90 protein-coding genes and 3 pseudogenes (2 of these 93 cut by a window edge) are annotated in these 115,343 nt (G+C 39.2%); 25 read left to right on the plus strand and 68 right to left on the minus strand.

Going from position 1 to position 115,343, the window contains the following annotated elements; translation table 11 throughout:
- The 20 genes from B9Y81_RS08700 to B9Y81_RS08795 all read right to left on the minus strand — a co-directional run.
- Positions 1-2,694: the 5' portion of an efflux RND transporter permease subunit gene (locus B9Y81_RS08700; RefSeq protein WP_085536634.1), read on the minus strand. Its footprint begins 420 nt before the window's first position; the window shows 2,694 of its 3,114 coding nt (coding positions 1-2,694); the start codon lies at positions 2,692-2,694; its stop codon lies beyond the left edge, outside the window.
- An 18-nt stretch (positions 2,695-2,712) separates the two neighbouring features.
- On the minus strand, positions 2,713-3,942 hold the full coding sequence (locus B9Y81_RS08705; protein ID WP_085536635.1) for an efflux RND transporter periplasmic adaptor subunit: 1,230 nt from the start codon (positions 3,940-3,942) through the stop codon (positions 2,713-2,715).
- A gap of 57 nt (positions 3,943-3,999) precedes the next feature.
- Positions 4,000-4,263 (minus strand): hypothetical protein, encoded by a 264-nt coding sequence (locus B9Y81_RS15160; RefSeq protein WP_095996268.1) that lies wholly within the window; start codon positions 4,261-4,263, stop codon positions 4,000-4,002.
- 12 nt (positions 4,264-4,275) lie between these two features.
- Positions 4,276-5,043 carry a phosphatase PAP2 family protein gene (locus B9Y81_RS08715; protein ID WP_085536636.1) on the minus strand — a complete coding sequence of 256 codons (768 nt, stop codon included), beginning with the start codon at positions 5,041-5,043 and terminating at the stop codon, positions 4,276-4,278.
- 117 nt (positions 5,044-5,160) lie between these two features.
- The gene (locus B9Y81_RS08720) at positions 5,161-5,598 is read right to left on the minus strand and encodes a DUF6769 family protein (RefSeq protein WP_085536637.1); all 438 of its coding nucleotides are present in this window, start codon (positions 5,596-5,598) and stop codon (positions 5,161-5,163) included.
- Positions 5,599-5,642: 44 nt separating this feature from the next.
- Positions 5,643-6,065, minus strand: coding sequence for a Fur family transcriptional regulator (locus tag B9Y81_RS08725; protein WP_085536638.1), 423 nt, complete (start codon positions 6,063-6,065; stop codon positions 5,643-5,645).
- A 94-nt stretch (positions 6,066-6,159) separates the two neighbouring features.
- Complete coding sequence (locus B9Y81_RS08730; RefSeq protein ID WP_139822907.1) at positions 6,160-6,579, minus strand: hypothetical protein; 420 nt, start codon at positions 6,577-6,579, stop codon at positions 6,160-6,162.
- A 231-nt stretch (positions 6,580-6,810) separates the two neighbouring features.
- On the minus strand, positions 6,811-7,170 hold the full coding sequence (locus tag B9Y81_RS08735; RefSeq protein ID WP_085536640.1) for a hypothetical protein: 360 nt from the start codon (positions 7,168-7,170) through the stop codon (positions 6,811-6,813).
- 96 nt (positions 7,171-7,266) lie between these two features.
- On the minus strand, positions 7,267-7,638 hold the full coding sequence (locus tag B9Y81_RS08740; protein WP_085536641.1) for a heavy-metal-associated domain-containing protein: 372 nt from the start codon (positions 7,636-7,638) through the stop codon (positions 7,267-7,269).
- 22 nt (positions 7,639-7,660) lie between these two features.
- Positions 7,661-10,156, minus strand: a complete 2,496-nt coding sequence (locus B9Y81_RS08745; protein WP_085536642.1) for a heavy metal translocating P-type ATPase — start codon at positions 10,154-10,156, stop codon at positions 7,661-7,663.
- 3 nt (positions 10,157-10,159) lie between these two features.
- Positions 10,160-11,743, minus strand: coding sequence for an efflux RND transporter periplasmic adaptor subunit (locus B9Y81_RS08750; protein ID WP_085536643.1), 1,584 nt, complete (start codon positions 11,741-11,743; stop codon positions 10,160-10,162).
- Between the two features lie 2 nt (positions 11,744-11,745).
- Complete coding sequence (locus B9Y81_RS08755) at positions 11,746-13,200, minus strand: TolC family protein (protein ID WP_085536644.1); 1,455 nt, start codon at positions 13,198-13,200, stop codon at positions 11,746-11,748.
- Positions 13,175-17,035, minus strand: coding sequence for an efflux RND transporter permease subunit (locus B9Y81_RS08760; protein ID WP_085536645.1), 3,861 nt, complete (start codon positions 17,033-17,035; stop codon positions 13,175-13,177). The genes B9Y81_RS08755 and B9Y81_RS08760 overlap by 26 nt, the downstream gene beginning before the upstream one ends.
- 5 nt (positions 17,036-17,040) lie before the next feature.
- A complete protein-coding gene (locus B9Y81_RS08765) occupies positions 17,041-17,622 on the minus strand; it encodes a DUF3347 domain-containing protein (RefSeq protein WP_085536646.1) in 582 nt (193 codons plus the stop codon).
- A 103-nt stretch (positions 17,623-17,725) separates the two neighbouring features.
- Entirely contained in the window at positions 17,726-18,118 is a 393-nt protein-coding gene (locus B9Y81_RS08770) for an HYC_CC_PP family protein (RefSeq protein WP_085536647.1), read from the minus strand.
- 141 nt (positions 18,119-18,259) lie between these two features.
- A complete protein-coding gene (locus tag B9Y81_RS08775; RefSeq protein ID WP_245832426.1) occupies positions 18,260-18,778 on the minus strand; it encodes a helix-turn-helix domain-containing protein in 519 nt (172 codons plus the stop codon).
- Positions 18,779-18,906: 128 nt separating this feature from the next.
- Entirely contained in the window at positions 18,907-21,336 is a 2,430-nt protein-coding gene (locus tag B9Y81_RS08780) for a TonB-dependent receptor (protein ID WP_085536649.1), read from the minus strand.
- Positions 21,333-22,109 (minus strand): FecR family protein, encoded by a 777-nt coding sequence (locus B9Y81_RS08785; RefSeq protein WP_085536650.1) that lies wholly within the window; start codon positions 22,107-22,109, stop codon positions 21,333-21,335. The genes B9Y81_RS08780 and B9Y81_RS08785 overlap by 4 nt, the downstream gene beginning before the upstream one ends.
- 2 nt (positions 22,110-22,111) lie before the next feature.
- On the minus strand, positions 22,112-22,606 hold the full coding sequence (locus B9Y81_RS08790) for an RNA polymerase sigma factor (RefSeq protein ID WP_085536651.1): 495 nt from the start codon (positions 22,604-22,606) through the stop codon (positions 22,112-22,114).
- A 45-nt stretch (positions 22,607-22,651) separates the two neighbouring features.
- Complete coding sequence (locus tag B9Y81_RS08795) at positions 22,652-23,194, minus strand: dihydrofolate reductase family protein (protein WP_085536652.1); 543 nt, start codon at positions 23,192-23,194, stop codon at positions 22,652-22,654.
- Between the two features lie 875 nt (positions 23,195-24,069).
- Between B9Y81_RS08795 and B9Y81_RS08800 the strand changes: the two genes are divergently transcribed.
- Positions 24,070-24,372 (plus strand): Arm DNA-binding domain-containing protein, encoded by a 303-nt coding sequence (locus tag B9Y81_RS08800; RefSeq protein WP_085536653.1) that lies wholly within the window; start codon positions 24,070-24,072, stop codon positions 24,370-24,372.
- A gap of 4 nt (positions 24,373-24,376) precedes the next feature.
- On the opposite strand, the gene B9Y81_RS15440 is transcribed toward B9Y81_RS08800, so the two are convergent.
- Complete coding sequence (locus B9Y81_RS15440) at positions 24,377-24,490, minus strand: hypothetical protein (protein WP_262494105.1); 114 nt, start codon at positions 24,488-24,490, stop codon at positions 24,377-24,379.
- 88 nt (positions 24,491-24,578) lie between these two features.
- On the opposite strand from B9Y81_RS15440, the gene istA (B9Y81_RS08810) reads away from it, so the two are divergent.
- The 4 genes and pseudogenes from istA (B9Y81_RS08810) to B9Y81_RS08825 all read left to right on the plus strand — a co-directional run.
- Positions 24,579-26,105, plus strand: coding sequence for an IS21 family transposase (gene istA / locus B9Y81_RS08810; protein ID WP_176221470.1), 1,527 nt, complete (start codon positions 24,579-24,581; stop codon positions 26,103-26,105).
- A 128-nt stretch (positions 26,106-26,233) separates the two neighbouring features.
- The gene (istB, locus tag B9Y81_RS08815) at positions 26,234-26,986 is read left to right on the plus strand and encodes an IS21-like element helper ATPase IstB (protein WP_085536655.1); all 753 of its coding nucleotides are present in this window, start codon (positions 26,234-26,236) and stop codon (positions 26,984-26,986) included.
- Between the two features lie 140 nt (positions 26,987-27,126).
- Positions 27,127-28,113 (plus strand): annotated as a pseudogene (locus B9Y81_RS08820) (site-specific integrase); the annotation flags it as partial.
- Between the two features lie 667 nt (positions 28,114-28,780).
- A pseudogene (locus B9Y81_RS08825) lies at positions 28,781-29,068 on the plus strand (nitronate monooxygenase); the annotation flags it as partial.
- A 113-nt stretch (positions 29,069-29,181) separates the two neighbouring features.
- Here B9Y81_RS08825 and istB (B9Y81_RS08830) read toward each other — a convergent pair.
- The 18 genes and pseudogenes from istB (B9Y81_RS08830) to B9Y81_RS08915 all read right to left on the minus strand — a co-directional run bounded on the left by istB (B9Y81_RS08830) (position 29,182) and on the right by B9Y81_RS08915 (position 47,546).
- The gene (istB, locus tag B9Y81_RS08830; protein WP_085536657.1) at positions 29,182-29,964 is read right to left on the minus strand and encodes an IS21-like element helper ATPase IstB; all 783 of its coding nucleotides are present in this window, start codon (positions 29,962-29,964) and stop codon (positions 29,182-29,184) included.
- A pseudogene (gene istA, locus B9Y81_RS08835) lies at positions 29,951-31,535 on the minus strand (IS21 family transposase). The gene istB (B9Y81_RS08830) and the pseudogene istA (B9Y81_RS08835) overlap by 14 nt, the downstream one beginning before the upstream one ends.
- Positions 31,536-32,449: 914 nt before the next feature.
- Positions 32,450-32,812 (minus strand): preprotein translocase subunit SecG, encoded by a 363-nt coding sequence (gene secG / locus B9Y81_RS08840; protein ID WP_085536658.1) that lies wholly within the window; start codon positions 32,810-32,812, stop codon positions 32,450-32,452.
- A 1-nt stretch (position 32,813) separates the two neighbouring features.
- The gene (locus tag B9Y81_RS08845; protein ID WP_085536659.1) at positions 32,814-33,566 is read right to left on the minus strand and encodes a hypothetical protein; all 753 of its coding nucleotides are present in this window, start codon (positions 33,564-33,566) and stop codon (positions 32,814-32,816) included.
- Complete coding sequence (locus B9Y81_RS08850; protein ID WP_245832427.1) at positions 33,567-34,031, minus strand: LptE family protein; 465 nt, start codon at positions 34,029-34,031, stop codon at positions 33,567-33,569.
- Positions 34,032-34,093: 62 nt separating this feature from the next.
- Complete coding sequence (locus B9Y81_RS08855; RefSeq protein ID WP_085536661.1) at positions 34,094-35,284, minus strand: sigma-54 interaction domain-containing protein; 1,191 nt, start codon at positions 35,282-35,284, stop codon at positions 34,094-34,096.
- Between the two features lie 96 nt (positions 35,285-35,380).
- Entirely contained in the window at positions 35,381-36,208 is an 828-nt protein-coding gene (locus tag B9Y81_RS08860; RefSeq protein ID WP_085536662.1) for a lysophospholipid acyltransferase family protein, read from the minus strand.
- A 7-nt stretch (positions 36,209-36,215) separates the two neighbouring features.
- Positions 36,216-37,103 carry a CDP-alcohol phosphatidyltransferase family protein gene (locus tag B9Y81_RS08865; protein ID WP_085536663.1) on the minus strand — a complete coding sequence of 296 codons (888 nt, stop codon included), beginning with the start codon at positions 37,101-37,103 and terminating at the stop codon, positions 36,216-36,218.
- A gap of 6 nt (positions 37,104-37,109) precedes the next feature.
- Positions 37,110-37,838, minus strand: a complete 729-nt coding sequence (locus tag B9Y81_RS08870; RefSeq protein ID WP_085536664.1) for an SDR family NAD(P)-dependent oxidoreductase — start codon at positions 37,836-37,838, stop codon at positions 37,110-37,112.
- 7 nt (positions 37,839-37,845) lie between these two features.
- Complete coding sequence (locus tag B9Y81_RS08875) at positions 37,846-38,310, minus strand: FAD synthase family protein (protein WP_085536665.1); 465 nt, start codon at positions 38,308-38,310, stop codon at positions 37,846-37,848.
- A 65-nt stretch (positions 38,311-38,375) separates the two neighbouring features.
- On the minus strand, positions 38,376-39,470 hold the full coding sequence (gene pdxA, locus B9Y81_RS08880) for a 4-hydroxythreonine-4-phosphate dehydrogenase PdxA (protein ID WP_085536666.1): 1,095 nt from the start codon (positions 39,468-39,470) through the stop codon (positions 38,376-38,378).
- Positions 39,471-39,474: 4 nt separating this feature from the next.
- Positions 39,475-40,521, minus strand: a complete 1,047-nt coding sequence (locus B9Y81_RS08885; protein WP_085536667.1) for a DUF4837 family protein — start codon at positions 40,519-40,521, stop codon at positions 39,475-39,477.
- Between the two features lie 52 nt (positions 40,522-40,573).
- Entirely contained in the window at positions 40,574-41,596 is a 1,023-nt protein-coding gene (rlmN, locus tag B9Y81_RS08890) for a dual-specificity RNA methyltransferase RlmN (protein ID WP_085536668.1), read from the minus strand.
- A 101-nt stretch (positions 41,597-41,697) separates the two neighbouring features.
- Positions 41,698-43,833: a peptidylprolyl isomerase gene (locus B9Y81_RS08895; protein WP_085536669.1), complete on the minus strand. Its 2,136-nt coding sequence runs from the start codon at positions 43,831-43,833 to the stop codon at positions 41,698-41,700.
- Positions 43,834-43,926: 93 nt separating this feature from the next.
- Positions 43,927-44,574 carry an LPS export ABC transporter periplasmic protein LptC gene (gene lptC, locus B9Y81_RS08900; protein WP_085536670.1) on the minus strand — a complete coding sequence of 216 codons (648 nt, stop codon included), beginning with the start codon at positions 44,572-44,574 and terminating at the stop codon, positions 43,927-43,929.
- A gap of 18 nt (positions 44,575-44,592) precedes the next feature.
- Complete coding sequence (locus B9Y81_RS08905) at positions 44,593-45,957, minus strand: tetratricopeptide repeat protein (protein ID WP_085536671.1); 1,365 nt, start codon at positions 45,955-45,957, stop codon at positions 44,593-44,595.
- A 28-nt stretch (positions 45,958-45,985) separates the two neighbouring features.
- Positions 45,986-47,260, minus strand: coding sequence for a BamG family beta-barrel-assembly machinery protein (locus tag B9Y81_RS08910; RefSeq protein ID WP_085536672.1), 1,275 nt, complete (start codon positions 47,258-47,260; stop codon positions 45,986-45,988).
- A complete protein-coding gene (locus B9Y81_RS08915) occupies positions 47,247-47,546 on the minus strand; it encodes an acetate and sugar kinases/Hsc70/actin family protein (protein WP_176221471.1) in 300 nt (99 codons plus the stop codon). The genes B9Y81_RS08910 and B9Y81_RS08915 overlap by 14 nt, the downstream gene beginning before the upstream one ends.
- A 344-nt stretch (positions 47,547-47,890) precedes the next feature.
- Here B9Y81_RS08915 and B9Y81_RS08920 point away from each other — a divergent pair, with 344 nt between their 5' ends.
- From B9Y81_RS08920 to B9Y81_RS08955, 8 genes are all read left to right on the plus strand, one after another.
- Entirely contained in the window at positions 47,891-49,495 is a 1,605-nt protein-coding gene (locus B9Y81_RS08920) for a CTP synthase (RefSeq protein ID WP_085536674.1), read from the plus strand.
- Between the two features lie 11 nt (positions 49,496-49,506).
- Positions 49,507-51,405 carry a membrane protein insertase YidC gene (gene yidC, locus B9Y81_RS08925; protein WP_085536675.1) on the plus strand — a complete coding sequence of 633 codons (1,899 nt, stop codon included), beginning with the start codon at positions 49,507-49,509 and terminating at the stop codon, positions 51,403-51,405.
- Between the two features lie 548 nt (positions 51,406-51,953).
- Positions 51,954-55,160: a SusC/RagA family TonB-linked outer membrane protein gene (locus B9Y81_RS08930; protein ID WP_095996270.1), complete on the plus strand. Its 3,207-nt coding sequence runs from the start codon at positions 51,954-51,956 to the stop codon at positions 55,158-55,160.
- A gap of 12 nt (positions 55,161-55,172) precedes the next feature.
- Positions 55,173-56,936 (plus strand): RagB/SusD family nutrient uptake outer membrane protein, encoded by a 1,764-nt coding sequence (locus B9Y81_RS08935; RefSeq protein WP_085536677.1) that lies wholly within the window; start codon positions 55,173-55,175, stop codon positions 56,934-56,936.
- Positions 56,937-56,968: 32 nt separating this feature from the next.
- Positions 56,969-57,805, plus strand: coding sequence for a hypothetical protein (locus tag B9Y81_RS08940; RefSeq protein WP_085536678.1), 837 nt, complete (start codon positions 56,969-56,971; stop codon positions 57,803-57,805).
- A 94-nt stretch (positions 57,806-57,899) separates the two neighbouring features.
- Positions 57,900-58,493: a DUF4369 domain-containing protein gene (locus tag B9Y81_RS08945; RefSeq protein ID WP_085536679.1), complete on the plus strand. Its 594-nt coding sequence runs from the start codon at positions 57,900-57,902 to the stop codon at positions 58,491-58,493.
- A 14-nt stretch (positions 58,494-58,507) separates the two neighbouring features.
- On the plus strand, positions 58,508-60,262 hold the full coding sequence (locus tag B9Y81_RS08950) for a DUF6057 family protein (RefSeq protein ID WP_139822909.1): 1,755 nt from the start codon (positions 58,508-58,510) through the stop codon (positions 60,260-60,262).
- Entirely contained in the window at positions 60,259-61,713 is a 1,455-nt protein-coding gene (locus B9Y81_RS08955) for a TolB family protein (RefSeq protein WP_085536681.1), read from the plus strand. The genes B9Y81_RS08950 and B9Y81_RS08955 overlap by 4 nt, the downstream gene beginning before the upstream one ends.
- A gap of 36 nt (positions 61,714-61,749) precedes the next feature.
- Here B9Y81_RS08955 and B9Y81_RS08960 read toward each other — a convergent pair whose 3' ends face one another.
- Positions 61,750-63,018, minus strand: coding sequence for a glucuronyl esterase domain-containing protein (locus B9Y81_RS08960; RefSeq protein ID WP_085536682.1), 1,269 nt, complete (start codon positions 63,016-63,018; stop codon positions 61,750-61,752).
- Positions 63,019-63,039: 21 nt separating this feature from the next.
- Positions 63,040-63,795 (minus strand): 3-deoxy-manno-octulosonate cytidylyltransferase, encoded by a 756-nt coding sequence (gene kdsB / locus B9Y81_RS08965; protein ID WP_085537733.1) that lies wholly within the window; start codon positions 63,793-63,795, stop codon positions 63,040-63,042.
- A gap of 155 nt (positions 63,796-63,950) precedes the next feature.
- Here kdsB and B9Y81_RS08970 point away from each other — a divergent pair, with 155 nt between their 5' ends.
- Entirely contained in the window at positions 63,951-64,583 is a 633-nt protein-coding gene (locus tag B9Y81_RS08970) for an AlbA family DNA-binding domain-containing protein (protein ID WP_085536683.1), read from the plus strand.
- Here B9Y81_RS08970 and B9Y81_RS08975 read toward each other — a convergent pair.
- Positions 64,565-65,950 carry an NfeD family protein gene (locus B9Y81_RS08975; protein WP_394335445.1) on the minus strand — a complete coding sequence of 462 codons (1,386 nt, stop codon included), beginning with the start codon at positions 65,948-65,950 and terminating at the stop codon, positions 64,565-64,567. The two genes, B9Y81_RS08970 and B9Y81_RS08975, sit on opposite strands and share 19 nt — an antisense overlap.
- Positions 65,951-66,212: 262 nt before the next feature.
- Here B9Y81_RS08975 and B9Y81_RS08980 point away from each other — a divergent pair, with 262 nt between their 5' ends.
- The 10 genes from B9Y81_RS08980 to galE all read left to right on the plus strand — a co-directional run bounded on the left by B9Y81_RS08980 (position 66,213) and on the right by galE (position 75,778).
- Positions 66,213-66,722, plus strand: a complete 510-nt coding sequence (locus B9Y81_RS08980; protein ID WP_085536685.1) for an RNA polymerase sigma factor — start codon at positions 66,213-66,215, stop codon at positions 66,720-66,722.
- Between the two features lie 877 nt (positions 66,723-67,599).
- Positions 67,600-69,159: a DUF3078 domain-containing protein gene (locus B9Y81_RS08985; RefSeq protein WP_085537734.1), complete on the plus strand. Its 1,560-nt coding sequence runs from the start codon at positions 67,600-67,602 to the stop codon at positions 69,157-69,159.
- A 99-nt stretch (positions 69,160-69,258) separates the two neighbouring features.
- On the plus strand, positions 69,259-69,675 hold the full coding sequence (locus tag B9Y81_RS08990; protein WP_085536686.1) for a SoxR reducing system RseC family protein: 417 nt from the start codon (positions 69,259-69,261) through the stop codon (positions 69,673-69,675).
- Positions 69,676-69,682: 7 nt separating this feature from the next.
- Complete coding sequence (locus B9Y81_RS08995) at positions 69,683-70,582, plus strand: Fe-S cluster domain-containing protein (protein WP_085536687.1); 900 nt, start codon at positions 69,683-69,685, stop codon at positions 70,580-70,582.
- A gap of 31 nt (positions 70,583-70,613) precedes the next feature.
- Positions 70,614-71,945, plus strand: coding sequence for an electron transport complex subunit RsxC (gene rsxC, locus B9Y81_RS09000; protein ID WP_085536688.1), 1,332 nt, complete (start codon positions 70,614-70,616; stop codon positions 71,943-71,945).
- Positions 71,946-71,958: 13 nt separating this feature from the next.
- Positions 71,959-72,918 (plus strand): RnfABCDGE type electron transport complex subunit D, encoded by a 960-nt coding sequence (locus B9Y81_RS09005; RefSeq protein ID WP_085536689.1) that lies wholly within the window; start codon positions 71,959-71,961, stop codon positions 72,916-72,918.
- A 1-nt stretch (position 72,919) separates the two neighbouring features.
- Positions 72,920-73,555: an RnfABCDGE type electron transport complex subunit G gene (locus B9Y81_RS09010; protein ID WP_394335439.1), complete on the plus strand. Its 636-nt coding sequence runs from the start codon at positions 72,920-72,922 to the stop codon at positions 73,553-73,555.
- On the plus strand, positions 73,548-74,132 hold the full coding sequence (locus tag B9Y81_RS09015; protein WP_085536691.1) for an RnfABCDGE type electron transport complex subunit E: 585 nt from the start codon (positions 73,548-73,550) through the stop codon (positions 74,130-74,132). Before B9Y81_RS09010 ends, B9Y81_RS09015 begins: the two co-directional genes overlap by 8 nt.
- 12 nt (positions 74,133-74,144) lie before the next feature.
- On the plus strand, positions 74,145-74,717 hold the full coding sequence (rsxA, locus tag B9Y81_RS09020) for an electron transport complex subunit RsxA (protein WP_085536692.1): 573 nt from the start codon (positions 74,145-74,147) through the stop codon (positions 74,715-74,717).
- 26 nt (positions 74,718-74,743) lie between these two features.
- A complete protein-coding gene (gene galE / locus B9Y81_RS09025; RefSeq protein WP_085536693.1) occupies positions 74,744-75,778 on the plus strand; it encodes a UDP-glucose 4-epimerase GalE in 1,035 nt (344 codons plus the stop codon).
- Positions 75,779-76,152: 374 nt separating this feature from the next.
- Here galE and B9Y81_RS09030 read toward each other — a convergent pair whose 3' ends face one another.
- From B9Y81_RS09030 to B9Y81_RS09160, 26 genes are all read right to left on the minus strand, one after another.
- Complete coding sequence (locus B9Y81_RS09030) at positions 76,153-77,961, minus strand: glycoside hydrolase family 127 protein (RefSeq protein ID WP_317043275.1); 1,809 nt, start codon at positions 77,959-77,961, stop codon at positions 76,153-76,155.
- A 165-nt stretch (positions 77,962-78,126) separates the two neighbouring features.
- On the minus strand, positions 78,127-80,550 hold the full coding sequence (locus B9Y81_RS09035) for a TonB-dependent receptor (RefSeq protein WP_085536694.1): 2,424 nt from the start codon (positions 80,548-80,550) through the stop codon (positions 78,127-78,129).
- A gap of 136 nt (positions 80,551-80,686) precedes the next feature.
- Positions 80,687-81,517 (minus strand): 4,5-DOPA-extradiol-dioxygenase, encoded by an 831-nt coding sequence (gene ygiD / locus B9Y81_RS09040; RefSeq protein ID WP_085536695.1) that lies wholly within the window; start codon positions 81,515-81,517, stop codon positions 80,687-80,689.
- A 19-nt stretch (positions 81,518-81,536) separates the two neighbouring features.
- The gene (locus B9Y81_RS09045) at positions 81,537-82,193 is read right to left on the minus strand and encodes a YceI family protein (RefSeq protein ID WP_085536696.1); all 657 of its coding nucleotides are present in this window, start codon (positions 82,191-82,193) and stop codon (positions 81,537-81,539) included.
- Between the two features lie 106 nt (positions 82,194-82,299).
- Complete coding sequence (locus B9Y81_RS09050; RefSeq protein ID WP_085537736.1) at positions 82,300-83,127, minus strand: helix-turn-helix domain-containing protein; 828 nt, start codon at positions 83,125-83,127, stop codon at positions 82,300-82,302.
- Positions 83,128-83,224: 97 nt separating this feature from the next.
- Positions 83,225-84,184, minus strand: coding sequence for a hypothetical protein (locus tag B9Y81_RS09055; protein ID WP_085536697.1), 960 nt, complete (start codon positions 84,182-84,184; stop codon positions 83,225-83,227).
- Between the two features lie 154 nt (positions 84,185-84,338).
- Positions 84,339-85,739, minus strand: a complete 1,401-nt coding sequence (locus B9Y81_RS09060; protein WP_085536698.1) for a Gfo/Idh/MocA family protein — start codon at positions 85,737-85,739, stop codon at positions 84,339-84,341.
- A 244-nt stretch (positions 85,740-85,983) separates the two neighbouring features.
- The gene (gene mscL / locus B9Y81_RS09065) at positions 85,984-86,394 is read right to left on the minus strand and encodes a large-conductance mechanosensitive channel protein MscL (RefSeq protein WP_085536699.1); all 411 of its coding nucleotides are present in this window, start codon (positions 86,392-86,394) and stop codon (positions 85,984-85,986) included.
- Between the two features lie 73 nt (positions 86,395-86,467).
- Positions 86,468-87,337, minus strand: a complete 870-nt coding sequence (locus B9Y81_RS09070) for a nucleoside phosphorylase (RefSeq protein WP_085536700.1) — start codon at positions 87,335-87,337, stop codon at positions 86,468-86,470.
- Between the two features lie 6 nt (positions 87,338-87,343).
- A complete protein-coding gene (gene floA, locus B9Y81_RS09075; RefSeq protein WP_085536701.1) occupies positions 87,344-88,339 on the minus strand; it encodes a flotillin-like protein FloA in 996 nt (331 codons plus the stop codon).
- A 10-nt stretch (positions 88,340-88,349) separates the two neighbouring features.
- The gene (locus B9Y81_RS09080; RefSeq protein WP_085536702.1) at positions 88,350-88,835 is read right to left on the minus strand and encodes an NfeD family protein; all 486 of its coding nucleotides are present in this window, start codon (positions 88,833-88,835) and stop codon (positions 88,350-88,352) included.
- A 37-nt stretch (positions 88,836-88,872) separates the two neighbouring features.
- Positions 88,873-90,306, minus strand: a complete 1,434-nt coding sequence (locus B9Y81_RS09085) for a tetratricopeptide repeat protein (protein WP_085536703.1) — start codon at positions 90,304-90,306, stop codon at positions 88,873-88,875.
- Positions 90,307-90,373: 67 nt separating this feature from the next.
- The gene (miaA, locus tag B9Y81_RS09090) at positions 90,374-91,273 is read right to left on the minus strand and encodes a tRNA (adenosine(37)-N6)-dimethylallyltransferase MiaA (protein ID WP_085536704.1); all 900 of its coding nucleotides are present in this window, start codon (positions 91,271-91,273) and stop codon (positions 90,374-90,376) included.
- Positions 91,273-91,833 carry an IS1096 element passenger TnpR family protein gene (locus tag B9Y81_RS09095; RefSeq protein ID WP_085536705.1) on the minus strand — a complete coding sequence of 187 codons (561 nt, stop codon included), beginning with the start codon at positions 91,831-91,833 and terminating at the stop codon, positions 91,273-91,275. Before B9Y81_RS09095 ends, miaA begins: the two co-directional genes overlap by 1 nt.
- A 126-nt stretch (positions 91,834-91,959) precedes the next feature.
- Positions 91,960-92,745: an acyl-ACP--UDP-N-acetylglucosamine O-acyltransferase gene (gene lpxA / locus B9Y81_RS09100; protein ID WP_085536706.1), complete on the minus strand. Its 786-nt coding sequence runs from the start codon at positions 92,743-92,745 to the stop codon at positions 91,960-91,962.
- Positions 92,746-92,758: 13 nt separating this feature from the next.
- Positions 92,759-94,144, minus strand: a complete 1,386-nt coding sequence (locus tag B9Y81_RS09105; RefSeq protein WP_085536707.1) for a bifunctional UDP-3-O-[3-hydroxymyristoyl] N-acetylglucosamine deacetylase/3-hydroxyacyl-ACP dehydratase — start codon at positions 94,142-94,144, stop codon at positions 92,759-92,761.
- Between the two features lie 16 nt (positions 94,145-94,160).
- Complete coding sequence (gene lpxD / locus B9Y81_RS09110; protein ID WP_085536708.1) at positions 94,161-95,201, minus strand: UDP-3-O-(3-hydroxymyristoyl)glucosamine N-acyltransferase; 1,041 nt, start codon at positions 95,199-95,201, stop codon at positions 94,161-94,163.
- 97 nt (positions 95,202-95,298) lie between these two features.
- Positions 95,299-96,135: an orotidine-5'-phosphate decarboxylase gene (gene pyrF / locus B9Y81_RS09115; RefSeq protein WP_085536709.1), complete on the minus strand. Its 837-nt coding sequence runs from the start codon at positions 96,133-96,135 to the stop codon at positions 95,299-95,301.
- 53 nt (positions 96,136-96,188) lie between these two features.
- A complete protein-coding gene (gene prfA, locus B9Y81_RS09120) occupies positions 96,189-97,274 on the minus strand; it encodes a peptide chain release factor 1 (protein WP_085536710.1) in 1,086 nt (361 codons plus the stop codon).
- A gap of 9 nt (positions 97,275-97,283) precedes the next feature.
- Complete coding sequence (locus B9Y81_RS09125; protein WP_085536711.1) at positions 97,284-98,450, minus strand: AIR synthase related protein; 1,167 nt, start codon at positions 98,448-98,450, stop codon at positions 97,284-97,286.
- A gap of 516 nt (positions 98,451-98,966) precedes the next feature.
- Positions 98,967-101,879 (minus strand): fimbrial protein, encoded by a 2,913-nt coding sequence (locus B9Y81_RS09130; protein ID WP_085536712.1) that lies wholly within the window; start codon positions 101,877-101,879, stop codon positions 98,967-98,969.
- Positions 101,880-101,918: 39 nt separating this feature from the next.
- Positions 101,919-104,825 carry a hypothetical protein gene (locus tag B9Y81_RS09135; RefSeq protein ID WP_085536713.1) on the minus strand — a complete coding sequence of 969 codons (2,907 nt, stop codon included), beginning with the start codon at positions 104,823-104,825 and terminating at the stop codon, positions 101,919-101,921.
- Between the two features lie 17 nt (positions 104,826-104,842).
- A complete protein-coding gene (locus B9Y81_RS09140; RefSeq protein WP_085536714.1) occupies positions 104,843-105,871 on the minus strand; it encodes a FimB/Mfa2 family fimbrial subunit in 1,029 nt (342 codons plus the stop codon).
- 119 nt (positions 105,872-105,990) lie between these two features.
- A complete protein-coding gene (locus B9Y81_RS09145; RefSeq protein WP_085536715.1) occupies positions 105,991-107,358 on the minus strand; it encodes an Mfa1 family fimbria major subunit in 1,368 nt (455 codons plus the stop codon).
- Positions 107,359-107,564: 206 nt separating this feature from the next.
- Positions 107,565-109,169: a DUF3575 domain-containing protein gene (locus tag B9Y81_RS09150; protein WP_085536716.1), complete on the minus strand. Its 1,605-nt coding sequence runs from the start codon at positions 109,167-109,169 to the stop codon at positions 107,565-107,567.
- A 1,122-nt stretch (positions 109,170-110,291) separates the two neighbouring features.
- Entirely contained in the window at positions 110,292-114,296 is a 4,005-nt protein-coding gene (locus B9Y81_RS09160; protein WP_085536718.1) for a hybrid sensor histidine kinase/response regulator transcription factor, read from the minus strand.
- A gap of 256 nt (positions 114,297-114,552) precedes the next feature.
- On the opposite strand from B9Y81_RS09160, the gene B9Y81_RS09165 reads away from it, so the two are divergent.
- Positions 114,553-115,343: the start of a SusC/RagA family TonB-linked outer membrane protein gene (locus B9Y81_RS09165; RefSeq protein WP_085536719.1), read on the plus strand. The gene runs 2,629 nt beyond the window's last position; the window shows 791 of its 3,420 coding nt (coding positions 1-791); the start codon lies at positions 114,553-114,555; its stop codon lies off the right edge, out of view.

A 115,343-nucleotide genomic window follows, 5' to 3' on the forward strand; every position in this document is an offset into this window, starting at 1 on the left:
AAGATTCAATAGAATAACGCTTGCCTGATTTATACTTCGGAACTGAGCAAATAGCAATAAGAATATTACCATTATCGAGAATATGGAAGTGATCAGTAACGTTTGTGATGCAGCTTGTTCACTTTCAAATTGTCCACCGTATTCAATATGATAACCTTCGGGGAGAATAATGTCTTCTTTTACGGTTTTCTGAATATCGTTTACAACTCCTCTTAAATCTCGTCCGGCTACGTTTGCCGATATTACTATTTTGCGTACAACATTTTCCCTGTTGATAGTATTGGGGCCAGTTGACGAAGAAATTTCTGCAATATTGCCTAATGGAATTTTTCGTCCGTTGGCATCTACTATCAGATTCTTTATCCTGTCGGCAGTTGCCCTGCTGTCTTCGTTTACTTTGAGTGTAAGGTCAAAAGCCTTATTTCCTTCGTAAACTTGTGATACAACTTCTCCTGCCAACATTACATTTATAATCTCCGCAAATTCAGGTAATGAAATACCATACTTGGCTAACAACTCTCGTTTAGGTTCTATTTTAAGCTGTGGACGCTCTACTTGTTGTTCTACGTTCAAATCGGCAACACCTTCCACATTCTGAATGGATTCTTTAATCTCATTTCCTAACGCAAACATTTTATTAAGGTCTGTTCCAAACAGTTTAATTGCAATGTTTGCTCTCGTGCCAGACAACATTGCATCTATACGGTGAGAAATGGGTTGTCCGATTTCGATATTGACACCGGGTAACACTTTCATCTTTTCCCGAATCTCAGCCAATACTTCGTCTTTGGAACGTTTATCAAGTATAAATGGTGCTTCAATTTCAGATACGTTTACACCTAAGGCGTGTTCGTCCAGTTCGGCACGTCCTGTTTTACGACCAACGGTTTGAACTTCGGGTATAGAGAGAAGAATGTTTTCGGCAATCATACCCATTTTGTCTGATTCCTCGATGGAAATACCCGGAAGCGTACTTATATTAATCGTAAATGAACCTTCATTGAATGGAGGTAGAAAACTACGCCCAAGAGTAAAGAAAATAATTATGGTTACAACCATAATACCACCTGTTCCTCCAAGTACCCATTTTTTATGATTTAATGTCCATTTCAACGCCTTTCCATATACTCCCTTTAGCTTGCGTACAACGTAAGGTTCCCTTTCAGGTTTATCATTCTTTTTGGGTTTTCCCAACAAGTAGCTACAAAGCACAGGAGTAAGTGTCAATGCTACAAGAGTAGAGGCAAGTAAGGCTACAATAAATGCTATACCAAGGGGAGCAAGCATACGACCTTCCATTCCCGAAAGGAAAAATAAAGGCACGAAACTCGCCACAATGATTAACGTTGAGTATAAAATAGGCATACGCACTTCTTTAGAAGCATCAAAAACAACTGTCATTACTGTTTTTTGCTCTTCTTTGGGTTTTTGCCTGTTCTCCCGCAATCGCTTAAACACGTTTTCGACATCCACAATTGCATCATCCACAAGCGAACCGATAGCGATAGCCATACCTCCCAAACTCATTGTATTAATGGTTAAGCCCATAAATTTAAGTGCCAGTATAGCGCAAACCAACGACAGAGGAATAGTAACAAGCGAAATAACCGTTGTACGGGCGTTCATCAAGAATATGATAAGGACGATGATTACAAAAATACCTCCTTCGTATAATGATTTCTGTACGTTATTTATGGAGTTATCGATGAACCGCGCCTGACGAAATATATCTGTCGATATTTTCACATCCTTTGGAAGCGATTGTTGCAGTTCTGCAAGCGATGCATCTAATTTGTCGGTAAGTTCAATCGTACTTGTTGCAGGCTGTTTAGTTATCGTGATTAATACCGCAGGCTTGCCATGATTTGAAGCAATTCCCAATTTCGGAGCTTTGTTGCCTATTTTTACATCTGCAATGTTTTCAAGCAATACCGGAATATCATTCGTTGTTTTAATTACGGATTTACCTAACTCGGATAGCTTATTAGTAGAAAGAATCCCACGAATAATATATTCGTTACCATACTCATAAAGTACACCTCCGGCTGCATTTTGATTCATATCCTGTACTACCTTTATCACTTCGTCCAAACCGATGTCGAAGTGTTTCATTTTTTCAGGATTTAATAGAATTTGATACTCTTTGATATCTCCTCCTTGAACGGTAACTTGGGCTACGCCACCTGTTGAAAGCAAGCGCGGGCGTACAGTCCAATCTGCTAACGTTCGTAAATCTTGAAGGGAAGTAGTATCTGCTGTAAGCCCTACAATCATTAACTCTCCTAAAATAGAAGATTGTGGCCCCAATGTCGGATTACCGACGTTGGATGGTAAGGCATCTTTAACAACAGCCAGTTTCTCTGATACAATTTGTCGGGCAATATAAATATCGGTTCCCCAATTAAATTCGACCCACACGATAGAAAAACCCGTAGTAGAAGAAGAACGAACCCGACGTACATCAGTTGCTCCATTCAATGCTGTTTCCACAGGAAAAGTAACCAAACGCTCCACTTCTTCGGGAGCCATGCCTTTGGCTTCGGTCATCACGACAACCGTTGGCGCATTCAGATCGGGGAATACATCCACCTCCATATTTGAGGCGGTATATGTCCCTGCCAGCATTAACAGGAGTGATGCAACCAAAACAACCATGCGGTTGTTGAGGGAAAATTTTATTATTTTATTCAACATAACACTTCGAGTTAAAGATTAATGATTGTGACCTTCAGGCATTACTGAGGAAATGGCTGCCAGCTTAACCTGATATACACCTTTGGTGACAACTTTGTCTCCGACCTTTAATCCCGAAAGGATTTGTAATCTGTCTCCGTTGTTTTGACCTAATGTAACTTCTTGTTTTTTATAACCCTCTTCATCCAGCTGTATATAAACAAAGAATACCCCCTGCTCTTCGGTAATGGATGATACGGGTACTGAAATCACATTGCTCTGTGGAGTTGAAAGTAGGAATACTTCGGTAAAAGAACCGGGTATAATATCGCCTACATTATCAAATTCAAACGTAACAGGTATGAAAGAGGATACACCTGATGCTTTTCCGAAAGACAGTAAACGACCGTTCAGATCCGATAGCTTATAAACCGTATTGTCATACGATGGTTTGAAGTTCGCACTACTAATACTTTTCAAACTTTTGTAATAGTTTTCTGTTACTTCGGCTCTTAGTTGTAAACGTCTGTTTTGAGAAACAGTAACGATAGGTTGACCAACCGAAACATATTCACCCTGACTAACCAATCTGGCTTTAATAAATCCGCCTATTGGCGAAGTTACGCGTACTCCGCTTGCCGATAAATTTGATGCTTGTGCTTCATAAGTTGTTTTAGCTGTCTCATAACGCAAACGCACTTGCTCAAATTCCTTAGCAGAAATTATCTGGTCTTTTACAAGTCCTTCGGCTCGCTGATATTCTTTTTGAGCTGTTTCGTACACAATTTTTGCTTTTACAGCCGGATCACCATCCTGTATGTTCTTTGCAGAAACATTTACAATCGCTTCACCTGCTCGTACTGCCGCCCCTTCTGTTATTGAAGGATTTGCAAATGATACGATACCGTTTGATGTTGCCACGATTGTAGCTTCATCTCCCTGAGACGCTTGTATCTGTCCACTTGTTTTTATTACTTGATTAAAGGCTCCTGCTGCAACTGTTTCGATGGTCAGTCCGACAGCTTTCGCTTGTTCTTTGGTAAAAACGATTTCATCCGCATGCTCGCCTTCTTCTTTTAACTTTTCACCCTCATGATCATGTCCGTCATTTTCAGAATGGTCATGTTCATCTTCATTTGAATGGTCGTGTCCATCTCCTTCAACATGTTCATGGGGGTCTTTTGATGAATTATCTTGCTTTTTTTCCGAATTACATCCGGTAAGCAGCATTGCTGCTATTATAAATAAACTAATGATGTACGTTTTCATTTACTTGATATTTTTAATTTAATTGAATAAAGAAATTCTCTTCCTATTATCAATTGTTTAATGTTTGTGTTTGTCGTCTTTACTATGGTCGTGACCCTCATGATTATCGTGTTTTTGGTCATCATCTTTGCTATGATCATGCCCTTCATGATTGTCATGTTTATTGTCTTTATCTTTGCTGTGATCGTGACCTTCATGGTCATCGTTTTTAATTTGCTCTTTGTTTTCTTTTGATGATTGATTGCCCTTTTTAGTTGTTGAATCACATCCTGTAAGCAGCATTGCTGCTATAATAAATAAACCAATTATATATTTTTTCATTTTTTTGATATATTAAATTTGAATTGAAAAGGAAAGACCGCCCTGTTGTCCATTATAAAATGGAAGAAGAGACATGTTTTTCTTATCGCGATTATTCTTTGAAATTTTTTGTTCAATGTATGGGTATATCCAATAAGCAACTTTTGTGCTTAGTATTCCAAGACCTGCACCAAAAGCTACATCACCTACCCAATGTTTGTTATTATATATTCTGAATATCCCTGTTCCGGCAGCAATGGTATATCCTGCGATGCCATACCATATAGAAACGTCTTTATATTCTTGCCATAAAAATTCAGCACCCATGAAAGCGACAGCCGTATGCCCCGAAGGGAATGAATTGTTTGCCGATTTGTCGGGTCTTTCTACTTTTGCTGTGTATTTTATGCTATTTACTGATGCAGCTGTGAACAATGCCGACAATCCTAAAATAATTGTTCGGTCTTTAAAGTTGTTTTTACCTTTTATACCAGCTAAATTCAAAGCATATACACTTGCAGCAGGAACATATTGAGTAATATCGTCAATCTGAAACTTTTCAGGTTGGTGAGTTATTACCTCATGACCTATGGCATAGTTTAATAACTTTTTATTCGGTGCAAGTGTTGTCTCAACAGCTCCATAAGCCATTAAAGTTGCCGGAATAATCAGTTGTTTATATGGAAACTTGGATGATTTATCAGAAATACTATCAGCTTCTATTTTTATTATATCATCATTGTCGGCATTAGCCGCATACGATGAAAATATGGAAGAACATAGTATTAGTAAACTTACCATTTTCTTTCTTAATGACATATATTATACAAAAAATAAGGTTGTAATATGTACCATTCCCTATACATCCGATTCAATCGGATATACAAATAACCTATTTAATGTGAATAGGTTTATAAATTAAGAAAGTAAGTAAGGCGGGGCACGCAAACCATTAAATAGGTTCGCTTCTGCTGATTTGTAGAAAGAAATAAATTCCCCGTAATCCGATTTAGACGATAAGTATTCCGGATTTAGGATAAAATCCGAAACAAGAAAATATACGGGAAATAAAAACGAATATGAATTATCATCGTGGCTTTCTGATTTTGCCACTTTGTATTTTATTCCATTGTTCAATGAAGAAGCAATATAATCAACTTCGGCAACACAAGATTGGTCATCGCCTTTTGGAATATTGCCATGATGGGTATGTTCATCGTTTATGGCATCATCTTGTTCACAGTATTCTGTAACAATACAAGCAGTCCCTTCATGATGATGATGAGGCACAATTGCAACCAACATCAAAACTAATGTTGATAATGCAATAAATGATATGGAAACTGCTTTTTTCACTAATATTTTATTAATAACGCAAATGTACGTAAAAATGTTTGCAACTAAGTTGCAAACTTGTCACAATCTCCGCAATAGCCTTTAATTACAAGGTTTATGCCTTCCATTTCCATGCCTTGAGGCAATTCAAATTTAGGCATAAGAATATTTTCTAAACAGAATGCTTTCTTGCAATAGTTACAGTAAAAATGCACATGAGAATCACTCACTTCGCAATTACAATCATCTTTACAAATCGAGTATTTGATAGCCCCCGATCCATCGTCAAAACTGTGAATCAGTCCATTATTATTAAAAAGATGAATGGCTCGTGAAATTGTTGATTTATCAACACTAGTGAGCTTGCTCTCTAAATCTCCAAGGCTGAACGCACTATCAAATTCTTTCATCGATTTAAAAATCAGAATACGACCAGAGGTCGGTTTAATATCCCGATTTTCAAGTAATTTTTCTATTGATTCTTTCATGTATAATTTAATTACTAAACATTTACAACGAATATGCCAAAAGTATAGTTTCTATACTTTTGACATATTCTTCTTGAAAACGTACTTCAAGTTTTTATTTATGATGCCCTCCATCATTATGGTTGTTGCTATTGTTAGTTGTTCCATGATTATGGCTCTTATCTGTGCAGGTTGCCGCATCATGAGTATTTCCGTTGTTGGCTTCACCATGATTATGTGTAGCATCATTACAGGTTGCTACATCATGTGTCCCTCCATTAGTTGTTCCATGATCATGATTCTTATCTATGCAGGTTGTAGCATCATGAGTTCCTCCATTGCTGTTTCCGCCGTGATTATGTGTAGCATCATTACAGGTTGCTGCATCATGAGTTTCTCCGTTATAGTGAGAATGACCTCCTTTAGCAGATCCGTTAATATGCTTCCCGTCATGTGTAACACCATCATGGTCAGGGAAAGGACATGCTTGATGCGTACCATCTGCAAGGATTTCACAATTCTCATGATTACCCAAAGTACATTGGGATAAAACGCTTGATGTGTATGATTTAACATCCGAATATCCAAGATTTGAAGCACGGGTTGCTACACCATTATCTGAACTTTCAAGACCTTGAATATCGTTGTCTTTACTACATGATGTGAATAATAAAGCTGATGCGAAAAATAAATAAAAGATTACTTTCATGATTTAATTTATTACTGTTGTTTTTCTATTCTTGCTTTTGAGCAAGTAATAGAATTATTAATTATGCCCTCCGTTATGATTCTGACCATGAGAACCATGAGAGTGCCCGTTCGCATCGTGCGTTCCGTGGTCGGTTCCGTTGTGATGAGTTCCATCATGCTTAGTTCCCGAATGCTCTGCATAACCACATGCTTGGTGTGTGCCATCATTCAGAATATCGCAATTTTCATGGTTCCCGGCAGCATGTTGCTCTGCTACACTTGCTTTGTAAGCGTTAGCATCCGAAAAGCCAAGAGATGAAGCACGTAGTTCCAAATTTTGTTCTGTATTTCCTAAGTTATGATCATCATCCTTACTGCATGAGGCAAATGCAACTACAAACGCTAAAATGGCTAATGAATAAAATACTTTTTTCATGTTTCTCTTATTTTTAATTATTTAAATTGAAATTCTATCTATATACCAATTAGTAATAATTTTACCCTATGGTAAATCAGAAAATAATTTCAAAATCTATTTACGGTACTTGCAGCATCCGGGAAGAGCATCATAAGTTGCTTGATCCGCTTTGTGTTTTTCTGTATCATGCCCCACTTTCGCTAAAGCCTTACTTATAGCATCAACAGATGTTTTGCTTCCATCAAAATTAACGTGTATTTGTTGCGTTTCTGCATCCCACTGAGCCGATGAAACTCCATCAATTGATTTAGCCGTCTTTTCAATTCTATCCTTACACATATCGCATGACCCATTAACTACAAAATGTTGATGGACTTGCTCTGTTGTTGTTGCTGCTTTTTGTTGGTTAGCATTCTTTTTAGAACCACCTGATCCACAAGCTGTCAATAATGCTACAGCGGCAATGATAATTAATAAATTTTTCATAATAAACTTCTTTAATTTGTTGTTATAAATTGATATTTTTTAATCTTAATGCGTTTAATATAACGCAAACTGAACTTAAACTCATCGCAATGGCCGCAATCATAGGAGATAGTAGTATTCCAAAAAGCGGATACAAAATACCGGCAGCAATCGGAATACCCAATACGTTGTAAATAAATGCAAAAAACAAATTCTGCTTTATGTTTTTCATGGTTGCATGACTTAACTTTTTAGCTTTTACAATCCCTTGTAAATCTCCTTTCAGCAACGTTATTGAAGCACTTTCTATCGCTACATCTGTTCCGGTACCCATCGCTATGCCAATGTCAGACTGAGCCAGAGCCGGTGCATCGTTTATACCGTCTCCGGCCATAGCGACCACCTTGCCCTCTTTTTGTAACCGGTGTATTTCATCCAATTTATCTCCGGGCAAACATTGAGCTTTATAATCAGTTAAACCTAATTCGTCCGCAACCGCTTTTGCCGTGAGTTCATTATCTCCGGTTAACATGATAACTTGAACATTTTGTTTTAAAAGCATTTGTATTGCATTCGAGCTTGTTTTCTTAATGGCATCGGTTATACAGATATAGCCTGCTATTTCAGTATTAACCGCAAGATATGATACGGTTTTACCCATACCCTGTTCATGCTTGACCTCTCTTTCTACAGACTCAGGAATTTGAACATTGATTTGTTCCATCAACTGCTTATTCCCTAATGCCAATTTGTTATTTGCAATATATCCGATAACGCCTTTGCCCGAAACAGCCTCAAAATTAGAGATACTATCTGTTTTTGACTTAACTGATTTTCCATATTCAACAACAGCTTTTGCCAACGGATGTTCACTATATTGATTAATTGAAGCACTATAGTATGCCACATCCTCCTCAGTGTAGCTTCCAAATGGTTTTACTTTACCTACAGTAGGCTTACCTTCTGTTATTGTACCTGTTTTATCTACGATGAGAACGTTTACTTTATCAAATCTCTCCAATGCTGCGGCATCTTTAATCAGAACTCCGTTTTGAGCACCTTTGCCTATACCGACCATTACAGACATGGGTGTTGCAAGTCCTAAAGCACAAGGACAAGCAATTATCAGTACAGCAAGTGCATTACTAAATGCAAATACATATGCCGGAACCGGCCCCCAAATTATCCACACGGCAAAAGTGAGTAAAGCAACAGCGATAACAACAGGAACGAATACTCGAGAGATTCTATCCGCTAACTTTTGGATAGGTGCTTTTGAACGACTTGCATTCTCAACCATTGTTATAATCTGAGATAGAATAGTTTCGCTTCCTACCTTTTCTGCTATCATTGTAAATGAACTTGTGCCGTTTATTGTGCCGGAAGTAACTGTATCCCCTTTTATTTTATCCACAGGTATTGGTTCGCCGGAAATCATTGACTCATCAATACTGCCTGTGCCTTCCAATACATATCCGTCAACAGGGATTTTATCCCCGGGTTTTACACGTAAAACATCACCTTTTTTTATTTCACTGATTGGTATTGATCTATCCTCTCCATTAATTACCAATGTCGATTCGGTTGGAGCCAATTTTAAAAGTTCTCTCAATGCAGTGTTTGTTCTGCTATGCGCTTTAGCTTCTAAAAGTTGCCCCAATAAAACTAAGGTAAGTATAACCGTTACCGCTTCGAAATATAGAAATACCTGCCCGTTATGCCCTCTAAATTGTTCGGGAAATATGGACGGAAATAATAACGCTACTATGCTATATATAAATGCTGCTCCCGTACCTATACCTATCAGAGTAAACATGTTTAGATTCATTGTTCTGATTGAAGTCCATGCCCTCTGAAAAAACATCCAAGTTGCGTAGAATACAACAGGAATTGAAAGTGCAAACTGTAATTTACTTGAAATAGCAGGTGAAATTATTTTTGAAACAGGATTTCCGGGTATCATTTCAAGCATTGCCAATACAAATACAGGGATGGTAAAAAGTAAGGCTACTTTAAACTTTTTCAATAAATCTTGGTATCCAGAGTCATTGTCTTGTGCCTGTACGGGAACTAAATCCATACCACAAATAGGACAGCTTCCCGGTTCAGGTTTAATAATTTCCGGGTGCATCGGGCATGTGTACTCACTTACTGTAATTACAGGCTGCTTTATCAAATCCATACCGCAAACAGGACAACTTCCAAACTTATCGTAAGTTTTATCCCCTTCGCAATACATAGGACAGTAATATATTCCTTTATCTCTATCGACCTTCGACGATTTAATACTTGCCGAGCCACAGCAACCCGAATGATTTTTATGTTCATTTCCTTTGATTTCCTCAATTGTGTAACTGCCAATTTCGGATAATGCTTTTTGAAATGTTTGAGTAGGGATATGCTTGTCCATCGTAATGATAGCCTCAGGAGGGGTTAAGGTTACAACGGCCTTAACACCCTCTAAGCTATTCAATGCTTTTTCTACTTTACTTAGGCAACCGTTACATGTCATGTTGCCGATTTTATATTTATGTGTCATAACCTATCGGTATTTGCAGCAATCAGGTAAGGCGTTGTAAGTTGCTTGGTCTGCTTTGTATTTATCGGTGTCGTGACCAACTTTAGCCATAGCCTTACTGATAGCGTCTATTGATGTTTTCGATGATTCAAAATTAACATGTAACTGTTTAGCATTTTGATCCCAAGTTGCAGTGGTAACTCCGGCAATTGCCTTTGCTGCTGTTTCAATTCGTTCCTTACACATTTCACAACTGCCGTTTACATTTATCGCAGCGTGTTCTGTCTTAGCACTACTCTTGCTTGAAGTTCCACCTGACATGTCATGTCCTTCATGCCCAGTCATTGGTTGTGATACTTCATTGTTCATCATACTTTTTTTGCCTTCAAGTTGTGCGCTTGCATCAATAGAGAATACTCCGTTTGTAACTATTCTTTCACCTTCTGTTAAACCGTCTAATACGACATACGAATCGCCCAGTGACGGCCCGAGTTCAATTTCACGCAGTTTGAAAATAGGGGAATTGCTATTCGCCTGTTTAACGTAAACAATTGAGCGTTTCCCTGTCCAAAGTATAGCTGTTTTTGGAATCACAATTTCATTCTTCAATTGTTTTAGCGGAGCATTTACTATCGCGCTTGCATACATTTCGGGCTTCAATTCCATCCCGGGATTTGATGTTTCTACTCTGACTTTTGCCGTACGTGTAGTTTTATCTATAATAGGGTCAATAAAGGATATGTTGCCAGAAAACTTTTTGCCCGGAATAGCCTGTAGGGTAAATTCGAGCTTGTCGCCAACCTTAAGAAATGGCAGGTCTACTTCATAAGCATCGAACATTGCCCACACTCTTGATAAATTTGCGATGTCAAATAATACACTTCCGGCTGTAATATAATCTCCCTGACTAACTTTCTTCGAAATAACAATACCGCTTGTATTTGCCTTAATATCAATATTCGGCGATACATTACCCGATGTTTCGATTTTAGAAATCTGCTCATCTGTTAATTTCCACAACCTTAACTTTTCTTTTGCAGCTTCAACTAATCTCGGCTGAGTTTCTTTCAGTTTAACTGCCTCCAACAATTCTTGTTGAGCATTTAGCAGGTCGGGAGAGTAAATGGTTGCAATGGTTGCACCCTGTCTTACACTTTCTCCTGTAAAGTCAACATACAATTTTTCAATACGCCCTCCGACATGTGCCGTTTGTGATTGAAGACTTCGTTCATCAGGCTGGATTGTTCCGTACAAAGACACTTCTTTAATCGGCCTTTCTCGGCTCACTACAGAAGTTTGAACATTAGCAAGTGCCGCAGCTTCCTCTGATAGTTCTATTGCTCCATCATCAGCTATATCACTTGAACCGCCTGTTCTTAACGGAATTAAATCCATTGCACAAATAGGACATTTACCGGGTTTGTCTTGTTTTATCTGTGGGTGCATCGAGCATGTCCAAACTTGGTTCTCTACAACTTCTTTATGTTCGCTTTCATCATGTCCACTTGATGAGCCTCCAAAAATGAGCCACCCAACGAACAGTCCTATCAAAAGCACTAAAGCATATCTTAAATATTTGCTTTTGAATATATTTTTGATCTTTTCCATAATTATTCTTTTTCTGTATTTGATATTAATCTTTGTAATGATGCAATCATAGTATTATACTCAGCAATTGCTTCCGATTGTTTCAATTGATAATCAAGAAGCTGTCGTTGAACTTGCATAACATTTGTCAAATCGCTTTTACCTGAAATAAATTCCTGTATAATGATGTTATAAGTTGTTTGAGCAAGTTCCGTTTGCTTAATATAAAGCTCAATTTTTCTATCTGCATCGTTGATTTGATGTTTAACAGTGTAATACTGAGCTTCCAACTCCTTCTGTGTGTTAGCGTACTTTTCCTGACTTGATTGCCAATACAGCATACTTTCCTTTTGTTGTGCGTTGTATTTTTTTCTGAATATTGGTAGGGTTACCGATACCATAGGCATTATCATGTCTTTCCCATTCATATGTGTGATGGGAAGTCCCATACCATCATCCATTCTTTTATTAATCATGGTATAGTTAATACCAACACCAAACATCGGATAGCTCATCTTCTTATCCATTTCGCCTTTTGCTTTGTATGCTAACGATTCTTCTGTAATCATTTTCAGCATCGGATTATTATCCATAATGTTTTCTAATGTACTTTCTTCATTATCATAAACAAATGGTAGTTTTTCAAATCTATCTGGTATAACAACACTTTCATTAGCAGGTCGACTTAGAAGAGAATTAAACTTAGCTTTAGCTGCTATCATTTCAGAATTGATGCTTTTGATATTATTATCTAACTCAGCGATTTCCAACTGTATTCTTAATACATCGGACATGCCAGAGGAGGCTCCCCCCATGCCGCCACCACCAGCAGACATACTCGCAGTGGTAGTCTGAGCAGCTTGTCCGCCTCCCATGCCCATTCCACCCATTCCTCCTGATGAGTTTGCGGCAACAGGTGTGGTTGAAGCAGAAGGAGTAGAAGCAGCTTTTGATGATGCTCCTGTATTTGAACTTGAGAATCTGCGTAAAGCCAACTCTTCGAGATGTGTCAAGATATCTTTATTAGCTTGCGTATTTACCAAACGTTGTTTAAGATTACATAAAACAAACCATTGATTATAAATTTCGAAATATAGATTATCTCGAGTTTCTCTAAACTTCTCGTATGCCATTTTTGACATATGTTGAGCCTCCGTTCTTGCAGCTTTTCGTGTACCAAACCAAGGAAACATTTGCATCAACTTAAAATCGGCTACTTGTTTACCATCAATAATATCCATCGGTTGTAGAAAAAAACCTATTTCCAATTGTGGATCTGCAAATGCACCGGCTTGAGGTATTTTTTGAAGCGAAGCCTCATATACGGCAAATTCTGATTTCAACAAATGATTGTTATACGCTGCAATCCTCAAATAGTGCTGCAATGAATCAGCTTCCTGAGCATGGATGGTATTTGCACTAACTATTAATGCAAGCACTAAAATATATTTATTAAATATTATCCGAAGCATAATCATTATTATTTTCTGTGATTTCTTTTTTCTTTTCTCTCTTAATTGCCGATTCCCTCCACCAGCACTGAAATACCGGAACCACAAACATGGTCATGGATTGAATAAGCATACCTCCGAAGGTAGGAATTGCCATCGGAACCATTATCTCTGCTCCCTTGCCTTGAGCCGTTAGAACAGGTAATAAGGCTATCAATGATGCAGCTGTTGTCATAGCTGCGGGACGTACCCTTTTGAGTCCTGCGAATACCACAGCTTCTCTGATAGCCTCCTTGGTTTTTGGGTCTCTTTCAATAAATGTATCATGTATATATGTTCCCATCAACACTCCGTCATCCGTTGCAACGCCAAACAGAGCAATAAATCCGACCCATACGGCAACACTTAGATTTATGGGGTGCATTTGGAATAAATCCCGCATATTGGTTCCTGCCACTGCAAAGTTCATAAACCAATCCTGACCGTATAGCCATAAAAAAATAAATCCTCCCGAAAATGCAACAAAAACTCCTGAAAAGTGGATAAGTGATGCGGTAACTGTTCTGAACTGAAAGTAAAGAACTAAGAGTACCATCATTAGCACCAAAGGAACAATTATCATTAAACGATTTGTTGCACGTTCTTGCTGCTCATAGTTACCTGCAAACTTATAGTTTACTGCTTCCGGTAGTTTTAATTCGCCTGAAGCTATTTTCTCCGAAAGAATTTTATCAGCTTCCTTTACCACATCAACTTCTGCCTTGCCCTGTAATTTGTCAAATATCACATAGCCCACTAAAAACGTATTCTCGCTTTGAATCATTTGTGCGCCCTTGGTGTAAATTATGTCGGCAAGGTCATTAAGCGGTACCTGAGCACCCGTAGCAGTTGGAACAAGCAACTTGCCTAATTCTTCCGGACTGTCTCTCAATTCCCTTGCATAACGTAAACGTACAGGGAAACGCTCTCTGCCTTCAACTGTTGTTGTTAGACTCATTCCTCCTACAGCCGCAGATAATATCTCTTGTAAATCACCGACATTAACGCCGTATCTTGCCATATTTCTTCTATTGAGCTTAATTTCAAGATAAGGGGCACCTACTGCTCTGTCGTAAAAAACGGAAGAGCTGACTACGGATGGTACTCCTTTAAGCACTTGCTCTATGGCTTTTCCTCCTTCCTCAATCGACTCCAAATCCGGGCCGTAAACTTTTACTCCCATTGGTGCTCTCATTCCTGTTGAAAGCATTACAAGGCGAGCTTCAATTGGTTGCAACTTAGGTGCCGAGGTTAGTCCCGGCATGTGAGTTACATTCACAATTTCCTGCCATATATCATCCGTATTCCTTATATTAGGCCTCCATTGCCTGTAATAATCACCTCTTTTATCTTTAACCAAACTATCGACAGGTATTAATCTAAATCCGTCTTTTGGATTATAGGTATTTCCGCTTATCAGCAAGTATTCTCCTTTTGAGTTTGTCTTAAACCTTTGCCTCTGCCCGTCCTCATTAAGAGCGTATTCAGGTCTATAGTTAATCGTATTTTCAAACATTTGTATGGGAGCAGGGTCTAAGGCAGAGTTAACTCGCCCCCACTTACCGACTGCTGTTTCCACTTCTGGAATTTTAGCTAAACGTTTATCTAATAGCTCAATGAACTCTAAATTTTGCTCAATCCCTGTATGTGGCATACTTGTAGGCATCAATAAAAACGAGCCTTCATTTAGACTGGGCATAAACTCCTGACCAATGCCCGGAAATTTTTCGCTTGCTGCTTCCCAAAATGCTGTTTTTCTAAATTCTTTCCAACCTACAGATTCAAAGCCTGTAGCTACAAAGCCAAAAACTCGGTTAAATCCAATCCAAATAACTAATCCAAAAACTACCACAGTTATTGGCAACATCATAAATTTGAATCTGTTTGCCAAACACCATCGTAGAATTTTTTCGTAAAAAACTACAATCGTCCACATTAACCCCATTACCACAGCTATGGCCAATGATACAAATACGATATTGACAAACATTCCTTTTTCGGGGCCTAAAGGTAGCCACGATTGAGCCAAAATATATGTAACGATAACCAGTGCAATGCCAATATTGATATAGTTGCTTAGATTTTTATTTTTCCACTTATGTGCAAATAAATTGTTTGCTCCAAGAGCGATTAAGCCTATCGCAAGTATATTACCATAAACAATTAAAAAGACTAAACCGGCAGCAATCAGAATATAATTCAGTACTTTTCTGATTTTGGCAGAATTAATTTTGAACGAAAAAACGAAATAAGCAAGCGTTGGAAGTATTATCAATCCCAATACAAATGAAAAACCGAGAGTAAAGGTTTTTGTATAAGCTAAAGGAGCAAACAATTTACCTTCCTGTGCTTCCATTGCAAAAACGGGTAAGAAGCTCACAATAGTAGTCATCATAGCAACAGTTAATGCTCCTGACACTTCCCCAATAGCCTTTTTGATTAGTTGAAGTAATGGCTTCCCTTTCTTGGCATCTTTATTTTCAGGCATTTCCATATGCCGGATAATGTTTTCGACAAAGACTGTCCCCACATCAACCATTACCCCGATTGCAATTGCAATACCTGATAGTGCAACAATATTTGCACTTATGCCTGTATATTTCATCAGGATAAATGTGGCTAATACAGCTATCGGCAGTAAACTGGCAATGATGACTGAGGCTCGAAGGTTGAGAACCAATACTATGATTACAATAATACAAATAAGTATTTCTTCCATTAAGGAGCTTTCAAGCGTTCCTATTGTCTCTTTAATGATACCTGTACGGTCATAAAACGGAACAACGGTTACTTTAGAAACTGTACCATCCTCAAGAGTCTTTTGAGGTAATCCGGCTTCCATCTCTTTTATCTTTTCCTTAACGTTATTGATTACTTCTAATGGATTTGAACCATAACGTGCTACAACAACGCCTCCGACTGCTTCCACACCTTCTTTATCCAAACCGCCTCTGCGCGGTGCCGGCCCGAGTGTTACAAAAGCGACATCTTTTATCTTTACAGGAACTCCATTCCGAACAGTGACTACCGCTTCTTCAAGATCAGACACATTTTTAATATACCCAAGACCACGTATAAGATATTCTACTTTGTTTATTTCTACAGTTTCGGCTCCAATGTCAAGGTTGCTCTTTTGTACGGCATTCATTATATCCATTGTAGACACATTGAATGAGCGCATAGCATTAGGATCTATTTCTACTTGGTACTCTTTGACAAAACCTCCAACCGAGGCCACTTCCGAAACGCCCTTAGCTCCCGCAAGAGAGTACTTTACATAGAAATCTTGTATAGTTCGAAGCTCATCGGGATCCCATCCTCCGGCAGGTTTACCTGTTTCGGGATTTCGACCTTCAAGAGTATACCAGTAAATTTGACCTAAAGCTGTAGCGTCCGGCCCTAAACTTGGTTGTACTCCTTCCGGTAAAGTTCCAGATGGCAGAGAATTTAATTTTTCCAGTATCCTTGACCGACTCCAGTAAAATTCAATGTCATCGTCAAAAATGATATAAATAAATGACATGCCGAACATGGAACTGCTTCGGATTGTTTTTACCCCTGGGATGCCTAATAATGAGGTAGTCAATGGATAAGTTATTTGATCTTGTATATCCTTTGGTGAACGCCCCATCCATTCGGTGGCAACAATTTGTTGATTATCCCCAATATCGGGAATAGCGTCAACTGCAACCGGATTACTTGGTATAATCCCGCCATGCCAACTGAATGGGGCAGTTGAAATGCCCCAAACAATTATTATGACCAGCAATAATATTGCAACTAATCGGTTGTCTAAAAAATAATCTACTATTTTCTTTAACATGATTCTTATTCGTTAGTTTTTCCTACAACGTTTCCGCATGTAAGCATTTTATTTCCAAAATAAGGGTTCTTAATTTCTTTTTCAAGACTTAACCAATTGGCTCCTTTGTTGTTTAGAGCCATTGAACAGTGTGCAATATATATACCAGCTTTAGATTCTTTTGCTAAAAGAATATACTCCTCGCTTATCTCAGATAAAACAACTCGAGCAGTATCAATGTTCTTTGCAGAGTAAATCTCTTTCGACAATTGTTTGATTTTATCATTATTTGCAGTTTTTTCAATTGCTTTTGCTTCTGATTTTACAGACTCAAAGTCGGAACGGACAAAAGCATCTTTGAGTTTGAAATATTCAACAAAAAGGGCTGATTTAGTATGATCCGCATGATTGTGTTCTGTTAGATTACCTTGCTTATGGGCTGAATGATCTCCATCTTTAGGACATGATGCTTCCTTATGTTTTTGGTTATTAGAACAGCATGACGATGAATTTTCTTTGTGCTCGGAATGAGAAGATTGAGCAAATGATTTTGCGCTGAATAGAGTAGAGAACAGGACTATACCTGTTATAATTATAATATTTTTCATTTTATCGAATTTTAATATGTTACAAATTATACAATAGAAATAGAACTCACATGAATCAACTTAATGTTAATTCAAAGAGTTAAATCGAGGTATAATTAATAAATCAAATTCGATATACGCAAATAAAGGCAAGCCTGTCCAAGACTTTTCTGAACAGAGTTCCAACAGGGATGAATCCCTCATCCTTTAAATCCGCACTGTGATCGGAAGTAATAAGCAAGTGTTGTTGTACAATAACAAACGCACTTATTATACTGAAATTGGAATGAACTTGTTGTGCTTGATAATTATCTGTAGATAGAACAACAGTATTATCATTGCAACATCCTGCTTTGTGTATGCCTTCGGCAGGCAATTCACCACAGCACTTTGTATCCTGAGGAGTTTGAATAGCGATTGAACTTAATTCGCCTTGGCAATAATGAAAATAGAGCACTGGTTGCACAGCTATAAGCAGTGTCAACAAAATCAGTGATATGAATGCTATTCTTTTCATTTTAAGTCAAAATGTCCAGTAAATATATTTCAGACAATTATCCTGCAAATGTCGGAAATATTTCCGGATATGCTTTATACTATTTCTCGTTTATTTTATATATTTTACAACTTCGTCGTTTTTAGATTAAAATCATGCTTTTTAGATTTCATCTAAAGCCTTACGGCTATTGGGTTGTATCTCTTTGAACTGACTCGGAGAAATGTTTGTAATTTTTTTAAACTGACTACTTAAATGTGCAACACTTGAATAATTTAGTTGGTCTGCAATCTCACTCAAGGTCAATTCTCCATATTCCAATAATTCTTTTACTTTTTCTATTTTTTGAGCAATGAAGTACTTCTCAATTGTTGTAGTTTCAACTTCTGAAAAAATATTGCTCAAATAATTGTATTCAAAATGAAGTTTTTCTTGCAGATAATCCGACAAATTTGTTTTGAGAATACAATTCTTGTTATAAATTAAATCAATAATTATAGCCTTTATTTGCTGAGTTGTTTGACTTTTTTTATCAATAACCAAAGCAAAGCCTAATTTTTGAAGTGCCAAATCAATTTTTTCTAAACTAATGAAGTCCAATTCATCAGCAAACTCCACAACTCCTAATTTTACAGAAGTTGGAGAAAATCCTAACTTTTCTAACTCTTTATTTACAACCATTATGCAACGATTGCAAACCATATTTTTCACAAACAATTTATACATTGAAATTTTTTATAGCAAAGTTATTACTAATTTACATCAGATAATAGTTTTAAATCTGTTAGAAAATAATTTTCACGCCAAAATCAGAAAATAATTTCAAAAAATAATACTGGAGTAAGGGGTGTTGCTTTTGTATAAACATTATAGGCACTATTTTGATTAGACAAACGGTAGCTGTATTTAACGTTATTTGTATTGAAAACATTAAGAACAGAAGCACCTGTCTGAATCCTTATTTTTTTTAACTGCAACTTGTATGTAAGAGATAAATCCAAACGGTTATACGGAGGTTCATTAGAAGTATCCGAATGTTGATGCCCATTTCCATGCTGCTGCTCTTCATCACCTTGCCCATGCCCATGCCCGCTTGTGGACAAGTAAGGGAATCCGGAACCATAGACATAAGTTGCGGAAAAGTGGAACGATTTTAATGTATATATCGCTCCTAACTTTACTTCATGCGCTGTATATTCTTGCGGATTGGCTGAATTGATAAAAGAGTATGAGCCAAAAGCAGTAAGTCTGTTCCATTCTTTTTTAGCATATACATCGACACCCCAAACTGTATTGTCAAATGAAGAAACAACATTGTCGATAAAATATAATTGATTTCGATTTTTCTTTACATAACCTTCGGTACTAAAAAGCCAGCCGTTTTTACTGTATGCAAGCCCGGCTAAATAGTGTGTCGATGAGAGATATGTACTATCCGACAAGTTCCAAATCATCTGATAGCTTCCTTGACGATATTGATAGGGAATGCGTGTTAGAAATTGATTGTACAATCCGAAGGAAGCCGTAGCTGTCAGTTCGTCGGTAAGTGAATAGCTTGCTGATAATCGCGGCTGAATGTGTATTTTTTTGTCAGGTACTAAATCGGCTCTCAATCCTGCCTTTAGTGATAATTTCCCCAGCAATATATTATCTGTAATGTATAATGAAGGGTTATTTATTTGTGTTTGCCTATCGTTAAATTCACTTGTATAGTTTTGCCATTGTCCACCTATTTGTATTTTTTGCCTTTCGCCTAAATTGAAATTATGTTCCAGTTTTGCTGAGATTTCTTGTATTGAGTTTTTGATATTAAACACATCCAGAGGCGTTGCTTGGTTATTGGTAATACCAGTAACATTATCTACGGTAGCATCGAGTTTTGAATATGAAATTAGGAGCTTACTGTTACTACCACTATTCCATATCCTATTATATCCTGTTGATGCACCATATTGCCTGTTTTTTTCGGTAGCATTTACCTCATACTCCTGCTGTTTTACATAAAACTTGAAATGGTCGTCCGCTCCATACAAGCTAAGGTGGTAGCGGTCATTACCGAATGCTTTTCCTGCATATTTGAGGTTCAAATCACGAAAATCGTAATTGGGCTTAATATATGTTCCCGATTGAGTTTGTGTACCATGATTTCCATTTGAACCGTTTACATCTTCATTATTATAGAGGTTGTAAAATGTTTGACGATAGGCTACCGACAGGGCAGAGGTTTTCTTTATTGGAATCGAAGTGTAAATATTCGCTGTATAGTTACTGACATTTAACTTTACTGATGGTTTAGAAAAATCGCCTTCATTTCCTGTTATTTCGGCTATTGCTCCGATACGATTACCCGATGAAGCATCATATCCTCCTTTTTGCAAACGAATATCTTTTGCCAAATAAGGGTTAACGGAACCTATCTGGTCGTTGAAACTTTTCATCCCGAAAATGGTAAAACCATCATAGGTTAAACGGCTTTCTCCCCAATTACTTCCCCAAACAAAAAGATCTTCCGATGGTTCTCCCGAAGCACGCACTCCGGGCAGCATACGCAAGAGGGTGAAAACTGAATTATCAGCACTTCCGGGCATATATCGTGCTATTTGATGATTTATTCTCATCTCGCCCGAAGTCTTTCCCGATTGCATCAACATGGCTGTTGATGAAGGTTGGACAACAACTTCTTGCATTGTAAATACCTTAGCTGATAAACTAAGTTTATGGTTACCTACTATCAATGTAGTATCAAGCGGTTCAAATCCCATATATTGTGTTTGAATCCGTGTGGGTTGATTTGTTTCTTGGATAATTGAGAAATACCCTGATTCGTTGGTGATTACCGTCCCCTTAATTGTTTGAATATACGCATAAGGTAAAGGCTCTCCTGACACCATATCATATAAGACTCCAGAGATAGTATATTTTTTAGGTATGACTGGTGTGTGTGTATTCTCGATTTCTGCTTTGGGCGAATAAGTAATAACATAGACATTACCTCTTTTTCGCATCGTCAGAGGTTTGTCCTTTATTAAATAACTTATAGCTTCTTCAGGTGTATTAAAAGTTTTTGAAACAGAAATAATATATTTTGATAATGCCTCATCATCGAACGAGATTTCTACATTCAATGAGTTCAGAACTGTATTTAGTGGCTTTTCAGATACAACTAACCGCAACCCTTGTGAAAAAGTTGCGGTAACGGATGTAAATAGTATAGCTATTAAAAGAAGCCCCTTTTTCACTTTTTTATATTGAATGTTATACCAAATGGCTCTCCGATTATATCCAAAATTTCTTGTGCATCTTTTTCTTTTGAGAAATTTCCTGAGTAAAGATAGTTTAATTTTGAAGTTGTTGTTACATGAATATCATACTGTCTTTCAATTTCTTCAATTACATCAGGCAAAGGTACTCCTATGAAACAGAATTTATTCTCTCTCCAACCTATTACCTGTTCCGACTTGGATATTTGAGATACATTCAATTTACCTTTATTAAGAACCGCCTCCATATTAGGCGTAAGGATCGTTTTCTCTTGATTTGAAATTACTTCAACTTTTCCGGCAAGACAAGTTACGTTATATTTATCGGTACGAGAGAATATATTGAAACTTGTTCCTAATACATGAACACTATTATTATTGGAATAAACACTGAACCGACTTCCTTTTTCAACTTCAAAATAAGCTTCTCCTGACAATTCAATATCTCGTGAGATGTACCACCACAATGGTTTATATGCAAGTTTACTTTCTGCATTCATTTCTACCTTTGATCCGTCTGGTAAAATGACTGTTTTATGCACTCCTCTATCTGAAATTTCATTCGTAGAATAAAAATAAGCGAATGAAGTAAGAACTGCAAAAAGTATTACTGATGCAGCAGAATAATACGAGAACAATTTTAATTTACGCCCTTTCTTTTTTCCTTTTTTTAATGTGGAAAACTTTTCAAGCCAAATATCCTCACTTGATTTATCCCACTGTGGGTCTATTTGTATATCATCTATTTTCATATTTAATCAACTAATAGTTTATCTCTCAATTGCTTTAATGCTACAGACATCCATTTTTCAACGGTCTTAACACTTATACATAAAGTTTTGGCAATTTCACTATACTTCAAACCCTCGTTTCTGCTCATCAGAAATATGGTACGTTGCAATTCAGGCATATCATTCAACGCATCAGAGTAATTTGTTGTCAATTCCTGATATTGAATCTGTTCTTCGGGAGACTCTTCAAAGCTTACTTTCAATCTCATGGTCTGTTCAAATTCGATATGTTTGGATTCTCTATGGTAGCAGTTAATAAACATGTCGTGAGCCATTTTATAAAGCAAACTTTTAATGTTAGTCAACTCTAAATCATCGCTTTTTTCCCAAACCTTAGTGAAAACATCTTGAGCTATATCTGAAGCCATACTCATATCTCCACAGCGATAATAAATATATCTGCGGATTGAATCAAAATACTTATCAAATATGATTTTAAAATCATTTGTATCTAACACGCCAAAACTTATTTTACTATTATACCAATTGAGTGATAAAATACCCTATGATAATTTATCTTTATTATAATCAACTTTCATCATTCCCGAATCGTAAATTTGGGTTTTAACTATTTCCCATTTTGATTCCTTTGGTTTATTAGGAAACAAGGGAACGCCTTCTCCAAGAATTGCAGGAACATAGCAAATCTGCATTTCGTCAATAAGGTCATGATTCAGTAATAATGTTATAAGTTGCCCACCGCCAACTAACCAAATATCACTTTTACTTTCTCTTTTGAGCTTTTCTATATTCTCTGTAATATTCTCTGTAATGAAATTCACATTATCGTTCTCGTTCAAATTTGTATTACGATGAGAGATTACATAAGTAGTTTTCGTTTTATAAGGCCAATCAAAATTTGATTCAATTATTTCATGGTAAGTTTTGCTGCCCATGATAATTGTATCAATCGCATCCATCAATTCATCATAACCATGTCTGTTTTTTGAAGGCTTTAAGAAATCGGACAACCAATCTAAGGCTCCATCTGAGTGGGCAATGTATCCATCAAGTGAAGATGCTATGTACAACTTAATCTTTTTCATGTTTTCTCATTTAAACGTTACTTATTCCGAAACGTTCACTATCCCACAAAAAAGAAGCGTGGAACTCACACTGCTCCACTTCGAGGTACTGGTATACCCGACAAACGAAACAGGCAAGCCCACGCCATACTTTCGTATAGCATGAACATTGCACTTTTCGTCTCGTTTGTCCTAAAATTACCAGTTTTCGAAGTGAGACTTCAGCGAACGTTATGTTATAATATCTAACAGATATTATCTGTTATTTTTATTTTTATTTAACGTGGCAAAGATACGAATTGTTTCTTGTTTTATTATTTGGATGTGCTACATTTATCCTGACAAGTTAAAAGCGTTTATTTAATTTTGTGCAAGGTGCAAGTATCTATATATAGATAAGCTTGCACCTTGCACAAACATTAAGATATTAATAATCAATGTACTTTGATATTCAAAAAGAATGTGTAACTTTGAACCTGAAATGGATGCAGTTTGGTTAGCGCCAACTACGTCAAATGAAGTGAAATACTTTTGGGACTAATTCGTCCCAGTACTTTTTGAGTAAGTGCTAAACAAATGATATTTAGGTCATTGGAGCGTTAGGTTCATAATCCCCTCTCTCCGCGGAAAGGCTAAGACAAAAGAAGCCAAAACAAAGACAAACCCTACAAGTTCAATGACTTGTAGGGTTTTTTCTTGCAATTCAGTCTGGTCTGAAAGACAAAAAAAAGACAAAAAGGGACGCACTTTGCGCTCTAAATCGTACCCCTTTTTAGTTTTCCGAAAAAGGGGTACGAATTGTCCAAAATAGGCAGTGTGTTGTCTGGATTTGGCTGCGTCACATAATACTCAAATTTAATTAGTTAAACTATGTTTGTAACATTAAAATTTGAGTTATGCGAAGTACATTTAGAATCCTCTTTTTCCTAAAAAGAGACAAGAAAAAAGCGAATGGAAATATGCCAATATTTTGTCGTATAACGATCGACAAAGAAGAGGCTAGATTCGGAATTAAAAAAGATGTCAATCCCTCGATTTGGGATGTTCAGGCAGGGCGAGCTGTTGGCCGCACAAGTGAAGTCGTTGAAATCAATTCCATTATTGATAAAACTAAGTCTGCCTTATTTAATGCTCTAACTCTATTACTTTCCGATTTAAAAGGATTAGCAATGCTTTATTTTTCGGCTCTCTTTTTTTAGAATCTCAAAGCTCTTTTTTTACATCCAAGCCAACGGGAATCTTCGTTTCTTTATTTCCAACCCGAATACGAAGGTAGATAGGATATTTACCTTCGTATTCGGGTTTATCTGTATATATTAATTAGGAATTAGTCCATCTTTCAATCGAAAAGTATACCACTTACAAACTATGAACGTATAGGATTCGTTCATATAAAATGTTAAGTATGTATACAAAACAAGAAATAGTCATTCAGAGTCATCGTGAGGGAAAAAGTCAACGTCGTATTTCCGGTGATCTGCATATCAGTCGTAAGACTGTAAAGAAATATATCGAAGAGTACGAGGGTTTATTGGAAAGTGGTCTATCTCCAGAAGCTGCTCAAAGTGTTTACTTCACAACACGGCCAGCTTATACCACGAGTACTCGTTCTAAGCTAAAGTTAACGCTTGAGGTTCAGCAATCCATAGATCATCTTTTGTTCTTAAATAAGGAAAAGAGAGCACTTGGTTTACGCAAGCAATTGCTGAAAAAGAAAGATATCCTTGAAGAACTTCATCGTCAGGGTTTTGAGATTGGTTACACCACGGTCTGCAATTATATCAGTAGAAAAGAAGCTCTCCCTTCAGTCCGTGAGGCCTTTATTCGTCAATTATATAACCCGGGCGATGTTTGCGAGTTCGATTGGGGTGAGATCAAGTTGTATTTGGCAGACAAGCTTGTTCGTCTTCAATTAGCTGTTTTTACAAGTGCGTACAGCAATTACCGTTATGCCTTTCTTTATAACCGTCAGGACACGCTTTCATTTATGGACTCCCATGTTCGTTTTTTCCGGGTATCAGGTGGTGTATACCGGCAGATGGTTTACGACAATATGCGTGTTGCGGTAGCAAAATTTGTTGGTCCGCACGAAAAGGAGCCTACCGCTTCTTTGCTTCAGCTTCGGGGCCATTATGGGTTTTCCCATCGTTTTTGCAATGTATACCGTGGCAACGAAAAAGGGCATGTAGAGCGGAGTGTGGAATATGTTCGTCGTAAGGCATTTGCCCTGAAGGATCGCTTTACGGATATTGAAGAAGCAGAAGAGTGGCTTTTTAAGGCACTCGACAAGCTTAACGGTCAGAAGCAAAGCTTAACGGGAAAAAGTGGGCTGGAGCTGTTTTCAGAAGAGCAAGAAACCCTTGGACGTCTGCCTTTGTCAGAGCCTGTATGTGCAGAGCAAATCCAATTGCGCGTAGACAAGTATTCCACTATCAGCTACTCAGCTAACCGTTATTCGGTTCCGGATCATCTGGTAGGGCAGTTTGTTGATGTGTCGATGCTCAGCAACGAATTACATATATATTATCAAAACGACAAAGTCTCGGTACATAAACGGAGTTTTGATAAACATGGATGGAGCGTGGATATAGAACATTATCTTTCGACCTTTAAGCGAAAACCCGGTGCTCTTGCCGGCAGCCTCGCTCTTGCCGGTAATGCCTACCTGAAACATCTCTACCAGACGCACTTCAGTGAAGATCCCCGCAGCTTTATAGACCTGCTTACTTATTGTCGGGACAATAGGATTACAGAGGAAAAGATGGAGGAGTCGGTCAAGCGTTTGCTCACTACGGGAAACGGTCAACTGACCACTGAAAAACTTCGGGCTTTACTAGGCAACAAAGAGGCTTCCTTCCAACAGTTGGCAGAAGACACGATCTGTATAACAGCCAGAAAACAATTATCTGTATTATCAACATTAATGCATTGAATAGATCAAGGATGCCATCGGGAACCGGCAAGGTTTATTTGGCGACCCAGAAGACGTTAACTGGCGCTGACAAAAGATCCCCGGCAACATCCTCATCATCAATCGAAACAGACTAAATAAGTAAAGACATGGATTCAATCAAAGAAGATATAATTAAATACAGCAAGGAGTTAAAACTACCTGTTTTCCGCCGTGATTTTGAAGAATTAGCCAGAGAAGCTGCAGCTCAAAGAATAGATTACGAAGCGTATCTGCTCGGGTTATTGGAACGCGAGTTTGAACTCAGGCTTGAAAACCGGAAGAAAGCACAAATCAGGCAAGCCGGATTCCCTCTAAGGATGTACCTTACAAACCTTGAAAGGAATCAACTCCCTCCCGGAGCACAAGAAAAACTACCCTTGCTCGAGAGACTTGATTTTATAAAATCAGCACAAAACATTATCCTGGCTGGTAACCCGGGAACCGGAAAAACACATATCGCCATAGGACTGGGCTTAAAAGCCTGTATGTCCGGCTATAAAGTATTGTTTACTACCGTGCACGGATTACTCACACAGCTTCGGGAATCACACTCAAAGCGAACATTAAGACAGCTGGAAAGTAAATTTGAAAAATATGATCTTGTCATTTGTGACGAGTTCGGTTACGTTTCTTTTGATAAAAACGGAGCTGAATTACTCTTTAATCACCTGTCGCTAAGAACGGGAAGAAAATCAACTATCATCACAACCAATCTAACGTTTGACCGCTGGGATGAAATCTTTGGCGACCCGGTGCTGACAGCTGCATTAGTAGACCGATTAACCCACAAGGCTTATTTAATAAATATGGAAGGGGAATCATATCGTATAAAGGAGACTAAAAAAATGATGAGGAAATGAAAAATAGAAGAAAGAGAATCAGGGCACCGGCCTTCGTAGTTGTTTCCGGGGTACCCCGGAAACAACTACGACAATACCTTTTGAATTTATAAAAAATGGTATACTTTTGGATTGAAATAGTGGTATACTTTTAGAGTGAAATAAACAAGGTAATGATTATGGCAAGAGTTACCGTTGATGGTAAAGTTTGTCAATTTAGTACAAAACAAAGTATCCTCCCTGAAAACTGGAGCGTAAAAGCAGGCAAAGCTACGGGTAAATCAGGTGGACAAATAAACAAGTTGCTGGAGGATATTAAAGCATCCCTAAATCAAATATACCACGAACAGCAACGGCGTGACAACTATGTAACTGCGGAAAAGGTTAAAAACCAATTCTTAGGGCATAGTGAAACTCACGAAACTTTACTGAATCTATTTGAAAAGCATAACAACGATGTTAAGCAGCTTATTGGCATTTCTAAATCTGCATCTACTTATCAAAAGTATGAAGTAACCCGCAAACACCTCGAAAGTTTCATAGAAAGGAAATACAAGTTGTCAGATATTGCATTGAAAGAAATAAACTTAATGTTTATTACCGACTTTGAGGTTTATTTGAAAACAGTTGCTAAATGCAATGCCAATACAACAGCTAAGTTTATGCAGTTCTTCAAACGCATTATTCTTATTGCGCGAAATAATGGCATACTTATCGGTGATCCTTTTGCAAACTATAAAATCAGACTGAATAAGGTTGATAGAGGGTATTTGACAGAAGATGAAATCAAAAAAATTCTTGAACTCAATCTTGTGTCCGAACGACTGGAGAATGTACGCGACTTATTTATATTTTCCTGTTTTTGCGGTTTAGCATATATAGATGTAGCTGGATTGAGAAATGAGCATATCCGTAAATCTTTTGATGGCAACCTGTGGATAATGACAAAACGTGTAAAGACCGGGACGGATGTTAATGTACCTCTACTTGAAATTCCTAAAATAATATTGGATAAGTATAAAGAAAAACTCCCTGATGGTAAAATTCTTCCTGTTATTAGCAATCAGAAGCTAAATTCTTACCTGAAAGAGATTGCCGACCTTGCCGGAATCAAGAAAAACCTTACATTTCATCTTGCAAGACAAAGTTGCTTTTGCAATAAACTGTATTTCAACTCATTGCAAAATGTTTTCGTCTCGTAGGTAACGATTTAGAAACCAGCTTGCTTCTTAGATATGCTTAATTTCCTCACTATAATAAAGAGCGACTTATCTTTTGTAAAGATATAAAATACTTTATTCTAATGTTTCTTTTTCTGTCCTTTTTTCTAATTTTCACTTGAAGAAGTTAGTCGCAAACTATAGATAAGAATTCTGTTGTATATGAACAAGCCTTTCTATACAATTTCCATTACTTCAAAAGGTATTCTGCATGTCTTTTGAAGCTTTCTAAGAATATATAGTTTCATATGCTCCCTTATTATTTCAGAATTTTATTGTTTTCGGTGAGATTTAGGTTGAGAGTATTGCCAAAATGCTCGAAGATATCAATGTTTATGATAAAGTTATAAATTAAAAAAACGGAAACATTTTAATAAGATATCACAAAACAACAAATAAATCGATTTGTTTCCGTATCTTACATGTCTAACAATATAGTTTTTATTGTATCTTTTCTTCACAATGATTTGCTCCGCCTCTGTTTGCGGATCTCCCCATCGTCAAAATCGACAACAAAATCAACTCGCTTGTTTATAGTATTAATCAGTTATGAGAACGTATAATACGGTTGCTCATGACACATTTTGTAAATAAGATGAAATCATTTTTTATAGGGAATCTGGAAGTCAAACTTCCGGTTATCCAAGGTGGAATGGGTGTCGGCGTATCTTTGTCCGGATTAGCATCGGCAGTTGCTAATGAAGGAGGTATAGGTGTAATTTCATGTGCAGGTTTAGGGCTCATTCATAAAGGTCACGGAAATTTCATAAAGAATAGTATTTGGGGGCTGAAAGAGGAATTGCGTTTAGCCAGGGAAAAGACAAAAGGTGTAATTGGCATCAATATAATGGTCGCCCTATCCAATTTTGCAGATATGGCACGTATGGAAAATCCAGTTCAGATTGCCCCCTTGTTCCAATTCTAAATTGACCCTTGAAAAAACTTTATAATTACCCCTAGATTATCCTGGTCGACGGGGTCATTTTTATTTTAGATTTACTTGTTTGTACCTGCCTTCATTTTTCTCACACTCTCACCGGTCAGTTCTATCTGATATGCCGAGTGTACGATGCGGTCAAGAATGGCATCAGCCACAGTTGGTTCTCCTATTGCATCATACCAGTTAGCAACTGGTAATTGAGAGGTCACAATGATAGATTTGCGCTCATGACGATCCTCGATGATGTCAAGCAGTATTGGACGTTCTTTAGCGTCAAGAGGAACAAGAAAGAGGTCATCAAGGATAAGTAACTGACATCGTTCGATTTTCTTGAGTTCGGTCTCGAAGATACCCTTTGTCTTTGCAACTTTTAGCGCTCCCATAAGTTTGGATGCATTGGCATAGTTTGTTCGTATTCCGTTCTTACAGGCGTGATAACCAATAGCTGTTGCAATATAGCTTTTACCGGTTCCGGATGAACCGGTAATGAACAGATTCTTTCCTTGACGGATAAAGTCAAGCGACGAGAGGCGTTCTATATGGTTGCGGTCAAGACTTCGGTTGATGGTATAGTCTATACTCTCAAGATAAGCCTTGTATCGAAAGCCGGCTTGACGAATCAGGCGTTGTATGGAGGCATCCGAACGATAGTCCCATTCACGAGCCAATAGTAATGCAAGGAAGCCGTCAGCAGTCATAGACTCGGCAACGGTAGACTGTAGGCTTTCCTTAAAGGCGGCAGCCATACCATGCAGCTTCATACGGTTCATCAAATCCAGAGAAATGGCATTTTGGTCTTTCTCCTGAGTAACAGGTGCAGTTTTATTATTTGTTTCCATTGTTTTTGTTGGTTTTTGTTGTTGATTTTAAGAAGTATTCACGTCCACGGATGTTTTTGTGGTGCGGAAGTGATAAGTTGGTACCCAAGTCTTGATCAGCCTGTGGTAGAAAGTCTGCGTCATCGCCTCGGTTCAAAATACCGATAACATCTTGATATCCGTAAACGCGCATCAATGATGCACAGGTGCATGCCGCCACAAGCCTGTCCAGTCCGAAGGTCTTTTCCAAGGCAAGGATACCTCTGCATGAGCGGAAGGCCTGAGGCATATATTTCTTCTGCGATGCCACATCCTTGAGATAAAGCAAGACGATATTGTCTATCTGAGCGGCTCGTTCAAAAACCTCGTCCAGATCCTTTTCGTAGCTACCATGCCTACCGGGAAGATTGTGTGCCTCCTTCTGAGTGTAGCCATAGGGTGTGTTCATCACGGTGGTGGGTTGTTACGAGCCGCAGGCCATAGAAGATATCGAGAGTATCAGCATCGTAAACAATATCGACACGCTTGCCTACATATTCTTTTGGTACGCTGTAATGATGTTTCCTGAGAGTTACATAGCTATTACGCATCACGGTCACAGATTTGCGTTCCTTCATCTGATACCGCACAGAAGGTAGAGTCCGTAGATAGTCTTTTTCCACCTCTTCAAACAACTGCCTGCGAGACTGATTGCGTCCGGTAAGTTTTCTCTCGTTGAAACGACTTAGAGATTGGATAATGCTGGCATTGAGTGATTCCAGATCATGGAACATCAGACCTTCGAGATCGGTATAAACAGATTTGTACATCAGTTTTACAGCGTTCTCTACAAGTGCTTTGTCTTTTGGATGCCTGACTCGCGCCGGATATATACTACAACCATAATGCTCGGCAAAAGCGGCAAAGTCTTCGTTAATAACCGGCTCGTTGTGGTTGCTCCGGGTTACAGCCGACTTCAAATTGTCAGGGACGATTGCCATGGGTACACCTCCATAGAAGTGCAATGCATTCTCACATGCTTTTATCAGGTCTTCTTTCTTCTGCGACCAGACTGCCTCACAGTAGGTATAGTGACTACAAGGAAGGATTGCTACGAAAACTTCTACAGATCTGACCTCGCCTGTTTGTTCATCAATGATCTGTAAACGGTCACCAGCAAAGTCGATATACAGCTGGTCTGCGGCATAATGCTCAACGTGACCAACCGGACGAGATACAAGCCGATAGCGTTGTAGGTATGCTCCGAAACTTGCATGACGGAATCCATTGGGATGCTCTCCTCGATACTCTTCATACAAAGATTTTATGGTCACTCCTTTGCGAGTAAGTCTTGCAGCATAATCAGGCAAGAGTGCCTCTAGCTCCAACTGCCGCACCGAAGGGCTACGTTCCCTCTCTCCACTACTACCGAACATCTCCTCAAGGCGCTTGCCAGGGATTGACAGAAGCTGCTCTATCGGTATGTTACTCTCTTGAAACAAACGCACATACTTGCGCACTGTGTTACGGGATAGCTCGAAGGTCGTACTGATACCTTTTATCCCCATCCCCATCGCATAGCAATGAAGAATGTTTGCTAACTTTGTTGTCATTGTAATTTTAGTTTTAACCCATCGACCAGGACGGGAATCTAAATTACATAAAAATCCCCTGTTGGTTTAAACTCCGACAGGGGACATTTTTATTTTGGCGAAAAGGGTCAAACATGTTTTGGTGCAAAGGGTCAATTTAGAATTGGAACAAGGGGGCAATCTGAACTGGATTTTCCAACTGCATCTGACTATTGAGCAACTCTATTCTATTGGCATGCAAAAATACGGATTATATATCAGAACCTTAATGACTAATTACCTTTAAGGTAGAAAAAACTTTTTCTTGTATCTTATTGGCAAAGGTGAGCAGTCGAATGTGGTATTTCATGAATGGAACAAGAGTTTGTAGCAAAGGCATTTAGATATTAAGAACCGAGATATATGCAGACAAGCCTTTTTTATTGACACCATAGATAATCCAAAACATGGTTCTATAGGAATTGCCGGGAAGTGTATATTTAATTCCAGCATTTTAACAGTTCAAATTCTGCCTTATGCAGAGGCTTTTTTTCACAATACTATATGTTTGAAAAGATATCCTTTATATTTTGAAAAATAAAGGTTATTTTTTCAAAAATAACCTTTATGTTTTTCAGTACATCTATTCCATTGATTATCAACGAGGTATAGACTGTGCAAAAAACCGAAGAAAAGGTGCTGTTTTTAACTTAAAAAGCTAAGGAAAAATTTGTCGCCAACCGGGTATTTCATTTGCCCCCTTTATTTTGAACAATGTATCTTTTGTGCTTTCATAAGTATTCATGCATTGATTTGCATTGATTTGAAAATCAGCAAAAACATAAAAAAAGGCCGATGCAATCGCATCGACCTTAATATAAACTTCTTATTTTAGAAATATCATGTTTAAGACAACGTAGGGATACCTCCAATTTTTGATGTGACGCCTCTCCTTTTTATTCTTCTTCAGGAGTAGCGGCTGGAGCTTCTTCAGGGGCTTGTTGTGCTGTTCCGAAGTTAGGAGCGATTGTTCCCGGATCAATTGCTACAGCATCATTTACCTGTTGTTTAATCTCAGACTGTTTTACTGTTTGAGAAGTAGGTATAAACGTTGTGATAATAATACTTAAAACAATAACGGTTCCAGCCAGAGTCCATGTTGCTTTTTCCAAAAAATCGGTAGTTTTTCTAACACCCATGATTTGATTGGATGAAGAGAAACCGGAAGCAAGACCGCCTCCTTTTGAATTCTGGATCAACACAATCAAGATCAGCAGTACTGAAGCTATCAGAATCAGGATAGAGATAAATACGTACATCTTATTTTATATTTTTATTGTTAATAATCAATTTCTCCAAAAATCGTATTTGGTCTGCAAAGTAAACATTTTTTTCCGGATATTTCAAGCGTAATTTTCCAATTATTTGTAATGCACGCTCATAACGTTTTTGTTTTATATAAATTTGGGCTAATGTTTCTGTAAAAAAGGAATCATCCTGCGATTGTAGAATGTCGTCTGTAGATGTTTCCTGTAGCTGAAAGGTGTTGTTGCCCGGAATTGCAGGTTCTGAGAATTGTCTTGGACGCTCTCCTGCGCTTTCGATAAAAGAATCGATCAGTTGGTGGTGTTTTAATTGAACGGTGTTTTCTTCGTTTACATCCGTTTCTTGCTTAGACATGGACCAATACATATAATCTGAAGACACAGATGCATTATTCAAGGTTTCATGCCAATCACGGGATGATTCATTAGGCTGTAAGGAAAGAAAGGAGTCGATGAGGTCGAAAGCATTTTCGCGTTCTTCATCTACAACCATTGTTACAGAAGATTGGTAGTCTAACTTATCCTCTATCAATAGAAAAAGCTTACGTCTATCCGGAATTCCAACCGACAGTTTTTTCAGTTCAACACTAAAATCCGGATGATTCAACACCGCCAGATTTTTCAAATACAATATCTTGGCTAATGAAAAACTCGGATTACGATCGATGGTTTTCTTTAAATCAACCAATGTTTCATTGTTAAACAATGACGCATCTTCTATCAAATCATATAGAAAGTGAGTTTTCATTTACCAGTTGGCGACTGTTGCATTATAAATTTGGTCTGCTATTTCAGCGATAATCTCTTCGCATAGTCCGTCCTGAACGTCCTGCAGCATTAGATTATTATCGAATGGGCGGTTTGCCGAAAATGTTTGTTCGAAATCTTCCTCAGGATTGGCTTGATTTCTATAACGAACTCTGACTGTTATTGTCAACTGGGTTTGTGAAGCATAGGCGTCTTCTTTTACGGCCAACTGCACCAGGTCGTAACCGGTAATTTCTCCCTCAAGATACAGATCGCCGTTATCAGTAACGATCTGTAAACGAGTTTGCCGGATATACTTGTCTTTAAGTCCTTCTGTGAAATTTTGTGCCAAAGGAGGATAAACCAATGGTGCCTGATTAGGAAAATCACGAATCGTAATCGATTTGGTTTTCGTATAGTCAATAGATGCTCCGTTCAGGGTATAAGAGATGGAACAGCCTTCCATGAAGAAAAAGACAATTGTCAAAAAAAATATTGCAAAACAATGATTGCGCATCTGTTATTATATTATTCGAGATTAAATTCTTTTATTTTGCGATAAAGTGTCCGCTCCGAAATTTTCAGTTCAGCAGCAGCACTTTTCCTTCTGCCGTTGTATTTCTCCAACGTCTTACGAATCATTTCTTTTTCTGCATCTTCTAATGACAACACAGCCTCTTCAACTGCTTCCGCTTCCTGAATGATGTGATCAACATGGCGTATTGAATGTGGGTGTGAATGAGAATAAGTAACGTCATTTTCTTTAGTCGGCACTGCTACATTTCCAGACATTAATCCGTGTACCAATTCCTTCAATTCATTTACATCTTTTTTCATGTCAAAAAGAACCTGATATAAGATTTCGCGTTCACTGTTGAACAGTTTGTAATCTGATTCCTGTTGTTTAACCAACACGGGCAGTTTTTCCACCTGCGAGTTTGGCAGGTATTGTTTTAATGTTGTTGCAGTAATCGTTCTTTCTTCTTCAATAACGGAGATGCGTTCAGTTAGATTTTTCAGTTCACGTACATTTCCCGGCCATCTGTAAGAGACTAATATTTGTTTGGCATCATCACTTAATTTAACCGTGGGCATTCTATACTTCTCCGCACAATCACCAGCGAACTTTCTAAAAAGCAGGTAAATATCTTCAGGGCGTTCGCGTAAACTCGGAACAAGAATAGGAACGGTGTTTAAACGGTAAAACAGGTCTTCTCTGAACTTACCCTCGCCTACTGCCTGGGTTAAATTCACATTCGTTGCAGCAACTATTCTCACATTTGTTTTCTGAACTTTCGAAGAACCAACCTTAATAAATTCTCCGGATTCCAACACACGCAATAATCTTGCCTGTGTGGGTGTAGGCAATTCGCCCACTTCGTCCAGAAAGATAGTTCCTCCGTCAGCAACTTCGAAATAGCCCTTTCTGTCGGCTAATGCACCGGTAAAAGAGCCTTTCTCATGACCGAACAATTCTGAATCAATAGTTCCTTCAGGTATGGCTCCACAGTTTACCGCGATATATTGACCATGCTTTCTGGCACTATTTTGATGTATTATTTGCGGGAAATTTTCTTTACCTACACCACTTTCACCTGTTATCAACACAGATAAATCCGTAGGGGCTACTTGTAATGCCACATCAATTGCTCTATTCAATAACGGACTATTACCAATGATCCCGAATCGTTGCTTTATTTGTTGTATGTCAATTTTCATTCCGATAACACGTTCTGTGATCCATTTTGTTTATCTCACAAAATTACAAACTTAATTCAGAAATACACGTTTTCGATGTGAATCTATAATAATAGGTTATTTTTTCGCATTGTATGTTGCATTATAAAGATAAGAAGCTAACTCTTTACCGTCTTTTATCTTAGCAATTTCTTCAGTTGAGATCAATTTTCCAATGTAAACATCAGCCGTTTTTCCTTTCTTATTAAATGCTTCTGCAGGAATGCGTAAGGTTCGAATACGCCAATCAATGCGACCTAACCAATAGAAAAAACCTGTATTATAAAAATCAAACAGAACCGGACACACCGGTACTTTACCTTTTTGAATCAGCTTTACAACGCTATGGGTCCAGGGTAGATCACAAATTTCCTTTTTCTCCTTATTATAAAACGAAATCGCTCCTGCAGGAAAGAATCCCACCGGCGATCCATTCCTTAATCTTCCAAGAGATTCTCTCACACCATTCACATTCTGCAAATTTGCTCCTTGATTTTTAGAATCCGGCTTAACAGAAATAAAATTATCTTCCATTGCGCCAATATTCTCAAGCACGCCATTAACCATAACTTTAAAATCCGATCGGATTGATGCAAAAATATCTATTAGGATAATACCATCCAGAGAGCCTATCGGATGATTTGAGACAGTAATAAATGCACCTTCAGGAAGTTGAGCCAGTCGCTCTTTATGATGCACTCTGTATTTTAAATCAATTAATGAGTCATTTAGAATCGCAGTTGTAAATTCGGCACCTCTTAAATGACAATTCTTACGATGTACTTCATTCACTTTTTCAACACAAAACCACCTTAAAAACAATTTTCCAAGAAAACGTCCGACTGTAGTACCAAAGAAAGAGTTAAGCTTTTGAAGATCGTTTATATCAACAACAGTCTTTTTCATAAATAAATTATTTCATAAAATTCGCACACATTTTTTCGTGCTTATTCATCACAGTTATTAGAATAAGGTTAAGAACGATAATTTCATATAAAAAATAGGCCCATACATGCCCAGTCAATACAATAGCAAACATAATCATTGTGCGACCATTGAAAGTAAGCAAATCTATAAATGGCATCAATTTTAAACTTTGTGAACGAAAGCTTTTCCGAATGGGATCCGGTATATCATCTCCGTATTTTTCAGAAAGATTTAACAACATTTTTTGCAGATTAGGCGTTGCTTTAACCTGTAAATAGGTATAACCAATGTAAAGCAGATAAAATGTTTTACTCAGTCCTATTTTTGTTTCTTTGTGTGTTTCTTTAACTTGTTTCAGCGTCTGAAACTCCTTACCCTTCTCTTTGCTTATAAAGAAAAGATGTAATGTTTTATAATAATCAGTAATGTTGGCTTGTATTAAATGCGAAAGACCGGATAAAACAGCTAATCCAAAGAACCAGGATGTTCCATAAATATCCATCAGGCGGTAAGCAAAACCTATATAAATAGAGGCAAACCATACATCTCCGGCCATACCGTCTAATATTCGTCCAATAGAGGACTTAACGCCTGTCATTCTGGCTAATTGTCCGTCAACGCAGTCCAATATATTGGCGAAGATCAACAAACAAATACCAATAATAGAATAAACTATATTATTAACATAAAAAAAATAACCGACAACCCCTCCCACAAATATTGAGAAAACAGTAACCATATTGGGCGTTATATTGGTATTCGTCAACAAGCGCGCAATACGAAATCCTATGGGACGATAAAAAACACGATCAATAATGTTCTCCGTTTCGATCGACTTCAACGATGCTTCGTATTCTTTTTTTAAATCACCCATCTATTTTTATTTATATAAATATCCACCATCAACAACTACGATCTCACCGTTAAAGTATTTGTTATCCATTAACATAAGAAAGACCTCCGCTATCTCTTCCGGTTCTGAAAAGCGACCTACTGAAATTTTCGATTCAATACTCTTTCGTACTTCAGTCGGTTTCGTTTTTTGCCATTCGGTATCTACGAACCCCGGAGCTACAGCATTAACGCGGATATCATAAGGAACAAGAAATTTCACAAGATTTTTAACTAACGAATGAACTGCGCTTTTAGACACGCCATATACTAATGAAACAGAGTGAGGTTCAATACCCATTAGAGAACCTGTAAAAACAACAGATCCACCTTTACTTACTCTGCCGACAATTGATTGTAAAAGGAAAACTGGGAAATGAACATTCGCAAAGAAAACACGTTCCCAATCAGACAGGGTTATTTGTTCAAATGCATCACGACACGTTATACCGGCATTAAAAATAACGGTATCAAGCATTATTTCCTTTTCAGCTAAATATTCTGCAATACCGGTAATCGCATCAACCGAAGTAGAATCTGCCTGCAAAAGAAACACATTCACTGCCGACAAACCTTTAAGCTCATCAGCTGTAGTTTTTGCTATTTTTGAATCCGAAGAATAAGTGAGTATTAAATCGTAGCCTCTTTTAGCAAGAGAAGTTGCAACAGACTTTCCAATTCCTTTTGTTCCTCCTGTAATTAACGCGGTCTTCTTCATAGAACATTTATTTCAATCCATCTTTGACCGTTGTTGGTTTTGCCTTTTGCTGCAATTGTAAATTTGCCTCGTATGAATCGTGGATCGCTTTTTTAAGTGTTGAAGACGAAACTCCTGTTCCGTAGGGAAAATAAAAAACTTGTACACCTAAATCTTTCAGGTAGTCATATTTACCATACCAGTCATCTCCAACAACAAAAGCATCGATATTTAGCTTTTTCACAATCTCTGAATGATCTAATGAATGTTGCGGAACAACTATATCCGGTGTTTTTAGAGCCTCAATAATCTGAAGTCTTTCATTAAAGGGGATAATAGGTTTAGCCTTGTAAGAAGAGACTAACTCGTCCGTACTCACCCCTACAATCAATATATCTGCTAAGCTCCGGGCATAATTTATCATTCGCAAATGATTATAATGGAACATATCAAACGTACCCGAAGTATATACAATCGTCTTATCCTTAAACATACAAATAGTATCGTTTTAATTTATCTCACAAACTTACACAAACTTTTCCTACAAAAAAACTAAACTTACTCGTCTTTCGTCAGATCCAGCTTTTCATTATCTCCTCCTCTGTCGAAATATTGTTTACGTAAAGGATTAGCAGTAGCCTCTTTGTATGCTTTACGGCTTCGATGCACATCGAGGGCTACATACAATGCCTGACGGAAAGAATCTTCAGATGCCAGATTTTTTCCGGCTATATTATAAGCAGTTCCATGAGCAGGTGAAGTCCGTACAATTGATAATCCGGCTGTAAAATTCACACCATCTTTCATCGCCAACACTTTGAAAGGAGCCAATCCCTGATCGTGATACATCGCCAATACGCCATCAAACTCCTCGTACAAAGATGCGCCGAAAAATCCATCGGAAGGATAAGGACCAAAAGACATTACACCCTGCTTCTCTGCTTCTTGCATTGCCGGCAATAGTACATCCTCTTCTTCTTTTCCAATCACTCCACCATCTCCGGCATGTGGATTTAAAGACAATACCGCTATTCGGGGTTTAATAATTCCGAAATCCTGAATAAGGGATTTATTGAATAGTATAAGTTTTTCTGTTACTGCTTCTTTTGTGACTTTAACAACCACCTCAGACAAAGGAATATGCCCGGTAACAAGAGCAACACGAAGTTCATCTTTCATAAGAATCATCAAAGCCTTATTCTCATGATGCCCAAAACATTCTTCTAAATATTCGGTGTGTCCCGGAAAAGTAAAATTACTATTCTGAATATTGTTTTTGTTAATAGGTGCAGTTACCAACACATCAATTAAGCCTTGTTTTAAATCATTTACCGCAGCCTCCAAAGCCTTATAAGCAGCTTCCCCGGCAATATCAGTAGATTGAGCTAATTCAACTTTCGTTTCATCATCAACACAATTAATAATATTTACCCGGTTTTCTCCTGCTTCGTCTGCTTTTGAAATGACACTCATATTAACCGAAGCCAACTCCAATGTCTTTCTATGATAAGCCGCTATCTTTGACGAACCATATATAATAGGAGTACATAATTCTGTAATGCGATTATCTGAAAATGTTTTTAAAATCACTTCATACCCAATACCGTTAATATCACCGTGAGTAATCCCGACTCTGATTAATTTATTCTCCATCTACTTAATTGTTTAATTGGTCTTTGCCTTTGCTTGTAAACGATTCAGACACCGGAATATCAAATTCTCCCGGCAATCGCAACGTGTATAAACAAGCCTCTCCCCTTCTCATCAGGTTTCTTTTTTCCATTTCCGGAGCAAAGACAAAACTTTCTACGACAATAATTTTATTATTTACTTCATCTACTTTTGTCAGACTAACAAATGGACCTCCCATCATGTCTCCAACCGTTTTCCATAAACCTCTCATCACACCGCCATATTTACCAAGATGCGTCATTGGTTTGTAATCTACTCCCCAACGCAATTCGGTGGCCAGATAAGAATTAGGAAAACTTCCGGGAAGATTTTCTCTCAACACAGAGTCACGTTTATTTACAAGGTAATTAACCGTAAAAGTTTGCGGATCAACATAAGGGAATGAATAAACAATAAAATCTACACGTCCTGTATTCGCATTATTAGAAACCCAGAAAAAGTCGGTTGTATCTTTATAAAAAGTCATTTCCGCAGGCACATTTAATCTCACATCAAATTTAGCCTGAACTTTTTCCATTACAAGACTACTATATGTTTTTTCAAGGGTAGTAAAGACCCTGTCCATTTCTGCTTTTGTGAAAAATTCGACAACTACACCTTGTCTGTCTTTAAGGTATTGTACTACCGACGCTTGATCCGGAGCAGTAATTGTAAGCATAACCTGATTTTGCGCCCATTGATTTATTTCATGCCTTAATGAAACTTTGGTGTAAGAATTCGGATCCACCTTAACCTGAACAATATTTTTTGCATAACGCAGCATACCGTCAAACACTTCCGGAGTAACCTTGGTTAATTTAAGTGCTTCTTCCGGTTGCGGCAAACCGGGTATATCCGCTTCCATTTCAGCAATTAATGCCTCTCCGGCTTCTCCATCCCATACTTTTTGGTCGGCAACCACAACAACTTCATAAACCCATCCTGTAGCCTGAGGCATAACGAAACTTGACGTACATCCCCCCAAAACAATAAGTAATGACAAAAGACTGAATATAAAAAGACGTGTTTTCATATCTATTCGGTTTTATATTTCTACAAATATAAGTTTTTATATTTACTCTTTTTTAGTTTTCCTTTGATTTTGCGCTCGACAACATACCACAGGCGGCAAAAATATCTTCTCCTCTTGAAGCCCGGATTGTACAAACAAGTCCTTTAGCATTTAACATATCCCTGAATTGCTCCATTCTTTTCATGTCCGGACTTTTTAAGTCTACGTTAGGTATTGCATGAAAGCGTATTAAGTTGATCCGACAAGGAATATTTTTCAATAAGGTCGCTAAAGCATTCGCATGGCGTGGTGTGTCATTTAGGTCTTTAAACACAATATACTCAAACGAAACTCTACGCTGATGAGCGAAATCAATTTTACGTATCATTTCCAACACTTCATGAGAAGGAAAAGCCTTCTCCACAGGCATCAAAGAAAGTCTTTCATCCGGAAAAGGAGAATGAAGACTTACCGCAAGATGACAGTCACTTTCGTTCAAAAAACGTTCCAAACCCTTCGTTATGCCAATAGTAGAAACCGTTATACGTTTTGGACTCCAGGCATAACCGTAAGAAGCTGTTAATATCTCCAATACCTTGAACAATTCTGTCACATTGTCTAATGGTTCGCCCATTCCCATAAATACGAGGTTTGTCAAGGTGTCTGATTCAGGAATAGAACGAATCTGATTCATTATCTCATGGGATGTAAGATTTGCAGTAAAACCTTGCTTACCTGTCATGCAAAACAAACAATTCATTTTACATCCTACCTGAGACGACACACAAAGCGTAGCTCTATCTTCAGTAGGAATATACACCGTCTCGACAGAACGTCCTTTATCAACACCAAATAAGTATTTAACCGTACCGTCTATTGACTTTTGTTCATGAATAGGAATGCTCCCTCCTACTTCGTATAACTCCTCCAATTTAGACCTGTTCGCATTCGAGATGTTTGTCATATCTGAAATTGACGACACCTTCTTTTTATATAACCAATCCGCAAGTTGAGCGGCTGTATATGATGGCAGACTCAGTTCGGAAACCACTTTTTTAAGCTCATCAAGAGTCATGCCCAATAATTTCTTTTTCATTTCTATATCTCCTATTTTGACGAAGTAATGACGTACAAAGATAAAAAAACTGCCATACATTTCTGTACAGCAGTTTAATATACCAATGGTAAACAATAATCTTAATAGAAACGAATACGATTATCTTTAATTTCCGCATCGTTTATCAGCTCCTGAATGCTCAGATAACCTACCCGATAAGCACTTGCAGATTCTATTCCCTGAATAGATGCCTTCTCATCATATGGTGTTTCTGATTTTTCTCTGTTATAAACTTTAAATACATACACCCCATTCTGTCCGGCTACAGGAGCACTAAGTTCTCCTTCCTTAGCAGCAGCAACATAAGCGTTAAGTTTTGGTTCAAGTCCAATGCTGGCAATACGTTGTGTTCCAAAATTCACGAATTTCACAGAATCAACAGCACCACCCATTACACCTGCATAAGCATCCAACGAAGTAAGATTTTTAGAAGCTAAGTTTTGAACAATTTGTTCACCCTTCTTTTGTCTGATCAGTTCCGATCTTAACGAAGAAGAAACAGCCTGCAATGAACTATAGCCTTCTTTAATTTTACCCTGAACAACAGCTACAATAAATTTATTATCACATTCAAAAATCTCAGAAATCTTTCCTTTATCATTTTCAAAAGCCCAACGAATCACTGGACGAGTGTTTTGAATAAAACCGATCGTCTGATCCTGTGCTGTAACAGTAATATTGGATACAAGATTATATCCGGCATCTTTAGCCGCATTATCTAACTTATCAGCATTGTTGTTTTTTGCAACAAACTGATTCAGATCATTGTAAATATTACTATATGTTTTAGAGCTTGGAGACACATTCAAAGCAACATTAGCCAGTTTGTATTTTTCCACATTAGCAGTCTTTTCTGTTACTTTTACTAAGTGTGTACCATATAAGCTTTTCACAACGACTACATCATTCAATGGAGCAGAGAAAATAGCATTTTTAAACTCTTCGTTCAATCCATTAAGTGCGGCAATTTCAGTAAACCAACCTAATTCACCACCTTGTTCCGCTGTCTGATCAACTGAAAACTCTTTCGCTATTTCAGCAAAATCAGCACCACCTTTCAATACATTTTTCAAGCTATCCGCACGTGCAGAAATTACGGCATCAGTAGCACCCGCCAACATAATATGGCTCACTTTAACCGAGTCAGGAGCAACTGTTTTTGCGACTAATTTCATTAATCGATGCGTATCATTCTGGAATGTAGGAACCGAAACAGCTCCGATTTCAGAAGTTGTTACGAAAAGTTTAGCTTCAGCATCTAATGACGCATTACTAACGAAAGCATCTACGTAAGGAGTCTCAGAAGATTCATTTACAAGATCAGCTACATTGTCCGTAGCAATTAATTCTTCTCGGATTTTTTCTATTTCAGCTTTAGCTTTGTTGTAATCTTCCTGACTTGGCAGAATGTCTACTGATATATATTTTATCATACGTCCTTCAGCCTGTTTAAACTGATCTTTACGTTGTTCGTACAATTTCTTCAGGTCACTATCAGCTACAGTTATCGTTGAGTCCGGGATTGTTGAATAAGACTGCATTACATAAACAATATCAGAATTTTCAACCGATGAGTTATACGCATCCTGAGCATCCAACACATTTGCAGAAACAGCCTTACTTAACAATGTGCTGTATTTAGCTGTCAACGCCTGTTGTTTGATATTCTTTTCCCAGAACAACCAGAAATTTCTGGCTTGTAATAGTTGAGCTTGCTGATCCGCAGGATAAGAAGCTATATTATCATCGTTTATTGTTTTCAAAAAGTTTAACAAGGCAGCTTTATCAAACACGCCTGTTTCCGGATTGCGGAACATAGGCATTTGTTGAATCATAGGAGATACATTTTCACCTTGTATCAGATCAAATAATTCTTCCGGAGTTACTGTTAATCCTAACGCGGAAGTTGCATCATCAATAACGACTTCCTGTACCATTGCATCAAATACAGACTGACGAATCTGTGTCATAAGTTCTTCCGCAACGTTACTAGTACCCGTTTGCATCTTATACACCTCAGACATTTCGTCCACGCGCGCCTGATAATCGTGAATACTGATTACTTCTCCGTTAATTTCGGCAATTTTTTCCTGTGATTGTCTAAAAAAGGTTGATCCGGAATTTAAGAAGTCTCCAATAATGAAGGCGAACAAAGCCACTCCAACAACAGCAACCAAAAGTCCAGCTTTGTTTCTAATTTTTTCAAGCGTAGCCATTTAAATTATTTGTTTTTTAAAATTTATATTCTCCATTTTAAGGGCACGAAGATACAAAAAAAAGGATTTATTATATCTTTTATCGCATTTTTTTTAGTTTGGGGTCATCTCCAAAGGTGAAATAGGTATCGAATCGGCAGCGGTTGTGGTCGTATCCGGTTGAGTATCCTTCACCGGAAAAGAACCCTGCGAATTAAATACATTATATTTAGTCATACTCATATTCGACTCAAAGCCGATTCCGGTAATAATCTTATCTTCCTGTTCAACGCGGATATACTTATCCGAATAGGCCTTATCTGCTTTTTCATCCATAAAAAGTTGCTCCGTATTAAATTTCTCACCTTGCAAACTGAGGTATTCCACATTTCCAACCAGTTTCCAGAGCCCCTTCTTTGTGTAATAAAAAACCGTATCAGCCTTTATACTTGCGTCTTTATTCAACAGCGAATCAAAACGCTCTAAATAGCCTCCTTTAGGCAATAACCAATAAGGTTCTTCCGCTTTATCATAGCTATACCATTCTTCGGCTATAATCTTATAACGAATGATGCCGGAATCCGAAATAAGTTCAGTTATATCGGTAGTTTTCATTGTATACGTATTTTCCGGATCAAAAGCCACCTCTACAACATCCGTTTTCTCTTTTCCACAAGAAGCTACCAATAAAACAAGCATAACAACTACACAAAAAGTAGTTGTTATGCTCGACTTATGATTCGTTTTACTAAGAAAACGCATTATCTTTTTTTTAGAATATTATCTAACAATGGTACGTTCTCCGATCCAACCACCAATTGTTATTGCTTTTCCTTTTTCCAGGTCAGGATGCATAAACACATCTTCTGTTGATGGGAAGTGCGCACGATAAGCAGAAATCTGAGAAGAAGCTTCTTCCGCACAAGAAGGATCAACCTGTCTTGCTTTTTCAAACTTATCTACAGCAGCGAAATAAACAGTTTTCCGCAATACCGGATCATTCGGATATACAGAACTTGCTGTTGCAGCATACATTTTTCCAATCAGAATATAAGCATTACCATAATTAGCGTTAGACTCTAAAGCTTTCAAGCAATATTGTCTTGCTTTAGAATAGCTGTTCTGTTCAAAGCTCAACAAAGCGATCATATAATAATCGTCAGCTTTAGACATAGGATCCGTTTCTAATCTTGCCGCTTCTTCAAAGAAATCAACAGCAGTTGCATAATCTTTTTTCTTAACAGCTTGCTTACCTAAACCTACAGCAGATTCGGCAGTCGGTTCTTTAGCATGTGCGTAACCCGAAGCAGCAAAATAAGCTTCAATTTCCTGGCAACGTACTCTGCGAAGCAAAGAGATCGTTTCTTTCAAAAATTCAAGGTCATCTTTATTTTGTTCTACCTTATCACTATACAAGGTTTGTAACAATTCACAATCAGCTGCGCCACTTCCAGCGAAACTTTGATCGATACTACTCTTAAAGGTAGTTAGCGCGCCTACTTCTTTTTCATTATTTGCTGCTTTAGCCGCATTTAACTGAGCATCCAAGATAGAAGAAGCTTTTAAATAGTTCTCAACGAATTCGCCCTTCTTATCGTTATCAGCGATCAAACGTTGATGTGAAGCAAACATAAAAAGATTGACTGCCAATGGCTCTGTTTTTTCACCAAACTGATCAACAACTTCCTTCAACCAGCCATACAACATGTTATAGTCCGCCTTTTCACCTGCGTGTTTAACATAGTCCTGAGCTTTACGAGAAATGATCCAGTCTTTTCCATAACGATTATCATTACCGAAATATTTCACACGTTGATCATAAACGGCCATTAACTTATTCAGCAATTCTGTTTTTTTCGCAGGATCCTTTTCATTCAGAAGTTGCCATTCTACGATACGTACACCGTACAAATAAATATCTTTAGTTGCAGCGGGACATTCCTCATAAACAATTTTCCAAAATTCATACGCATCCTTGAAATTTCCAGCTTTAGCATACGGAGTAAACAAACTGATATTTGTTATACAACGAATACTATCCTCTCCTGAGCCAAATTGAGTCCCATTGTCGACTCCCTTTTGAGCAAAAGCACCAGATACCGATAAAAGTAATCCGGCTGCCAATAATACTACTTTCGTTTTCATATCTATATTTTGAGTTTTAATTTTCTTTTTATTTTAGTTTAAACTTAAAGAACCATTGTTCGTTAAATGTGTAATTAATCGTTACTCTGAAATACTGTTCTTCAACCATGGAACTTAACTCAGGTTTAATCTTCGCATATTCAAATGAAAGATTCAAGATCGAACGGTTATCAATCAACGGCAATCCAAATCCAATACTTGCGCCATACTCTTTATAGCCGGCTTTATCTACCCCGACTTCATTTGTATTCACCTGTTGATAAGAGTTTCCATAGTGAATACCGGCGCGATATCTTACACGTTTAAAAAAAGAACGCTCCATAAATCCCGGAATATACTCTACCCCTCCGGCTACACGATAACGATTATCAAAAACTCCTTTCTTGTCTTGAAAATAAGCCTTTTCCCATTCTTCATAAAGAACATCAAGACCTACTGTCAATTTATTCTGTTTTACATACGACAACCCAAATCCATAAGAATTGGGTAAATCAAAAGCCGAACTGGTCAACGTGTCTGCTGTTATCAACCCGGTAGTTCCCTGTCCTTCTCTGAATGTATTATAAACCTTTGTATTCAGCTTGTTTGACGGAGAAAATGCCAACCCTACTACTACATGCTCTGTTTTACTGAAAGGATGCGTATACTGAACACCAAAGTCAAGCTTTAAATCATTCACTCTGATCTCCTGCTTCTTTTCAATAGGCAAAGCTGACGTCGAAGACGGGAAAGTCAACAGACTGCTATGCGTAACTGTACCAAAAAGATAACCGGCATTAATACCGACTGAAAGACGCTTCTTCCATATATCCATAGACAAGCCAGCATAGATATCGTTTAATCCACCCTTGCCTGTAAATGTGTTAAGAGATGTTTCTCCTGCAATTTGTTCTATATGGTTAAAGTCATATCCAACATAAGAATAAGGCAAAACACCGGCACTAACCGCCAGTCTTTTAGTAATTGGAAATTGCATAGCAATATACTCCACATTACCGTTTTTATTCTTCTGCTTATTGACCCCGTCGTTATACCAGGACATCTGCCCTGAAACCCCAAAGTCAAAAAGAAATGTCATTGAATCAATGGCACTGTATGACGCCGGGTTCATCGGGTTAATTTGCTTTGAAGATCTTAGCCCAAAGCCAAGTCCTCCCATAGCTCGTCCTGCGCCAAACGATCTGTCTGCCAGCTCTCCATAACCATATCGAGTATAAGGAGAATTTGTACTATTCTGTGCAATTAAAGCTAATTGAGCAAACAAAAAGCAGGCTATTATAAATACCTTATTAATTTTCAACATTATACTCAAAGATTCTATTTAATCCTGTCAACACTAAATTAATGTCTGCAAAGATGGAATTTTTTAGTCGTCTTTCAAAATAATTTGAATGACCACTTGTTAAAAAAACCAAAAGAGAAAGGGATTTCTTTCCACATACCTTAATACAGCCATCCATTTCATACACAATACTATTCAGCACACTGGTCCTAATCGCACGCTCCGCATTAGTTCCAATAGCTGGAATTGCTTTTTTCTCTTCCGGCAACAATAGTTGACAGGTAAAGTTGTTAAGCTCATTATTCAATATTCGTATACACGGCAACTTTCGAAGAGGAAATTCCCTGTTCAATTATAAGATTCACTTATTCTCTCATTATTTAGGCTGCAAAGAAACAAAAAGAAAATGAATTACTTACTTCCAAATTACTTAAAAGTTCAATAGTCTGTTTAAAACAGGAACGAAAAACAGGAGTAGCCTACATTATATTAAAATACAAAGCGGTTAGGAAGGGCAAACCTAATCTGCAAATCAAAGATACTATTATTGCACCCAACAAATACATGATATAGTAATGTGGTATGAGCGAAATTCATTAACTTTGCCATTTCTTATTAAAAAATCGACACATCTATTTAAATAATACTAACGTGGCAGATACAAAGTACATCTTCGTTACAGGCGGTGTGGTTTCTTCTTTAGGGAAAGGAATTATTTCCGCATCCTTGGGTAAACTTCTTCAGTCCAGGGGGTATAAAGTTACGATTCAAAAATTCGATCCGTATATCAACATTGATCCGGGCACATTGAATCCTTATGAACATGGCGAATGCTATGTAACCGTTGACGGTCATGAAGCGGATTTGGACTTAGGCCATTACGAACGTTTTCTGAATGTTCAAACTACGCGAGCCAACAATATTACTACCGGACGCATATACCAAAGCGTAATTAACAAAGAACGTAAAGGTGATTACTTGGGAAAGACAGTACAGGTGATCCCTCACATCACCGACGAGATTAAAAGAAACGTAAAGCTTTTAGGTTCAAAATACAAATTTGATTTTGTTATTACAGAGATCGGAGGTACTGTAGGAGATATCGAGTCTTTACCTTTTATAGAAAGTGTGCGCCAGCTGAAATGGGAACTTGGTAAGAACTGTCTTTGCATACACCTTACTTATGTACCTTATATAGCTGCTGCAAAAGAATACAAAACAAAACCTACCCAGCATTCGGTTAAGCAATTACAGGAATTAGGGATACAACCGGATATTTTGGTTTTACGTACTGAGCGCGGATTGAAAAAAGACATTCTGCATAAAGTGGCTCTGTTTTGTAATGTTGCCGAAGACGCGGTAGTACAATCGATCGATGTTCCTACCATTTATGAAGTACCTTTAGTGCTTCAAAAGCAAAATATGGACATAACAGTCCTGAAAAAGATGGGGCTTGAAGTAGGTCCTACTCCGGAACTTACACAATGGAAGGCGTTTTTAGATAAAAAACATTCCGCGAAAGAAACTGTCAAGATCGGGTTGGTGGGAAAATATGTAGAGTTACAAGACGCCTACAAATCGATTGACGAATCATTATTGCAAGCGGCTATATATAATGACAGGATATTGGATCTTCATTTTATTCATTCTGAAAAACTATCAGATGAAAATGCAGCCGAACAACTTGCCGGCATGGACGGCGTATTAATCGCTCCGGGTTTTGGCACACGTGGTATTGATGGAAAATTTGCCGCTATTAAATATGCACGCGAGAACAACAAACCATGTCTGGGAATATGCTTAGGCATGCAATGTATGGTTATTGAATTTGCCCGCAATGTTTTAGGACTGAAAGATGCCAATTCTACCGAAATGGAACCCAACACACCATATAAGGTAATCGACATGATGGAAGAACAAAAAAACATAACGAACATGGGTGGTTCTATGCGTCTGGGAGCTTATGAATGTGTACTTAAAAAAGGCTCAAAAACTTTTCAGGCATACAAAAAAACACATATTGAGGAAAGACACAGACATCGTTTTGAGTTCAACAGCAGCTACAAAGCTCAGTTTGAAGAGAATGGCATGATGTGTACCGGAGAAAATCCTGAAACCAATTTGGTTGAAGTTGTAGAAATTCCTCAGTTAAACTGGTTTATCGGCGTGCAATTCCACCCGGAATACAGCAGCACCGTTGAAAACCCTAACCCATTGTTCGTAAGCTTTGTAAAAGCGGCAATCGAGAACAAATAAAAATCAGATAAATGGATAAAAACACAATTACCGGATTTGTATTAATAGGTATTCTGTTATTTGCGTTCAGTTGGTTTAATCAACCTTCTACTGAACAAATTGAAGCACAACGTAGATATAATGATTCTATAGCTAAGCTTGAGCAACAACTACAGGTTGAAGAGCAACAAAAAACGTTGGCATCAACCTTGCCGGCCGAAACCCTGGCGCTACCGGATTCCGCAAGAAACGCCAGACTGCAACAAACCTTCGGCGGTTTTGCAGAAGCAATGACCGGAGCGAATGAACAATTTTCATTAGAAAATGAATTGGTAGAGGTGAAGTTCAGTAGCAAGGGAGGAAATTTGTCTTATGCTCGTTTGAAGGAATACAAAACCTACGATTCATTGCCTTTAGCTCTTTTTGACGAAACACAAACAGCACTAAATATTGCGCTTATCACAGCGACTAATAAGGTTGTTAATTCATCAGATTTATACTTCACTCCCGTGCGCGGCAGCAATCCGAATAGCCTGACAATGCGACTGAATGCAGGGGATGGCGCTTACCTTGACTTTATTTACACGCTTCCGGCCAATGAGTACAGAATGGATTTTACGATTCAAGGTACCGACTTAAACGGAATTCTGGCACCAAACACAACGTCTTTTGACCTGACTTGGGAACAGAAAGCCCGCCAGTTGGAAAAAGGACGGAATTACGAAGACCGCTATACGGCGTTATATTATAAACTGATGTCGGGTGATGTGGACAATCTTAGCGAATCGGGAAATGATAATGAAAGTGTTTCCGAGCACCTGAAATGGATTGCTTACAAAAACAAATTCTTCTCAACCGTACTTATCGCGAAAGAAGGCTTCGGACCCTCTACACTCGATTCGAAAGCGGTTACGGATCCGGGCATTTTGATGAACTTTAAAACGGCAACATCTATCCCATTCGATTTACAAGGAAAAACGCCTACGGCTTTACAATATTATATAGGTCCTAACCTCTATGGGCTATTAAATTCGTACGACAAAGGTATCGCTTCGGATCAACAGTTAGATCTGGAACGACTTGTTCCGCTTGGCGCCAGTGTGTTCCGCGCGATCAACAAATACTTTATCATCCCTGTTTTTGATTTTCTGGGAAAATACATCAGTAGTTACGGACTTATTATTTTACTGTTAACGCTATTGGTTAAAACAATACTGTTCCCGTTGACGTATAAATCATATATGTCGTCAGCAAAAATGCGAGTATTGCGCCCACAGGTTGAAGAAATAAACGCAAAATATCCGGGACAAGAAAAAGCAATGGAGCGTCAGAAAGCAACGATGGAATTATATAGCCGCGCCGGAGCAAGTCCGATGAGTGGCTGTGTACCCATGCTACTTCAGATGCCTATACTTATTGCCCTGTTCATGTTCTTCCCATCGGCTATTGAGCTGCGCCATCAAAGTTTCTTATGGGCAAGCGACCTTTCCACTTACGATGCAATCATCAGTTGGGATGCGCAAATTCCGTTGGTATCCACTTACTTTGGCAATCACATCAGTTTATTCTGTATATTGATGGTAGCAGTCAATTTGATATACACCAAGTTCAACATGGAACTAAGCAATACCGGACAGCAACAAATGCCCGGCATGAAAGCGATGATGTATATGATGCCTTTAATGCTGTTGGTATTCTTTAACCAATTTGCGTCAGGGTTGAACTACTATTACTTTATTTCTACGTTAATTACTGTTGCACAAACCGTACTTTTCCGCTATACAATTAATGAAGAAAAATTGTTGGCAAAACTGGAAGAGAACAAAAAGAAGCCGATGAAGAAATCAGGTTTCATGAAGCGTTTAGAAGAAGCTCAAAAAGCACAGGAAGATCAATTACGCAAACAAAAAGATCAGCGCAAAAACCGGTAATTATTTTATCGGAATATAGCAATAGATTTAAAACGGGGGAGATCGTGTATTTCCCCCGTTTTTTTATTTTTTAAGTTAAAATTCAGGCTGATTTGCTCGTTTTTGAAGCCGCTCTTATATTCTTGATAATCAGAATATTAAATATAGCGAAAAACATAAAGGTTATTTTTCCGAAAATAAAGGATATATTAAAAAAAATAAAGGATATATTTTTATTTATATAGTAATGCAAAAAAAACACTTCTTTTTAGGCTGGAGATTGAATTGTTAATTTATTTCAGACCAACCGACAAATTACCGGAAAACCGAATTGATCTAATGTTTCATACTTTCAGTTAACAAAAAATACCCCTGAGCGCATAAAAAGAACCCCGCTGTGTGTTTTGAAACAAATCCTCCCCTTTTGTTTTACATTATCTATCCTACCATCAAAACACTTAATCCTAAATTTGCATAGGTATTGTTAACAGTTAATATTGTTTTTTATATGTATTAGCCTCTGATGATACATTACAAGTGTATATTTATTCAACTTAAATCAATTCTTTATGGAAGAAAAATGTCGTACATTTTCTTTGTGTAGGCTATCTCGTAGTTTTACACAAATGCTAATTGTTGCATCTTTTCTGCTTGCGCATAGCCTCACAGCCTTCGCGCAAACGGGTGTAAAAGTAAAAGGAGTGGTAACTTCGGAAGCAGACGGTTTTCCGTTAATCGGGGTAAACGTAGTGCAAAAAGGAACCGCGAATGGCACTGTAACAGATTTAGACGGGAATTTCGAATTAACCGTTCCCGCAAATGCCGAAGTAGATTTTTCATATATCGGCTACTTAAACCAAACGATTAGAACCACAGCCGGTCAAACAACCTACAATGTTGTTCTAAAAGAAGATTCTCAGGCATTAGACGAAGTTGTAGTGGTAGGTTATGGGGTTCAGAAGAAGAAACTCGTTACCGGAGCTACAGTACAGGTAAGTGGTGACAACCTTCAAAAACTGAGTACAACAAGTGCTTTATCGGCATTACAAAGTCAGACGCCGGGGGTAAACATCACACAAAGCTCCGGTCAACCGGGTGAAGGCTTTAAAGTTAACATTCGTGGTCTGGGTACCGTTGGAAATTCAGGACCGCTATATGTTGTTGATGGTGTAGCCGGAGGCGATATCAACAATTTAAACCCGTCTGATATTGAATCTATTGATGTGTTAAAAGATGCGGCTTCTGCTGCTATCTATGGTGCTCGCGCGGCTAACGGTGTTATTCTGGTAACCACCAAACAAGGTAAAGCCGGTAAAACAGTTCTTTCGTATGACGGATACTACGGTGTTCAGTACATGGCAAAGGCTGCAGACCTGTTGAATGCGAAAGAGTACATGGCCATGATGGATGAGACGCGTTTTAACGAGGGGAATGCCACTTACGATTGGGCCAACTTACTGCCAACCAACTTGTACAATTCGATTATGGACGGTAGCTGGCAAGGAACAAACTGGATTGAAGAGGCTTATAACAAAGCTGCTCCTACTCAAAATCACGCCATAAATCTTACCGGTGGAAATGATCAGTCTAAATTCTCTCTTGGTTTCTCTTATGCTTCTCAGGAGGGTATTTTAGGAAAGCCTGTTCAATCGGACTATGAGAGATATACGGCTCGTATAAATTCCGACCATGTATTATTGAAGGGGGATGGCTTTGATATTATTAAGATGGGCGAAACATTAAACTTCAATCACAACACAAAGTCGGGTATCGCGATCGGTAATATCTATTGGAACTCTGTTCACAACCTACTCATTGGCAACCCGCTACTGCCTGCATACAATGCTGATGGCGGTTTTTACGACTACAATAACAAGACTGCCGACGGATGGTTGTTTGACGGCAATACAGGGAACCCGCTTGCCGATATGGCACTATCCAACAAAGGGCTGAATGAGTCAAAAAACTATGGATTACAAACAAGTGCCTATATTGAAATACAACCCATCAAGCAGTTGATTCTTAAATCTCAATTCGGCTTTAAGATGAATGCTTCCAGGTATCGTTCCTATGACGGTATACGCCATTTGGCTAACAACCAGAATGTAACGCAAGACAACACGGTGCAAGGTGCGAGTTCTGGTCATAGCTGGACGTTAGATAACACACTTGCGTATAGCTTTACAATCAACGATCTGCATAATTTTGATGCGGTTATCGGACAATCTGTCGAAAAATGGGGTTTTGGAGCAGAGGTGGAAGCCAGTGGTAGAAACTCGATGTTTCCGGGATCGTTTGATTATTCCTGGATCGACAACACAAAACCGGCTGAACTTTCTCAGTTGGGAATTAAAGGAAAACCTTGGGACAATGGCGCTTTAGCATCTTTCTTTGGACGTGTAAATTATAACTATAAAGAAACCTACATGGCATCTGCCACAGTAAGAGCCGATGGTTCATCAAACTTTGCAAAAGGAAATCGTTGGGGATATTTCCCATCATTCTCCGCCGGTTGGGTTGTTACGAATGAAGCATTCATGGAAGACACACGGAATTGGTTAGATTTCTTTAAGGTGCGTGCCAGCTGGGGACAAAACGGTAACGCGGATATAAACAACTTCCAATACCTTTCTACTTTTGCATTTGATGTTAAAAACGGCTATTATTTCTCTACCGACAAAACAACACAAACGGTTGGTGGATATGCTGATATTTTAGCGAATCCGGATGTTACCTGGGAAACTTCTGAACAGTTGAATATTGGTTTTGACTCTCGTTTCCTGAATTCTCGCTTAGGCATTGTGTTTGACTGGTATAAGAAAACAACAAAAGACTGGCTCGTTGCGGCACCTATCCCTGCTGTTTGGGGATTAAACGCACCCTATGTAAACGGTGGAGATATTGAAAACACAGGGGTTGAACTTGCGCTGAACTGGAACGACAACATTGCCGACTTTACATACGGCGCAACGGTAAACTTCGCCTATAATAAGAACGAAGTAACACGTATTGCGAATACCGAAAAAATCATTCATGGCGCAGCCAATGTACTTAGTCAGACTACTTCTGAAATGTATCGTGCTGAAGAAGGATACCCTATTGGTTACTTCTATGGTTACAAAACGGCAGGAGTGTTCCAAAACTGGGAACAAGTGAATAACACAACCGCAAAATACGCCGGTGCTCGTCCGGGTGATTTGATTTTCGTCGATACCAACAATGATGGTGTAATAACGGAAACAGACCGTACACAAATTGGAGATCCTAATCCGGATTTCACATTAGGGTTAAACCTGAATTTCGGATACAAAGGGTTTGATCTGAATATTACAGGAACAGGTGCTTTCGGACATCAGATTGCAAAATCGTATCGCTCTTTCGCCGACTCTCCTCTTCACAACTACACCACTTCAATTTTTGATCGTTGGACGGGTGAAGGTAGTTCAAACAAATTGCCCCGACTTACTTCCGGTAGTCATACAAACTGGCAAAACATTTCGGATATCTATATTGAAGATGGCGATTACCTGAGAATACAAAACCTTACCATAGGCTATGACTTCAAGAAATTATTCCCAAAGATGCCTCTTGGACAAGCACGTTTGTATGTTACGGCACAAAACCTATTCACATTCACGGGTTATTCCGGTATGGATCCTGAAATCGGATACGGTGGCGATGTTAATGATGGTGACGGTAAATGGGCAAAAGGTATTGACGTAGGGTTTTATCCTGCTCCAAGAACCTATTTAGTTGGTGTTAATCTTAAATTTTAAAAGAGAGTAAACATGAAAAAGATATTATATTTTACGGTAGCCGCTTTTTTATTGGTAGGTTGTGAAGATTTTCTTGATACGGAAAGCTACACAAAAAAGAATACGGAGAACTACCCGAAAACAGAGAAAGACGCCATTGAAATGGTTACCGGTGTATACGCAACGATGAATAATGTGACAAAAAACGTCCAAAATTCATATTTCTATGTAGCCGAATTAGCTTCAGACGATCGCTTTGGTGGTGGTGGTGAGAACGACAAAAACATGCAAGTGCTCGACCATTTACTGTACACGGATATTGATCGTTTTCAAACGTTCTGGTCTGATCGCTACTCCGGAATCAACCGCGCGAACATGGCTTTGGCTAATTTAGATAAAGTAGAAAATGAAGAGTTAAGAAATCAACTCATGGGAGAAGTATTGATTCTTCGCGCATTCTTCTACAACGAACTGATTGAAATGTTTGGCAATATACCTTTGATCACGGGAGTTCCTTCTTCTGTTGACGAAGCAATCATTTATCCGGCTCAGTCTCCTACCGATGACATTTATGGTTTTATGGCGGCAGATTTAAAAAGAGCGATTGAAATAATGCCTTCAAAACCTTGGAAGCAAACGGTTTCCGGCTCAGAGCATCTAACAAAATGGGCTGCTGAAGCCTTGTTGGCTCGGATATATTTATTCTATACCGGTTTTTATGGAAAAGACGCGCTTCCTTTAATGAATGAAGAAGGTAGTCTTAGCGGCAGTATTGCAAAAGCAGAAGTAGTTGCTGGTTTGGAAGATTGTATTGCAAACAGCGGATTCGAACTGTTAAGTGATTTCCGCAGTTTGTGGCCATACTCCAACTCGTTGACTAAAAAGGATTATCCATTCGCGCAAGATGCTCCTTCTTGGGTAAAGGACGGTGAAAATCCTGAACAGGTTTTCTCAATTAAATTCTCTCACATGGCAGACTGGAACATCAGACACAATGGATACTCTAACCAGTATATGTTGCATTTCGCGATCCGTGACGGAGGTGCTGATGCTGATCGTTATAAAAAAATATTCCCATTGGGATATGGTTGGGGAGCCGGTCCTGTTAGTCCGAAACTCTGGGCTGAATGGAAAGCAGCAGAACCTACAGATATGCGTCGTGAGGCTTCTATCTTAGATGTAACAACAACAGATGGTTATGTATATGGAGAAGACAAACAAATGGAAGAATCCGGTTTGTGGCAAAAGAAAATTGTAGCGACAAGAGCTGCTAAGAATTACAATTCCGACGGATCAATGAATCAGTTATTCTGGAGTTTCTCTTCTTCTTCCGAATTTTTCGGTGATGGCGAGGGAGATGATCAACAGCTTAGCCATGAAGTAGACTTGAATATAATTCGCTTTGCCGATGTGTTGTTAATGCATTCGGAATTAACGCAAACAGCAGACGGAATGAATCGCGTACGTGAAAGAGCCGGATTACCCGCAGTCACTTATTCCGAAAAGGCGCTTCGCAACGAACGTCGCTGGGAGTTGGCTTTCGAAGGAACAAGATGGAGCGACATCAGAAGATGGGGAATCGCTAAAGAAGCTTTGGCAAAACAGTTAGGCTCTACAATTTGGAATCGTGGCATTCAAACAACCATGAAAGAACAAGGCGCCGGTTATGCAACACGTTATGAAGCAACAAAAGGGTTTATGCCTATTCCACAAATAGAAATAGACCTGTCTGACGGTGTGTTGAAACAAAATCCGGGATGGGATGCTTCTGCATTGTTTGTAAGCTGGAATGAATAGTATTCAGTTAAATTTAAAATTCAAAGAATAGTATGAATAAAAAAATATTATATTCCGTATTAGGATTGGCTACACTAACGATCGCATGCGATCCGGTGGAAGACAGAAAAACATTGACCGGTGCATTAACAGCGGATCAGATCCAGATTTCTGCTGTTCCACAGGTTGTTGATGGGAAAAGCTCAAACTATATTGATTTAAACAGTGATGGAGTGGGTGTACTTTCTTCATGGGACTATGGTAGTGGCGTTACAGTAAGTACAAAAACAACTGTTCAGGTTGTGCTAAAAGGTGAAAATGAGATAAAGTTCACAGGGCGTAATCATGATGGAACAACAATTGAAAAAATATTAAAAGTTCAGGTTGACACATTAATTAATGTGCCTGCGGAATGGGGATATCTTTGTGGTTCCGGCGAAAAAACCTGGGTATGGGACAATACTCAGGCCGACGAAAAAGTTTGGGGTAATGGAGGTTATAAAGGAAATGTTTCTCCGGGTTGGTGGACTGTATCTATCGACGACTTAGATGAACAAGCTGCAGGAGAAGGACGAGGTTCCAGCATGACTTTTGCTATTTCCGGGTCTAAATTAACAATGAACAAATCTGATGGGTCTAACCAATCCGGCACTTTTGCTTTCGACATGACACAACAAACACTTGACGACGGTGGTGCAGTTTGGGGAAAAGGTAAGTTAAGCACAAAATCAATCAGTGTTTTATGTGGTATAGCGCCAAACGAAGGCAATGCCCGTGTAATGGAATACGACATTCTAACATTAGATGATGATAAAATGGTTTTAGCACGCCCTGAACCGGGTGCCGGTTCTTGGGGAACTGCTTGGTTCTGGATGTTTAAGGCTGAATAAGTAGCATAATTCTGCATATAAGAAAGAAAGGCGAATCACTTTGACTCGCCTTTCTTTTTCCAATATATTTGCACTCTTTAATTAATTGACTAAAATGAACAAATGGCTATATGGGCTTCTCTGCTGCTGCCTCTTTTCTTGTCAGACAAAGCAAGCATCCTATACAATCGCAGGAACAGTCTCCGGCAATGACTATGAGAACGAAGTTGTGTATCTGGTACCATTAGAGGGAGCCACGGTTGAAAATGTAGACTCAACCTATATAAGGGATGGCGAATTCCGTTTTTCGGGAAAGATCGATACCCCTTCTATCTATATCATTCGTACAAGACCTATCGTGAGGCTTAAGTTAGAAGAAGTTTTAGTTGTTGTAGAGCCCGGTGAAATACAGGTAAAGTTGGAATCAACAAGTAGCACCGCAGGAACAATACTAAATAATGCATTACAGGAATGGAAAGAGCGAAAAAGTTCCTATGAACTGAAAAGAAATCACCTCTCCTCTTTGCTCAACCAAACAGACAAGCCCGAGATTATCAAAAATGAAATTTCGACTATAGATTCTGACTTTTCTAAATATAATTATAGCTTTGTAAAAGAAAATAAAAAAAACATTGTTGGTAGTTTTGTGTTCAAAATGACACGCGCTCTCCTAAGCTCTGAACAAATAGTTGACTTGGAAGAACTTTAAAACGACATAAAATAGTGATAAGACAAGGAAATGAAATACAAATCGGCAGTTTGACAAGAATGACATTCGTACTTTCTTTGGGGGTACTTTGCTTCTTGTTTTTTTACTTTATGCAACCTTATCATTTACTCTATGAAGAACAAATGCAATTATTTTTGTTCTCATCCGACTATTTCTTGTCTTACCTCAGCAAACCGGGTGGGTTAGCTTGTTACGCAGGAGACTTTCTTACTCAGTTTTATTGTATTAAAGGTGCAGGAGCTGTTATTATTACCCTAACCTTAGGAGTAGAACTCCTTTTGCTTTTATGTATATTTACTCGAATCGGAAAACGGGAAAACGGATTGTATGCAGTTATACCGGTTCTTATTGAATGGCATTTACATTTAAGTCTAAATTACCGATTGTCTTCTTCCGTGGCATTCATCTTTGCACTTGGTCTTTTTCTACTTTATACCTTGATCAATAAACAGAACGTCGCCGGAGTGTTCAGTCTGGTAATAACGCCTGTATTGTACATCTTGATAGGTGGTCATTTTTTGACTTTCGCCATTTTAGTTATCATATTTGATATTACCCGCCGCCGATTATCTTCATTTCCCTATTGGTTATTATTAATAGGTGGATGCATACTATGCCCTCTATTGCTGCGTGAACACTATTTACTAACAATCGAACAAGCATTCTTCTATCCCACAGACAGGATCAGTTACTTTCTTCCTACTCTCTCACTAATCTTTCTGCTTATAGGGTATATTATTTCATTACAAAAACGATCATTCCGTTATCAATACAATGAAGTAACCATATTGTTTATTATTGCTTTAGGACTTACTATTTATGTATTTATTCATACTGATCAAAACAAAGAAAAACTGCTGACGTTGGATTCCGAAACTTATTTCAACAACTGGGAAAAAGTTTCAACTAAGGCAGAATCGTTTCAAATGCAAAATCCGGCAACTACTTATTTTACCAATCTGGCATGGATGAAGCAAGGTTTACTTGCTGACAAACTGCTATCTACCTATCAGCCATTTACGAATGGGATGTTTATTCCAGTTGGTCCACGCAGTACGCCTCTTGAAATATTATTCAGCGGAGAAGTGTATTTCCAGCTGGGAGATATGAATATGGCACAGCACGCAACTATGCTGGCTATGATTTTCTCACCTCAACACAGAAGTTCCCGTCTGATTAAAAGATTAACTGAGATCAATCTGATTATCGGTGATACGGCCGCGGTAGACAAATATCTACGGATATTAGACAAAACATTATTTTATTCGGATTACGCGACAGGCATACGGAAGATAATGCAAGAAGGAGATGAAAATCCATGGTTGGCAGAAAGACGTGCGTCTATAGCAACTTATGATACACTGCGAATGGCTTCGAATGTGGAGGCATCGCTCACTATGCTTATTAAAAGCAACCCCCAAAACAAAGCCGCATTGGATTATTTGTTATGCTATCATTTACTGGATAAAAATATATCCGGTTTTATTTCTGTTTATGACAAATGGTACAAAAACAGCGAATACGATCTTCCAAAGCTTTACGCTGAAGGACTCCTCATCGCTTTAGCTCAACAAAAGGCATCCCCAAAAGTATTGGAAAGCTACAAAATACCGAACGAACTGACAACGGATTTTCTGGCTTATACTAAACGCTATCAGGAAGCAGGAGGAGACGGAACTGAATTACAGGATCAATATGCAAAGTCTTATTGGTTCTATTATCATTATGCTCAAATGAAAGAACAATGAATAAGTTGATAACATATCTCATCTTGGTGGTTTCATTTTGTTCTGCCTGCAACCGCCCTACAAACGTCAGAAAAACGGACAGCCTGCCTCCTATTTATCCGGACTATACCAATATTACGATTCCGGTTAATATTGCACCACTTAACTTTCTGTTGAGAGAAGGCATTACAAGCTCAGAGATATCTGTTCAGGGAACTCACCTGTCATTCACCCTATACCAGAATGAAAAAGTACAGTTCTCCATGAAACGATGGAAACACTTCCTCGAATCCGAAGTGGGCAATAAAGTAACGGTTCAGATAACGGCTAAGTCAAATGGAGAGTGGATCAGTTACGCACCGTTCTATTGGACTATTGTTCCCGAAAAAATAGACCCTTATCTGAGTTATCGTCTGATTGAGCCGGGGTATGAAGTCTGGAACACAATACAACTCTGTGAACGAAATGTCGAAACATTTAGAGAACGGGTATTGGCCGATAATAATCTGACTGATGGAACATGTATGAACTGCCACATTTACGGCAATCAGGATGCTTCATTGTCGATGTTCCATCTACGGGGTAGCAACGGAGGCACTATACTAAATCGAAATGGCGAACTACGAAAGATAAACACGAAAGCTGACGGACAAATATCTCCGGCTATTTACGGCAACTTCCATCCTTCGGGCAAATACGCGGTATTCTCAACCAACACAATCATACCTGAGTTTCATGCTTACCGGAATGAGCGTTTGGAAGTATACGACACCGAGTCCGATCTAATTGTTCTTGATCTCGAATCAAACAAAGTATTCTCGTCTCCCTTATTATCGGGCAAAGAGAATCTGGAAACGTTTCCTGTTTTTTCTGCTGATGGGAAAACGCTTTATTTTTGTTCGGCTCCGGCAGTTGCATTACCGGATAGCATTCAGACATTAAAGTATAATTTATGCAGTATTGCATTTCATGAAACTAATGGTAGTTTTGGAACACAAATTGATACGTTATTTCATGCCTTGGAACATAATAAATCCGCTTGCCATCCAAAAACCTCTCCCGACGGACGGTATCTGCTATTTACAATCGCGGATTATGGAACTTTCCCGATCTGGCATCAGGAAACGGATTTACAAATGATTGATCTTCATACAGGTCGTTTAGATTCATTAGCGATTGTAAACTCTGATCGATCGGACACTTATCACTCTTGGTCGTCAAACAGCCGTTGGTTTGTATTTGCAAGCAAACGAGATGATGGGTTGTATGGCAAACCTTATTTTTCGTATGTCGACAAACAAGGAACAGTGCATAAACCCTTCGTGCTTCCACAGCGCGACCCTACGAAATATGATGATATGCTGAAGTCGTTCAACATCCCGGAGTTGTCAAAAGGACAGGTTCCTTTTGGCGCGGGAGATATTGAGAAAATTCACAAAAACGTTCCTGCCGAATCGGTTTCTAATCGCTAAATAAATTGTTCCGTAACACAGCCAGTCGGTTGTCGTTTACTTTCCTTTCAATCCGAAATGTAGTTGGGCAAAGCGGATGTAATTCTGCCAGTCGATATCCGTCACATCGTGTTTACCCGGACGGATATGATAGCCTATGCGATTCATGATCGGCCGGTTGAGATCGGGCATTTCTGTTGTTTGCAATCCTTTATAGCCATAAAGCTCATAAACAGGACCGGCAAGTACGCCGGCAAGGAATTCGCCTTTAGGATCAGCCCATCGATCTTCTTTGGCACTGGCAATATAAACCGGACGTGGAGCTACCAAGGCAATCAGTTCGTGCTGATCGAAGGGCAGTTTGTCTTCCTGGTCTGCATATTGCTCTGCAGCTTTACACAGCCAATGCGGAAAAGAAGTCGTCATGATACGAAACGTTTCGCCGTATCTTCTTTTAGAAATAGCCGCTCCTCCACATCCTGAGTTATTAGATATAACTATTGCAAAACGCTCATCCTGCACTCCGGCCCAAAGACTTGCTTTCCCTTGCCTTGAATGCCCCATCAACGCAACCTGTTCAGCATTTATTTTTTCTTCTTGCTCCAGATAGTCCATAATCCGACTTAATCCCCAGGCCCATCCGCCTATGGCTTGCCATGCTTCGGAGTTGTCTTTTGTTTGCCGATAATCGCTAAATAAACGCAGGATACTTTCGTCTTTCAGCTCTGCTTTGTCGGGGAAAATATCGTGATAGCACATTGTCGCTACACCGAATCCGGCATCAATAATCATCTCTACCGGCCATCTATCTTTTTGAAAGCCACGAGCCATAGACGGGTCGTCGGTACTCTTAACAAACTTCAAGCCGGGTGATACTAAGATATTTTCATCCGTATCCAGACTTTGATTGCCCATAAAGTTATAAGATAAAAACACGGGCACTTTACCCTTTATCGCATTAGGCAGATACAAAAGAAGGATTGCTTCTGTTTCTTTTCCGTTTTTACTAAAGCGCAGACCGATTTGTTTGCAGGTAGCCTTACCGGCAAGCGCATCCGTTTTTTCATCGAGCAAACGATAATCTACCGGAATAGATTCATTTGGAGTAACACCGTACATCTGTGTTGAAAACAAACGTAGTATTTCCGGACGGCGCACGGTTTCCCATTGCCCGGTTGTTGTTACAGCCTCCCCATTCTCGCAGATAAGCGGATCGGGCAATGTATAAACAGGAACTTTTGTTTCGTCGTAATTCTCACCTCTGGATTGTGCCTGAGCAACATATCCGAGTAGCAATAGTGTGGTTATAAGAAGTAGTTTTTTCATAATAATAATCCATCTTTTGTTTTATCTGTGGGTATTCATAAACTCCAGCGCTTTCTCCATATCTTCCGGCGTATCTATTCCGATTGTTTCCTGATGAGTAATACCGGCTTTGATACGATAGCCATTTTCCAGCCAGCGAAGTTGCTCCAGGCTTTCGGCAAGTTCAAGAGGTGATTGCGGCAAACGCGTGATCTCACGTAAAACATCCGCCCGGTAAGCGTACAGACCGATATGTTTATAATAGGTATAATTACGAAGCCATTCCGCATGTTCTTTTCCACGTGTGTATGGAATTACAGAACGACTGAAGTACATCGCTTCGTTATGCTTGTTCAACACAACCTTCGGAGAATTAGGATTAAATAAGGTGGATTCAAAATCGCCATCCGGAGCAAAAGGTTTTACTAAAGTAGCGATTTCAACCTGCCCGTCTGTAAAGCAGGATTTCAACGTTTCTATCTGGGAAGGATGAATAAAGGGCTCATCACCTTGGATGTTGACTATTACCTCGTATCCCGTTCCGGTTTTAGTATAGGCCTCATAACAACGGTCGGTTCCGCTTTTATGATCGGCAGAGGTCATTACAACCTGTCCGCCAAATGCTTTAACCGCAGACTCGATACGCGCATCGTCGGTCGCTACATAAACAGCATCCAACAGTCCCTGCACTTGTTCATAAACACGCTGTATCATTGTTTTGCCGTTCATATCCGCTAAGGGCTTACCCGGAAAACGCGTTGATGCGTAGCGGGCGGGAATAATTCCGATAAACCTTATTCTATCCATCTCTGTTATTGTATTTGGAAAATAAATTCTAACATCTTATGAGGCTGTATCAAAAAGCATGGCGCACCATCCTTTTTTTAACCAACCCCATGCTATTGGCAAAGTTAGCTATTTATTTTATTTTTGTCTGACTAATAATCGTCAATATGAAGAAGCATCCGATTGAAATATTGATTGAACAAGGTGAGCATCAACAGCTTGATTTCAAATTTGAAGTGAGCGACAGCAAAAAGATAGCCCGAACGCTAAGTGCTTTTGCCAACACAGATGGAGGGCGTTTGTTGATTGGCGTAAAAGACAATGGAGCGATTGCCGGAGTTCGTAGCGAAGAAGAATACTACATGATTGAAGCGGCTTCGCAATTATATACGAAACCCGAAGTAGCATTTACCGCGCAAAGATGGGAGGTCGGTGGAAAAACCGTTCTTGAAGTACATATCCCCCCGGCAAAAAACGGTCCCTATATGGCGCCGGACAAACAAGATGAATTTAAGGCTTATATTCGGGTAGACGACGAGAATATCCTGGCAAACGACGTACTTGTTCTTGCCTGGGAAAAACAGAAACGAACTAAAGGAACTTTACTGAAACTAACAAAGCCCGTAGAACGGTTATTCCATTATTTAGATAACCATCCTTATATTAATGCAAATCAGTTTTGCCGTATCGGACGAATTAATTATTACACGGCAAAACATATCCTGAGCGACCTGCTCGCAATTAACAGTCTGCAATACGTGGTTGTTGACAAAAGGATCGCCTACAAACGAATTGCCTGAACGTAAACCTGCGCGTTTTCAAAGCGAACTACTTTTACAGGTGTTCCTTTTTCAATGTAATTCTGTATGGACACCCCATCATAGAGCTCTCCCTCAATCAATACCTTACCGGATGGTCGCAATACGGTAGCGGCTGTTCCTTCTTTTCCGACCAAAGAGGTTAGCACAGGACCGGACACAGCTTCTTCCAGATCTGTTACCAATGCCACCTTGCGGAATATTCCTTTATGCCCGATCCGGTTGGACAGCCAGATCATCAACGCAAAACCAAAACCAAGCCCCATAAGCACTGTCAACGACGCCCTACCCGCTTCCATGCTGCTTACATTGTCAAAATTAAAATTCGTATTATTAAGCAAAGCCATTGTTAACCCACCGATTATAAGAACTATCCCGGAAATACCGGCAACCCCAAAACCCGGAATAACAAACACCTCGACCAGCATGAGGAGGATGCCGACTATGAAAATAAGGATTTCCCAATTTGCGGCCAATCCCTCGATATACAAGGGCGCAAAATAAAAAACAGCAGCAATAACAGATGCCGCCGAAGGAAAACCAATACCGGGTGTCTGCATCTCAAAATAAATACCACCTATAATAATGATGATGAGTAGCGATTGAGCTAAAGGATTCATCAAAAGACCTTTCAAATTATCCACCCACGATGGCTCATAACTTCTGATCTCATAAGTGTCATATCCCATATATTTCGTTATCACCTCATCCACTGATTCGGCAATACCCTCACAATATCCCCACTGCACAGCCTCGTCTGCCGTAAAAGTCAATATCTTACCGCTGTCTACCACATGAGGGATTTTGGTTCGTTCGTCTACCATAGCCTCTGCTATCTTAGGATCCCGTTTCCACTTATAAATGGTATCGCCTCCCTGAACAATCGTGTCCTTGCCGTGCGCCTCAGCCGTTGAGCGTATCATCGAGCGCATATAAGACTGGTATTTATCAGGCATCGCCTCGCCGGTTTGATTCACCACGGTAGCCGCCCCGATATTTGCCCCTTTCCGCATATAAATATTTTTGGCTGCGATAGAGATCAGTGCTCCGGCAGAAGCCGCGTTGTTATCGATAAAAACCGATACCGGTATGGGAGAATATAAAATCGCCGTGCGCATAGAGTCGGCGGCATCCACCAATCCACCATACGTATTCATGTGAATTAATATGGCATCAGCCCCCAACAATTGGGCTTCCGAAAGCCCTTTTGACAGGTAAATTCGCGTTCTGTTATCAATTTCATTTTTAATATCGATCTTATAAACTATCGCTTTATCCAGAGCCAAGGACTGATGGGCGTTTAAGAGGAAAAGTACCCCAAAAACAACGAAAAACAACAAACGAGATATTTTATTCATACACAACATTTTACATATTCATTGACAAATACAATCACGATATAGATAGTTTTTATGAGCTACAAATCGTAATCGAGCTAACCAACTGATAATAAACACAAAACAACAAACAATTGCAACAAAAACTTCACCAGCATAAACCTGTCCGAAAATTTGTTATTTTCAATAAGAATTAGTATGTTTGTGATACTAACAGTTCCGGCTAAAACTTTATTTTAGAATTAGAAGTTTATACATTTAACAAATTACGAACATGAATACGCTGCAATTTCAGAAAAAATTATTGGGCATGCAAGAAAACATGATGAATTTTGCTTTGATGCTCACAGCTAATAAAGATGATGCGAAAGACCTTCTTCAAGATACTACTCTCAAAGTTTTAGATAATCAAGAAAAGTTCGTTGATAATGTAAACTTTAAGGGTTGGGTACTAACTGTAATGCGTAATATATTTATCAACAACTATCATAAATTAGTACGTACTCAAACCATCGTAGACCAAAGCGTTGATTTATACAACTTAGATGTTATCAACGATTCCGGTTTTAATTCACCCGACGGAAGCTATCAGATTCAGGAAATAACAAAATCCATTAACGACCTGAATGACGATTTAAGAATTCCATTTTCCATGTTTCTGAGTGGATATAAATACAACGAAATTGCAGAAAAGCTGAATGTGCCTTTAGGTACAGTAAAGAGCAGGATTTTCTTTGCCCGACAGGAACTACAGAAATCATTAAAAAGTTTCCGCCCCGAATAAAGCAAACTAATAATTTAATAATTAGAATATACTGAAAAGGTTCCGAGTTTATAAATTCGGGACCTTTTCAGTATAATCACCCTGTCGAAAGATCTCATACCAACTGACCATTGTCATCTTGAGCTTGTCGAAAGATCTCATACCAACTGACTATTGTCATCCTGAGCCTGTCGAAGGATCTCATACCAACTGACTATTGTCATCCTGAGCCTGTCGAAGGATCTCATACCAACTAACCATTGTCATCTTGAGCTTGTCGAAAGATCTCATACCAACTGACCATTATTAACGAAGCTCCATGCAGAGATCTCTCCACTTCGGTCGAGATGACAAGGGGAGGGAGGTCGAGAAGACAGGAAGGGAAGTCGGAATGACAAGGGAAGGAGATCGGAATGACAGGGAAGGATAGTCGGTGTTCGTAGGGGCGAAAAATCTTTCGCCCTATACCAACCGCAGCAACAATAAAAGCCCTTATTTTTCATCAAACACAACTACCTGATTATCAGACATCCAAACACACCCAAAAACATAAAGGTTATTTTTCGAAAAATAAAGGATATATTTTGAAAAATAAAGGATATCTTTTTTTTCATATAGTATTACGAAAAACAAGGGCCAAATTGAACGCTGAATTCAACCTGAAAATTTTGTTCAAACCGGGTTTAACCAACCCCTTTTTTTGTACGCTTTATAACTTTTCGCAACCATGCTTTTCTCTTTTGATGAAGCGCTGATTTTTTGAATAAAGCATTCCACCCCAAAAACAACTTGTTTGAACGAATAAAAAAACATGAACACAGACAAAGAATGTGGTTAATACCTCTTTTTTGTCTATTTTTGCAATAAACACAGTAAGGATTAAAGATAACGGATGATCATGATTATAAAAAAGCTTAGTTTAGGATTCGTTTTTATATTAGTGCTCACTACCTCATTAAAGGCAAACGAACAAAGCATCAACAAGTTAAACGGTGCTCTGTTTATAAATAGAGTTGAACTACCTCAAGAAGTAGATACAGCTGAATATTTAAAAATAGACAGCCTTGATTTGATACAAATCAAAGACCTCAGGACTGTTTTTGAAAAACAGAACGAAAAATATAGCACACCAAAAGCTCCGGGAGAGAAGTTGCTTCGTTTTCTAAAAAAAGACGAACTTCAGATATCTACAGAAGCCATGTATTGGGCGCGACTGGTGAGAGACGCTTCTTATTATGTAGACGAATACTCTACCTTTAAAGATACGATCATCGTTGATCCGATCTATTTGCCTATCATTTTCAGAGGGCATCCTTTCACGAACAAGGAGCTGACTTTTTATTCCATGGACTTTCTCAACTCAAAATTCAAAAAGCCTGATCTGTATACGTCTCAACCTATTTTTAACAACTACTTACAACGAAAGGAAAGTGGAAAAATGGCTGTTCGTTATGTTGAAGAAAAGCATCCCTCCTACATCCAATATTCACGAAGGGATTTGCCGCAAGATATTATACAGACTACTGCGATCAAAAAAGACATATATGAAAACTTACAATTGCGGGTAGAAAGTGAAGCCGATTTTAGCGATGTTGCTCCCGTAAAGTTCATTCCGGAAAGGCGATATTGGAAATCCGGCTTTGAAAGTGCCATACAGTTTTCGCAGAATTATGTTTCTGAAAACTGGCATAAAGGGGGAAGCAGCAACCTGAACTTATTCACAAAAAACTTACTGACGTATAATTACGCGAAAGACCGCTTGGCTGTGAACAACCTGATTGAATATAAAACAAGCATTTACAATGCCCCAAAAGACACCTTGCGTTCATACAGAATAGGCGACGAGGTGCTCCGGTTGTATAACGATGTTGGGTTTCGCGCGTTTAACAAATGGAGTTATACTTTCTCTACAGAAATTAAGTCGCAGATACTTAAGAATTACAAAGAGAACACGGACATAAAACAAGCAGCATTTCTGGCTCCGGTAACCACAACATTTGGTGTCGGTATGAAATATGCTTTGGACAAACAATTTAAGAGCAACAAACACAAAAAATTGAATGTGGCGATCAATTTGGCTCCTCTTACCCTCAAATACATGTACAGTATACTGAAAGATCCGAACGAAATAGACTTAGGCAGACATGGTTTCAAAATGGATACTGTAACCAATATGTACAAAAATTCTTTTGCCGAATTCGGTTCCAGCATAGATGCTCAGGTAAAATTCACTTTCAACCGCAATGTTACCTGGGAGTCTCGTTTAAACTACTTTACCTCTTACGAAAATGTTAAATTAGAATACGAAAACACATTGGTAATGGCAATCAGCCGTTTTTTCTCTACCCGTATTTATCTTAACATACGATTTGACGATTCTGCATCAACAAAAGATAAAGACTGGAAATATTTCCAAATTAATGAATTGTTAAGTTTCGGGTTTAACTACAGATGGTAATTACACATTAAATTTGATGTAATAAACTTTGTTAATCGATCATATTATCCCAAATATTGCTTACTTTTGCCTTGGTTTTGCAATGTGGAGTTTACAAATATGGACAATACGATACATCACACAGGAATAATAGAACGCATAGACCCCGACAAGGTATATGTGAAAATCTGCCAACAATCCGCTTGCGCCGGATGTCATGCAAAATCTATGTGTAATGCGTCGGAAAGCAAAGACCGGATTATTGAAATCGAAGGCGTTTACGATTCTTTTCAGTTGAACGAAGAGGTTGAATTAAAAGGAAGAGAATCAATGGGATACTTAGCCATTTTCTATGCTTTTTTACTCCCCTTGCTTTTATTACTAACGGTTATTATTTTTAGTTTGGAAATGAACCGGAGTGAAACAGTCAGTGCCTTAGCAGGTCTTGCTGTTTTGCCCGCTTATTATAGTGTATTATACTTTTTTAGAGACAAATTAAAAAAGAAGTTTGTCTTTGCCATGAAAAAACTAAATTGATTATAGTATGATTTTAATCGCCATTATTTCGTTGGGAGGAATCGGTGCCGCCGGTGCTGCTCTTCTCTACGCTACATCTAAAAAATTTGAGGTTTACGAAGACCCTCGCATTTCGGAGGTGCAAGATGCTCTTCCGGCTGCCAATTGTGGGGGATGTGGATTTCCCGGATGTGCCGGATTTGCTGCTGCTTGTGTTAAGGCCGATAGTTTAGATAGTCTGAATTGTCCGGTAGGTGGAGCCTCAGTGATGGAAAAAGTAGCCACGATATTAGGAAAAGAAACATCTAAAGCGGATCCGACAGTTGCAGTTGTACGTTGTAATGGCAATTGTGACGCGCGCCCTCAGATAAACCTATACGACGGAGCTACTAATTGTGCTATTGCTTCCGCGCTTTACGGGGGAGAAACCGGATGTTCGTTTGGTTGTTTAGGAATGGGAGACTGTGAGGTTTCCTGTGACTTTGACGCGATACATATCAACCCGGTAACCAAACTTCCGGAAGTTATCGAAGATAAATGTACTTCGTGTGGTGCTTGCGTAAAGGCATGCCCAAAAAACATAATCGAACTAAGAAAAAGAGGTCCTAAATCACGTCGTATATTTGTAAGTTGTGTAAATCAGGACAAAGGCGGCGTGGCGCGTAAAGCCTGCTCCAATGCCTGCATCGGTTGCAGCAAATGTGAAAAAGAATGTGCGTTTGACGCTATCAAAATAGAAAATAACCTGGCGTATATTGATCCGGTGAAGTGCCGGCTATGTCGCAAATGTGTTGTAGTATGCCCAACATTGGCTATTCACGAGCTGAATTTCCCTCCTCGCAAAGAGAAGGAAGCAGAGCCTGTTGCTAAAGCAAAACTGCAACCCGAAGTAGCTGCATCAATAACAGCGGCCACACCCGAAAACTAACAAGAAACAATACAAAATAAAATCTAATAGTATGCTTAGGACATTTAGAATCGGAGGAATTCACCCACCCGAGAACAAATTGTCTGCCGGAAAAAAGATCGTCCGACTTGCTGTTCCAAAACAGGTCATTGTACCTTTAAGCCAACATATCGGAGCACCGGCACAGGCAATTGTCAAAAAGGGAGACGTGGTGAAAGCAGGAACGCTGATTGCCAAGCCCTCGGGCTTCGTTTCAGCGAACATACACTCTCCTGTCTCCGGTAAAATAAACAAAATCGACGCTGCGATAGATGCCAGTGGCTATAAACGCACTGCCATATATATTGACGTAGAAGGAGATGAATGGGAAGAATCCATTGACAAAAGCGACAAACTAATCAGAGAATGCCATTTTTCGGCCAAAGAAATTGTTGACAAAATAGCAGCAGCAGGGATTGTTGGTCTGGGTGGTGCTACTTTCCCCACACAAATAAAGCTAACCCCTCCACCGGGAAGTAAAGCGGAAATTCTTATAATCAATGCAGTAGAATGCGAACCCTATCTTACTTCCGACCATATCCTTATGTTGGAAAAGGGAGAAGAAATATTAGTAGGCGTTACTTTATTAATGAAATCCATTGACGTAAAGAAAGCTGTTATTGGTATTGAAAACAATAAGCCTGACGCGATCAAGCATTTAAAGAAATTGGCTTCTTCATTCTCCGGTATAGAAATCATGCCGCTAAAGGTACAATATCCACAGGGAGGTGAAAAACAATTGATCGATGCCGTTATGCGCAAACAGGTAAAAAGCGGCGCGCTGCCTATTTCAGCCGGTGCGGTTGTTCAAAATGTTGGCACGGCTTTTGCAGTCTACGAAGCGGTGCAGAAAAACAAGCCACTGTTTGAACGTGTGGTAACCGTAACCGGGAAAAAGCTAAGCAACCCGTCGAACTTTCTCACTCGAATAGGTACGCCTATCCATACATTAATAGAAGAAGCGGGTGGACTCCCCGAAAATACGGGAAAGGTAATTGGCGGAGGCCCTATGATGGGGAAAGCGTTAATCAGTCCGGACGTTCCTGTTACAAAAGGAAGCTCGGGCGTTCTTATTTTAACAAAAGAGGAATCCGTACGCAAACCAATGCAGAACTGCATTCGTTGCGCCAAGTGCGTGAATGTATGCCCGATGGGATTAAATCCCACCTTATTGATGAACGCAACGGAGTTCAAAAGCTGGGAGATGGCCGAAGCTAATTATATTGTGGATTGCATAGAATGCGGTTCATGCAGTTTCACTTGTCCATCTAATCGTCCGTTGCTGGATCACATTCGTATGGGAAAAGGAAAAGTAATGGGTATCATTCGTGCCAGAAAGGCGTAATTAAGGATTTGTTATGGAAAATAAATTAATTATATCTCCTTCGCCGCACATACATAGCGGCGATAGTGTCAGTAAAAACATGTATGGCGTACTGATAGCCCTGTTACCGGCGTTATTAGTTTCGCTCTATTACTTCGGACTGGGAGCGCTGATCGTTACATTGGTATCTGTATTGAGCTGTGTGCTGTTTGAGTTTCTTATTCAGAAGTTTTTAATTAAGCAACCACAGACCATATATGACGGATCAGCCGTGCTTACAGGACTACTGTTGGCATTCAATTTACCCTCTAATCTTCCTATATGGATCATTCTGATAGGGGCATTAGCTGCCATAGGAATAGGCAAAATGTCTTTCGGTGGGTTAGGAAACAATATCTTTAATCCGGCTTTAGTAGGGCGTGTTTTCCTTTTAATCTCTTTTCCGGCACAGATGACAACCTGGCCGGTACCCGGAACCATACCGATGGATTATGTCGATGGTCAAACGGGAGCTACTATCCTATCCTTACTTAATGAAGGAGCAACCGAACTTCCGAGTTATACCGATATGTTATTGGGAAATATGGGAGGAAGCCTTGGCGAAGTAAGTGCCATAGCTTTGCTTCTGGGATTTGCGTTTTTGCTTGTACGAAAGATTATCTCCTGGCATATCCCGGTTTCCATTATACTGACAACGTTTGTTTTCACAGGAATAATGCACTTGGTGAATCCGGCTGAGTATGTTAATCCGATCATCCACATTCTTTCCGGAGGTTTATTGCTTGGAGCCATCTTTATGGCGACCGATTATGTTACCTCTCCTATGAGTAAAAGCGGAATGCTTGTGTTTGGTATCGGAATCGGGTTATTAACGTCTGTTATCCGTCTGTTTGGAGCATATCCGGAAGGAATGTCGTTCGCAATTCTAATTATGAATGCGCTGACACCTTTAATCAACATGTATTTCAAACCTAAACATTTCGGAGGAAAGTAAGATGGGACAGAAACTAAAATCAACACTACTGAATATGGTTTTATCGCTAACGTTAGTTTGTGCAATTACTAGCGGACTTTTAGCAGCTACATACATGTTCACCTCCGGTCCCATCGCAGAAGCGGAAGCTCTTGCGCTGAAAGAAGCGGTTAAAGAAGTATCTCCTGCATTTGACAATGACCCGATCGCCGATTCTTTTAAATTTCAGACAGAAGACGGCTACGAATTATTAATTTATCCGGCACAAAAAGAAGGTAAAAACATCGGCGCCGCTGTTGAAAGCAGTTCTAAAAATGGATTCAGCGGTCTTATCCGTGTTATTGTAGGTTTCGACTCGGAAGGGAAAATACTAAACTATTCTGTATTGCAGCACAACGAAACCCCAGGATTAGGATCTAAAATGGAAGAATGGTTCCGCACAGATAAAAATAATCAGAATATTATCGGACGTTCATTAGCTAACGGCAATCTGAATGTAACGAAAGACGGAGGAGATGTTGATGCAATAACCGCATCAACCATCACCAGCCGTGCTTTTCTTGAATCAATAAACCGTGCGTATAGTGCTTACATAGGCATAGACGCGACAACAAGTGCTTCAGAGCAAAACGGAGAGAAAGGAGACACAAATGAATAAACTAAAGGTTTTAACGAATGGTATCATTAAAGAGAACCCAATCTTCGTACTGCTTTTAGGAATGTGCCCTACGTTAGGTACCACTACATCGGCTGAGAACGGATTAGGTATGGGACTTGCCACCGCATTCGTATTAGTTTGCTCTAACGCTGTAATATCATTGGTAAAGGGCTATATCCCCGATCAGGTGAGAATACCTGCTTTGATTATTATTATAGCATCCTTGGCTACTGTTGTGCAATTATTCATGAACGCTTTCCTTCCAGGATTGTATGCAAGCCTTGGTTTGTTTATTCCCTTGATTGCGGTAAACTGTATTGTAATGGCACGTGGGGAATCTTTCGCGGCAAAAAACAAGCTGTTGCCCTCTATCCTTGATGGATTAGGTACCGGACTTGGGTTTACATTGGCTCTTACCTCTTTAGGTATCGTGCGCGAATTTCTCGGAACAGGAAGAACATTCAATTTTCCACTTTACGCCGAAGATCTCGGTTCGTTGATATTTGTTCTTGCACCGGGTGCGTTTATTGCGTTAGGTTATATGATCGCGATTGTTAACAGATTTCAAAAAGCTTAAAAGACGAAGATTATGGAATATATATTAATGTTTATCGCAGCTGTATTTGTGAACAACGTTGTTTTAGCGCAGTTCCTTGGGATCTGTCCGTTTCTCGGCGTTTCTAAAAAGATGGATACAGCAGTAGGTATGGGGCTTGCAGTAGTTTTCGTACTCACCGTAGCAACAGTATTTACTTATTTAATGCAGAAATTCCTGCTTGATCCGTTAGGATTGGGCTTTATGCAAACGGTAAGTTATATTTTAGTGATCGCGGCATTAGTTCAGTTGGTAGAGATTATTTTAAAGAAAGCCTCTCCTGCCCTACATCAGGCGCTGGGAGTATTTCTTCCGCTGATCTCAACAAACTGTTGTATTCTTGGGGTAGCTATTCTTGTGATACAAAAAGAGTTTAATTTATTGCAATCCATCGTATATGCTGTTTCAACAGCGATTGGTTTTGCGCTTGCTTTAGTTATCTTTGCAGGTATCAGGGAACAATTAGAGATGACAAGAATCCCGAATGGAATGAAAGGTATTCCTATTGCTCTTATCACTGCAGGTTTATTGGCCATGGCATTTATGGGATTCTCTGGTATCGTATAATACTTAACGATTAAATCTATAACAAGATGAAGCAGAAAATATTAGTTACAGGAGGAACCGGATACATCGGCTCGCATACTGTAGTAGAATTACAAGCCGCAGGATATGAGGTTGTGATTATTGACAACTTATCCAACTCCAATGTTGAAGTACTTGACGGAATTGAGAAAATATCCGGCATCCGTCCTTACTTTAAAGAACTGGACTGTAACGACAAGGCAGGCCTAAGCTTACTTCTGAAGGAACACCCCGGCATTAAAGGAATTATCCACTTTGCCGCGAGTAAAGCCGTAGGAGAATCCGTACAAATGCCTTTGCCTTATTACAGAAACAACATTGTAACACTGCTTAACTTGCTTGAGCTAATGCCCGAAGCAGGTATTAAAGGCATCGTTTTCTCATCATCTTGTACAGTATATGGTCAGCCGGACGTACTTCCCGTAACTGAAGACGCTCCTGTAAAGCCGGCGTTGTCTCCTTATGGAAACACAAAGCAGATCAACGAGGAGATTATTCGTGACACCATCTACGCAGGCGTGCCATTCAAGAGCATTATTTTACGTTACTTCAATCCGATTGGCGCGCATCCAAGTGCCGAAATAGGCGAATTACCTAATGGAGTTCCGCAGAATCTAATTCCTTTCCTTACACAAACGGCTATCGGCATCCGTAAAGAGCTCAGCGTATTCGGCGACGACTATGATACGGTGGACGGCTCTTGCGTTCGCGATTACATCAACGTGGTAGACCTGGCTAAGGCGCACGTAATTGCGATGGATAGAATGCTTAGCGACAAATCAGATGATAAATTAGAGGTATTCAACCTCGGAACCGGACGTGGCGTTACGGTATTGGAGCTGATCAACGCTTTTGAAAAAAGCACAGGTGTAAAAGTTCCACACAAGATCGTTGGGCGTCGCGAGGGAGATATCGAAAAGGTTTGGGCAAACCCAGAACACGCGAACAAAGTGTTAGGTTGGACAGCCAAAGAAACAGTAGAAGACACGTTAGTTACAGCCTGGAACTGGCAAAAACGCCTCCGCGAAAAAGGAATCCAATAAATAAAATAAAAGTTATTTGTGAAGAGCAGGAATAAGATTGTCTTATTCCTGTTTTTTTTCATATTCCACGTGCCGCATATTCACGGCATATCCGGTTGCATACCCGTTGATCTGAAATAAATTAACAATTCAAGTTCGGGCTTAAAAAAGAGGCTTTTTTTACAATACTATATGTTTGAAAATATAACCTTTATGTTTCTGAAAATAACCTTTATCTTTTCAAAAATAACCTTTATGTTTTCACGCAGAAACAAAGCGCTGATTTACAGCAACATAGAAAATCGCCAAAAACAGAAAGAAAAACCCTGATTTTAACTTAAAAAAGCACCGTGTAGTTTTTTCGTACACGATGCTTGAAACGAGTTTGTTCTTATTTAGTCCGAGTAAGGTTTGTAAGGCGCGTGTATTACATTCAGTGTTTTGGGAACCCAAACACGGTAGCGTACTGTTTTATCCCATGTATTGCCTGCCGAAGCAAAGTCACAGAAATGAATATTTAGCGGTGCGCGGTGGCTTTCAAGGTCTGTACCCAACACCAATGGAGCAGTAAAAGACATCCATGAAAAATCAGCGTCTTTCGTTGGCGTCAACGCCACATAACCGTCTTCCACTACTATAACCGAAGCTTCATCTACCGCACCGTCGTTAAAACGACTGTCTCGGGCAAGCACAACCGGTCCTCTTACAATGGCTTGCGCCTGATTGAGTTCTACTACTTTAGCACGCATATCAAATTCCAATTCGATGTGATCTCCTTTGTTCCAATCGCGCTCAATTTGGCAATACGAACCGGGTAAAACAGCTGCTATTTCATTGCCGTTTACTTTTACCGTAGTTTGCTTGCTCCAGGATGGGATGCGCAAAGAAAGCGTAAAATGTGATTTTTTAGCCGGATCTACCTGAATGGTAATTCCACCCGTAACCGGATAATCGGTTTGCTGTGTGAGTTTCACCTCTTTCTTTCCCGGCAGCAGAACCGTACTTTCAGACTGCGAGTAGAGGTTGAGGTATATTGTTTCGCCCTTTGTGTGGTAAGCATAAGCCGGAATCAGCGCGAAACCTCTGGGACCATTCGCGTTGCAGCAGTTAATATGCATGCCGCATTGCTCTTCCCCTTCGTGCCGCCAACCTTCCAGCGGACTGTATTTAGCGATCTGCGAGGCATCCGACTTTAGCGAAGCAAGCAACGCGTTGTAAATACTGTTCTCGATATAATCGGCATAAAGGGAATTACCCGTCACATCCAAGAGGCGGTTGCATAGCTGCATCCAGGTAAATGTAACACAGGTTTCCATCGTATGATAAGTCGGCAAGGTTTGTCGTTCGCGCCCGCCATACCAACACTCAAATGCACTGCCCGATCCGGCTATGTTTATCTCCTCGCTGATGATATTATTGACCGTTTTCTCTACTACCGAAAGGTAAAGCGCGTTTCCGGTGATTTTATAAAGTTCGAGCAAACCCTCGTAACACGACATCATTTCGTATGCCTTTTGACCATTCTCGCGCGAGAACCATTGTTTCGGATGTGGAAAACGACCGGAAACAGACACGCCATTAATTGCTTTACTGATTAACTTCGGACCGGAAGGCGTTTCCCATTCACGAACAATATATTCGGCAAAGTCGAGATACGCCTTTTTACCTGTACGGTTATAAAGAAAGATCACAGGCTCGAGCACCGAGGTACTGGCCATACCGAGGTAATTTCCGGTTTCCACGATGTTCTTTTTGCCGGGCCCTACCTGCGTCATCAAATGATCGAGCACCTTACAGGCCGAAGCGAGTGCCTTTTTATCGCCCGATAAATCATACCAGGCAATCAGTCCGAGCATGGCGTATTTTCGCCCCCAAACATCCCACTGTTCCAACTGAGCATCCGGAGCATAGTTGCCTATATAGCCATCCGGAGTTTGCGTAGCCATCAGTCCGTCGGCCGCATTTTTAATAATTTGATATAGTTCAGGGTCTTTGTTATACTTATACGATCCGATAGCCCCCTGAATCCACTTACCCCAGAACTCACTCTGCCAGCGGCGCGTTTCGGTGCGGTCTCTAAAAGGTTCTATCAGATGTTCTACATCCTGTGCCTTAACACGATGTTCAATACAATCATCGATCCGGCTTCCCAGATAACCGGATATTTTTAAATCCTTCACTTGTGCAAAAGCGGACGAAATCATTAGAAACAGGAAAAGAGTAAACAGAGCGGTACTTCTAAAAAAAGGGTCACTTTTCATTTTCATATAGCTATAGATTAACATGTACAACAAAAATAAAATAGTGCCAGTCTTATTTGCTTATAAAACTGACACTATTAGTATAAAATATGATAGATCGGGATACTTTTAGTGATTCGTTCCTTCAAACAAATCATGATCCGGCTTAGCTTCTGTTGCTTTGCGGCTGAAATTATTGAATGTATAACTCAGGGTTAGCGAGATAAGCGGATAATTCGGCCGAATACGTGTAACGGATTGCAGATTGGATGTAGTGATATTGCTCACGTAGCGCGCCGAGTTGAAAACATCGCGAAAAGCAAGCGTAGCGGTTAATCTACGGCTCATTAACTGTTGGCGCACAGCCAGATTCACATACCAGAAAGCATCTGTACGGCCTTGTGTAGTAACCGACGGCCCTACGAAGTTACCATCTAATTGTATACGGGTATATTTACCGGCATCAAAAGCATTATTGAGCGCGATTTCGTAGTTCGTACTCTTTTCGTTTGTACCACCGGTAGATTTGATTTCATTTTCTACCTTATAATGATAAAGACTTCCGTTAATCGTCATATTCCAACGGCGGGTAAGGTGTAGTTGCGAGCTAAGCTCCATACCTGTAGAATAATCATGTCCGACATTCGCCATTGAATCCAGGGTAACCCCTGCTTCGTATGGAATACGCAAACGCTCTATCTTGTCCTTTCGGCTACGATGAAACACGGTTGCCGATACACTGTGTTGCCCAATATCTTTCTTATAATTCAACTCATAGGAGTCAATATATTCCGGACGAATATCCGGGTTACCGATTTCGGCAGAATAAAAGTCACGATAAGTAATATAGGGTTCCATATAGAACAACTGCGGACGAGTAGTGCGATGTGAATAGGACGCCAGAACATGGTGATCGTTCGGGAATGTATAGCCTAAATGTACGGAGGGGAACAAATTGTAATGGTTTTTTATGCGATCCGCCCCTGCTATTGAGCTACGCAATACGGTACGCGCATATTCACCACGCAATCCCACCTGAAAGTCAAACGATTTGTAACTATCTGCCACTAAGGCGTAGAGCGAATGAATACCTCTTTGGAAATAAAATGTATTATAAATATCCTCACGCCAATAAAACTCCTGACTCTCCGGATTCCAGAATTGCATGCTATAGTCTCCATCTTCCAAATAAGAGAAATATTGGTAGCCGGATTCAATTTTACCCGTCTCACGATAAGGCAAAACATAATCCAGGTTACCTCTCACCGTCCAGCGGTGTTCATCTTCCCAGGCACGATGTCCTTGTTGACGCTTATTGTTCTTATCGAACAAGTCGCTTTGAAAGTACTCCATTGCATCACCACCATATTTAAGATAAAAGCTTCCGGTAAGTGCTTGCCCCTGGTCGTTAATCTTTTGAGCGAAGCCTACTGTTCCCTGGTAATAGGTTTCATGCAGATCGTATTCATCACGACTAAAATAATCGCCTTTTTCAAAGAGCACATTGTTGGCACTTCGTTCCTCATGATAATCAAGGTCACCATTTCTGGTTCGCCCACCGTATCCACCTTCAAGATCAATATTAAATGTAGTTTTAGGGAGCGAATACATCCATCCGGTTTTCAGTGAGTAGTTAAAGTTATTACTTTCGCGTGGTCCGTCCGAGTGAGACATAGTCGATGTATCACCGACAAGCGTCGTTTTCTGCTGATTAAAATCACTCTTGCGCAGGTTATCAGTCCACGCTCCTCCAACATACCAGCGCGACGCATTCTGTTGATTACTGATCAGAAAGTCTACCCCTCTTGAAAGCACCGTGCTTCCGGTGAGATTCACCATTCCGCTTAAGCCACTTTGCGTATGTTTTTTGGTAATAATATTAATAATACCGACATCTCCTTCCGTATCATGACGGGCAGAAGGTGTGGTGATAATCTCAATATTCTCGATATGACCGGACGGAATCTGTTCCAACGCCTGTGTTCCACTAAACACACTGGGTTTGCCATCCACATAAACAGCAAAACCACTACTACCTCGAAACGTTACCTCTCCTTCGGCATCAACACGTATAGAAGGTGTGTTTTCCAATATATCAACAGCCGTTCCTCCGCTTGACAATAAATTCGAGGAGGCTTCAATCACTTTCTTATCCAACTTATATATTACCTGTTTTTTCTGTGCTACGATTTCCACTTCAGCCAATCCTATTTCAAGAGGTTTCATTTGTATTACTCCCAAATCCAATACAGCCGAAGATGCAGGCAAAACAAGCCCCGTACGATTATAAACATCGTATCCGATCAACTTAATTAAAAGCGTGTATTCTCCGTCTTTCAGGTTATGAATAATAAACTGTCCGTTCACATCGGGAAGCACATGAAATGAAGGATTGGATTCCTCGCCGGAATAAAGCAATACATCAGCGAAATCAAGGGGTGCCTTTGTTACGGCATCAACAATTTTACCTTTTAAACGAGGTGCCCCCGGCTCTGACAAGGCGTAAGGAACTACGCACAGCATAGCGAGCAGGCACAATGCAAGTCTTTTCATCGATATTTAGAGTTTGTTAAACAGGTATGCGAATATAACACAAAAACAAGAATAGGAACTATAATCTGATGATAAATAATCCTACTCTTGTTTTTTCTGCTATATAATGAAGGAGTAAAACTGTCAAGAAAATAGTCTACCGGATAATAACCGAAGTCATGGTCAATGATCCGGCTAAAGCCTGATCATTAAAAAACTCGATTTCGTCTTTCTTTTCCTGCAAAGATAACGCGTAGAGTAAAGGTATATAATGATCGGGAGTCGGTACTGCAAGTTTTGCCGCCTTACTTAATGAAGGGTAGTTGATCAATGCCTTATGGTCGGCTGATTGGATTTTTTGTTTAAAAATATCATTCATTTCCAAAGCCCAATCATAGCCATACGGTTCGTTAAATCCTTCGATTGATTTTACATGTACTAACCTCAGATTATGCACCATATTACCACTACCAACAATAAGTACCCCCCTTTTACGAAGGAAAGCCAGTTCTTTCGCCAGATCGTAGTGGTATTGCATTCCTTTGGTATAGTCGATACTTAATTCCACTACCGGTATATCCGCTTCGGGGTAAACATGCCTCAACACGCTCCAACTGCCGTGATCTAATCCCCAATCCGTGTTCAGGTCTACGGGATTATGTTTAATCTCCTGCTTTATCGATTCGGCCAAAGCCGGACTTCCGGGAGCCGGATATTGAACGTTAAACAGTTCGCAAGGGAAACCACCGAAATCATGAATTGTTTCCGGTTTAGACATGGTCGTAACAAATGTTCCATTCGTTTCCCAATGAGCCGAGATACAGAGAATTGCGGATGGTCGCGGCAGCGCTTTGCCAATCTCTCCCCATTTCCTGGAAAAGGGATTATCTTCAATCGCGTTCATCGGACTACCATGACCAACAAAAAGCACCGGCATTACCGGTGTTCTTTTCGTTGTATCCACAATATCTCTTAATTTATTGATCATTATGCTTGCTTTTGCCTGATTACACGCTTTTTGCAACCAGTGTTATTGATATTTCCATGTCATCATTGATGAACGAATCCTTCAAGTCTTTAAAGATATTCTTCGAACCATAGTTTACACCCCATTGCGTACGGTCTATTGTAAACGTAGCTGTTTTGGCGGTATAGGCATCTCCTTCTTTAGTTATTGCAGCGTTAAATGAAATATTTCTCACCGCTTCTTTTAATTCCAGGTTGCCACTGATCTTATGGGTAAATTCACTATCGGATAGTTCTTCAACGTCTGTAATTGTAAACTTTCCTTCCGGATATTTCTCTACATCAAAAAAGTCTGCACTTTTAAGGTGACCTTCCAGTTTATCTTTCCCGTTTTCAGCATTTATATCCTGCACATTGATCGCATTCATATCTAACACGAATGTTCCTGATTTCAGTTTGTCTCCATCAATAAATAGTTCTCCGGACTTAATGCCTAAAACACCATGGTGACTTCCGCCCGGTTTGAATCCTTTCCAGTTTATTGCCGAAGCCGTCAGATCAACCGCTAAACGCTGACCTTGGGCAGTCGCAACTTCCTTCTCCGCTGATGTTTCTATTGCTTCACTTGATTTTTTTCCACCACATGCAGACACGATTAAAATAAGAGCTAATGCGATAATATAATTATACGTTTTCATATTCTTGTTGTTTTAATTATTAATTACAGCACAAAGATCGGGGCATTTTAACGACGAAGGGTAATACTTTTTGGAAGAAGAGTGGTAAATATTGGAAAAATGAAAATTAAAGCATCTTTTTCATCTCATTGCGAAACTCAGACGGAGTTACTCCTGCCTTCTTTTTAAAAACTTTGGTAAAGTAGGCCTTTTCGTTGTAGCCAAGTTCAAAACCTATTTCGGATATGGTTTTATCCGAATGCATAATAAGATTCTTGGCTTCGGTCAGTTTTCGGGTTTCGATAATTTCAGACACACTTCGCTGTAGGATGTTGCGGCAGATAAGGTTGAGATTTCGCGCGGACATATTTAATTTTTCGGCGTAAAAGTCCACACTTACATCCCGCTTAAAATTATCTTCCAGTATACGCAGGAACGATTTAAAGGTAATATTCTGATTATTATCCGCAATAGGCAATGCCTTTTTCTTTCGCTCGGATTCGATCAGTATAAAAAGAGTACTTAAAAGGCTCCTTATTATGGAATAATCGGGAGTTTCTTGCTTCGTTTCATCTTCAATCATTTGCGTAATTACGCATATTCTGTCAAATTGTACTCCATCCGGCAATTCCACATTGGCAAAATCATGGTAATCGGAATAAAGCTGAAAACGAGATTCTGAAATAAAACTACTCTTAAATCGAAAAGTCCATCCTTCAGGATATCTGTTTTGCGAATCTGCCAGCATCTGAACAGCATGTGCTTTTCCTTTACTAATAAAACTAACCAACGGTGCGGTCAGCAACGAACGCTGAAAATCAATATGATGCTCGATTACTCCTGATTTACAAATAACAAGTTCCTCAAAGTCATGGCTATGCGGTTCAAACACAAAAGCCGACATACGTTTAGACTGTTCTTCAGAAAACTTGCTGATTGTAAATAATTGCTCCATACGTTTTCCCGAGTTTATAATTAACAAAAATAACATTTCCCGGGAAAACGGAGTAACATTTTTCGCTATTTCTTAATTTCTCAACGCGCTAAGTATTTTACAGCAAATTGATTATTTCTTTTTGTTTTGCAATAAATTTCACCCTTTCCATTTCTCCACAACCGGATATCAGCACGGAATAACGCTTAAGGGATTCTATCCATTTTTTTTGTGTATCAAAGAAGTTTTTATCTTGTGTAGTAAGCGTATTAACTGCATAAACGCGCATACTTGAAACCGACATATCCTCTGTTTCAAAATAGCTATACGAAGAATCAAAGTCTATACTGGATATATAGACCGATACTTTATTTTGCGGACTAATTCCTCCCTCTTTCACGACCCGTTCGAACATACTCAGTAAATCGAGCAGTTCATTTTTTAATAGGAGACGATCTTCCGTAGAAATAAAACCTAATTGGATAAAATGGTTAATGTCATTTACAAAAGTCGAAAAAATATTCCGGTCCAACACATAAGAAAAGTCTTCCAAATAATCGGCCTCCTTCAGCATATCCTGATGCAAAGTCCAGACCTCATCGGGCATTTTCATTTCTGAAAAGGAAGTTGATGAGAAAGAAATATCCATCTGATGCATCCAGCGATACAGTTTGAATTTTGAAAGATTTTCGTATTTTCCATACATGGTAAATGGAATAACATTGGAAGCAGTGCAGCCTTTTGAGTTGGAAGAACGATTCATCTCCTTGAACAAGGTATAAAAAGACTCCACTGTTTGCTTGTAGTCTTTATACATTTGATTCGTGTTAAAAAAGCGAGTATTAACTACAGCAAGCTCCGGAAATGAAACAGCAATAATAGAGTCTAACGAGAAACGAAAAACAGACGCTAATTTAGCAATTTCACTAAAAGTGAAAGGAACTTCGCCTCTGATCCGTCTATATGCAGCTTCCTTTCCTACAGACAACGTATTCATAACAACATCAACTAAATTATCATCCGGCTTAGTATTGCTTTTTACGATATTAACAATTTGATTATTGAAAAAGTATTTCATAGAAGCTATATAATGTGAGTAAATAATAGATAAATAAAACAATTAGTCGTACAAAGATAGGAAAAACAAGGAAAATATACAGGTTTTGGTTTCAAAAAAAGCAAAAAACAAAATGCAAAAATCTGTTTTTTGCTTTTTTATTATAAAGATTATATTAAATCGCAAATTTTGGCTTTCTATGAATCCACTGACCACGAGTAAAGTCAGGAAAATCAACCAAAGCTCCGCCACGTGCAATAGACATTTCAGACAAACCGGAGATTGCACTCCAGGCTGCCGCGTCATAACAATCCATCGGTGCCGGTTTCTTGTTGCGAATCGCATCGATCAGGTCGTACATCATGATAAAGTCCATGCCTCCGTGGCCTGCTTCTTTTGCCTGAGCTTCCAAACCACTCCACAATTTATGATCGTATTTCTTGAACCAATCTTCCGAAGCATCCCACTGATGCGGCTTGGATTTACCTTCGATGTGAACTCCGTTGCCGTCGTTCATCCACAGACCGTCGGTTCCCTGAATACGAAAAGCCAACGAATACGGACGAGGAGAGTTCGTGTCGTGCGTTACAATAACAGTCTGACCGTTAGCACATTTTATCATTGAAGTAACGATATCTCCCAGATTAAAACGAACGTTGGCCAATTTATGGTCACGACCGCCTTTGTCTACGATAAACTTATTCAAACCACGTGCCTGACTGGCCATAGCGCTTAGGGAAAGGAAGCGATTGCCGTGGTTAATATCCATGCAGTTTGCCACAGGACCAATGCCGTGTGTTGGATAGATATCACCGTTACGGGTAACCGAGTGTTGCGTGCGCCATTGTGCTTCAGCAAAAGCTGTCGGACCCATGCGCAGTTCGCCACCTTCTTTATATGAATAGCTCTTGCCATCGTTGAATTTAACCGCGCGAAGATCGTGCTGGTATCCGCAAGTACCGTGAAGAAGCTCACCGAACAGATCCTGACGAACCATGTTCAATGCCGCCAGACAGTCACGACGGTAACAAACATTTTCCATTATATTCAATTGGCTACCTGTGGCTTCAGACACATTCACCAAATCCCAACATTCATCAATCGTATTGGCAGCCGAAACCTCAACACCAACATAAGGAACGCCGGCTTTCATGGCCGCTACCGACATGGGTACGTGCCATTCCCAAGGACTGGCAATAATAACACAGTCAAACTCTTCGTTGTTGAGCATCTTTTCGAACTCACGTTCGCTACCGGTATATACCTTAGGTGCAGGAACATTGAATTTAGAAATGTGCTTAAGGGTACTGTCAAGCGGTCCTTGCTGTGTATCACAGATGGCCACGATCTTGTTTCCCGGAATTGCCAATACATTATTAATATGCTCCTGACAACGCGAACCGGTTCCGATAAAACCAAAGCGAAGTTTGCCGTCATCTTTTCCGGCTGTTTTTTTCTTCTGCTGCACTTCCGGCGCCGAAGTAGATGCAGCAGCTGTATTTGTTGCTGCCAAACCTGCCGCTCCAATACCGGCGGCGGTTACTTTTTTCAGGAAAGAACGTCTTGTGTTTTCCATTCTCGATTAAATTTTAATTAGAAAAACAAATGTATATGAATAGTTTTGAAATAGCAAAGCTTTGACAAGAAACCGGGCTTTAAACAGACATAGTAATATAAAAAAAAACATAAAGGTTATATTTTTAAAAATAAAGGATATTTTTCCAAAAATAACCTTTATGTTTTTAGCTTCTATAAGAAACTGATTTTCAACACACTAAAAAAGAATGGTTTCAGCATCCTTTTTCAGGTATGTTTTTACATTATTTCTTTTCCTTCAACAGATCTCTTATTTCAGAAAGCAATTGGATATCTTCTGCCGGAGGTGCAGGTGCTGCCGGTTCTTCTTCTTTCTTTTTATTTAATGTATTAATCCCTTTAACCAACATGAAAATAGCAAAAGCGATAATCAAAAAATCAAAAGTAGTTTGTATAAACGCACCGTAATTCAGGCTTACTTCAGGAATTGTAGTTTCGCCAACTGTTTGCGCTTCTTTCAATACAAATTTCAAATCGGTAAAATTCACACCTCCTACAAATAGGCCTATTACCGGCATGATCAGATCGCCAACTACTGAAGATACGATCTTTCCGAAAGCACCACCAATAATTATACCAACCGCCATATCGATCACGTTTCCACGCATGGCGAATTTTTTGAATTCTTGCAACATAAGTTTTTTATCTTTTATGGTTTATTTCTTGTGTTAAAATAGTCTACAATACCGCTGAGCCTTAAAGGCTTATTTAGATTCGATCTAATACAGTTTCAATCAAACCTGTGATCGTACCTTTATATTCCGTATTCATATTGTGATCCACACGACCTGCGATAATGCAGCAAACCGTCAGGGCACGATGTCCCATAAGTGCTGACAATCCGGCTAATGAGGAACTCTCCATTTCATAATTCGTTAGCTTATTTCCCTGAAAACTAAAATTTTCGATTTTCGAATTCAGTGTCGGATCTGTCAGTGCCAAACGTACTTCTCTACCTTGCGGTCCATAAAATCCGTTTGCAGCTATCGTGTTTCCCTTACGAATATCATCGCGCACAATTTGCTCCACTAAGGAAGCATCCGCCGAAACTACATAGGGTTTCAATCCTTCAATCTTCCAATCCAGTTGCTTCAGTAGTTCTGCTTCAAAAGAGGCATTGCGTACAGCTGCAGAATTTGCATAGAAATAAAGCACACCGTCAAATCCGATGGATCTTTCGGCCGCTACATAACTGCCAACCGGCAGGTCGGGTTGCAAACTTCCGGATGTTCCGATTCTGACTAATGTTAATTTCGTCAGATTCTCTTTTGCTTTTCGGGTTTCAAAGTCCACATTAACAAGTGCGTCGAGTTCGGTCATAACAATATCGATATTGTCTGTACCGATACCGTGAGACACAACAGTAATCCTTTTCCCTTTGTAGCTTCCTGTAATGGAATGAAACTCGCGGCTTGCCACTTCGCACTCTTTGGTGTCGAAATATGAAGCAACGGTGCTAACCCGGGCCGGATCGCCCACCATAATCACTCTGTCGGCCACTTGTGCGGGCTTTAAATGAAGATGGAATGCACTTCCATCTTCATTTATAATCAGTTCTGATGCCGGAATAACTCTCATTATTGATTAGTCTTTTAACGGTTTTGATGAAGTATTACCGGGCTTGGCTATGTTTTCACGCATAGATGTATCGGCCTCGATATTCTTCATTTTATAATAATCCATTATGCCCAGATTTCCGCTTCTGAATGCTTCGGCCATTGCCTTAGGCACTTCGGCTTCTGCTTCGATCACCTTGGCGCGTGCTTCCTGCGCTTTGGCTTTCATTTCCTGTTCTGAAGCGACAGCCATGGCACGACGTTCTTCGGCTTTGGCTTGAGCAATATTTTTATCTGCTTGTGCTTGATCCATTTGCAGGTAAGCACCGATATTTTTACCTATATCGATATCCGCGATATCGATAGACAGAATTTCGAAAGCAGTACCGGCGTCCAAACCTTTACGAAGAACTAATTTCGAGATTGAATCCGGGTTTTCCAATACCGTTTTATGTGTATCAGACGAACCGATTGAAGACACAATACCTTCACCTACACGTGCCAGAATAGTTTCTTCACCGGCACCACCTACCAATTGTTTGATATTGGCGCGTACGGTAACGCGTGCTTTCGCAATCAACTGAATACCGTCTTTAGCAACTGCCGTTACCGGTGGTGTGTCGATTACTTTCGGATTAACCGACATCTGCACGGCCTCAAATACATCACGACCAGCCAAGTCGATAGCGGTAGCCATTTGAAATGACAGATCGATATTCGCTTTTGAAGCTGAAACCAGCGCATGTACTACCCTTTCAACGTGACCGCCGGCCAAATAATGGGCCTCCAGTTCGTCACGGGTCAAACTTTTGAGCCCTGCCTTATGGGCTTCAATCATGGCTCTCGTAATAATATAAGGCGGAACCTTACGAATACGCATCAGGAATAATTGTATCAGGGAGATATTAACGCCTGATACCTTCGCTGATATCCATAGTAAAAAAGGAACGTAGTAGAAGAATATTATCAGAAGTAATATCGCCGCTCCTAATAGAAAAACAGGTAAGAAGGATGTTGTCTCCATACTAAATTGATTATAATTGTGTATTTTCTAATTTCTGCTCCACAAGTACATTGTATCCATCTACACGGATAACCTTAACGGGAGTTTCTTCATCTATAAAATCGCCTGTAGATTTAGCTTCTACAGTAATACCCTTGATCAATGCTCTCCCTATAGGTGCTAAACGGGAAAGTGTTACGCCTTCATCTCCAACTTCAATTCCCAACTCACGACTGGAAATCAATTTTGAATCCACATCGGTGTTTAAGGCAACCCTGCTGAATGACCTTGAACGTAGCAACCAGAAGAAAGATGCCCCAAAAGCTATAACAGAGGAAACTAAAGTAATGTGTCCGACCGTTTCATCTACCATATAGGCATAGATTACACCGCCTATGGCAAAAAAGAATCCGCCTACTCCCGCAATCGTGATCCCCGGCAGAAGAAATATCTCCAACAAAAGAAGTAATATCGCGACAATGATCAGAAAGGCAATAATGGCTACATCGAATATCATAGGTTCTGCTTTTTTTTAAAATTATGAGATGTATAGATTAATGCGTTCGCAGATATTGTATTTCTACATTACGCGCCTTTTTCTCTAATTCATAAGGCTCTTTCAGCAACTCTTCAAGTAGCTGTTCATCCTGAACGATACGACCGGCTAATTGCGTACGTGCCGATGAGCTTGCCTTTGTGTAAGAAGCGCGTGCTTCGGTAAGTCTTTCTTCCAACTCACGGATTTGTTGTCTCAGGCTGATTACTTTTTCGTAGTATCCCTTTGCTTCCGTACTTTTTATATCATTCAATGTAAAATAGACGGTATTGTCATTTATTACAAATTCAAAATCTTTTTGTGGTTTAGACGCGCCTGAAGCTTCGGTATAGGCCAGTTGAATCAGTTCGGAATAATCTTCAACTTTCCAGGAGTTCTGAATTGAAGTCAGCATGGCACGTGCCCGTTTTTCTTCAACGTCATCACTTTCCACCCGGCTGCGGGTGTCATCCGGAATAAACAAATAGATGCAGGCTTTATCTTCCGGCTGGAAGCGATCTGAAACAAACCAACCTAAGCCTTTATTTTCATCAATCACCAATAAATAATCATTATATATTGAATTGAAAGGCATACCCATTTGTTCGGGAGTAAGATAGGTATCGGTATTTGTGTTATATCTTGTAACGAAGATATCATACCCACCCAATGATTCCGCATTCGTAGAAGCATAATATACTGTAGCGCCATCAGAAAGCACAAAAGGAAAACTATTATCACTACCGGGAGCATTGATATTCTGCGGCAACTGTTTTTCGTCACCCCATTTATCAATTAATTTTGACTGTGTAAAAAGAGCATATTGACCTTCACTATTATGTCTGCCATAGTAGATATTCCGTTCTTTCTGATTCATATACACCGTAGTGAAAACAGAATCGTCCGCCTCAAAGAATTGATTGAATGGATACAAAGTTCCGGCCTCTTCACTCAGTTGATAAGCCTGCAGGATATCCTCCTTTTTAACGACTATGCTGTCGATAATCTGAATGCTTTCTACCCGTTCCAGCATTCTTTGCCCTTTTTTAGCTAAAGATGCCTTATTTTCAAAAATTTCGGTGTCTTGCTTCTTCTTGGTCAGAATAGCAATGTATTCTTCATACATCTCTTCGGCTTCTTCAAAACGATAAGTCATGAAATACAGATCACCCATATACCGGTATGACTCCTGTACTTTTCGTTTCACAGCGATTGCAAGATGTTTCTCGGCGGTTTCATAGTCGCCCGTTTCAAAACAACATACGCCGTACCAATGATTATAAGATGAATTACTGGGGACACGTTGAACCAATCGTTCAAAAGCAGGTTTGGCTTCTGCATATTGCCCCTCGTTATAAAGTTTTTTTGCCTGATCAAGGCTCTGTGCATGTAGTCCGAAAGATAAAAGAACTACAGATATTATGTAAAGTAGTTTACGTGCAACCTCCTTCATTGTATTATCTATCTATGTATATAGATTCAAAGATAATAATAATTTTACACTAATAGAAAATCTGACCTTAAAGTGTTTCTGCAAGAATAAAATTGAGTATCTTTTCCTCATCATCCGGATGAAACCAAACCGTATCCTGATCACGTTTAAACCAGGTCATTTGCTTACGGGCGTAAACACGGGAATTACGTTTTATCTTTTCCACAGCAAAGTTGAGCGTCCACTCTCCTGCGAGATAATTAAACAGTTCCTTATATCCAACTGTGTTAAGCGAATTCAAATGCCTGAACGGGAAAACTTTTTCCGCTTCTTCCAGCAGGCCTTCCCGCATCATTTGATCCACACGAATATTAATACGATTACAGAGTTCTTCGCGTTCTCTCGTTAATCCGATTTTTATTATTCTGAACGGGCGTTCTTTTTCTTTATTTGTGCGATAAGAAGTATAGGTTTTTCCGGTCATTCTGCATACTTCAACAGCATGTATAACTCTTTTATAATTCTTCCGGTCTACCACTTCGTAATGTTCCGGATCCTTTTCTTTTAATTCTTCCAGAATAGGCGTTAAGCCTTCCACTTCAAATTGCTTGTAAATAGCTTGTCTTATTTCTTTGGAAATAGTTGGAATATCATCAATACCCTTACATACGGCATCGATATACATCATTGACCCACCGGTCATCACCACATAGTCGTGTGTTTTAAATAATTTGTCTAAAAGCAGTAGGCTGTCTTGTTCAAAATTACTGGCACTATAATAATCTGTCAGATTCAGAATGCCAACGAGGTGGTGGGGAACCCGTTCTTGTTGATGCAAGGTAGGTGCGGCTGTTCCTATTGGCAGATCTTTATATACTTGCCTGGAATCAGCAGAGATTATCGGAGAATTGAATTGTTCCGCAATACGCAGACTTAATTCAGTTTTCCCAACCCCTGTTGGTCCCAGTAGTACAATTAATGATTTCATTAAAAACGATCATCCTCAAAAGATCCTTCGGCGGCTTCATCTCCAAAACCGTCAAAACCATCTTTATCTATTTCGTCAATGTTATAATCGGAATCACCGTAAAAGTCTTCTCCTAAATCTGTAGAGGTAACTTTGGTATCTAATGTTTCAAAATCAATTATTTGATTAGGAGCCAATCCTATTGACTTACTGCATACCGCTTCTGCCAGATTCTGTCCCGGAATGATTTCACGTAGCTCCATAAAGAATGCACGTTCCGTCATGTAATCAAACACATACAACAGCTTCTGATGTTCATCTTCAAGCAATTCCTCTAAGCGTGTATCTTCCATCAGATAATTGTCAACTTCTGAAGAGGTGTCCATTTCAACCAAGGTAATTTCGGTTTGCTTACTCCAATCGTCTTCACAAATAAAGAATGAAGCCATTTGGTCTTTCTCGTAGTTAACAGATTTTACAATAGCATTGTGCAAATCTAAAAAAGTTGCTTCGGAGTCGATTTTTATTTCTCTTTTAAAATCATCAACCTCATCTGATAAGATTAAAAATCTAAATAGCATAGTTTATACGTTTTTGTTTACCTCAAAATTAATAATAAATAATATTTAAACTAATAATTCATAAAAAAAAGAACCACCTCATTTCTGTTGATTTGAAGTAGTTCCTTTTTCTTTTATAATGAAGGATTAATCGTCAATCGATCCTCTTACAATTCCACGCGCGGAGGTTTTGATAAAATTCAATATAAAATCTCTTTCTACGCTTGGTTCGTATTCTGTTTCAATACATTTCAGCGCCTCGGTATTGTTTAGTCCACGAGTATAAAGTGTACGATAAATATCTTGAATCAAATAAACCTGCTGGTTTGTAAATCCACGACGTCTCAACCCAACGATATTTATGCCGCAATAAACAATCGGGTCACGCCCTATTAATGTATAAGGCGGAATATCCTTGCCTATACGCGAACCGCCTTGTATCATAACATGTTTCGAGATGCGTGTAAACTGATGAACAAGACATCCACCACTTACAATAGCAAAGTCGTCTATTTCTACTTCGCCGGCAATCTGACAGGCATTGCCTATAATGATATGGTCGTTAAGAACACAGTCATGCGCAATGTGAGCATAAGCCATTAGCAAACAGTTACTACCCACAACTGTTTGTCCTTTTGACGCTGTACCTCTATTTACGGTCACACATTCACGTATTGTTGTGTTATCACCAATAATAGCAGTCGTTTTTTCTCCGGCAAATTTCAGGTCTTGCGGTATTCCCCCGATCACAGCACCAGGGAATATATTACAATTATTTCCGACACGAGTTCCATTCTGAAGAACAGCATGCGTGTATATTCTGCAATTATCGCCAATTACAACATCTTTTTCGATGACGGCAAAGGGTTCAATAATTACATTCTTCCCAATTTTTGCTTCCGGATGAATAACTGCCAAAGGAGAATTGTCCATTTCTTTCTAAGTATTATTTGTTTTTTACGATTTGTGCCATGAACTCAGCTTCGCATACTAGTTTCTCTCCTACAAAGACATGGCCTTTCATGGAAGAAATTCCTCTTCGAATAGGTGCTAATAATTCTAAGCGGAAAAATAAAGTATCACCGGGAACAACCATTTGTCTGAACTTAACACCGTCGATTTTCATAAAGTAGGTAGAATATCGTTCGGGTTCATCAACAGAGTTCAATACCAAAAGACCACCAATCTGTGCCATTGCTTCAACAAGCAAAACACCCGGCATAACCGGTTCCTGTGGGAAGTGCCCTTGAAAAAAGGGTTCGTTTACGGTTACATTCTTTACCCCTACAATGCGCTCTCCGCCTATCTCAAGAATCTTATCCACTAACAAGAACGGATAACGGTGCGGTAATAGCTCTTTAATTCTGTTTATATCCATAACAGGGGGTATATTCGGATTATAAACAGGTGCCTGAATTTCGTTAAGTTTAATCTCTTTCCTGATCAGTTTAGCCAACTGATTATTAATCTTATGCCCCGGACGAGTAGCGATAATTCTTCCTTTGATAGGCTTTCCTATCAAGGCTAAATCGCCAATTACATCAATCAGTTTATGTCTTGCCGGTTCATTATCATACACCAGCGGTTTGTTGTTTATATATCCCAGTTCGTCAATACTCTTATGTGGGATATTCATTTTATCAGCCAGTTTGTTTAAATCTTCCTGCGCTATTTTTTTGTCGTAGATAACAATCGCGTTATCTAAATCCCCTCCCTTAATAAGATTGTTCTTAAGTAGCATTTCCACTTCTCTTACAAAAACGAAAGTTCTTGAAGAAGCAATCTGGTCGGCAAACTCAGAAAAGTCATTTAATGTTGCGAACTGATTGGATAAAACAGGTGAGTCAAAAGATATTAATGCGTGTACACTAAAATTATCGTCCGGCAATATAATTAATGAAGAACCGGTTTCCTCGTCTTTAACTTCGATTTTCTGTTTTACAATATAATAATCTTTAGGTGCGTTTTGTTCAACCACACCGGATTCTATAATGCCTTGCGTATAACAGATTGAGCTTCCGTCCAAAATAGGGAACTCAGGAGCGTCTACTTCAATTAGGCAGTTATCTATTTCGAAAGCATATAAAGCAGCCATCGCATGCTCTATAGTACTGATTTGTATTCCGTTTTTTGAAATTACAGTTCCCCGTTGGGTTCCGATTACATTTTCAGCAAGCGCATCAATGACCGGTGCTTCTTCCAAATCAATACGTTTTATTTTATACCCATGATTGTCCGGGGCAGGATTAAAAGTTATATGTATATCCAATCCGGTATGTAGCCCCTTACCTTCAAGAGAGAAGCTTTTCGCAAGCGTTTTCTGTTTTTGCATACTTTTCGTAAATTGTTTATTTGTTTCTTTCTTGTTTCAACAGCTCAACCTCTCTTTGCAATTCCCCAATCGTGCGATAAATATCCGGTAATCTCCCAAACACGGCACTTGAACGGAAAAACAGCTTGGAATCAATAGCTGGAGCTCCTAACAATGTTTTGCCTTCTTTCACATCACTAATAACTCCTGCTTGAGCACCGAGTGATACGTTGTCGGCTATTTTAATATGACCGGCCAAACCAGCCTGTCCTCCTAACATACAATGCTTACCTACTTTTACAGATCCGGCAATACCTACTTGCGCGGCCATAACTGTATTATCTCCGACCTCTACGTTATGCCCAATCTGAACGAGGTTGTCAAGCTTAACACCTTTGTGAATGATCGTTGAACCCATTACCGCTCTGTCTACGGTTGTATTTGCTCCAATCTCCACATCATCTTCAATGATCACATTTCCTATTTGCGGAATCTTCTTATATACGTCACCTTCGGGAGCAAAACCAAACCCATCAGCGCCCAATACCGATCCGGCGTGAAAGATACAGTTTTTCCCGATATTACAACCACTGTAGATCGTAACATGCGGATAAATTATTGTATTATCACCTATCGAAACGTGATCTCCTATATAAACATAAGGATATATCTTACAGCCTTTGCCTATTTTCACATTTTCGCCGATATAAGCAAAGTTACCTATATAGCATTGTTCTTCAATAACCGCGGTTTCAGAGATGAAGGCAGTTGAGGCAGTGCCGGATTTATTTTCTTTGGCTTTTTCAACTAAGTTCATCAGGATTGCAAGTGCGGAGTAGGCATTTTCAACTTTAATTAAAGTTGCATTAATCGCTTTAGCCGGAATAAAATCCTGATTTACCAGTACGATACTCGCTTCAGTATCATAAATATAATGCTCGTATTTGGGATTTGCGAGAAAACTAAGTGTTCCGGGCCTACCTTCCTCAATTTTGGAAAAATTGTTCACCCTCACACTTGGATCACCTTCTACAACCCCATTCAAGACATTTGCTATTTCCTGAGCTGAAAACTCCATTATACCAATATTAAAGTATGTAATCTTAATTATTTTGCGATCTTTATCATAAAGACAGCCTACAAATTTGGGAAAAATTATTGAAACTTTTCTCTATCTATACATGAATAATTCGTTTATCATTCAAATAGACAGTCATTTCCTGTTGCACAGCCTTGGCTTCCCTTGCCGCAACCTCTGCAAATCGTTCCGTATTATCAGCATAAATTATCGCTCTTGATGAGTTTACCAACAAGCCGCAATCTTTGTTCATACCATATTCCGCAACGTCTTTCAGACTACCACCCTGCGCGCCAACTCCGGGCACAAGTAAAAAATGATTTGGGGCAACTTTTCTCACATCCTCAAACGTTTTGCCGTGTGTAGCACCTACTACATACATCATTTGGTCGTCATTTGCCCAAGCCTGAGACTTTCTTAAAACAGTTTCGAATAAGAGTTCGCCATTTTCATCCCTTGTCATTTGGAAATCATGAGATCCCTTGTTGGATGTTAGCGCCAAAAGGATAACCCAACTTTCCGGATAGATAAGGAATGGCTTTACGCTATCTTCGCCCATATAAGGAGCCACCGTTACGGCATTAACTTTCATGTGATCGAAAAAGGAACGGGCATACATTTCTGACGTATTGCCAATATCGCCACGTTTAGCATCCGCGATAATAAACTGATCGGGGTAATTTTCTTTAATATAAGCGATCGTTTTCTCCAAAGAAATTAATCCCGCCACCCCTGTACTTTCATAAAAAGCAAGGTTTGGTTTATACGCTACACAGTAAGGTGCAGTTGCATCAACAATTGCCTTATTAAAAGCAAAAAGAGGATCTTCGTCTTTCAATAAATGTGATGGAATTTTTTTGATATCCGTATCTAAACCGACACAAAGGAAAGATTGCTTCCGTTTTATGTTTTCAATTAATTCTTTTCTTGTCATTGTTTATTTCTTTTAATTATTCGGGCACACTTCACACAGAAGGAGTATTCAGATCAAAACTCTGCCTCTTTCAATCGCTCAGCATTCTCGGCAATGATCAATTTATCGATAACCTCCTGAATGTTTCCATCCATAAAATCAGACAGATTATATATTGTATAATTAATACGATGGTCCGTAATGCGCCCTTGCGGATAATTATAGGTCCGTATTTTTGCCGAACGATCACCGGATGAAACCATAGTTTTCCGTTTTCCGGCTATTTCATCCAGGTATTTCTGATATTCCATATTATAAATACGACTTCTCAGCTCAGTTAATGCCTTCGCTTTATTTTTCAATTGCGATTTTTCATCCTGACATTGCACGGCAATACCTGTGGGAATATGTACAAGTCGCACGGCCGAATAAGTAGTATTAACCGATTGTCCGCCATGGCCCGAGGCACAAAAAATGTCTGTACGAATATCCGATTCTTTAATTTCCACATCAAACTCGTCGGCTTCCGGCAATACTGCCACAGTAGCGGCTGAAGTATGCACTCTGCCCTGTGTTTCCGTTTGAGGTATCCGTTGCACCCGGTGAACGCCCGATTCATATTTCAGCGTTCCGTATACATTATCACCCGTAACGGTAAAAATAACTTCTTTAAAACCACCTGAAGTACCTTCAGTGCTGCTTGTTTGCTCAATTTTCCAACCTTTATTTTCGCAAAACCGAACATACATACGATACAAGTCTCCGGCAAAGATAGCGGCTTCGTCACCTCCTGTTCCTCCACGGATTTCTACAATCGCGTTTTTTTCATCTTGCGGATCAGCCGGCACCAACAAAAGTTTTATTTCTTCCTCAAGTTCCGGAATACGATTTGTGCATAATTCCAACTCTTCACGAGCCATTTCACGCATTTCCGCATCCTGTTCAGTGTCTAAGATAGCCCTTGCTTCGGCTAATCCTTCCTGTGTTCTGATGTATTCAAGACGCGCAAGGTTTATTTTCTCAAGTTCACGATACTCCTTAGTAAGTTTGACAAATCTTTTCATATCGGATATAACCGATGGGTCGGTAATCAGTGTACCAACCTCTTCAAACCTACTCACTAAGCCACTCAGTCTCGTTAACAAATCACTCTCAATCATGCGTATATTTTAGTAAAGGAAGCGACCTTTTTCACTTTCAATTATTAATTGATTATTTTTGGATTCTTCAACAAAACCAACAATTTGAGCATCTACTCCAAAAGATTTACTTATAGAAATAATTTCTTTCGCATATTGTGGCGCAATGTAAATTTCCATACGGTGTCCCATATTGAAAACCTTATACATCTCTTCCCACGCCGTGCCACTTTGTTCCTGAATAATGCGGAAAAGAGGAGGAATAGGAAATAAATTATTCTTTACAACACGTTTATTCTTTACAAAATGCAGCACCTTAGTTTGCGCGCCTCCCGAGCAATGCACCATTCCATGCACTTTCGGTCTGAACCGATCCAATATTTTTTTAATAATCGGTGCATAGGTGCGGGTTGGCGAAAGCACTAATTTGCCGGCATCTATACCCAGTTTATCAATCGTGTCTGTCAATTTCAGTCCGCCCGAATAGATCAAATCAGCAGGCACCTGCGGATCAAAACTTTCCGGATACTTAGTGGCCAGATAATTCGAGAATACATCGTGACGGGCAGAGGTCAGCCCATTACTACCCATCCCTCCATTGTATTCTTTTTCGTACGTAGCTTTACCATACGACGACATTCCGACGATAACATCTCCTTCTTGAATATTCTTATTATCAATAACCTCACTACGCTTCATCCGGCAAGTAACCGTACTGTCTACAATAATTGTACGAACCAAGTCGCCCACATCAGCCGTTTCTCCGCCTGTTGCGTAACAACCAACTCCTAATTCCTGCAATTCTTTCAACAACTCATCGGTACCGTTAATAATAGCCGAAATCACTTCTCCGGGTATTAATAATTTATTCCGTCCTATGGTAGAAGAAACAAGAATATTATCGGTAGCCCCAACGCACAAGAGATCATCTATATTCATAATCAACGCATCCTGTGCGATTCCTTTCCACACAGAAATATCACCGGTCTCTTTCCAATAGAGGTAAGCCAGCGATGATTTTGTGCCGGCACCGTCAGCATGCATTATATTACAATACTCCGGATCACCTCCTAATATGTCAGGAATTATTTTACAAAAAGCCTGAGGGAAAATCCCTTTGTCAATGTTCTTTATGGCGTTATGCACATCTTCCTTTGAAGCCGAAACGCCACGCAAATTATAACGTTGATTATCCATTACTTATATTCTTTGGTGCACAAAGGTAATATATTTCTGTTACTAATCTTTAGTTTTGATTCATCACCTTTTCAAGGAAGCAATCGTATTTTTTACGTAAAAGAGACAATTCAACAGAAATTCGCAGAAGTAAAAAAGGAAGGTTGTTCCGGCAGATATGACTCTACTTAAATTCTTGCTTTTTTAAGTTAAAAACAGCTCTTTTTCTTCTGTTTTTACGAAATCGCTATATAGCTAATAATCAAACGATTGCATGCATCGAAAAACATAAAGGTTATTTTTCCAAACATAAAGGTTATTTTCGGAAAAATAAAGGATATCTTTTAAAATATATAGTATTGCAAAAAAACACCTCTGAGATAAGGGAAAATTTGAATTGTTAATTTGTTGGAATTAACATTCACTTCAACCGGTAATTCCGACAAACGCGCTAAAAAAAAATCATCCACTGTTAGTCGAAGATGTAAAGTTCTTCGAGTAACAGTGGATGACTAAACAATTCGTTATATAAGTAGTTTAACGATTTATTCCATACTGCTCGGCGTAATCAACAGCCCATGTAAGAATATTACCAAAAAGTTTAGAGTTGCTCACTGTAAATTTTGATGGTGTATAATTCGTACGGTCAATCGGCTGATAAGCTGCATTAATTGCAAACGGACAATAGTCTATCATTCCCACATAAGTAGGCCCGATATAGCGTTTATCATTAGATATAAAGCCACCATCACCGACAAACACAAACGGTTTCTTTTGATAACGGAAGAAACAAGGTTTTCCATCATGTTTACGGGTGTTATATACAACAACATCATTCATTGGAATTCCGCCAAAACCATGTACAAAGTAACCATCGGTACCCCATGAGGCTCCTCTTAAATCGCCAAACATACCATTCAGAATCATATCATCCTTATATTGATTTCCGGTCGGTAATCGAAAGGCAAATTCATGCATCGCAATCGCTTCGTTCTTTCCGGTTAACGTCGAGCCCAAAATAGCACCCGCCATTTTATTAATACTCTTTTCAGACGGATAATATTCATTGAACATCAGGAATACACCTCCCTTATCCACGAAATTAGAGATAGCGCTTATCGCTCCATCAGTAAAGTCTATTGCCTGACCGGTGAGAATAATATCCGGTTTAAATCCGGACAACATCTGATTTAAATAATCTTCTTTTATTCTCTCTCCGGCCATTCCTCTTCCGGCAGTCATATATTCAATATGAAAGGCGTTATTAGCAGCATAACTATCCGTTTTATTTGGATAATTACCGGGATGTCTGTAATTGCTCGGAAATTGCTCCATGGTAACGGTACTTTTAGGATCAATACCAAAATTGATACTTGCATCTACAAAGGCGCGTGATCCGGTGTTAGGTTCCAACATATATCCAAATCTATAGATCGCATTAGCTCCTATAGCCAGAATTCGCTTCGTTTTGTAACCGAAAAGAATTGTTGTATTGGCACACGAACTATTATTCACCGAGTTCGAGTTAATGATAAGTTTGTCAATGCGTGTAAGAATTCCGTCAAGTTTGTCAGGATTATTCGGGTCATACGGATCTTTGACAGGCGTACCCGATCCTTGTAGTTTTATCGTATAAACATACTTGTTGTTCTGGTAAACACCTTGCTTATCCAACTTGCCGTCGAAAGCAAACTGTATACCTTTCCGTTTCTCCGAATAAATATTCAGATGGGTTTGATTTGTATACAAATCTTTAGAAGAGCTGATTTTAACTTCCAGATAATTAGAATAGTTCAATTCAACACCTTCACGATACTTTCCATTAACTACAGTCTCTTCACACATCAAGCTGTATTCAACATTTGCCGCTTTTTGTGTTACTTTAATACTGAATTCCATGTTGTCTACCGTTACATGCAAAACATCTGAGATTTCACCGGCCGAAGTACCTCCTCCTCCAATGTTTTCTTTATTGGTCTGGATTACAAGTGAATTAGCAGGAATTAACGGACCGCCTGAATGCTGTACATCTTTTAAGTACACCAAAGCCTGAAACCTTGAATGGTAATCGGTTCCTGTTGAATTCCATTTGAAAGTTAAATTTTTATATTTGAAGAATCCCGGATAACCTGGTATAGCACCAGATTCAACAAACTTAATATTCGTAGTAAAGGGTATAGCAACACCGATCAATGGATATATCGAATTATTATATACCGGATAATTGGCGTTAAGAACTACTTCCCGATCTTTAATCTGGAAGAATTTATTTCCTTGAACAAACATATTCAAAGGCACTTCATTCCAAACCGAAACATTTAATTCCATCGGAGTTACAATGCTATGCAACGCCTGCTCCGGTTCTTTAAAGCCTGGACTGTTTACCGCCTTAATGTTAAACACATGACGATGGTTACGAAGTACTTCTTTATAGCTATCTACCTTGCTTATAACACCATCTTTGGTGTACGATGCAAAATCGGCGCGATAAAACGTTTCCTCTCCACCCTTGTAATGACCACCAATTACCAAACAAGGCACATCGTCCATCGACACGAAAGAAGACGAAGATGGCAGCATAACAGATTCGGGTATATATATTTCACGAATGTATTTATTAGCCGGCGAATTCAATTTATAAAGCAACGGGTAAGCATCTGCAACAGATCTGTCGGTTGTAGATGTTCCATTAGACAGATTAAATTCTGCGTCATCAGGTATGTAACTGCTGATCACGTCATCCTTATTGATATTCATTTTATCGGTTGAAGTAGCCACATAAGCTTTATTCATTGTGCGATAAACTCGTATACTGGAAATCTTGAAATTTGACAGTCCGTCTACCTCTTCCGTTTGATTACCTTGCGTTTGCGCTTTAAAGTTCAGCCCCACATCCACTCTGGCTAATGCTCTGAAAAGAGACACCGAGATGCTTTTGTTAGCATCTACCGTCACGATGTTTCTAGTCTCGCCCCACATAGGAATATAGGATCTGTCTCCATTAGTAGCCCATGTAGACGAGCAGGCAAACGTGAATTCATTTAATGCTTCTTCTTTTGCAACACCATCGGCAATCGACAATTTCGGTGCGTTTGCCAATATCACAAAACGATACTCCGCTTTGTCTAATGGCATTTTTACTGTCAATTGCGTGTTGGATGAGCTTGTTACCTCACCCACATTCCGATAAACTTCCGCCGTTGCAGTATTCTCAAACACCAATACCTGAAGATTCTTTATCGCCTTTTCCTGACTAACATCCATGGCCCGGGTTATACTCTCCGTAGTTTCAACACCCGGAACCAGCAGATCCAGCGTTACTAAAGCTGCATTCTCATTTGCAATTCGTTTATCCCCTTCGTAACTATCTGAGCAGCTCAAGGCAGACAGTAGTATAAACAGGCAACAAACACCTTTAAACCATTGTTTTAATACTATATTTAGATTCATATCGTATTCGTATAATTAATTCATAATTCAGTATCCGAATTATCTACCCATTGCGGCTTCACGCTTATGGAATAGATCAGCAGATCGTTGCACAGCCCAGGCCATTATATTACAAAATGCTTGAGAGTTATATACCGGTATACCCGTTCCGTTATAGTTTGGTTTTGCCACCGGCATAAGCGTAGTAGGGTTCCACCAGAATGGACATGGTACTATTGCTGTACTGTTATTGTTAGTGGAAATAAAACCTCCGTCTCCAAAGAAAACAAAGCTCACCAAATTGCTTGAATTTTGATCTGTTTCATATTTAAAGCCTGAAGCATACTCTTTAGAGTTATTTATATGCGCAGAAGAAAAGTCCGCTACATAGGAATAGATCGATATATCATCTGATATTTCATTAGAACCACTCTTTCTTGGAAATGCGCTCGTATTTATTGCAGTTGCCCAACTGGCATCTTCGCCCCAATGTTTATCTCTAATATCGCCAAACGGTCCGTTTAAGATAGGATCATTTTGAAGCTTATACATAAATTCATTCCATTCGGTATCAGTTCCTGTTTTATAAATAGCATTACCTGCAAATGGAATCACAGCATTGGTACCAGCTCTACCTAAATGAATATTGGCCGTCGGGAATAATCCTTTAAAAATTCTTTGTGGACCTGCAATACCATCTCCCTGACTACCTCCGGAAGGATCACCTCCTTCATTAAACATCACAATGACTCCACCATTTTTCATATATGTCAACAATGTCTGAACTTCAGAAGTACTCATATTATATAGTCCATCATGACCCACATATAGAATATCGGCCAAATATTTTCTGGTAACTCCGTCTTCTGTTACTTCCATCCCATCACGCAACCACTTATAAGAGTCTGCAGATAGAGGTTTTAAATATTGCAATCCGCCTCCATTTCGCCCCTGAATAATATCAAGACTTTCTATCTTCACAAGACTATTTTCGTTAGAACCAAAATTATTTTGTGATTTTAAAATGCTGTAGGCTCCACCACTTGGAATACTAATATCATATCTATAAGTTGCATTGTCATTTGCAATACTCAATACCCTCATTTTTGAAATTACCGGATAAATGGTTGCTTCGCAATGTGATCCTGAACCACTGTTTGAAACGATATTCACAGTAAACGGAGCTGTTCTTGCATCAATAGGTGTTTCCAGTTTTCCTGTTCCTGTTAATTGTACCGTTTGAGTCATCGCGGTAACATTACCAGACGCTTGGAATTTAATACCATATATTTCCTCTGTATGTATTTCGTATGCCGAACCGATTATGCTCGGATCTTCAGCAATAAACGTCAACTGTATCTTGTGCGTATTTGGAGACAAATTATAACCCGGTCTATATGTTCCGAGCACTTTTACGGATGAACAATCAAGATTATATTTGAGATTCATATTCTCCTGATTTACGACCACCTTTATCAGGAACGATCCAACCCGAACTCGTAGCACATCAGATAGTGTTGCTTTGGATTCATTGTTGGTGAGTGCTTTAATGCGGATAATTCCTTTAGCCCCCCCGGCAATCGTCTCAGCCTCGAACAATGAAGATACAGAAGGATCTAACGGATTTGCCGGATTTTCCCACTCAAAAGTAATTTTATCCGTGTTGGTAATCGGGTAATTGGTCTGGTATTTAATGTCGAATCTATTTGCCGGCATTTCTGCTGTTCTTTTCGCATTCAACGTAATTTCTCTGTTATCCAAACCAAAATAGTGTTTCCCTTGGATATGCATTTCATGTATTGTTTCATCCCAAACGATCAGTTCATAATCAATGGTTCCTGATGAAACCGACCTTAACGCATCTTCCGGAGTTTCAAACCCTACACCGCTCACATTTTTTATATTGAATATATAACGATGATTACGTAAGATAGGCATATACACGCGTGTGTCGCGATCAGTATCCTCAGCAAAATCTAATCTGTAGTAAGATCTAACACCATCATAATAACCACCTACTACGATACAATGCATATTATCGTTTGATGGTGTACCAGGCAAGTTTGCTTCAGGTATATAAATTTCCCGAACATAGCTATTCGTTTGTGTGAAAGGTCCAAAACTCACCGGTGCATTATCGGCTCTACGTGTAGCATCTCCCGGAACAGAAGGCTCATATCCAATCTCACCCGGTTTAGGACTTGCTGATAGCGGCGCTAAATAGCCCTTATTGAAAGTACGGTATACTTTCACATCGGAAATTTTAAAACCGGCAATTCCTTCAGCTTCTTCGGTTATGCTGCCGCCTGTTGTTTTAAATGCTAAACCTACATCAACACGCGCTAATGCACGGTAAAGTATAAGTTCCGGAGCGATCATGTTTTGTTCGGAAACTTTTACTCCTTTTATTTCTCCCCACATAGGTAAAGATGTTGAGTTTCCTGTCGAAGCATTCCATTTGCCGTTTGAGGCGGGCATTAAATATTGCAGGTTTTTCACAACCTCTTCTTTTCTTGATACTCCTTCAGTAAGGGTAACACCCGCCAGATCGTGGTTAGCAATCACTATCATAGAGACTTTTTTCGTCTCCGGTGTATCCGTTTTCACCATTTTAATCGTAACGGTTGCTTTGCTGGGATCAGAAGGATCTATCTGAAGTGAACCATCTACAACCGGTGCTTTATAATAATACGTTGTGTCTGTAGCTTCTTCACTAAACACCAAAACTTGTAACTGATCAGTCTTTATTGTATTTTCAGCCTTATCGTCCATGGCTCTTGTACCCGTCCTTTTATCAATAATATCGGGCATTTGATAGTCCGGCAAACTGAGCTGGAGTTTCATAAATCCTTCTGATGGAACCGATTTAATTTCTTGCGAAAGGTCGTCATTCGCACATGAGAACAATCCCCCAAACGCAACTACGAGAGCAATCAGTAGTAAATAATATGCTTTATTTTTTATCATAGTACGCAATGTGTTTCTTAAAATTCAACTTGGATATTATTAATTACCCAACCATTTATAATTAGAGTAGAGTCTAACCAAGTCTTGGTATCCGTATAAAGAGTGATGATTAATAAATCTTCTCTGTCAATATACTCTTGGAATGTCCAGTTTGGATCAGCCTGACTGTCAACTTCAAACAAAGCTCGAAGCAAAGCAAAAAAGTTAGCATCCATAATCACACCACCTGTTGATTGTTTCTTGATAACGAGTCGCATTTTATGTGAGCTATCTATCTGCGAAAGACTAAATTCATTTACAACCGTACGTTGCAGGTTATCACCGGACTGAAGCTGGTTTTGGGTATTTTCTTCGGTTCCCATTCCTGCCCAATAAGGCAAGTAATTAAGAAATCCGTCCGGAACAACCGTGTAGTCATATTTCACAATACCGCTTCCTTCTTCATCCGAGATCGCCAATGAATAGGTAGATTGGTTTACTTCCTCAACTCCACGATCAACTAGAATAACTCGAACGGTATTTGTAATTTTTTTGGTTTGAATAGTTACCGACGAATTGGTAACATAATCTATATGTATTGTATTGTGATATCCAACTAATAAATTGTTTAATTGTCCATCAAATGTGGATTGTGCCCGTTTAAGGGTTGCAGTTAAATCATCCAATCTGGACTGACCGGCCTTTAGTGTAGGGAATTTAAAATTGGCCTTATCTCCCTCTATTTTGTTATTTTGCGCAAAAACGACAAACTGATATTTCCCGTTATAAAGAGGAATAGTCATTGCAAAATCATTTTTGGATACATGATCTCCACGCTCGGTGAATGCCTGTATAAAAGTGTCGTTTTCGTCAAAAACATAAAGTGAGACCTGATCAACCTGCTCGCCAAACCGATTTGCGGAGGTCATATTGTAGCTGTAATCAAAATGAATTTGGATCCGGCAATCTTCATCCAGATCATCCTTGATGCAGGTCGTAAATAAAAACAAAGCCGAAAACAGCAAAAGACTTGTCTTTATTCGTTTATAAGCATTTTGTATAGCCATGTAGCAGGTTATTTTTATGAATAGTAAATTACTCTATACGTTAATTTCAAGGAAAAATAGAGGTATTACCGCCGTCAAACGGCGGCAATACACTCAATAATTATAGTAAAACAAATGTTTTAGAATTCGATATCAATTTGGTTCAATACCCAGTCGTTGATAGATACTGCAACTTCGATTTTAGCATCTTCAGGATCAACAGGATCGATTGGTTTTTTGCTATCATCCGGAACATCATCACCCAATCTTTTGATTGCTGTAATATTCAGGTTGTAGATAGAGTTACGGAACACGCCATAATAATCAGATGTACCTAATTTGTAGTTACTGTTATTATCTTTAATGAAATAAGTATAATACATTACACCATTTTCATAAACGCTAATGCCCATGTTTCTTAATTCTGCTAATGTCTTTCCGGTAAGATTACCTAATGACGCAGGTAAAGCATCAAGAGTTGCATACGCAACACCATTATACGCATAGAATGTAGCTGTAACGTCAGCACCTCCCTTTTGAGCAACTACACGGTAGATAACAGCAGTAGTTTGTCCCTGATGTTTAGCAGTTACACCCTTACCGTTAATTAAAATTGTAGGACGGTTTTCAGATACGTATACAGAATCAACATACTGACTCTCGCTTGTTAAGTCTTCAATACCAACACCGGTAGACGCATCAACCTTTTTGTAAGTTGTTGACGGAAGAAGATAAGAATCGTATGACTGAACAGGTGTTAACAAAACGTTGTTTGCAAGAACAGACTCTTCAGTATTTTTAAGACCCCAAGTTTGGATAATGTTCATTTTTGGGTTTATGTTCATCGGAACGAATCCAACCACTCTAACACCATCCATAATTACTTTCACATCCGGATTTTGTAATTGTCCTGACAAAGTAGGTACTCCTGATTTGTTACGAACTTTCGCTGCTAAACGGTCTACATTGATTTCAACCTTAAGGTCGTTACCTGCTTTTAATGATATAGATTTACCTGCATCTAAAATGCTTTTAGAAGCATCACTTTGCACATTCGTCATGAAGAAAGATCCGCTCTTAAATCCATTTGTGATTTCATTTGCTGATGCAGCAGCTACAACATCATTGATATTACCGTTAATCGCTAAATTTGAAGCGTCGTTCACCAAGGCATAAACTAAATAATCACCAGTAGTAACTGCAAATTTCCTTGTTGTAGTACTGTTTTCAAGCCCGGGTTTTTCTACTTGCTGAATAACTCCGGCAGCATTAGTCAACACAACTGTTACATCAGAGATTCCGTTTTCTGTTGTAGTTCCGACTTCCACGTCAGCAGCATTGCCCGGAGCAGTTTTAGTAGACGGGTTCATAGAACCGCTTTTAATCGTTAGTGATAAATAACCATCCAGCGGGCTACCACCTTCAGTTCCTTCAATTACATCATCATTACTACAGGATCCCATTCCAAGGACAAATAATCCTGCTAATAGAAAATTTTTAATCTTCATAAATTTAAAACTTATAATTTAACAATAGAAAATGTTTACTTAAAAAAAAAATAACAATAGAAAACAACAACTAAAAAATCTCAACAATAGAAATAATTACAACTAAAAAATATTATAAATAACAATAGAGAATGATGTGATAAACAACACTTTTTCAAAATAGAGAATAATTACAATAATCAAGAATCGGTCAATGACCGAAGCGATCAGTTACGTTTACCGATCTCTTCAATATTATGATTTACATTGGTATCATTACCCATTTGTGCGGCACGATTAAAGTCATCCGCTGCTTTTTCCCATTCGCCTTCCAGCGCGTTAAGCATTCCACGGTTGTTATAATAAGTAACCGTTGCTTGCTTCACCTTAGCCAGATAGTTTCTTGCTGAGATGAGGTCTTTACGATTCAGCGCATTAGCTGCCGCGTTCAGATTAGCCTCGTCGTTATCGGGAAAGAGACGTGCTGCTGTTTCAAACAGTTCGTTAAACTCAGAACTACCTGGTTCGTACGTTTTTGAAATCAGGAACATTTCGTTCAATGATAAACTTGATGGTTTTGTTTTAAATACTTCCTTACCCTTTTCAACTGTAAAAGGAAGCACAGTATAATGTAGTGTATAGTCTGAACGACGAAGTTGAGGGAATATGTCTGTTTTTATCCGGTTGTAAACACCACCCAACGCGGCTAATTGTCGTTCTTTCTGATCTTCCGAACTTGAGTTCCGAATAATAGTCAAAATCCGGTCTTTAGCCTCGTCGCTTGAGGTTTCAATTATCTTTTCGAATGTAATCCAGTCTTCACCTTCACCGCGAACAGAGAATTGAACTCCGGCAAAATCATATTTCTTACGGATATGGTCCTGCAAAGCATAAGCACGTTTCTCAGACAATCGCTTGTTCATTTCCGCTCCTCCATCAGGCGAGGCATAACCGATAATCTCCACCTGTGTGATTGTGGCATTATCATCAGCTTTCAGCTCGTCGATCAATGTATAGATACGTTGTAATTCGTTAGCGTTATTCTTGAAATTTTGTTCCACAACAGACTTACCTACATGGAAATCCAGATAAGCTTTACCCGCTTCACTTCTCAGTTTCACCGTTTCCACCTCAGGCACTACAAAAGCGGCCACTAACTTAGGTTCGTAAGGAGGCAACACCTCAGGTATCGGCTCAACAGGCACATAAACCGGCGCAATTTGTTTTTTCTTTCCACCGAATGTATAGATCAATGAAAGACCAGCCTTCGTAGGACCTACATAATGACAGTTTCTGCTGCCTAATTCAGGTGCACATTTTACACAAGGGTATTTCTTTTGATCAAGATAAGCGTACCCTACTCCCAGCGTAGCTTCCATTCCCCACTTGTGAGAAAAATTCCAGCGATAACCATAACTTACTCCGGCACCTATTAAAGAACCTTCGTAGCGGTGATCTCGCATATTTTTGGAAAATGGTCCGCTTGGTAATGCTCCTACATTATAGATACCATAATGTGCGTGAGCACCAAAGAAATGCCCCTTAAACGTCTCATTTGTCCACCAGCGTAGTTCCGGCTGAACCAGAAAATGTTTCCACTTCCGGTTATTTGAGAATGTAAAGGGGTTGTAATTGAACGGAAGTTCAAGACTCAAACGATCGTTTAATCGGAATTCAGCTCCCAAATTAAACGTAGTCGTAGCATCATAAAGCAAGTTCGTCTTCAAATTGAAGAGCGGAGTTGCCTCTTGCATAATTGAATCCGATTGAGCCTGTGCCTTACTCAACAAAGGCAACAAGACTACTGACAAAAACAAAATTGTTCTTTTCATACAAATCATAATTATTCTTTTGGAAGAAAGTAGTTATGTATAACTATTAATATTTAGTCAATATCTATTAATTCCGTGTCAACTACATAATTATATAAGAGACTTAACCACCCTTCTTAATTATATAAATTAAACACAGTGAACATTAAATTATAATAACGACAGTACAACAACAGTACAGCAATGTAAAACCATCTCCTTATATAGCAGGAGTTCATATTTACATTTGAAATTTTACTTTAGAAGGAGAGACGTTTACGGTTAATTTCGCTTCTCTTCATAGTAACGGTCAAACAACAATAATTCAACAACACATTTTTATAATTTTATTTTTCGTTCATAAAACTATTGCAAAGATATCCCTTTAAAAGAATAATTAGTATAAATATCAGCGATTATTTCAATTATATATTTGATATATTCGTAACACCCTACTCAAATAAATACCTATAAACGGATTTTACGGACACTTTACAATATTAATGTTCGTTTTTCGTGTCTGCTATAATTTTATGTTTCTTTTTTTTTGTGTTTTTCGATAAATGCAAACCCGGATAAAATATTACTGCGCCTAATGATATACAATGCTTGTAAGGCATGTACTCCATCAACCGAACGAATCAGCTTTTTCACACTTAATAGCGCAGGAGCAAAATCAGGCAGAAAAAATATCATCTGATATTCTAATATGGGCTAATTAGCAGGGTAAAGAGTTGCGGCCTTTTTTTCGATTTCAGACAGGGTATTTTCGGGGTTGTTTTCCCGTCCTGGGTATAGTGTAATTCCGATTTTGCAGTGCCGGAATTACAGATTATTTGTGGTGTTTACAACAGGCAATTTTCTATATTACTATATGTCTGAAAATATATCCTTTATTTTTTAAAAAATAACCTTTATGTTTAGAAAAATAACCTTTATGTTTTCAGGTCTTCTAATTTGTTGATTGTCAGCCGTATAAAAATCGCCTTCAAAAGCGGTAAATCGAGCGCTGTTTTTAATTAAAATAAAAAAAAATCGAGCTACGCCCCGACCGGAAAACTCGTTTAATCCGGCAACAAGGCGCATGTGTAGAGCAGACCAATATTGGCCCGAAAGCGTCAAGGAAGAACAAGAAAAAGCCGCTTATTTTTTCCGGTATTGTTGGGGAGTAATGCCTATTTGCTTTTTAAAACATTTACTAAAGTACGCAGGGTTAGAGAAGCCCAGGTTATAGGCAATTTCCGAAATGGTTAGTTCTTCGTGTTCCTGAAGTAAAACCAGCGCTTTATTCATTTTAATCTGAAGGATATAATCGTTTGGCGTCATGCCGGTGATCGTTTTAATTCTGTCGAACAATCGCGTACGTCCTATTCCCAGTTCTTTACTCCATATTGTGGTGTCAAACGCCACATCTTCTATATTCTTTTCAACAACTTGGTTCGCTTTGTCTAAAAAGCGTTGATCCTGGAGGTTGGTTGCTAAAGCCTGAGCTTCGTCTTCCGACTGTCCGGTATATTTGCGGCGAATGTTTTTATGGTTCTTCACCATGCTGTTACAGCGCAAGAACAAATATTCCATACTGAAAGGCTTTACTACATATTCCTCTGCCCCTGCCCTAACACTTTCGTGCTGTTGCTTTGCGGATGGATGTGTAGTAATCAGCAGAACCGGGATATGCAGTGTTTTAATATTGGCTTTCAATGCGGCACACAGTTCTATGCCTGAAAGTCCGGCCAGCGACACTTCACTGATAATCACATCTGGCTGTTCTTCAACGGCAATATTCAGGGCTTCTTCTGCGCGTGTTGCTTCGTAGACTTCATAAACCGACGAGAATGAATCTTTTAATATCATACGCAATTCATCGTCATTATCGACAAGCAATAACTTTACGGTTTTTTCGGACAAATCTTTGTCCTCATCTACAACAGATTCTTCCGCTTGCTCCGGAATATCCGGAAAAGCGGGTAAATGACGAGTTATAAATTCGGTCGTTCCGGTCTTTTCCTCGGCGGTAAAATGTTCTTCACCGGTTAGAAGGCGCACAGTAAAGGAGGTACCTTCTTTCTCCGTCCGAACAATTAATTCGCCTTTATGCATCAATATGATCTTTCTGCCAAAAGCCAATCCGATTATGTTATTGGGTACTATGCCCATGGCATCTCGCAGTTCGGTGGTTTGAGACACATTTTCAAAAACATCAAACAGCTGCAACAACATTTCTTCGTCGTAGATATCTCCGTTACAACTAATCCGTATTTCAACCCAGGATGCCTTAGCGTGCAATGATATATCCACATTTCCTTTTTCATGCACCAATTTTGAAATAGCAAATAAGAGGTTGTACATAACCTTCTGCATCTGTGCCCAGTCAAACCAAACCTTAACATCTTCTCCCGGATGGTAGAAATTAAAGGTAACCTGCAAGGTGGATTCATATTCAGACAGCACATCGTGCATTTCATGCAGAAACTTCGTCATACTGTAATAACCGACTTTCAGGCGAAGGAGTCCGTTTTCCGCTTCTCTAAATTCCTGTAGTTCCACAAAAAGGCTTTGCATACGTATTGCCTGCTTCCGTACGCGCTCCAACTTCGACTTACTTACAGAACCCACATCACTCAACAGTCTGTCTAATGTTGTTATTATCAGCGTAAGCGGTGTTCTGAATTCATTGGTAATCCCGGTGAAGAAATTTAATCGGTTCTTGTTTTCCTCCTGTACCCGTTCCGATTCTTTTTTCTGATAGTCCAAGGTAGCATACAAAACCGCCCTCGCTTTACTTGTGCGCACGGCAAACCATAAAACACTACCTATTATAATAATGTAGAGAAAATAGGCCGGATAGGATTTCCAGAAAGGAGGCTTAATGGTTATGCTGAGCGTAGTGGTTTTTTCAGGATCGGATGTTTCCCGTACCGTAAACACGTATGTTCCGGGAGGAAGCGATGTGAAGGAAACGGTTTTATGATCAGTTTGTGTCCACTCATCAAATCCGGAGAGTCCTTCCATCTTGTATTCATAGCCGGTGTAATAAGACGATAAATAGTTTGAAGAAGCAAACGTGATACTCACCGTGTTCTTATCTGAAGGCAGTTCCAATTCTTTAAGTCTTGGTGTACTTTCGTGAATCTTCGGAGCCGCGTGATTTAAGGGCGAGTTGTTGACTTGTATGGAGCTTATATATAATGTATAGTTACGTTTAACGGTGCTTATCTCTTTCTCGTCAAATGAAATCAGCTTTTGCAAACCGCCAACATAAATATTCCGGCTACGGGGTGAGACAAATAGAGCACAGTCCGGACTTAGCGACATGATGGGTGATGTTCCGTCTAAACGAATGTGACTGGAAGAGTTAATGGCTCTTCTGGCTGATATATTCAGAATTGAAACACCTTTATTGGAAGTAACGATCAGGTTGCCGTATCCCGAAAGGGCCACCTTATAACAAATATTACTGAGAAGTATATCTTGATCAACAGAATAAGAAGTGATTTTTTCTGACTCTACATCGAAACTCAGAATTCCTGACTTTTGAGTCGCGAAGTATATTCCCTGTTTTGAGTTGCCACAGATACTGATCACCGGACTTGGAATTATACTTTCTTCGCTTAATCCATCTCCATAAAAAGAAAGCAGCTTAGAGTTGGTCATATCCACCGTAAAAAGCCCGTTATCTAATGAAGATACCCACAGAATATTCCTGTCGTCTAAATAAACGGCACGGGTCACCCCGGAGGATAGTCGCTTTAATTCCGGATCAGTGAACAAAGGAGAAATCAGATTTGTTTGGCGGTTCATTTTAAACAACCCGTCTTGCGTAAGAAATATAAGGTAATTGTTATACGGAATAATCTCTTCAATGATCTTATGGTATCTCGTTATTAGCGAATCCGAGGAAACGGGATAAACACGATCTGTGTTTCGTTCGTAATAAACCAACCCTTCCATATACGTACCTATATATATACGGTTATATTTCTCGTCATAATACATAGTTCTTATTTTATCGTGAGGCAGTTTATGAGAGGCAACCGTCAAATGCCGGATCATACGCCTGTCCGGAGAAATGACATTAACCCCGCTTCCTTCTGAAGAAACATACAAAAAGCCGTCGGCATCTTCTACTATATCACCCAGAATAACCCCGTGCAACCGGGAAGGATCATCTTCTTTACTTGTGTATAACGAGTAGTTATCAGTTTCCGGATTAAAATAGCGCACTTCGCCATAATACGATCCGATCCAGATTGTACCTTGCCTGTCCGTATACAACGCATAGATAGAGAACTCCGGCATAAACGCAACTTTGTCTACCTGAGCAGGAGCTTCTCTCAAAGGCGATGTTACCTGAAAGAGTCCGTTTAAGGTACCTAACCAGATATCTCCTTTAGAATCTTCGGTAAAACTAATCGCTTCGTGTTCAAACAGCCTTTTGTTGTCTCCATATATTAATGTAGAGACATGCCCGTTAGGTCTGATTATCCGAACATTCTTTGAACGAGAGGATATCCACAAGTTACCCTTAGAGTCTTTGAATAAATAGGTGATAATATCTTCTTCAAAATAGTTCGACAAGATCATCCCGGTTACAATATCAATCTTGTATAATCCGGAGGCGGTTCCTATCCAAAGAACGTCCTCACTATCCTCCACAAAACTGTAGATTACTCCACTTGTTGCTTGCAGATCCAATAGCTTACGACTATCTCCCGACGAACGATCATATTCAAATAATCCTCCGGTTTGTGTAGAATAGTACAAGCGATTATTTATCATACTGGTACAAACAGCCTGAATACCGGTAAAAAAGAATTGCTCTGTCAGCAAATCAAGTCCGACAAGATAATCCTGAGCCAGGAAATAAAGCGTTGAATCATTGCCGCAAATAGCATGAATATCTGAATCCTCAAGTTCCGGAAAGAACTCGGAAACTCTGTAAACTTTGCTTGATTCTCCGTTATAGCAGTTCAGCGCATCGTTGCCAAACCACATGCGCCCCAAGGCGTCCTGCCAGATAGAAATAGCAGATGCCTGTGATAACCCTTGTTGACTCCCTACAGTTCTAAAATGAAAACGTTCGGCTAAAACAGTAAATGAGCTAAAAAGCATTACTAAAACCAAACAGTATTTGCTAAGATTTTGCATTTCTAAACATTTAAAAACGCACAAAGATAGAAATACTCTAAGCAATATCGTTCGTTAACCAGGTAAAATAGTTCATGAAACTAATTGGCAAGCTAAAAAAATCAAAGACTGCTATACTTATTTACACAATAAAATAGATTTGCAATCGAATGTCATAATACCCAACATGAGTGTTGATATACGTTAAATGCTAAAAGCTATAAAACATTTTTTTCAGAATTAAAAATATAAATAATTCAAATTTAAATCATTTACTATGTTCAAATCGTACAAACCTGTTAGCCTTTTATTGCTTACCGGTGCCCTGACTTTCGCAGGTGGTCTGCATGCTGAACTTGTTCCGGCAAAACCCGGCATACAAGTAACGCAGCAAAACGGAAAAATCAGTGGTACAATAGTAGACAATATGGGGCCTGTTACCGGAGCTTCTGTTGTTATAAAAGGAACTGTCAATGGAACAATCAGTGACTTCGATGGTAATTTCACCTTGGAGAACGTACCCAATGGAGCAATCATCCAGATCTCTTTCATTGGCTATATCTCACAGGAAATCACTTACACCGGCCAAAGCGCTCTTAACATCACGTTAGAAGAAGACACTCAGAAACTGGATGAAGTTGTTGTTACGGCTTTAGGAATGAAGCGCGAGCAGAAAGCACTTGGTTATGCAGTAACCGAGCTTAAAGGCGACGATTTAAATAGAAATGCGATCAACCCCGTTGCTTCATTGCAAGGAAAAGTTGCCGGAGTTGAGATTGCAGGTTCAGACGGTGGTATGTTTGGTGCTACCAAAATTCAAATTCGTGGTGCATCTACATTAGGCAATAACAACCAACCTATCTATGTAGTAGACGGGGTTATTTTGTCTAACGAAACCTCAGGTACAGCATCATCTGACTGGGATTCGAATGCGAATGACTTTGGTAATATGCTTAAAAACTTAAACTCAGACGATTTTGAATCCGTTAGTGTGCTTAAAGGAGCTGCAGCTACTGCACTGTACGGATCGCGCGGGCTGAATGGAGCTGTTGTTATCACAACTAAAAG

This window comes from Massilibacteroides vaginae (assembly GCF_900178525.1).
Lineage (GTDB): Bacteria > Bacteroidota > Bacteroidia > Bacteroidales > Tannerellaceae > Massilibacteroides > Massilibacteroides vaginae.

Coding starts and splice junctions, on each gene's coding strand:
- B9Y81_RS08705 (WP_085536635.1), bottom strand. CDS start 3,942: ATGAAAACGTACATCATTAGTTTATTTATAATAGCAGCAATGCTGCTT.
- B9Y81_RS15160 (WP_095996268.1), bottom strand. CDS start 4,263: ATGAAAAAATATATAATTGGTTTATTTATTATAGCAGCAATGCTGCTT.
- B9Y81_RS08715 (WP_085536636.1), bottom strand. CDS start 5,043: ATGGTAAGTTTACTAATACTATGTTCTTCCATATTTTCATCGTATGCG.
- B9Y81_RS08725 (WP_085536638.1), bottom strand. CDS start 6,065: ATGAAAGAATCAATAGAAAAATTACTTGAAAATCGGGATATTAAACCG.
- B9Y81_RS08735 (WP_085536640.1), bottom strand. CDS start 7,170: ATGAAAAAAGTATTTTATTCATTAGCCATTTTAGCGTTTGTAGTTGCA.
- B9Y81_RS08740 (WP_085536641.1), bottom strand. CDS start 7,638: ATGAAAAATTTATTAATTATCATTGCCGCTGTAGCATTATTGACAGCT.
- B9Y81_RS08745 (WP_085536642.1), bottom strand. CDS start 10,156: ATGACACATAAATATAAAATCGGCAACATGACATGTAACGGTTGCCTA.
- B9Y81_RS08750 (WP_085536643.1), bottom strand. CDS start 11,743: ATGGAAAAGATCAAAAATATATTCAAAAGCAAATATTTAAGATATGCT.
- B9Y81_RS08755 (WP_085536644.1), bottom strand. CDS start 13,200: ATGATTATGCTTCGGATAATATTTAATAAATATATTTTAGTGCTTGCA.
- B9Y81_RS08760 (WP_085536645.1), bottom strand. CDS start 17,035: ATGTTAAAGAAAATAGTAGATTATTTTTTAGACAACCGATTAGTTGCA.
- B9Y81_RS08765 (WP_085536646.1), bottom strand. CDS start 17,622: ATGAAAAATATTATAATTATAACAGGTATAGTCCTGTTCTCTACTCTA.
- B9Y81_RS08770 (WP_085536647.1), bottom strand. CDS start 18,118: ATGAAAAGAATAGCATTCATATCACTGATTTTGTTGACACTGCTTATA.
- B9Y81_RS08775 (WP_245832426.1), bottom strand. CDS start 18,778: ATGGTTGTAAATAAAGAGTTAGAAAAGTTAGGATTTTCTCCAACTTCT.
- B9Y81_RS08785 (WP_085536650.1), bottom strand. CDS start 22,109: ATGAAAATAGATGATATACAAATAGACCCACAGTGGGATAAATCAAGT.
- B9Y81_RS08795 (WP_085536652.1), bottom strand. CDS start 23,194: ATGAAAAAGATTAAGTTGTACATAGCATCTTCACTTGATGGATACATT.
- B9Y81_RS08800 (WP_085536653.1), top strand. CDS start 24,070: ATGCGAAGTACATTTAGAATCCTCTTTTTCCTAAAAAGAGACAAGAAA.
- istA (WP_176221470.1), top strand. CDS start 24,579: ATGTATACAAAACAAGAAATAGTCATTCAGAGTCATCGTGAGGGAAAA.
- istB (WP_085536655.1), top strand. CDS start 26,234: ATGGATTCAATCAAAGAAGATATAATTAAATACAGCAAGGAGTTAAAA.
- istB (WP_085536657.1), bottom strand. CDS start 29,964: ATGGAAACAAATAATAAAACTGCACCTGTTACTCAGGAGAAAGACCAA.
- secG (WP_085536658.1), bottom strand. CDS start 32,812: ATGTACGTATTTATCTCTATCCTGATTCTGATAGCTTCAGTACTGCTG.
- B9Y81_RS08845 (WP_085536659.1), bottom strand. CDS start 33,566: ATGAAAACTCACTTTCTATATGATTTGATAGAAGATGCGTCATTGTTT.
- B9Y81_RS08850 (WP_245832427.1), bottom strand. CDS start 34,031: ATGGAAGGCTGTTCCATCTCTTATACCCTGAACGGAGCATCTATTGAC.
- B9Y81_RS08855 (WP_085536661.1), bottom strand. CDS start 35,284: ATGAAAATTGACATACAACAAATAAAGCAACGATTCGGGATCATTGGT.
- B9Y81_RS08860 (WP_085536662.1), bottom strand. CDS start 36,208: ATGAAAAAGACTGTTGTTGATATAAACGATCTTCAAAAGCTTAACTCT.
- B9Y81_RS08865 (WP_085536663.1), bottom strand. CDS start 37,103: ATGGGTGATTTAAAAAAAGAATACGAAGCATCGTTGAAGTCGATCGAA.
- B9Y81_RS08870 (WP_085536664.1), bottom strand. CDS start 37,838: ATGAAGAAGACCGCGTTAATTACAGGAGGAACAAAAGGAATTGGAAAG.
- B9Y81_RS08875 (WP_085536665.1), bottom strand. CDS start 38,310: ATGTTTAAGGATAAGACGATTGTATATACTTCGGGTACGTTTGATATG.
- pdxA (WP_085536666.1), bottom strand. CDS start 39,470: ATGGAGAATAAATTAATCAGAGTCGGGATTACTCACGGTGATATTAAC.
- B9Y81_RS08885 (WP_085536667.1), bottom strand. CDS start 40,521: ATGAAAACACGTCTTTTTATATTCAGTCTTTTGTCATTACTTATTGTT.
- rlmN (WP_085536668.1), bottom strand. CDS start 41,596: ATGAAAAAGAAATTATTGGGCATGACTCTTGATGAGCTTAAAAAAGTG.
- B9Y81_RS08895 (WP_085536669.1), bottom strand. CDS start 43,833: ATGGCTACGCTTGAAAAAATTAGAAACAAAGCTGGACTTTTGGTTGCT.
- lptC (WP_085536670.1), bottom strand. CDS start 44,574: ATGCGTTTTCTTAGTAAAACGAATCATAAGTCGAGCATAACAACTACT.
- B9Y81_RS08905 (WP_085536671.1), bottom strand. CDS start 45,957: ATGAAAACGAAAGTAGTATTATTGGCAGCCGGATTACTTTTATCGGTA.
- B9Y81_RS08910 (WP_085536672.1), bottom strand. CDS start 47,260: ATGTTGAAAATTAATAAGGTATTTATAATAGCCTGCTTTTTGTTTGCT.
- yidC (WP_085536675.1), top strand. CDS start 49,507: ATGGATAAAAACACAATTACCGGATTTGTATTAATAGGTATTCTGTTA.
- B9Y81_RS08930 (WP_095996270.1), top strand. CDS start 51,954: ATGGAAGAAAAATGTCGTACATTTTCTTTGTGTAGGCTATCTCGTAGT.
- B9Y81_RS08935 (WP_085536677.1), top strand. CDS start 55,173: ATGAAAAAGATATTATATTTTACGGTAGCCGCTTTTTTATTGGTAGGT.
- B9Y81_RS08940 (WP_085536678.1), top strand. CDS start 56,969: ATGAATAAAAAAATATTATATTCCGTATTAGGATTGGCTACACTAACG.
- B9Y81_RS08945 (WP_085536679.1), top strand. CDS start 57,900: ATGAACAAATGGCTATATGGGCTTCTCTGCTGCTGCCTCTTTTCTTGT.
- B9Y81_RS08955 (WP_085536681.1), top strand. CDS start 60,259: ATGAATAAGTTGATAACATATCTCATCTTGGTGGTTTCATTTTGTTCT.
- B9Y81_RS08960 (WP_085536682.1), bottom strand. CDS start 63,018: ATGAAAAAACTACTTCTTATAACCACACTATTGCTACTCGGATATGTT.
- B9Y81_RS08970 (WP_085536683.1), top strand. CDS start 63,951: ATGAAGAAGCATCCGATTGAAATATTGATTGAACAAGGTGAGCATCAA.
- B9Y81_RS08980 (WP_085536685.1), top strand. CDS start 66,213: ATGAATACGCTGCAATTTCAGAAAAAATTATTGGGCATGCAAGAAAAC.
- B9Y81_RS08985 (WP_085537734.1), top strand. CDS start 67,600: ATGATTATAAAAAAGCTTAGTTTAGGATTCGTTTTTATATTAGTGCTC.
- B9Y81_RS08990 (WP_085536686.1), top strand. CDS start 69,259: ATGGACAATACGATACATCACACAGGAATAATAGAACGCATAGACCCC.
- B9Y81_RS08995 (WP_085536687.1), top strand. CDS start 69,683: ATGATTTTAATCGCCATTATTTCGTTGGGAGGAATCGGTGCCGCCGGT.
- rsxC (WP_085536688.1), top strand. CDS start 70,614: ATGCTTAGGACATTTAGAATCGGAGGAATTCACCCACCCGAGAACAAA.
- B9Y81_RS09005 (WP_085536689.1), top strand. CDS start 71,959: ATGGAAAATAAATTAATTATATCTCCTTCGCCGCACATACATAGCGGC.
- B9Y81_RS09010 (WP_394335439.1), top strand. CDS start 72,920: ATGGGACAGAAACTAAAATCAACACTACTGAATATGGTTTTATCGCTA.
- B9Y81_RS09015 (WP_085536691.1), top strand. CDS start 73,548: ATGAATAAACTAAAGGTTTTAACGAATGGTATCATTAAAGAGAACCCA.
- rsxA (WP_085536692.1), top strand. CDS start 74,145: ATGGAATATATATTAATGTTTATCGCAGCTGTATTTGTGAACAACGTT.
- galE (WP_085536693.1), top strand. CDS start 74,744: ATGAAGCAGAAAATATTAGTTACAGGAGGAACCGGATACATCGGCTCG.
- B9Y81_RS09030 (WP_317043275.1), bottom strand. CDS start 77,961: ATGATTTCGTCCGCTTTTGCACAAGTGAAGGATTTAAAAATATCCGGT.
- B9Y81_RS09035 (WP_085536694.1), bottom strand. CDS start 80,550: ATGAAAAGACTTGCATTGTGCCTGCTCGCTATGCTGTGCGTAGTTCCT.
- ygiD (WP_085536695.1), bottom strand. CDS start 81,517: ATGATCAATAAATTAAGAGATATTGTGGATACAACGAAAAGAACACCG.
- B9Y81_RS09045 (WP_085536696.1), bottom strand. CDS start 82,193: ATGAAAACGTATAATTATATTATCGCATTAGCTCTTATTTTAATCGTG.
- B9Y81_RS09050 (WP_085537736.1), bottom strand. CDS start 83,127: ATGGAGCAATTATTTACAATCAGCAAGTTTTCTGAAGAACAGTCTAAA.
- B9Y81_RS09055 (WP_085536697.1), bottom strand. CDS start 84,184: ATGAAATACTTTTTCAATAATCAAATTGTTAATATCGTAAAAAGCAAT.
- B9Y81_RS09060 (WP_085536698.1), bottom strand. CDS start 85,739: ATGGAAAACACAAGACGTTCTTTCCTGAAAAAAGTAACCGCCGCCGGT.
- mscL (WP_085536699.1), bottom strand. CDS start 86,394: ATGTTGCAAGAATTCAAAAAATTCGCCATGCGTGGAAACGTGATCGAT.
- B9Y81_RS09070 (WP_085536700.1), bottom strand. CDS start 87,337: ATGAGAGTTATTCCGGCATCAGAACTGATTATAAATGAAGATGGAAGT.
- floA (WP_085536701.1), bottom strand. CDS start 88,339: ATGGAGACAACATCCTTCTTACCTGTTTTTCTATTAGGAGCGGCGATA.
- B9Y81_RS09080 (WP_085536702.1), bottom strand. CDS start 88,835: ATGATATTCGATGTAGCCATTATTGCCTTTCTGATCATTGTCGCGATA.
- B9Y81_RS09085 (WP_085536703.1), bottom strand. CDS start 90,306: ATGAAGGAGGTTGCACGTAAACTACTTTACATAATATCTGTAGTTCTT.
- miaA (WP_085536704.1), bottom strand. CDS start 91,273: ATGAAATCATTAATTGTACTACTGGGACCAACAGGGGTTGGGAAAACT.
- B9Y81_RS09095 (WP_085536705.1), bottom strand. CDS start 91,833: ATGCTATTTAGATTTTTAATCTTATCAGATGAGGTTGATGATTTTAAA.
- lpxA (WP_085536706.1), bottom strand. CDS start 92,745: ATGGACAATTCTCCTTTGGCAGTTATTCATCCGGAAGCAAAAATTGGG.
- B9Y81_RS09105 (WP_085536707.1), bottom strand. CDS start 94,144: ATGCAAAAACAGAAAACGCTTGCGAAAAGCTTCTCTCTTGAAGGTAAG.
- lpxD (WP_085536708.1), bottom strand. CDS start 95,201: ATGGAGTTTTCAGCTCAGGAAATAGCAAATGTCTTGAATGGGGTTGTA.
- pyrF (WP_085536709.1), bottom strand. CDS start 96,135: ATGACAAGAAAAGAATTAATTGAAAACATAAAACGGAAGCAATCTTTC.
- prfA (WP_085536710.1), bottom strand. CDS start 97,274: ATGATTGAGAGTGATTTGTTAACGAGACTGAGTGGCTTAGTGAGTAGG.
- B9Y81_RS09125 (WP_085536711.1), bottom strand. CDS start 98,450: ATGGATAATCAACGTTATAATTTGCGTGGCGTTTCGGCTTCAAAGGAA.
- B9Y81_RS09130 (WP_085536712.1), bottom strand. CDS start 101,879: ATGAATCTAAATATAGTATTAAAACAATGGTTTAAAGGTGTTTGTTGC.
- B9Y81_RS09135 (WP_085536713.1), bottom strand. CDS start 104,825: ATGATAAAAAATAAAGCATATTATTTACTACTGATTGCTCTCGTAGTT.
- B9Y81_RS09140 (WP_085536714.1), bottom strand. CDS start 105,871: ATGGCTATACAAAATGCTTATAAACGAATAAAGACAAGTCTTTTGCTG.
- B9Y81_RS09145 (WP_085536715.1), bottom strand. CDS start 107,358: ATGAAGATTAAAAATTTTCTATTAGCAGGATTATTTGTCCTTGGAATG.
- B9Y81_RS09150 (WP_085536716.1), bottom strand. CDS start 109,169: ATGAAAAGAACAATTTTGTTTTTGTCAGTAGTCTTGTTGCCTTTGTTG.
- B9Y81_RS09160 (WP_085536718.1), bottom strand. CDS start 114,296: ATGCAAAATCTTAGCAAATACTGTTTGGTTTTAGTAATGCTTTTTAGC.